Raw genomic sequence first — 115,343 nt, 5'->3', positions numbered from 1 at the left:
GCACGGACGGCGGCGCGCACGAATGCCCGCCCGTCGCGCACTGCCTCCCATCCGGACTTTAACCGTCGGTCCAGGAATTTCACCTGGTCAACCGATCGCTGGAAGCGACCGGGTCGCGGACTGTAACCGCCGGTTCGGACTTTCACCGACCCCGGAGTGCGCTGCTTCTGATACAAGGCAAGTGTGCCACGGCTGATCGACGTCCATACGGGCGAACGGTGTGGGGTGGCTCACACAACGTGTCGCTGGACTTCCTGAGCGTGGCACTGCCGCACCCGCATCGGCCTGAGGTGCCCCTGGTGCCCGATGCCGGGATGCTGGGCGATGTCACATCACGCGGGTCTGTTCGGTCATAGCTGACAAGGGGCGTTCCGTACGGGAGCGCCCGATGTTCGGAGGGACGGCGACCATGACCACCATCCTGGTGACCGGCGGCACCGGAACGCTCGGCCGGCTCGTCACCGAGCGGCTGCGCGCGGACGGGCGGGAGGTGCGGGTGCTCAGCCGGCACACCCAGCCCTACGCCGTGGACCTGCGCGAGGGCGGGAGCGGGCTGGACGCGGCCGCCGAGGGCGTGGACACGATCGTCCACTGCGCGAGCACGCCCCGCGGCGGTGACGAACGGGCGGCGACCAACCTCGTCGCGGCGGCGCGGCGGGCACAGGTGGGCCATCTCGTCTACATCTCGATCGTCGGCGTCGACCGGGTGCCGTTCGGCTACTACCGCACCAAGCACACCGTGGAGCGGCTGATCGAGGAGTCGGGGCTGGGCTGGACGGTCCTGCGGACGACCCAGTTCCACGATCTGCTCGTCCAGTTGTTCCAGGGGTTGGCCAAGTCACCGGTGATGCCCCTGCCGGCCGGCGTCCGGGACCAGCCGATCGAGGTGCGCGAGGTCGCTGCGCGGCTGGCGGAACTGGCCACGGGAGCGCCCGTGGGCCGCACCGACGACATGGGCGGACCCGAGGTGCGGACCTTCAAGTCCCTGGCCCAGGCGTACCTCGCGGCGACGGGCCGGCGCCGACTGCTCACGAACGTGCCGCTCTGGGGTGCGGCCTACCGGGGCTTCCGGGACGGGGGTCATCTGGCGCCGGACCAGGCGGTGGGGAAGGGCACGTTCGAGGAGTACTTGGAGCGGCGGTTCGGGCGGAGGTGAGGCCGGGTGGGGGCTCCGGGGGGCGGCTTGCGGGAGGGAAACGAGGGGGCGGGGCCGCGCAGCGTGGGCGCGGGGCCGGGCAGCACGAGAACCGGGCCAGGCCGCGCGAGCGCGAGACCGGACAACGTGAAAACGGGGCCAGGCCACGCGTGCGCGAGGACGGACAGCGCGAGCGCGAGGGGAGGCGCGCTGGTGCGAGGCGACGCCGGCGCGGGCGCGAGGCCTGGGTCGCTATCGCTCCGGCGGTGCGAACAGTTCCTCCTGGGCCGCCTCCCGCGCCGTCAGCAGCGCGCCTCGCAGCACGGCACCGCCGCCCAGGACGCTCGGCCGCACCTCCGTGGCCAGCGGCGACATCCGACGGACCCGTTCCTCGACCCGGGCGGCGAGCAGCGCTCCCCCGGCCTGCCCCGTCTCCCCGCCGATCACCACGCACCCCGGGTCCAGGACCGCGACGACGGAGGCGACGCCTATGGCGAGCCGGTCGGCAAGGGCGTCCAGGAAGCGATCGGCGGCGTCGAGGCCACGCACCGGGTCCGGGGCGGCGTCGAGACCGCCCACCGGGTCCGGGGCGGCGTCGAGACCGCCCACCGAATCCGAGGCGGCGTCGAGACCGCCCACCGGGCCCAAGGCGGCATCCGTGTCCGCAGGGACACCGGAGTCGCCCTGGGCACCGGTTCCCACATCGGCGGGTCGACCTGGCTCCGCCGTCACCTCGGACACCGGATCAGCCTCACGCCGGACGTCGGCCCCGGCCTCACCCCGCACGCCCGCCCCGGCCTCAGCCTCACCCCGCACACCCGCCCCGGCTCCAGCCGCGGTCCCGGCCCGCTCGCCCCCTACGACGTCCACGGCCCCCCGCACCACCCGCGCCCCCAGCGGTCCGCTGCCCGGCGTCGCGCCCGTCTCCTCCACCCGCACCCCGAAGCGTCCCGCCAGTTCCCCGACGGCTCCCGACCCGGCCAGCGAGTGGAAGCCCCCTTCGCAGTCCGTGGCCGAGGGGAGCCCCGCGGTCCCCGGTACCGGCAGGAAGCCGATCTCGCCGGTGCCGCCGGAGGCGCCCCGTCTCAGCCGGCCGTCGAGGACGACCGCCGCGCCCGTGCCGTGGCCCAGCCAGAGGAGGACGAAGGTGTCGCGGTCGCGGGCGGCGCCCTCGCGCTGCTCGGCCAGGGCCGCGAGGTTGGTCTCGTTCTCGACGATGACGCGGGCCTGCGGGAGCCGTTCCTGAAGGGCGGCGACCAGGCGGCGGTGCCAGGCGGGCAGCCCCGGGGAGTCGCGGAGTTCACCGCTCGCGGGGTCGATGAGGCCGGGTGCGCCGAGGCCTACGGTGTGCAGACGGTCGGCCCCGGCCTCCTTCACCACGCGCTCGACGAGCGCGACCGCCTGCTCCACGGCGGGCCCCGTCCCCGTGTCGTCGCCGATCGGTACGGACGCCTCTGCGAGCACCCGGCCGAGCAGGTCGGACACGACCACGGAGACGCCCTCGGTCCGCACGTCCAGGGCCGCCAGATGGGCCCGGTCGGCGACGATGCCGTACAGCTTGGCGTTCGGCCCCCGGCGCTGCTCCCCCGCCTCGCCGACGACCGCGATCAGACCGGCGGCGGTGAGGCGCTCGACGAGGTCGGCGACCGTCGGCCGGGACAGGCCGGTCAGCTGCTTCAACTGGCCTGCCGTCAGCGGGCCTTCCTGCTGCAACAGCCGCAGGGCGAGCCGGTCGTTGATGGCCCGGGCGGTGCTCGGGGATGCGGGCATGCCGGGAATCCTCCCACTTCGGCGGCGCGGCACGACTCCGCGCCCGATGTCCACCCGACGCCTATCTATCAGGCAGGGTTCCTGATAGTTTACGCGAGGCCGCCGTCCGAGAGCGGGTCGGGACACGTACCGGGGAGGGGCCGGAGAATGAGTGGAGTGGTCTACGAGCAACGTGAGGTGAGGCGCGCCCGGTACGCCGTGGCGGCCGTCTTCGCCGCGCACGGAGCCGTCACCGGGTCGTTCGCCACCCGCGTGCCGTGGATCCAGGACCACGCCTCGGTGAGCGCGGGCCAGCTGGGCATCGCCCTCGCCTTCCCCGCGTTCGGCGCGTCCGTGGCGATGCCGCTCGCGGGCAGCGTCAGCCACCGCTTCGGGGCCCGCAACGCCCTGCGCGGACTGATCGCCCTGTGGACCCTGGCGTTGGTGCTGCCGTCCCTCGCCCCGAACCTGCTCACGCTCTGCCTGGCCCTGTTCGTCTACGGGGCCACGGCCGGTATGGCGGACGTGGCGATGAACGCGCTCGGCGTCGAGGTCGAGTCCCGGCTGGGCCGGTCGATCATGTCCGGTCTGCACGGCATGTGGAGCGCGGGCGCCCTGATCGGCTCGGCGGCGGGCACCCTCGCCGCACACCTGGGCTCCGACGCCCGGCTGCACCACGCCCTGGCGGCCGCCGTGCTGACCGTCCTCGGTGTGGGCGCGTGCACGTGGGTGCTGGATCTGCAGCCCGCCGAGGACGAGGAACCGCCGCCACGGTTCGCCCTGCCGCCCAGGTCGGCGCTGCTCATCGGCGCGGTCGGCTTCTGCGCGGTGTTCGCGGAGGGCGCGAGCCTGGACTGGTCCGCGGTGTACCTGCGCGACCAGTTGGAGGCGTCCGCCGGTCTCGCGGCGGCCTGCACGACGGGCTTCACGCTCACCATGGCGATCGCCCGGATCGCGGGCGACAGGGTGGTGGACCGGTACGGCTCCGTGCGCACGGTCCGGGTGAGCGGTGTCCTCGCGGCCCTCGGCGGTGTGCTGATCGTCGTGGCGAACCATCCGGCCGTCGCCATGGGCGGCTTCGCGTTGATGGGCCTCGGCATCGCCGTGGTCGTCCCGCTCTGCTTCGCCGCGGCCGGTCGCAGCGGGCCCAACCCGAGCCTGGCCATCGCGGGCGTGGCGACCATCACGTACACCTCGGGTCTGATCGCGCCGAGCGCGATCGGCACGCTGGCCCAGGTGACCAGCCTGGTGGTGTCGTTCGGTCTGGTGACGGTGCTGGCCGGCGGGCTCGCGGTGTTCGCGGGCGTGCTGCGCAGCGGCGACCGGGACCGTCCGAAGATCAGTCGTCCGAGCGCCGAGGTGTCCGATCCGCGGCCCTGAACCCGTCGCTCGCGGCGCGGTCGGCTCGGCGCGGGGACCCCTGGGCGGAGGCTCACCTTCCCCTTCACCCGACAATGGTGACCCGTAAGGGGTCCTTGTACTGAGCCCGACCGCACGACGAAAGCGACACCCCACCATGGATCTTGGCGTCCGCTGGAAACTGCACGGCGACGGACGCACTCCGGCCCCCGGAGCCGTGGTCCGCCCCGACGAACGGCTCTCCTGGCCCCGCACGGTCGGGCTCGGCGCCCAGCATGTGGTGGCCATGTTCGGCGCGTCGTTCGTGGCCCCGGTCCTGATGGGCCTGGACCCGAACCTGGCGATCATGATGTCCGGCGTGGCGACCGTGATCTTCCTGCTCGCGACCCGCGGCCGGGTGCCCAGCTACCTGGGCTGTTCGCTCTCCTTCGTCGGCGTCGCGGCGGTCATCCGCGCCCAGGGCGGGACCAGCGCCACCGTGACCGGCGCGGTCCTCGTCGTCGGGGTGGCGCTGTTCCTGGTCGGTGTCGCCGTGCAGCGCTTCGGGGCGCGGATCATCCACGCCACGATGCCGCCGATCGTCACCGGCGCGGTCGTGATGCTGATCGGCTTCAACCTCGCCCCGGTGACGGCCACCACGTACTGGCCGCAGGACCAGTGGACCGCCCTGCTGGTCATGCTGTTCACCGGTCTGGCGGTGGTCTGCCTGCGCGGCTTCTGGTCCCGTATCGCGATCTTCCTGGGCCTGGTCTTCGGCTACGGCATCTCCTGGGCGTTCGACCGGATCTTCGGCCGCATCCACGCGGCGGACGGCAGCGGCAAGGTCACCGACCACTGGCGGCTGGACCTGTCCGGTGTGAGCCACGCCGACTGGATCGGCCTGCCGTCCTTCCACGCACCGTCCTTCGAGTGGTCCGCGATCCTGGTCGCCCTGCCCGTCGTCATCGCGCTGGTCGCGGAGAACGCCGGGCACGTCAAGGCGGTCGGCGAGATGACGGGCGACCCGCTCGACGACAAGCTCGGTACGGCGATCGCGGCCGACGGCGTCGGCTCCGTGCTGTCCACCGCGGTCGGCGGCCCGCCGAACACGACGTACTCCGAGAACATCGGCGTCATGGCCGCGACCCGCGTCTACTCGACGGCCGCGTACTGGGCCGCCGCGGGCTTCGCCCTGCTCTTCGGGCTCTGCCCCAAGTTCGGCGCGGTCGTGGCCGCCGTCCCGGGCGGTGTCCTCGGCGGCATCACGGTCATCCTCTACGGCATGATCGGCCTGCTCGGCGCCCAGATCTGGATCAACGCCGGGGTGGACCTGCGCAATCCGCTGAACCTGGTGCCGGCTGCTGCGGGCGTCATCATCGGCGTCGGCGACGTCACGATGAAGTTCTCCGACACCTTCTCCCTCAGCGGTATCGCCCTGGGCACCCTGGTCGTCATCACCGGCTACCACGCCCTGCGCGCCTTCGCCCCGGCCCACCTCAAGACGCAGCAGCCGCTCCTCGACGAGGGCACCAGCTCCTACGACGACGAGAGCCCGCGCGCCAATTCGTAGGCGTACGACGGGGAGAAGGCGCCCGGCGTGCCCTTGCAGCCGTCCGACTCCCCCGGCAGCTTCACCCACAGGTAGGCGTCGATGCGTGCCTGGCCGGTGTTCAGCGTGGGCACCTGGCCGATCCTCCGCCCGGCCGGGTCGCACCACTGGCCGTCGGCCGGGGCGCCGTTGCCGTTGCGGCTGGTGTCGATGACGGCGCCGAGGCTCGCCGGGCCGCCGAGGGCGTCGAGGACCTGTCGATCGTAGGCGATCTCGTCGGCCGTGGAGTGGAAGTTGGAGACGTTGCTGAAGACGCCGTCGGAGGAGGCGGGTGAGGCGGCGCCGGCCTGCTTCAGCCAGGCCGCCTGCTTCGCGGGCGCGTTCCAGCCGGAATGGCCTGCGTCGTAGTAGACCCGCGCCTTCGGGTCGGAGGCCTTCAGGACGCGGCCCGCGCGGGCCAGCGAGGCGAACCGGTCGGCGCGCGGGCCGGCCCCGAGGCACTCGGACTGGGCGACGGAGTCGGGCTCCAGGATGACCACGACCTCGCCCGAGCCCAGCCCGGCCGCGAAGGCGTCGATCCAACGGTCGTAGGCGTCCAGGTCCGGCGCCCCGCCCTGGGAGGCGCCGCCGCAGTCACGGCCCGGGATCGCGTACGCGACGACGACCGGCACCCGCCCCTGGACCGAGCCGGCCGCGGTGACCGCGCGGACCCGTGCGGTGATGGTCGCGGGCGAGAAGTCGGCGAACCACACCGCCGCCGGCCGGTCCGCGATGAGGGACCTGATGACCTCGCGGCGCGGGTCGTCGGGGTGGGCGCCCACCCAGTCGAGGACCTGGGAGGCGGGATGTCGGTACAGACCCGCGGAGACGGCGGCGGACCGTGCCTCCGTCCCGGTCGCGGTGGCCGACGGCGAGGCGCTCGCCCTCCTCTTCGGGTGCGCACGCGAAACGGAGGGCGACGGCGAGACGGTCGGCGAGGTCGAGGACGACGCCGACGGCAGGACGGGGAACGAGTCGAGGCGTGCCGAGCGACTCACGGTCACGTCCGGCGCCGCCTGGTCGGACCCGCGCCCCTCGTCGAGCGCGGACAGCGTCCCGGTAACGGTGGCGACCGCTACCACGACCGACGCCGCGGCGACCATCGCGCCTTGCCGGACGGCACGCCTGCGTTCGGCTCGGCGTGCGGCAAGTCGCTGGGCACGTAAGCCTGACACGGTGGTGTTCCCCTCCCCCACGGCGGTCGCGTTCCCCCGTTCTGGGGAAGCGTCGGGCCCGCCGGCACCCGGATCAGCGTAGGGCTGCGACCCTGCCGTCATGCCGCAATCGGAACAGTTCACGCGATCCGTGGACTCGGTGGACACCGTCGTGTCCCGCATGCGCGCCCTGGCCGCCGCCCTGCCCGAGCGGGACGGGATCGCGGTCTTCAACCGCGTCTACCTCACCGTCACGGAGGAGGTCGAACGGCACATCGACGCGGGCCGCTTCGACAGCGCCCGGGCCGCGATCACGCTGGACGTACGGTTCGCGGAGCGGTACCTCGCGGCCGTCGACGCGGCGGCGAACGGGCGTCGCCCACCGGCCTGTTGGCGGCCCCTGTTCCAGTTCAGACGCCACCCCGGCGTACGACCGCTGCAGTTCGCGCTGGCGGGCATCAACGCGCACATCGGGCACGACCTGGCGCTCGCCGTCGTGGACGCCTGTCGTACGTTGGGCTGCGAACCCGCCGATCTGGAGGACGAGTTCGACCGCGTGGGCGACCTCCTCGTCTCGCTGGAGGAGCGCGTCCGCGAAGATCTGATGCCGGGCCCCGACCTCCTCCAGATCGCCGACCCGCTCACCCATCTGCTCGGCTCGTGGAGCCTGGAGCGCGCCCGGGACGCCACCTGGGCTGCGGCGCGAGCACTGTGGGCGCTGCGCGGACTGCCCGGTCTCGCCGCGGACTTCACCGAACGCCTCGACGCGGCGGTCGGCTTCGCGGGGCGCATGCTGCTCACGCCGATGCCCGACTGATCCACCCGCCGGGTGGCCGATTCCGGCGCATGACCGCCCAACTACTCGATGAAAGTTGTACGTTCGACAGGAATCGACCATCTGTCGAAGGAGCGGTGGGCATGGCGACCAGGCTGGGACTCGGCCTCCCTCAGAACAAGCAGTACGACCTCGGACGCGACGTGCCCGACGTGGCGCGCGCCGCCGAGCGGATCGGCTACGAGAGCCTCTGGGTGTACGAGCGCGCCTTGTTCCCGGAGCCCGCCACCCAGGGCCTGTACGGCATCGAGGGCCTGCCCTGGCCGGACGCCTACCGCGGTGTGGCCGAGCCCCTGGTCACCCTCACGCTCGCCGCCGCGGCCACCGAGCGGGCCCGACTGGGCACGAGCGTGCTGGTCGCCCCACTGCATGTGCCGTTCCAGCTCGCCAAGGCCCTCGCGACCCTGGACGCGGCGAGCGGCGGCCGGGTGATCGCAGGCTTCGGCACCGGCTGGTCGCTCGACGAGTACGCGGCCGCCTCGGTACGGCCCTTCGAGGAGCGCGGCCAGGTGCTGGACGAGCTGATCGAGGTGTGCCGCGCCGTCTGGGGCCCGGACCCGGTGTCGTACGACGGGCACCTCACGAAGATCGCGTCGGCCGTCGTCGGACCGAAGCCCGCCCGGCCGATCCCGATCCTGCTGGCGGCGAGTTCGCCGAAGGCCCAGCGTCGGCTGGTCGACAGCGCCGACGGCTGGATGCCGGTGGGCATGGGCGCCGAAGCGCTCGCCAAGCAGTGGAAGCAGCTCCAGGAACTCGCCGCCGAGCGCGGACGCACGGAGCCGATCCAGACGGTCCTGCGCGCGAACCCGCACTATCTGGCCGGGGGTTACGACGGCTCCGACCGTCAGCCCTTCCAGGGCGGCGTCGACCAGATCGTCGAGGACCTGGCCGCACACGCCGAGGTCGGCCTCGAGGAGATCCTGATCGATCTCCAGGGCACCACCCGCGACGCCCAGGAGCTCAAGGACGTCGCCGCCGAGGTCTTCGAGAAGGCGCGCGCGGCCGGGATCTGATCCCCGGGTCAGTCCTCCGGCAGTTCGACCGGTGCGATCTCGTCGTACACGTCGCCCGGGCCCGGGTTGGTCGAGTCGGTCGTGCCGCCGAGGTGGTGCATGACGCCCCAGACCGCGTTCAGCGCGGTCTGGATCGCGCCCTCGGCCCAGCCCGCCGTCCAGGAGATGTCGTCGCCGGCGAGGAAGATGCCCCGCTTGTCCTCGGGCAGGCGGTCCTGCATGAAGTGGGTGAACAGGCGCCGCTGGTAGCGGTAGTGGCCGGGCAGGTTGGCCTTGAACGCGCCCATGAAGTAGGGCTCGTTCTCCCAGGAGACCGTCACCGGGTTGCCGATGATGTGCTTCCTGATGTCGACCTTCGGATAGATCTCCCCGAGTGACTTCAGCATGACCTCCATCCGCTCGTTCGCGGACAGCGGCAGCCACTTCAGGCTGTCGTCGCACCAGGTGTAGGAGAGGCAGATGACGGCGGGCTTGTCGGGGCCGTCGTCGAGGAGGTAGGTGCCGCGCGTCATCCGGTCGGTCAGCGTCATCGACATGACGTCCCGGCCCGTGTCCTCGTCCTTGTCCAGCCAGAAGGGGCGGTCGACCGGCACGAACAGCTTGGAGCTCTCCATGTAGTGGGTGCGCTCGATCGCCGTCCAGTGGTCGATCGGGAAGAGCGAGTCGTCACAGGCGATCTTCGACAGCAGCATCCAGGACTGGGCGGTGAAGATCGCCGCCTGGTAGGTGCGGATGTCGCCGTTCGCGTCCGTCACCGTGATCCGGTTGCCGGTGGTGCGGTGCAGCCGGGTCACCGCGGGGCGCGGCTCGCCGCCCTCGTGCAGACTCGCCAGCGAGGTGCCCTGGGCCCAGTGCACGATCTTCTCCGGCTCGCGCTCCCACAGGCGCAGCGGGAGCTGCTGGGAGCCGCCGACGATGCCGCGGTGGTGGTCGTCCGCCTCGGTGTAGACGACCCGGAGGATCTCCAGGATGGAGTTGGGGAAGTCGGTGTCCCAGCCGCCCGTGCCGAAGCCGACCTGGCCGAAGATCTCGCGGTGCCGGAAGGACTTGAAGGCCTCGGAGTCGCAGAGGAAGCCGTAGAAGGTCTGGTTGTCGAGCTTCTCGACGAGCCGGGACCAGATCTCGCGGATGCGCGGCACGTCCCGTTCGCGCAGGGCGCGGTTCATGTCGGAGAAGTCGGCGCCCTCTTCGAGGCACCGGTTCCAGGCCTCGGCGACGTCGCGGTAGACCTGCGGGAGGTCGTCGATCGTCTCGGCGTAGTGCGACTCGCCCTTGAGGTCGACGACCGTCGAAGGGGTCCCCTCCGCGAGGGGGTTGGGGAACGGGCGGGTCTCCAGACCCACCAGGTCGATGTAGTGCTGGAGCGCCGTGGAGGACGGCGGGAAGCGCATCGCGCCCATCTCGGCGGTCAGCGACGGGTCGCAGCCGTCGAAGCCGACGGTGCGCAGCCGGCCGCCGATCCGGTCGGCCTCGTAGACGACGGGCTTGAGGCCCATCTTCATCAGCTCGTAGGCGGCCACGATGCCGGACAGGCCGCCGCCGATGACCGCGACCTCGGTGCCGTGCTCGGTGGCCGGTATCTGGCCGAGGCCCGCCGGGTGGGCGAGGAAGTCGTCGTACGCGTAGGGGAAGTCCGGGCCGAACATGGTGATCGGCGGCTGCTGCTCGTCTGCGTGCTCGACGGCGTTGGGCACCGTGGACGTCATGGGGTACGGACTCCTTGCGCGAAGAGAACTCAGGGGGAGGTTCGGGGAGAGGCTCGGCGGGTCAGACCAGGGCCCCGTAGAGGCCGGGGCGGCGGTCCTTCAGATATGGGTTCGCCTCGCGCGAGGCCGCCAGGAAGGCGGGGTCGGCGTCGGCGAACACCAGTTCCTCGCCGCGACCGGCGCGGGCGCGGGCGACTCCGTCGGGGCCGGCCAGCGTGGAGAGCCCGACGAACTCGAACTCCCCTTCCGCGCCGACCCGGTTGACGTAGGCGACGTACATCTGGTTCTCGAAGGCGCGCACCGGGATCACCGACTCGGCGACGAACTGGAAGGGGTGCATCTGCGCCGTCGGCACCACCAGGAGGTCCGTGTCGGCGAGGGCGTGGGCGCGGACGTTCTCCGGGAACTCGACGTCGTAGCAGATCATCAGGCCGACGGTGAGGCCGCCCAGTTCGGCCTGGACGACCGGCTGGTCGCCCGGGACGAAGTGGTCCTGCTCGAAGCAGCCGAAGAGGTGGGTCTTGCGGTAGTTGGCGAGCCGGGTTCCGTCGGAGGACATGAGCTGGGCGGAGTTGTAGACCACGTCGGAGGAGCGCTCCGGGTACCCGTACGCGATCGCCAGCCCGTGCCGGGAGGCGATCTCGGCGATCGCGTCCGCGGAGTCGCCGTCGGCGGGCTCGGCGAGGCGGGCGATGTCGTCGCCGATCGCGTACCCGGTGAGGAACATCTCCGGCGCGACGACCAGCCCGGCTCCCGCGGCGGCGGCGCGGCCGGCGGCCTCGTCGAGGACCCTGAGGTTCCCGACGACCGAGCCGGGACGGCCGGAGCTCTGGAGCAGGGCGGTGCGCATGCGTGTCCTCACCGGGGCGGAAGGGTGGTTGTGGGGGCCATGTAGACGGTACGGGCGGCGGACTCGGGCGGACAAGAAGGAGCCGTTGCGCGCCGGTGAGCGGATCATTGCGTCGCGAGGCGCCTCAGCGGCGATTCGTTGCGTGCGGCTCCGTGGGCCGCGCACCACCCGTGGCCGGGCCGGAAAACCCCGTGCGGACCCCGTATTCGGTTGACAGGCTGGGATCATGAACGCTCAGGACTGGATCACCACCCCCCTCACCGCAGACCTGCTGCGCGGCGCCCTCGACCTGGAGCGCACCGAGCACGGCGTGCTGCCGCACCGGCTGCCCGCCTGGGCGCGCGCCCAGTACTTCGACGGGCAGTTGGCCGGGGCGGAGTCCCAGCCCTCGGGCGTACGGCTGGCGTTCCGCACCCGGGCGACCGCGGTCGAACTGGACACGCTCCGCACCAAACTGGCTTACGAGGGCGCCCCGCCCCGCCCGGACGGCGTGTACGACCTGCTCGTCGACGGCCGTCTCACCGCCCAGGCGAGCACGACCGGCGGCAACGTCCGCCTGGTGGACATGACGGACGGGTCCGCGGAAACCCGGCCCGGCCCGGTCGGCACCGTCCGTTTCACCGGTCTGCCGGACGGCGAGAAGGACGTCGAGATCTGGCTGCCGTACAACGAGGCGACCGAGCTCGTCGCCCTGCGCACCGACGCCCCCGTCGAGCCCGCCCCGGCGGACGGCCGCCGGGTGTGGCTGCACCACGGCAGTTCGATCAGTCACGGCTCGAACGCGGCGAGCCCCACCACGACCTGGCCGGCGCTGGCCGCCTCGCTCGGCGGGGTGGAGCTGACCAATCTCGGCTTCGGCGGCAGTGCCCTGCTCGACCCGTTCACCGCCCGCGCCATCCGGGACGCCCCCGCCGACCTGATCAGCGTCAAGATCGGCATCAACCTGGTCAACCTCGACGTGATGCGCCTGCGGGCCTTCACCCCGGCGGTGCACGGCTTCCTCGACACCATCCGCGAGGGGCATCCCACCACTCCGCTGCTGGTCGTCTCGCCGATCTACTGCGCCATCCACGAGGACACACCCGGCCCCGCGGCCCCGGACTTCAGCAACCTCGGCGAGGGTGCCTTCCGGTTCGTGGCCCTGGGGGATCCCGCGGAGCGGGCCGGCGGGAAGCTGACGCTCAACGTCATCCGGGACGAACTCGCCCGCGTCGTGAAGCAGCGCGCGGTGGACGACCCGAACCTCCATCACCTCGACGGCCGCGACCTCTACGGCGAGGCGGACTTCGCGGAGCTGCCGCTGCCCGACCAGCTCCACCCGGACGCGGCCACGCACCGCCGCATCGGCGAACGCTTCGCCGCGCTGGCCTTCGGCTCCGGCGGAGCGTTCAGCGCCTGAGACGCGTTCGGCCTCCGGCGACGACCGCCAGCGCCGTGACCCCGTACGGCACCGCGAACAGTGCGAACGCGGTGCCGTGCGGGGTGCCCGTCGAGACGAGTGCTCCGTAGCCGCCGTACACCGCGACCGTGGTCAGCTCGGTGCCCAGGCCCGCGACGGAGGTCAGCGTGGCCCGGCCGTCGCCCTCGATGCGCTGCTGGAGCCGGGCGTCGGCCAGTACGGTCGCCAGCTGGAAGCCGGCGAACGCGAGGGCCACGAGGCCGATGCCGGCCGGTGTCCGTATCGCCGCTCCGGCGGCGAGGGCGAGCGCGGAACCCGTGAGCACCAGGGCGAGACCGCCTCGGCCGAGGCGTTCGGCGGTGCCGGCGAGCAGGCTCCCGGTCGTCGCTCCCACCCAGATCAGCACGAGGAGGTACGGGACCGTCCCGTCCGGGACGCCGGTGTCCCGGACCAGCAACGGCGTGTACTCGTCGAGGGCTCCCCACACAGCGGTGACGGCGGGCACGAGCAGCAGGGCTCCCCGCACGGCCCGGTCGCGTCGGGCTTCGACGAGCCCGCCGCGCAGCGTCGCCGTCCAGGTGTCGCCGGCGTCCGCCTGGGCCGCCGGGGCGGAGCGGTGCTCGGGGAACCGGGTCGCGGTCAGCGCGGTGAGCAGGCAGGCCAGGACGCTCGCCGCTCCCACGGCCCGGTAGCCGCCCACCGCGAGGACCGGCCCGGCGAGTGCCGTCGCCGCCATCACGCCCAGCTGACCGGCCGCGGCGGCCCGGCCCATGGCGCGTGTGTAGCGGTCGGCCGCGCCGAGCCGCTCCAGTTCCTCGTAGATCAGCGCCTCCAGCGCGCCGGAGCCGAGCGCTCCCCGGGCGCCCCACAGGACGAAGCCGAGGGCGAAGGCGCCGTACGACGGGATGAGCACCCACAGCGCGAAGCCGACGGCGGTCAGGAGCGGCCCCAGCCACAGCAGCAGCCGACGCGAGACGGCGTCGGCCCAGGCACCCGAGGGGATCTCCAGCAGCATGCCCGTGACCGACCACAGGGCGAAGAGGGAGGAGATCTGCCAGACCGACAGGCCGGTGTCGCTGAAGAGCAGCGCGTACACCGGGTAGAGCAGGACGAAGTCGTCGAGGAAGGCGTACGTGTACAGCGTCCCGGTCAGCCGTGGGACGCCCGCGGAGCGGGTCGAGGATCAATGTCGCCAGGTCATGAGCCCGAGGGTAGACCCGCGCTCGGCGAGCGACCAGCGCTTTTACGGGGGACAGGCCTCTTACGTGGGCGAGCCCGAGGAGAACCTGCGCAGCAGGGGCGACAGCACCAGCACGGACCTGGTCCGCTCCACGAACGGCTCCCCCGCGATCCGCTCCAGGACCCGCTCGAAGTGCCGCATGTCCGAGGCGAAGACCTGGGCGACCGCGTCCGCGTCACCCGTGACGGTGGACGCGGCCACGACCTCCTGGTAGCGCTCCAGGCCCCGCTGGATGGTCTCCGGCGAGGTGTTGCGCCGGCAGTAGATCTCGACGAAGCCCTCCGTCTCCCAGCCGAGGGCCGCCGGATCGACCCGTACGGTGAATCCGGTGATGGCTCCGGTGGCGCGCAGCCTGTCCACGCGCCGCTTCACGGCGGGGGCGGACAGGCCGACGAGCTGCCCGATGTCCGCGTAGGAGCGGCGGGCGTCCTCGGCGAGGGCGTGCACGATGCGTTCGTCGAGATCGTTCAGCACTGCGGGTGGTTCACTTCGCTTCAGGTGTGGCAAGACGGGAACGGCGGTGGCCGTACAGGAAGTAGAACACGAGCCCGACGGCCATCCAGACTCCGAAGACGACCCAGGTGACGGCCGACAGGCTGCCCATCATCCAGACGCAGAACGCGAAGCCCAGCGCGGGCAGCACCGGCGACAGCGGGACCCGGAAGGTGCGGTCCATGTCCGGGCGGGTCCGGCGCAGCACCACGACGGCCACGTTGACCAGCGCGAAGGCGAACAGGGTGCCGATGCTGGTGGCGTCGGCGAGCTGGCCGAGCGGGATCGCCGCGGCCAGGACACCGCAGAACAGGGAGACGATCAGGGTGTTGGCGCGGGGCGCGCCCGACTTCGGGTGGACCTTGGCGAACACCTTGGGCACGAGCCCGTCCCGGGACATCGCGAACAGAACGCGGGTCTGGCCGTAGAGCACGGTCAGGACGACGCTCGCGATGGCGACGACGGCGCAGAACGCCAGCAGGGTGCCCCAGAAGGTCTGCCCGGTGACCTCGCGCATGATCTGGGCGAGCGCTGCCTCGGAGTCGGAGAACCCCTTCCAGGGCTTGGCGCCGACGGCGACGGCCGCGACGAGGACGTACAGCGCGGTCACGATGACCAGGGAGAGCATGATCGCGCGCGGCAGGTCGCGCTGTGCGTTCTTCGCCTCCTCACCGGCCGTCGAGGCGGCGTCGAAGCCGATGTAGGAGAAGAAGAGGGTGGCCGCCGCGGCGCTCACGCCGCCCATGCCGAGCGGCATGAAGTGGTCGTAGTTGCCGGAGCGGAAGCCCTGGACGCCGATGGCGCAGAACAGCACCAGCGCGGCGATCTTCACGACCACCATGATCGTGTTGGCGCGGGCGGACTCACGGGCGCCGCCCAGCAGGAACGCCATCGCGAGCAGGACGACGATCAGCGCGGGCAGGTTGAAGACGCCGCCGTCGCCGGGCGGGGCCGACAGGGCGGCGGGGAGGGTGACGCCGAAGGTCCCGTCGAGCAGTTCGTTGAGGTACTCGCCCCAGCCGACGGCGACGGCGGCCACCGACACGCCGTACTCCAGGACCAGACACCAGCCGCAGATCCAGGCGATCAGCTCGCCCATCGTTGCGTACGCATACGAGTAGGACGAACCGGCGACGGGGATGGTGCCGGCCAGTTCGGCGTAGGAGAGGGCGGAGAAGAGGGCGGTGAGGCCGGCGATCACGAAGGAGAGCGTGACGGCCGGACCGGCCTTCGGGACGGCCTCGCCGAGGACGACGAAGATGCCCGTGCCGAGGGTGGCACCGATGCTGATCATGGTGAGCTGCCACAGCCCCAGGGAGCGCCGCAGGGACCCTCCCTCACCCTGGCCACCCTCCGCGACCAGGTGTTCCACGGGCTTGCGACGCATCAGGCGCGCGCCCAGGCCCGGGGTCGGGGGCGCTGTCCGGTTGTGGTCCTTCGGGGGTGCGCCTTGGTCGAGCACGCGCTGACTCCTTCGTCGCTGCCTCTTGGGGCGACGGGGCCCGACGGCACCCCCGCCAGCAGGGACCCACCGAGCGGGGTCCCCGCCACGCCACGTACAGCGCATGACCCTATGGGCCGGGGCGTTGCCGTCGTAATGCAGCAAGCTTGCACGCCTCCGCAAGATCGTTGCGTTCATCGGAGGCGGGCGTTCATTCGTTGCGCAAGGGCTTTCGAACGTTACGTCGGCGCAGCGCGGCTCAGCTCTTTGACCAGGAAGGTGCAGGCGTCGGCGCACTCGTGCCGTACGCCGTCGGCGTCCCGGTACGCCCAGCGGTCCACGTACGTCACCGTGGGCCGATAGCCGAGCCGTGCGTACAGGGCGGCCGCCCGCCGGTTGTCGTCGCCCACACCGAGCCCCATGGCTGAGACACCGCGCTCCCGTGCCAGGCGCTCGGCGGCGCGCACCAGCGCGGTGCCGACACCCCGTGAGCGGAGCGACTCGGGCCACACGAGGAGACCGTTGATCTCCGGGCAGCCGGGCTGTGCCAGCCGCACCTCGGGCGCCTCGCAGCCGGTCCACCGGACCTCGGCGTGCCCGACGGGTCTTCCGTCGAGCCAGGGGATCAGGTAGGTGCTCTTCCCCGCCTGCTGGCGCGCGAGGCGGGCGGCGTGATGGCCGTCGACGCTGGACGACGGCATGAAGCGCTCCAGTACGGCGAGGTCCTCCGCACGGCAGACGGCGATGTCCATGCGCCGACCGTAGACGCCCGGCTCGCGAACGGCCCCCGGTTTTCGACGGGGGCCGCGGGCGACGGAGTCGGGCTCAGGTCCAGCTGGCGTGCAGCGGCTTGCCCTCCGCGTAGCCCGCCGCGCTCTGGATGCCGACGATGGCCTTCTCGGCGAACTCCTCCAGGGAGGCGGCGCCGGCGTAGGTGCAGGAGGAGCGGACGCCCGCGATGATCGAGTCGATCAGGTCCTCGACGCCGGGGCGGGCCGGGTCGAGGAACATGCGGGACGTGGAGATGCCCTCCTCGAACAGTGCCTTGCGGGCGCGATCGTACGCCGACTCCTCGGACGTGCGGTTGCGCACCGCGCGCGCGGACGCCATGCCGAAGGACTCCTTGTAGAGCCGCCCGTTCGCGTCCTGCTGGAGGTCGCCCGGAGACTCGTAGGTGCCCGCGAACCAGGACCCGATCATCACGTTGGACGCACCGGCGGCGAGCGCCATCGCCACGTCGCGGGGGTGGCGGACACCGCCGTCGGCCCACACGTGCTTGCCGTACTTCCGTGCCTCGGCCGCGCACTCCAGCACGGCGGAGAACTGTGGCCGGCCGACACCGGTCATCATGCGGGTCGTGCACATCGCACCCGGTCCGACGCCGACCTTGACGATGTCGGCACCGGCCTCGACCAGGTCCTTCACGCCCTCGGCGGAGACGATGTTGCCCGCGACGATCGGCACCCGGGGATCGAGGTCGCGCACCAGCTTGATGGCGCTGATCATCGACTCCTGGTGGCCGTGGGCGGTGTCGATGACGAGCGTGTCGACCCCCGCGGCGAGCAGTTCCTCGGCCTTGGCCGCGAAGTCGCCGTTGACGCCGACGGCGGCGGCGACCCGCAGCCTGCCGTCGGCGTCGGTGGCCGGCGTGTACAGCGTGGCGCGCAGGGCGCCCCTGCGGGTGAGGATGCCCGCGAGGCGGCCTTCCTTGTCCACGGCGGGGGCGTAGCGGCGGTTGGCGTGATCGAGCCGGTTGAACGCCTCACGCGGGTCGATGTCGGCGTCGAGGAGCAGCAGGTCCTTGGACATGACCACTTCGAGCTGGGTGAAGCGGTCGACGCCGCTGAGGTCCTGGTCGGTGACGACACCGACGGGCCGCTTGTTCTCGTCCACGACGACACCCGCGTTGTGCGCGCGCTTGGGCAGCAGGGCCAGCGCGTCGGCGACGGTCTGGTGCGGGGCCAGCACGATGGGGGTGTCGAGGACGAGGTGGCGGCTCTTCACCCAGGAGACCACGTCGGTGACGACGTCGTTCGGGATGTCCTGCGGGATGACGACGAGGCCGCCGCGCCGGGCCACCGTCTCGGCCATGCGGCGGCCGGCGATGGCGGTCATGTTGGCGACGACCAGCGGGATCGTGGTGCCCGTGCCGTCCGGGGAGGTGAGGTCCACACCCTGCCGCGAACCGACCGCGCTGCGGCTCGGCACCATGAAGACGTCGTCGTACGTCAGGTCGTACGCGGGCTGGATGTCGTTGAGGAAACGCACGTGCTGCACATCCCAGTCGATCAGAGGTGACCCCCGGACAGGTCAGCCAGGGGGAAGAGCACGTACTTCATTGTCCCATGTCGCCCGGTACGCGGTCCCCGGTCGCATCGTCCAAGCAGGTCAGAGGCCCTCTGGGAGGAACCTCCAAGAGGGCCTCGACGCGGAGGGGCGCCCTGGCACGGCCCGTACCGCGGACGGACGAGGGGGCGGCCGTGACCGCCCCCTCGTGACACTCCGTCAGGCTCCGTCCGGGTCCGACCGGTTGAGCGCGGACTTCGGCGCCGGCCGGCCCGCCGTCATCAGGTAGTCCGCGGCCGACGTGTCCGTCACGAGGCTGGTGACGAGCCCGGAGCGCAGTACCGCGTCGATCGCGGCCGCCTTGCGCTGCCCGCCCGCGATCGCGACGACCTCGGGGATACGGCGGAGCTGGTCGGCCTTGACCGTGATGCACCGCTCGCCCAGGTCCCGTCCCACCCGGCGGCCCTCGGCGTCGAAGAGGTGCGCGGACATCTCGGCGGCGACACCGAGCGAGGCGTAGTGCGCCCGCTCCTCGTCGCTGAGCATGTCGTGCACCGTCGAGATGCCGGGCTCCCAGGAGCCGATGGAGACGCAGGCGACCGTGACCTTGTCGAAGTACTCGAAGGCCCGGGCGATCCCGGTCTGGTGGCGCAGCGCGGCCGCGGTGGCCGCGTCCGGCAGCAGCATCGGCGCGTAGATGGGGTGGGCGTCGCCGCCCGACACCTGCGCGGCGCGGCGCACGGCCTCGACGGAGCCGCGCTCGGCGGTCCCGGCGTCGTACACCCCCGTCAACTGCACCACCGTGCACGGCGGCAGGCGGTCGAGGGCGGCGGCCATGTGGATCGTGGACCGGCCCCAGGCCAGCCCGAGCACATCGCCCTCGGTGACGAGTTCGCCGAGCAGGTCGGCGGCCACCTCACCCAGGTTCTCGGGGTCGGGAGACTCCTCGACATCGGCCGGGGACTCGACCACGACGGCGTGCCTGAGGCCGTAGCGGGCGCGCAGCGCGTCGGAGCGCTCCGCGTCCAGCTCGGCCGGGACGCGGATCTCGATACGCACGAGATCCCGTTCGAGGGCCGTCTCCAGAACCCGGGCCACCTTGAAGCGGCTGACGCCGAACTCCTCGGCGATCTGGATCTTGGACTTGCCCTCGAGGTAGAAGCGGCGGGCCATGGCCGCCGCCTGCACCAGCTCAGCGGGTCCCATCCGCATGGCTGACCGGCCCGCCGACATACCCGACACGGCGATCTCCTCACTGCTGTTCACACTCTGGATTCGCCGTTCATCCTCGCAGATCCGGCGTACTTGATCAGCCCGGATGGGCGCCGTTCACATTCCTTTGGCCTGGGGTCTGCCCAGTAACACCTAGTGTGCGCATGCCCATGACGCCTTGGACGTGGCCGTCTCGGCCTGGCTGCGTAGTGCACGTACCGCTTCGGCCGGGTCGGACGCCCCGTAGACCGCGGATCCGGCGACGAACACGTCCGCGCCCGCGTCGGCGCAGCGCTCGATGGTGGAGGCCGAGACGCCGCCGTCGACCTGGAGCCACAGTTCGAGCCCGTGCTTGCTGATCAACTCGCGGGTCCGGCGGATCTTCGGAAGCATGATGTCGAGAAAGGCCTGGCCGCCGAAGCCCGGCTCGACCGTCATGATCAGCAGCATGTCGAGTTCGGGCAGCAGGTCCTCGTACGGCTCGATGGGCGTCGCGGGCTTGAGCGCCATGGAGGCACGGGCGCCCTTCGCGCGGATCTCCCGGGCGAGTCGCACCGGCGCGGCAGCCGCCTCGACATGGAAGGTGACGGACGAGGCACCTGCCTCGACGTACTGCGGGGCCCAGCGATCGGGGGCCTCGATCATCAGATGGCAGTCCAGCGGAGTGTCCGTCGCACGGGCCAGTGACTCTACGACCGGCACACCGAGCGTGAGGTTCGGGACGAAATGGTTGTCCATGACGTCGACGTGGAGCCAGTCGGCTCCTTCGACCGCCTTGGCCTCGTCCGCGAGGCGGGCGAAGTCGGCGGACAGAATGCTGGGGTTGATCTGCGCGGCCATGCCCCAAGCGTATGCGCTGTGCTGTGCTTGGGCGGTGGGGCCCCCGAAGCCGACGGCTCACTTCGGCTGCGGGTCGCGCGGGGGTGCTCATGACCGGGAAGCCAGGAGTCGCGCATCTCGTCTGTGGGCGGCGGGCCAAGTGGCTGGTGCTGGGGTTGTGGGTGGTGGTGCTGTTCCTGACGGCGCCGTTCGCCACGAAGCTCACCGACGCGCAGGACAACGACGCGGCCTCGTGGCTGCCGGGGTCCGCCGAGTCCACCCAGGTCCTGGAGCTGTCGAAGGACTTCCGCCCGGAGCAGATCCCCGCGGTCGTGGTGTATGCCCGGGACAGTGGGCTCACCGCGCAGGACCGCGCGCAGATCGCCGCGGACGCGGCACAGCTGAGGCAGCTGCGCGACCACGGCATCCGGGGCGCGGAGACCCGTGGGCCCGTCTTCGACCGGCCGACCGATCCCCGGGCGGCGGAAATCCTCGTACCGATCACGATGGACGAGAAGGGCTGGGAGCGGATCCGGCCCGCGGTCGACTCGATCCGGGACGTCACGGGCGACAGCCATGGTGGTCTGGCCGTGCACATCGCGGGCCCCGGCGGCACGTCCGCGGACTTCGCCAAGGCGTTCGAGGGTATCGACTCGACGCTGCTGGTCTCGGCGATGACGGTCGTCATCGTCATGCTGCTGATCACCTACCGCAGTCCGACCCTGCTGCTGGTCCCGCTGCTCTCCGTGGTCGCCGCCCTGTTCACCGCGCAGGCACTGATCTACTTCCTGGCCCGGAACGCGGGCCTGACCGTCAACGGCCAGAGCGCCGGCATCCTCACGGTGCTCGTCTTCGGCGCGGGCACGGACTACGCGCTTTTGCTGGTGGCCCGTTACCGGGAGGAGCTGCGCCGTCACGAGGACCGGCACGAGGCGATGGCGCTGGCCCTGCACCGGGCGGGCCCGGCGGTCCTCGCCTCGGGTGCCACGGTCGTGCTGAGCATGCTGGTGCTGCTCGCCGCCGAGATGAACTCCACGCGGGGCCTCGGCCCGGTCGCGGCGATCGGCGTGGCCGTCGCCCTGCTGGCGATGATGACGCTGTTCCCGGCCCTGCTGGTCGTCTTCGGCCGCTGGATCTTCTGGCCGGTGATCCCGCACCTCGGCACATCCGATCCCACCGAGCGCGGCGTCTGGGCCCGCATGGGCCGCCGTATCGCGCGGCGCCCGCGCATGACGTGGGCCGTGACGGCACTGGTGCTGGCGGTCTGCTCACTCGGCCTGATCCAGCTGCGCGCCGAGGGCATCGGCAACGCGGACGCCTTCACCGGGAAACCGGACTCGATCACCGGTCAGGAGGTGTCCGCGCGGTACTTCCCGGCGGGCAGTGGTGATCCGCTGGTCATCGTCTCCAACCAGGCCCGGGCCCAACAGGTGGGCCGCGCGGTCGCCGGGACTCCCGGCGTCGTGCCGACCTCGCTCGGCCTGCCGCCGGGCACGAAACCGTTCAACGAGGGCAAGGTGCTGTTCGAGGCCACGATGACCGCCCCGTCGGACAGCGAGGCCGCGAAACAGACCGTCGAGCGGGTCCGCGACGCCGTGCACGCGGTGCCGGACGCCGACGCGCAGGTGGGTGGCGGCACGGCCGCCCTGCTGGACATGGACAAGGCGACCACGCACGACAACATCCTGATCATCCCGCTGGTCCTGGCGGTCGTCCTGCTGATCCTGGGCGCCCTCCTGCGCGCCGTGATCGCCCCGCTGCTGCTGGTCGGGACGGTGATCCTCTCCTTCGCGGCGGCCCTGGGGCTCAGCGCGCTGGCGTTCCGGTACGTGTTCGACTACGCGGGCGAGTCGACGGACTTCCCGCTGTTCGTCTTCGTCTTCCTCGTGGCCCTGGGCATCGACTACAACATCTTCCTCACCACCCGTATCCGCGAGGAAGCGGGCCGTCAGGGCACCCGCCCCGGCGTGGTGACGGGCCTGGCGGCCACCGGCGCGGTCATCACCTCCGCCGGCCTGGTCCTGGCGGGCACCTTCGCCGCCCTCGGCACGCTCCCCATGGTCGCCTTCGCGGAGATCGGATTCGCGGTCGCGCTGGGTGTCCTCCTGGACACCTTGGTCGTACGGTCGGTCCTGGTCACGTCGCTCTTCCTGGACGTCGGCCCGAAGGTGTGGTGGCCCCACAGGCTGGCCCGGGAGGACGGCGGCACGAGCACGGGTGCCCTGGCGGAGGAACGGGTGGGCCGGCACTCGTAGGCGCCCCCCACCCGTCAGACCAGGTCGGCGAACCGGGTCTCGACGGCTCGGTACCCCGTGCGCAGCGCCTCCTGGAGCACGGCGCCGTCCGTCTCCAGGCGGCTGACGAGGGGAGCCGCGGCGTCCGGGCGGACGGACAGCACGGCGGGGTCGGTGGGCACCGCGCCGGCGTCGGCGTCGTAGGCGGCCAGCGTCCGGTCGTCGTCGGCGAGTCGCGCGGCCCGGCTCAGGAACGCCGCACGCAGTTCATCGGTGTGCCGCCGGAAGGCGAGCGCGGCGACGAGCCGCGACCCCCGCGACGGCACGACCGGGGCGACCGTGTCCGGGCCGAGAGGCCTGCTGCGCAGGACGAGGACATGGGTCGCGCCGTCCCGGAGCGCCTGGCGGAAGGGGATCGACTCGGCCAGGCCGGCGTCGTAGAAGCGGCGCCCGCCGACCGTGACCGGCCTGCCCGCGAGCAGGGGCAGCGCGGCGCTCGCACGAAGCGCCATCCGCAGCGCCGCCTCGTCCGTCAACGCGTCGCGCAGATCGACCGGTTCGCCGGTCTGCAGATCCGTGGCCAGCGGATGCATCTCGATCGGGGAGGCCAGCACCGAGGCGTAGTCGAGGGGGAACTGGCGGATGTAGACGTCTTCGATCAGCGTCTCGATGTCCACCATGGGGCGCCCGCGCAGCAGGTTGCGTTTGCGGATCAGGACACTGGCGAAGCGTGGGTCGGCCCAGCCGCGCAGTCCCTGCGGCCGTGAACTGACCAGCCAGGCCGCCGAGATGGCCCCCGCCGAGGCTCCGTACACCGCGTCGAAGGCGTCCAGCAGCCCCTTCTCGTACAGGGCGAGCGCCATCCCGGCCGACACGGTGCCGCGCATCCCCCCGCCCTCGATGGCCAGCACGACGCGGTGTCCGTCCGCCCGTGCCCCGGGACGGCTGCCCGCCGCCACCCGGTCGGCGAGCACCCTGGTCAGCCGGTGCGGGGCCAGGACGTCCGGGGACTGCTCCGTCGTCACGTGTCGTCTCCTACGGTGAGCGTCGGCTTGCGCTCAGGGAAGGTTTCCAGACGAGCGCCGCCGGTCAAAGGTGCCGCAACGCCAAAGATTCACCGGATTCCGCCAGGCCGTCAGACTGCGGCTCGCTCGTCGACAGTCCCCGGATCCCCTTGCGGAAGTCGATCGGGGAACGACCCGTGCGTTGCATGAAGTACTTGCTGAACTGCGAGGCCGTGACGAAGCCGAGGTGGTCCGAGATCTGCGCCGCGGTCTCGTCGCCGTGCGCCAGCTGACGCTTCGCCTCCAGCACGACCCGGCGGTCGATGAAGGCCTTCGCGCTGAGCCCGGCGTTGGCCAGCGTCGCCCGGGCGAGGGTGCGCCCCGAATAGCCGAGCATGCGGGCGTAGTCCTCCACTCGCCGGGTGGCGGTGAAGTGCCGTTCGACCGCGTCACGGAACCGCAGGTAGATCTCGTCCGGCTCGGGCGCGGAGTTGCCGGCCGGGACGGTGAGATGGGCCAGTCGCAGCAGAAGGACGGCGAGGAGGTGGCGCAGGGCCGCGATGTGCACTTCGAGGGGCAGGTGACCGAGCGCCTGGAACTCACGGCTCAGGTGTTCCGCGGCCATGCTCACCGCCTCGGCGTCGGCGGCGACGGGGGTGGTGACGACCGGTGCGTGCGGGTCGTCGACATGGGCGGCCGTCGCCGTGGCCGAGTCCAGCACGTCCTGCTGGAAGAGGATCAGAGTCCCCTCGGCCTTGGTGAGGTCGCCCCACTGGTGCACCTGCCCCGGGCGCACCCACAGCCAGGAGCCCGGCCGAAGGGCGTAGCCGTCGAAGTCGACGACATGCCGGAGGTCGCCCGCGGTGAGCGTGAGCAGATGATGGAAGTCGGGGCGGTGGGGCCGGGCGAGGGCCTGCTCGGAGACGCGCCGCCGTAGCTCCGCCAGCGACATGACCTCGACACCGGCGGGAGTGCCCGCGGGCGCGGCGAACGGGATCGCCGGGATGTCACGCGGGGGATGGTGTCGATTTTTGGCCATCATCAGTCGGAAGTTTATCCGGCTTCCTCCCCGCGCTCCTCCTACGTTGGACGTGCCGCCGCGGAAACGGAACATCTCCCTGGCGGAAATCGGAAAGGACGGCACGCGGCGACGACACGTGCCGCGGCTGCCGCCCACGCCGCGTCCGTCACGCGCGAGTCGAGGAAGTGACCGCGGGCTTCGACGCGTACATGAAACAGGTGTCCGTGGCACCGGAAGGGACCCGTGCGTCATGAGCACCGTGAACAATGCTGCGGCCTGGACAGCGAACAACGCTCCCGCCCCTCCCGCACCGGCAGCCGAGACCGTCCGTGCCTGGGTGCAAGAGGCGGACCGGGTCCTGATCGCGGCCGGGGCGGGCCTGAGCGCGGCCGCCGGCTACGACTACGGCGACACCGAACGCTTCCGGGAACTGCTGCCGGCGCTGTACCGGCTCGGCCTGCGTTCGCGCTACCTGCTCGGCGTGCCCCTGCCGAAGGACATGATGTGGGGCTACTGGGCCGTCCACATCGACGACATCCGCTACGACCCCGAGCCCAATCCCCTCTACCGCAGGCTGAGGGAGCTGGTCGGCGACCGCGACCACTGGGTGATGACGTCCAACGTCGACGCCCTCTTCGCCCGCAACGGCTTCCAGGCGGACCGGGTCTTCACCCCGCAGGGAGACTACGGCCGCCTCCAGTGCACGGTCCCGTGCACGCGGGAGACCTGGTCCAGCAGACCGTTCCTCGACACCATCCTCGCCGCGTACGACCGCGACACGGGACGGGTGACCGATCCCCAGGCCCTGCCGCGCTGCCCCCGCTGCGGCGCCGACGTCTTCCCCAACGTCCGTGTCGGTCCGGAGTTCGTCGACGACTCCTATCGGCCCGCGGGGCGGCGGCTGGTGCAGTGGCTCGACGACGCGCCCACGGACAGCGCCTTGCTCGTGGTGGAAATCGGCGCCGGTTTCAACACCCCCGGCGTGATCCGCCGGCCCGTGGAGAACCTGGTGCGCCAGACCCCTCGGGCCCGCCTCGTCCGGATCAATCCCGGCCATCCCGACGTCCCCGCGGACCTCGGCGAACGAGCTCTGTCCCTTCCCCTCGGAGCGGACCGGCTCCTCGACGGGCTCGATCCCTGACATCCAGCGGCAGCACGCCTCCACCCCCACAGGAAGCCAAGTCACCACAGGAAGAGAGTCACGTCATGCCCGAGGTATCCGAGGCGTCCGTCCCCATGATCGCCGTCACCGGCTCCACCGGCCGGCTCGGCGGGCGCGTCGCCCGGCGGCTGGCCGAGCGGGGTGTCCCGCAGAAACTCCTGGCCCGCAGCCCGGAACGCACTCCACGGCTTACCGGCGCGGTGGCCGTACCAGCCGACTACGCGGACCAGCACTCCGTACGGGAGGCCCTGGCCGGCACCCACACCGTCCTCATGGTCTCCGCCTCCGAGAGCGCCGACCGGCTACCTCAGCACAAGACGTTCGTGGACGCCGTCGTGGAGGCGGGTGTCCGGCACCTGGTGTACGTCTCCTTCTACGGCGCCGCACCCGACGCCACCTTCACCCTGGCACGCGACCACTTCCACACCGAGCAGCACATCCGCGCGAGCGGCCTGGCGTACACCTTCCTCCGGGACAACATCTACGCGGAGCTCGTCCCCGACCTCGTCGGCGAGGACGGCGTCATCCGCGGCCCGGCCGGGCGGGGACGCGCCGCGTTCGTCGGCCAGGACGACATCGCCGACGCCGCCGCCGCGGTGCTGTCCCGGCCGGACGACCACGCGGGCGTGGCCTACGACCTGACCGGCCCCGAGTCCCTCACCCTGGACGAAGCGGCCGTCATCCTGTCCGAGCAGCTCGGACGCCCCGTCACCTACCAGCAGGAGACGGTCGAGGAGGCCTACGCCTCCCGCGCCTCCTACGGCGCCCCGCCGTGGCAGCTGGACGCCTGGGTGTCCACCTACACGGCCATCGCGTCCGGCGAACTCGACGGGGTCAGCGACGCCGTTCCCCGCCTCACCGGCCGCCCCGCAACGCCCCTCGCCGACGTCATCCGCGCACCGTAGGAACCACTCACGTCGTGGCGAGCAGCGGCGTACCCACCTTGCCGCGGCAGGCCTCCGACACATCCACACACAAGGAAGACGCATGAGCAACGCGAAGAACACCGTCCTTCAGGCCGCCGCCGAGCTGTTCGGCGACAAGGACCCCTCCGCGGTGGACCGCTGGGTGGCCGCGGAGTACAAGCAGCACAGCGCGCTCGCCGCCGACGGCCCCGAGGCCCTCCGCGGACTCGTCGCCGGCCTGGGTGAGGACTTCCGCTACGAAGGCGCCCGAGCGATCGCCGACGGCGACCTGGTCGCCCTGCACGGCACCTACTACGGCTTCGGCCCGGACCCCCTCGTCGGCTTCGACATCTTCCGAGTCGACGCCGACGGCAAGCTGGCCGAGCACTGGGACGCCCTCACCCCGCAGGTCGAGGACACCCTCTCCGGCCGCTCCCAGACCGACGGCCCCGCCGAGGTCACCGAGACCGACAAGACCGACGCCAACCGTGCCCTGGTCGCCGAGTTCGCCGAAAAGGTCCTCGTCGGCGCCGACTACTCGGTGCTCACCGACTACATCTCCACCGAGACCTACCACCAGCACAACACCGATGCCGCCGACGGCCTCGACGGCTTCGGGGCAGCCGCTGCCAAGTGGGCCGAGCAGGGCAGGAACCTCGCCTACAAGAAGGTCCACAAGGTCATCGCCGAGGGCGAGTTCGTCCTGACGCAGTCCGAGGGCGAGTTCGGCGTCCCCGTGGCCTACTACGACCTCTTCCGTGTCGCGGACGGCAAGATCGTCGAGCACTGGGACGTCGTGGCACCCGTCCCGGCCGAACTGCCGCACGGCAACGGCCTGTTCTGACCGCCCGTACGCCGCCGGAGCCGACCCCACCACGGGCACGAGCGAGGGCGTCACACTGCACCCGGCACCGATGGCCCGGCCCCGTACGCGCCGACGTGCGGATGCCGGGCCATCGGCACACCTCGTTCACCCGCCCCACCGGAGCCTTTGATGATCCCGATCCGCGCCGAGTCCGACGCCGTCGCCGTCGCCGGGACGGAGACACAGCTCTCCGCACTGCCCCTGACCGCTTACCGGTCGGCCGTCGCCCTCGACGAGCCCTTCCGCCCGACGGCGGCCCCAGCCACAGCCGCCCGGCTGGACGCCCACGTACGCTCGGCACTGCACCTGCTCAGCACCGACCCGGCCGTATCCCGGCTCGGTCTGCGCTCCGACTCACTGAGGAGCCTCGCCGATGCCGGTGCCGAAACCGGCGCGGCAACGGCCCGCAGGGCGCTGCGTGCTCTGCTGACCGTCCGTGATCCCGGTCCGCTGCCGGAAGGAGCGGACCGGGAGCTGGACGCGCTCCTCGGCGCGGAGCGGCATCTGCGGCCCGCCGTCTCGGTGCTTGAACTGCCCCCGATCGAAGAAAAGTTGCGCGGCACGACCTTCCCAGCGGCGGCCGAGGTCGTGCTGTGGCGGGGAGACATCACCACGCTGACCGCGGACGCCGTGGTCAACGCCGCCAACAGCCGACTGCTCGGCTGCTTCCAGCCTCTGCACCTCTGTATCGACAACGCCATCCACAACGCCGCCGGCCCCCACCTGCGCGACGACTGCCACACGATCACCACGGCGCAGGGAACCCCGGAACCCACCGGTACGGCCAAGATCACCCGGGGCTACCACCTGCCGGCCCGGTACGTCCTGCACACCGTCGGCCCTGTCGTCCAGGGCCGTCCGCACGCGCAGGACGCGCAGGCGCTCGCCTCCTCCTACCGGGCGTGCCTGGACCTCGCCGCGCAGGTGGAGACCATCCGCACCCTCGCCTTCTGCGCCGTCAGCACCGGCGTCTTCGGCTACCCCAAGGAGGAGGCCGCACCGGTCGCGCTGCGCACCGTCGCGGACTGGATCGCGGCACATCCCGGACGGTTCGACCGCGTGGTGTTCACCGTGTTCGAGGACGCCGACGAACGGGCCTACCGCCACGCCCTCAGCGCAGGCGCCCGCCGGGACTGGTCAGCCATGTAGAAGAACCTGCGAGGATGTGGGCCCGCAATCGGAATGTCCCTTTCCGATGCCACGACCTGGGCTTGTGCTGCAGTCTCATTCGAGGGACGCGCACATGCGGCGTTCACCGTCGCATCGAACTGCGCCGACCACACGCGACACACGCCGCCCCCATGCAGCGAAAGCGGTAGGCAGAAGCCGTTGGCTCAGCGCCGCTTCCCGGTCTCGGGGGAGGTGACGCCCTGACTCGCGCGGCGCATGGCCTCGTACAGCGCCGCGTCCTCCGGCGGGTCCGGCAGTGGGCCGCGGGCCGGGGCCCGGAAGGACTGGATCATCCATGCCACCAGGCGGCGCCAGGCGTCCGGGGCGGCGTCGCCGGTGGCGCTGAGGACTCCGGCGTTGGCCATCAGCAGCAGCACGAGATCCCGGCTGGTGAAGTCCTCGCGCAGCTGCCCGCTGTCCTTGGCGCGGCCGATGACTTCGAGGAACCCCTGGTACGCCTCGGCGCGCCGGGCCTCCAGGGCCTGGGCGCCGGGAAAGCTCATGGTCAGGATGTCGGCGAAGCCGCGGTCGGCGGCCTGCATCGCGCAGACGTCCTGGATGTAGCCGGTGAAGCCGTTCCACGGGTCCGGGTCGGCCAGGGCCTCGGCGGTGGCCTGCGCGTACGCCTCCATGCGGTCGGTGAAGACCGCGACGACCAGGTCCTCCTTGCCGGGGAAGTGCCGGAAGAGGGTGGCGATCCCCACCCCGGCCTCCCGTGCGACCGAGGCCATCGACGCGTTCAGTCCGTCGCGCCCGAAGACCGTGCGCGCGGCGGCGATGATCCGTCCCCGGTTGCGCTCCGCGTCGCTGCGCTTGGGCGGGACTGCGGAGTCGGTGGTGCCGCCGCCGTCGGCATGCTGATCTCGGGGGTTCATGCCGATCAGACTAACAAACCGGAGTACCCTATCCGATTCCCGTGTTACAGTCGACCACGAACCGGATAGGGCTTTCCGGAAAAGAAACGGATAGACCTTTCCACCTCTACGTCCACGAAAGGCTCCCCCATGCCCACCATCGCCATCGTCGGCGCCGGCCCCCAGCTCGGTCTCGCAATCGCACGCACGTACGGCACTCACGGTTACGACGTCGCGCTGATCGCCCGCAACCGGACCAAGCTCGAAGGTCTGGCCGGTGAGCTGGCCGCCGAGGGCATCACCGCCGCGGCGTTCCCCGCCGACGTCCTCGACCGCGCCGCGCTCACCCAGGCGCTCAAGGACGCGGCCGCGCGCTTCGGCGGCATCGACGTCCTGGAGTACTCCCCGGTCGCCGGCGCCCAGACCGTCATGACCACCCCGGCCGCGACCGAGCCGGCCGACGTGCAGCACGAGATGGAGTTCCAGCTCTACGGAGCGATCGCCGCCACCCGCGCGGTGCTGCCCGCCATGCGGGAGGCCGGCGCGGGCACCCTGCTGTTCACCACCGGTGCAGGCTCCGTCGACCCCGTGCCGCAGGTCGCCAACGTCAACGCCGCCGCCGCGGCCCTGCGCAACTGGGTGATCAATCTGCACAAGGAGCTTGACGGCACCGGCGTCCAGGCGGCGCATGTCGCCATCAACGTGTCCATCGGCACGCCGGCAGTCCCCGGATTCCCGACCGCCCAGCCCGAGGAGATATCCCCGGGCTACTGGGAGCTGCACACCACCCGCCGCGACCAGGCCGAGCTCGTGTTCAGCCTCTGACCTCCACCGGCGCTCGGCCGCTCGGGTCTCGGAGCACGAGCGTGCCGCGGCGTATCGCGCCGCGGCACGCTCATCCGGGCGCCGGTCCTCCGCGTCGTCGCCGCGCTCGCGGTGCGTGCCGCCATGACGCGCGCGGACATCGCCGTCTTCCCGCTGTCCGCGTGACAGCTCTCGCCGTCCGGCTTGTATCCCGCCCCGTTCGATTCGAAGGAACCACGATGCCGAGAAATGTCGTTCGTTGAGGCGTCCCGCATGTGTCTCACCACGCAGTACGCCACATTTTCCGGTCGCGCCCGGCGGTCGGAGTACTGGTGGTACTCAGTGCTGTACGTGATGGCCACTGCCATGATCGGGTGGATCAGCTGGGCAGCGGAGGTCCCTCTGCTGAGCGTCCTCCTGGTGCTGTTCATCGTGCCCATGCTGTCCGTCTCCGTCCGCCGGTTGCACGACACAGGCAGGACCGGCTGGAGGATGCTCATCGCCTTGATCCCGGTCGTAGGCCCCGTCCTCTACCTCGTGGGCATGGCCGTGGACAGCGTTCCAGGTGCCAATCGGTACGGCCCGTCCCCCAAGGCAGACCACTGAGCGGACCCCGCATGATGTCGGGAGGGGAATCGCGATGACCCCGTCGTGCAGGAGGACGGAATCAGCCGGTCCTGCGAATGAGCGCCAGGTACATCGCGTCCGTCCCGTGCAGATGCGGCCACAGCTGTACGTCGGGCCCCTCCCCGAGCGCCGGGACGTCCGGCAGCAGCGGGCGGGCGTCGACGAGTTCGGTGTGCGGGAACTGCTTGAGGACGTCGGTGACGACGGCGCGGGTCTCGGCCAGGTGGGGCGAGCAGGTGGCGTATCCGACGACGCCACCGACCCGCACGGACTCCAGCGCCGTCCGCAACAGACCGCGCTGCAGCGGCCCGAACCCCTCGAGGTCCTCCGGCCGGCGGCGCCACCGCGCCTCGGGGCGTCGCCGCAGGGCGCCGAGGCCGGTGCAGGGCACGTCCATCAGGACGCGGTCGAAGCTGCCGGGCCGCCACGGCGGACGGGTCCCGTCGGCGGCGATCACCTGGTACGGCCCGGGGTTGCCGTCGAGCGCCTTGGCGACGAGCCCGGCCCGGTGCGGCTGCTTCTCGGAGGCGAGCAGCACGGCCCCGCGCTCGGCGGCGAGCGCGGCGAGCAGCGCCGCCTTGCCGCCGGGTCCGGCGCACCCGTCGAGCCACTTCCGGTCCGGCCCCTCCAGGGGCGCGTCGGCCAGTGCCAGCGCGACGAGCTGACTGCCCTCGTCCTGCACGCCGGCCCGCCCGTCCCGCACGGCCTCGATCGCGCCGGGCTCACCGCCCTCGGTGAGCCGCACGGCGTACGGTGACCAGCGGCCCGGTACGGCGGCCTCCTCCCGGAGCAGTTCCTCGGTCGTGGCCCGCCCGGGCCGGGCGACGAGGGTCACCTCGGGCCGCTCGTTGTCGGCCTCCAGCAGATCCTCGATCCCGGCCCGCCCGCCGCCCAGCGAGTCCCAGAGAGCGGAGACGACCCAGCGCGGATGCGAGTGGACGACGGCGAGATGGTCCTCGGGATCGTCCTCGTAGGAGGGCGCGACGAGCTCCAGCCAGCCGTCGAGATCGTGCTGCGCGACCTTCCGCAGCACGGCGTTGACGAACTTGGCCCGCCCGTCGCCCAGTACGACCCGGGCCAGCTCGACGGACGCGGACACGGCGGCGTGCGTCGGGATCCGCGTTCCGAGCAGCTGGTGCACACCCAGGCTCAGCACGTCCAGCACCGGCGGATCGACGTCCTTCAGCGGCCGGTCGACACAGGCGGCGATGACGGCGTCGTACGTCCCCTGCCACCGCAGCGTCCCGTACACCAACTCGGTGGCGAGGGCCGCGTCCCGCCCGTCGAACTTCTCGGGGCCCTCCTTCTCCCGCGCCTTGCGCAGCAGCGGCGGCAGCACGAGATTGGCGTACGCGTCCCGCTCGTCCACGGCGCGCAGCGCCTCGAAGGCGAGCATGCGGACGGGGTCCTTCTGGGGCCGACGGTAGGGCTTACGGGGTCGACGGGAGGTGTCGCTCACGAAAAAGGTGCTCCGGATTGCTGGATGAGATGTGCACCCAGCGTACGTCGCACCGCGGGCCCCTGTGCGAGGTGGTGAGAGGTGCGAGGCGGTCAGACGTGCGAGGCGGTCAGACCCCGAGCCGCTCGCCGTCCGCGATCCTGACCCCGCGCGCCCAGTCCGCCGCCCGCATGGGCTTCTTGCCCTGCGCCTGCACCCACAGCAGCTCGACGGCGTACGAGCCGGTGCCGACGTGGACGCTGTTCTTGCCGACGGCGAGCGTGCCGGGTGCGAGGTCGTCGCGCTCCGGAACCGGCTTGACCTGGATGAGCTTGAGCCGCTCGCCCCGGAAGACGGTCCAGGCGCCCGGAGCGGGCGTGCACCCGCGCACCACCCGGTCGACGCGCAGGGCGGGGGCGGCCCAGTCGACGTGGGCGTCCTCGACGGTGATCTTCGGAGCGAGGGTGATGCCCTCGGCCGGCTGCGGTACGGCCTTCAGCGTGCCGTCCTCGATCCCGTCCATGGTTGCCGCGAGCAGCCCGGCACCGGCGAAGGCGAGCCGGGTCAGCAGGTCACCGCTGGTGTCGGTGGGCCGGACCGTCTCGGTCAGCGTGCCGTACACGGGCCCGGAGTCGAGGCCCTCCTCGATGAGGAAGGTGGAGGCTCCCGTGATCTCGTCCCCCGCCATCACGGCGTGCTGCACGGGCGCGGCACCGCGCCAGGCGGGCAGCAGCGAGAAGTGCAGGTTGACCCAGCCGTGGGCGGGCACGTCGAGGGCGACCCTCGGCAGCAGGGCGCCGTAGGCGACGACGGGACAGCAGTCGGGCGCGATCTCGCGCAGGCGCTCCAGGAACTCCGGATCCCGCGGCTTGGCCGGCTTCAACACCTCGATGCCCGCCTCCTCCGCCCGCTCGGCGACCGGCGAGGCCACGAGCCTCCGTCCCCGGCCGGCCGGCGCGTCGGGCCGCGTCACCACAGCGGCCACCTCATGCCGCCCCGACTCGATCAACGCGTCCAGAGCGGGAACGGCAACCTCAGGAGTACCGGCGAAGACAAGCTTCATGGGCGAGCGGAACCTCTCGGACGGGACGGGTGGGACGGGCGGGGTGGATCGACGTACAAGTCTATGGCGACGGGAAACGGGCGGTGCGCAGGCGGGAGACACCCCCAAGGGGGCGTACGCATATGCCCATACGCCCCCACAGCGTGACCAGCGGCGCACATCCGCGTTGTCAAAACAGAGTTGACCACCACGGGCCGCCTTCGCCGCCCGACCCTTTCTCTGCAACGCCGGTTCGAGAGGCTTGTTCATGGCCGACCACGCAACCCACGACGCCCAGGCCCGGGCCAGCCTGCACTTGCTGGTGCGGGACATCGAGCGGGTCCGCCGACAGGTGGACGCGCTGCGCACCCTCACCGCCCAACTGGGCAACGTCTACCGCCCGCGCCGCTCCGGCCCCTCCACGGGCTTCGTCGTCTACGGACGCGCTCCCGCCCCGACGGTCCGTCTCGCCCAGGAACTGCGGGACAGTGTCGAGACCCTGGTCACGGCCGCGGTCGACTTCGACCGCTCGCTCGGCTTCTCGTGGGACGCCGTGGGCTCCGCCCTCGGCGTCACCAAGCAGGCGGTCCACCGCCGCTACGGCGCCCGCCGCGCCGCGGCCCAGGCCGCCGCCGAGGCCGAGCGCGCGACGGAGCCGTCGGGCACCCGCACGGTCAGTGTGGGCACCGGCATCCCGGCGCCCACGGTTCCCGCGGCCCGCACCATGCCGACCCAGCCGACGGCGGGCAGCCCGTCCCTGCGCGAAGAGGCCAGGCCCACCGCCTTCCCCGGCCCCCGCAACGGCTGACCCACCCCACCCGCTCCGCCCTCCCGGCAGCCCCGGGAGGGCGGACGCGTTGGGGCCCCACCGCACCGAGGGCCCAACCGGCCGGCACCACCCGAGGCCCCCGCGCGCACGGCGAACCCCGCCCTCCCCCGGCGCCAACGGCACCACGGCCGGCACCGTCCGAGGAGCCCGCCCCGCTGCACACCGCCCTCCCCCACACCCCGACAACACGACCCCTCACCCGATATCAGCCGGATCCATCCGCACCCACACCCGCGCCCCGGCCTCTCCCCCACCGCCGCCTCCGCCCCGCGCCATGCGAGCCGCCTGCGCGGCCTTCAGCGCGGAGGCGAGGGCCGCACCCCTGCCGGGTGGTACGCGGACCAGTGCCCGCTCCCAGTGCTCGCCGGGAGGCGGCCCCCCCGGTCGCCTCGGCCGCCCCGCCATGGTGACGGGCAACGGCACCGGCCCCAGGACCTCGGCCTCCGACGGCAGTTCGACCGCGCCCAGGAACTCGGCCACGGCCTCCGCCGTCCCCGACACGGCCGCCATCCGCGAGACCGGCGGGAACCCCAGCTCGGCCCGCTCGGCGAGCTCCCGCACCGCATGACCGACGGGGTCCCACCGCACCAGCGCCTGCACGGGCCGCAACGTCGGCTCCGCGACGACGACCACCGTCCCGCCGTCCCCCTGCGGCCGTACGAGCGCGGCGGCGGCGATCCACCGGCGCAGCGCGTCCTCCCCGGCCCGCAGATCGGGCCGCCCGAGCATGGCCCACCCGTCCAGCAGCAGCGCCGCCGCGTACCCGCCCTCGGCAACGGGCTCGGCCCCCGGTGTGCTCACGACCAGCGAGGGCGCCCCCGGCACGGTGTCCAGCACATGCTCGCGCCCCGACGTCCGCACCGGAACGGCCGGAAACGCCCGCCCCAGTTCCTCGGCGGTGCGCCGCGCCCCCACGACCTGGGCCCGCAGCCGGAAGGACCCGCACTCGGGACAATGCCAGCCGCTCTCCTCACGCCCGCACCACCCACACCACAGACCACCAGCGCCCACGCCCCCCTCACGCGCCTCCAACGGCCCGGAGCAGTGCCGACACCGGGCCGGCGCCCGGCACTGCGCACAGGCCATCCGCGGCACATAGCCCCGCCGGGGCACCTGCACGAGCACCGGGCCGTTGCGCAACCCGTCCCTGACCGCCTGCCAGGCGAGGGTCGGCAACCGGGCGGCCCGGGCGGCTTCGTCCCGCGCGAGATCCTGGTCCCCCACGGTCCGTACGAGCGGTGCCACGCGCCGCACCTGCTCCCGCGCGGCGACCAACGGCCGGGCCCACCCGCTCTCCACGAGCTGGGCGGCCTCCACCGTGCAGCTCCAACTCCCCAACAGGAAGGCACACTTGTCCTGGGCGGCCCGAAGCAGCAGCACCTCTCGCGCATGCGGCTGCGGCGCGTGCTGCTCACTGTGGCTGTCGTCCCCGTCGTCCCAGAGCACGACGAGTCCGAGGTCCCGTACCGGGGCGAACATGGCCGCCCGCGTCCCCACGACGGCCCGAACGGACCCGCGCCGCACGGCGAGCCACTCCCGGTACCGCTTCTCCGGCCCGGCGTCGGCGGTCAGCAGCGCATGCCGCCCCTCACCCAGCAGGGACGACAACGCGGTGTCGACCCGTGCGGCGGCCCGCCCGTCCGGCACCACGACGAGCGCCCCTCGCCCGGAGGCCAGGGTGGCCACGACGGCCCGCGCGATCTCCTCGCTCCACTCGGGCCCGGGCAACGCGTTCCACACGGCCCGCGGGGCGCTCCCGCCGGCCAGCGCCTCGAGAAACGTGCCCCCACGCTCGTACCGCACCCAGGGCCCCGCCTCCGGCGCACCCGGCGGCGGCAACGGCGCGGGTGAGGGCCGCTGCTCGGCCCGCGCGCTGCGCGGCGGCACGGCGAGCTGCAACACGTCGGCCAGGCTCCCCGCGTACCGATCGGCGACGGCCCGGGCGAGCCCCAGCAGCTCCGGGCTCAGTACGGGCTCGGGCGAGACGACCTGGGCGAGCGCGGCCAGCGGCCCTGAGTAGTCCGACTCGGCGAGCCGCTCGACGAGGAACCCGTCGATGAGTCCCCCGCCCTCACGCCGCCCGTCCCTCACCCGGTGCCGCCCGGCTCCGAACCGCACCCGCACCCGCACCCCGGGCTGCGCCTCGGCGTCCAGCTCCTCCGGGACGGCGTAGTCGAAGTACCGGTCGAGATGCAGCACGCCCTTGTCGACCAGCACCCTTGCGACAGGCAACTCCTTCGCCAACGCGGCCCCCCGCCACGTCCGTGGCTTCGCCCGCGGCGCCTTCGCCTTCCGCACACTCTCCCGAATGAACGCGAGCTGCTCCGGCGGCGCGCCCTCCCCGGCCCCGCCGCCGCCCCCCTGCCCGTTCTCGCTGCTCACGCTTGCATTCTTACCAAACTCCACTGACAACGAAGGGCGCCCGAAGGCGCCCCTGGGTCGATCAGCACCGAGGCCCGGCCTCCAGAAGGAGAACCGGGCCCCGTGAGACATCGCGCCGGACTTACATCCCCGCGGCCTCACGCAGCGCGTCCACGCGGTCCGTGCGCTCCCAGGTGAACTCGGGGAGCTCACGGCCGAAGTGGCCGTACGCGGCGGTCTGGGCGTAGATCGGGCGGAGGAGGTCGAGGTCGCGGATGATGGCGGCCGGGCGGAGGTCGAAGACCTCGTCGATCGCCTTCTCGATCTTCTCGGTGTCGATCTTGGCGGTGCCGAAGGTCTCGACGAACAGACCGACCGGCTCGGCCTTGCCGATCGCGTAGGCGACCTGGACCTCGCAGCGGGAGGCAAGGCCCGCGGCGACGACGTTCTTCGCGACCCAGCGCATCGCGTAGGCGGCGCTGCGGTCCACCTTGGACGGGTCCTTGCCGGAGAAGGCGCCGCCACCGTGCCGGGCGAAGCCGCCGTAGGTGTCGATGATGATCTTGCGGCCGGTCAGGCCCGCGTCACCCATCGGGCCGCCGATCTCGAAGCGGCCGGTCGGGTTGACCAGGAGGCGGTAGTTCTCGGTGTCCAGCTTGATGCCCTCGTCCAGGAGCGCCTTCAGCTCCGGCTCCACGACGAACTCGCGGATGTCGGGCGCCAGGAGGGAGTCCAGGTCGATGTCGGAGGCGTGCTGGGAGGAGACGACGACCGTGTCCAGGCGGACCGCCTTGTCGCCGTCGTACTCGATGGTGACCTGCGTCTTGCCGTCGGGGCGCAGGTAGGGGATCGTGCCGTTCTTGCGGACGTCCGAGAGGCGCTTCGACAGGCGGTGCGCCAGGAAGATCGGCAGCGGCATCAGCGTGGGCGTCTCGTCCGACGCGTAGCCGAACATCAGGCCCTGGTCGCCGGCGCCCTGGCGGTCCAGCTCGTCCTCGTCGCCCTCGACGCGGGACTCGTACGCCGTGTCGACACCCTGCGCGATGTCCGGCGACTGCGCGCCGATGGACACCGACACGCCGCAGGAGGCGCCGTCGAAGCCCTTCTTGGAGGAGTCGTAGCCGATCTCGAGGATCTTGTCCCGCACGAGCTGGGGGATCGGGGCGTAGGCCTTGGTGGTGACCTCTCCGGCCACGTGCACCAGACCGGTCGTGATCAGGGTCTCGACCGCGACCCGGGAGGTCGGGTCCTCGCGCAGAAGCGCGTCGAGAATGGTGTCACTGATCTGGTCAGCGATCTTGTCGGGGTGACCCTCGGTCACGGACTCCGAAGTGAACAGGCGACGGGACACAATGCTCCCTGGGGTTGCAGCGGCTGCTGGCTGATCATGGGCGGACGGGACGGGAGCTGCGCCCGTCGTCGTCCGCGAACAGTTTATCGGTCGAGTTCGGCCAGAGGCCTCCCTGTCTCGTCTCTCGGAAGTGCTGTGACCTGCGGCACAGGCATTCTGCCCAATGGCAAGCGTCCTTGGCCAGGGGCGCCACGCCCGAATATAGGGGTTCGGGTGAGCCGCGAAACGGGTGAAACCGTCAGCTCAGGCGTCCCACCACAAGATCCCACACCGCGTCGGCCAGGTTCTCCTTGGGGCCGTACGGTACGGCGGTCTCGCTGCCGTCGGCGCCCAGGACGACCGCCTCGTTCTCCTCGGAGCCGAAGGTCTTGCGCTCGCCCACCTCGTTCACCACGAGCAGATCGCAGCCCTTGCGTGCCAGCTTCGCCCGGCCGTTGGACAGGACGTCGTCGGTCTCGGCGGCGAAGCCGACGACCACCTGTCCGAGGCGGGGGCGGTCGGCCGAGATCTCCGCGAGGATGTCCGGATTCCGTACGAGGACGACGGGATCCGGGTCCTTGCCGTCCTTCTTCTTGATCTTCCCGGCCGCATAGGTCTGCGGGCGGAAGTCGGCGACCGCCGCGGCCATGACGACGGCGTCGGCGTCCGCGGCCGCCTTGAGCACCGCCTCGCGCAGCTGTACGGCCGTGCCGACCGGCACGACGTCCACGCCCGCCGGGTCCGGCAGGTTCGCGTTGGCGGCGATCAGCGTGACGCGGGCGCCCCGCGCGGCGGCCGTACGGGCGAGGGCGTAGCCCTGCTTGCCGGAGGAGCGGTTGCCGAGGAAGCGGACGGGGTCGAGGGGTTCGCGGGTGCCACCGGCGCTGACGACGACGTGTCGCCCGGCGAGGTCCGGCTCGCCCGCGCCGCGGACGAGTACTCGGCGGCAGACCTCGAAGATCTCGGCGGGGTCGGGGAGCCGGCCCTTGCCGGTGTCGACGCCGGTGAGGCGGCCGACGGCCGGCTCGATGACGACGGCGCCCCGGCGGCGCAGCGTCGCCACGTTCTCCTGGGTGGCCGGGTGCTCCCACATCTCGGTGTGCATGGCGGGGGCGAAGACGACCGGGCAGCGGGCGGTGAGCAGGGTGTTGGTGAGGAGGTCGTCGGCGAGGCCGTGGGCCGCCTTGGCGAGCATGTCGGCGGTGGCGGGGGCGACGACGACGAGGTCGGCGTGCTGGCCGATGCGGACGTGCGGGACCTCGTGGACGTCGTCCCACACCTCGGTCGAGACCGGGTGCCCGGAGAGCGCGGACCAGGTGGCGGCGCCGACGAAGTGCAGGGCGGAGGCGGTGGGCACGACCCGTACGTCATGGCCGGACTCCGTGAGCCTTCTCAGCAGCTCACAGGCCTTGTAGGCGGCGATGCCGCCGCTGACCCCCAGAACGACCTTGGGCTTGTCCACCGTCTCTCCCCGGCTCGGCAACGTACGGGTCCATCTCACACCACAGGCCCGGCAGTGGCACTGCCGGGCCTGTGGATAAGTCACACGCGGTCTGAAAGTACTACTGCGCGGGGCCTTCGACGGCCTCGGACGTCAGCAGACCCGCGTTGATCTCGCGCAGGGCGATCGAGAGCGGCTTCTCGTGCACGTGCGTGTCGACGAGCGGACCGACGTACTCGAGGAGGCCCTCGCCGAGCTGCGAGTAGTACGCGTTGATCTGGCGGGCCCGCTTGGCCGCGTAGATCACGAGGCTGTACTTCGAGTCGGTGGCCTCGAGGAGCTCGTCGATCGGCGGGTTGATGATGCCCTCGGGCGCGGAGATGGAAGAGGACACGCTCTACCTTCCGATGGATGGGAAAGAACAGTGCAGTGTGACCTTCACGATCACACGACATCCATCAAGGCTAGCAGCTCGCGCGCCACATCCTCGACAGAGGTGTTGACCAGGGTCTCGTCGAACTCGGGCTCGGCCGCCAGCTCGACCTTGGCCGCCTCCAGACGACGCTCGATCACCTCGGGCGGCTCGGTGCCCCGTCCGGTGAGCCGGCGCACCAGCTCCTCCCAGGAGGGCGGGGCCAGGAACACCAGCTGGGCCTCGGGCATCGTCTCGCGAACCTGACGAGCACCCTGGAGGTCGATCTCCAGCAGGACGGGTTCCCCCGCCTCCAGCCGCTCCAGCACGGCCCCGCGCGGCGTGCCGTAGCGGTTGCCGGCGAACTCGGCCCACTCCAGCAGCTCACCGTTGGCGATCAGCTTGTCCATCTCGTCGTCGGTGACGAAGAAGTAGTGGACTCCGTGCTTCTCACCGGGGCGTGGCTTACGGGTCGTCGCCGACACCGAGAGCCAGACCTCGGGATGCTTCTTGCGCATATGAGCGACGACCGTGCTCTTGCCGACCCCCGAAGGGCCGGAGAGCACGGTCAGCCGCGGACGTACGCCCGGGGGCTCGGGGGTCGTCCCCCGGAATGTTGCAGCCATACAGCGATTATTCCAGCAATCCCGGAGTACCCGGGACTCCCTACCGGGTGGTCCCCGGGATCAGGAGCCGGTGCTGCCGAACTCACGCTCCAGGGAGGCGATCTGGTTGGAACCGAGGCCGCGCACACGGCGGCTCTCGGAGATACCGAGTCGCTCCATGATCTGCTTGGCGCGGACCTTGCCCACGCCCGGCAGGGACTCCAGGAGGGCGGAGACCTTCATCTTGCCGATGACGTCGTTCTCCTGGCCCTGCTTGATGACCTCGTGAAGAGAGGCGCCGGAGTGCTTCAGTCGATTCTTGACCTCGGCCCGCTCCCGGCGAGCCGCGGCGGCCTTTTCGAGCGCGGCTGCGCGCTGTTCGGGGGTAAGGGGCGGAAGAGCCACGCCTACGTCACCTCGGATGTCGAACTGTCGGATACGGACCGGTGAGGAACCTAGTCGCCCCTCACCTGGGGAGCTACGAGCAACACGCTCTGCCCGTTCTCCCCCACTACCTCATGGGTGCGGGTGGTGCCCCCACTCGTCGGAGACTAGCGGGCAAGTCCGCCGGAGTCAGCGAGAACAGCGGAAAAGTCCTGGTCAGCCTCTGGCAGGACAGGATATTTCAGACATACTGCCCCGGATTTGAGAATGTATCCAGCCTCAAGTCGGCCCCGAGGCCCCGCGACGACACCCGCCCGGGGCCTCGAACAAGCATCCAGGGACCCTCAGCCGGCCGCCACCGCGGCCCGGATCTCCTCCGCGAAACGTCCCGCGGCGTCACGCAGCGCGACCGCGTCGGGACCGTGGCGCAACACACCCCGGCTGACGTTCGGCACGACATTGCGCACGGCCGCGCCGAACACGCCGGGGAGATCCGCCGGCGTCGCCCCCTGTGCGCCGATGCCGGGGGCGAGGAGCGGGCCGTTGATGTCGAGGTCGTACGACGACAGGTCACCGAGCGTGGCACCGACGACCGCGCCGAAGGAGCCCAGGGGCTCCTCCCCCGCGTTCTCGGCAGCCAGGTGGGCCAGCATCGTCGCGCCGACGTCACGGCCGTCCGCCCGCACCGCGTGCTGGACCTCGCCACCCTCCGGGTTGGAGGTCAGCGCCAGCACGAACAGGCCGGCGCCGCTCTCGCGCGCCAGCGCGACGGCGGGGCCCAGCGAGCCGTAGCCGAGGTACGGCGAGACGGTGAGGGCGTCCGAGAACAGCGGAGCGTCCTTGTGCAGGAAGGACTCGGCGTACGCGGCCATGGTGGAGCCGATGTCGCCGCGCTTGGCGTCCATCACGACCAGGGCGCCGGCCGCTCGGGCCTCCTGGACCGACTTCTCCAGTACCGCGACGCCGCGCGAGCCGAAGCGCTCGAAGAACGCACTCTGCGGCTTCAGCACGGCCACGCGGTCGGCCATGGCCTCGACGACGGTGCGGCTGAACCGCTCCAGGCCCGTGACGTCGTCGTTCAGGCCCCACTCGGCGAGGAGGGAGGCGTGCGGGTCGATGCCGACACACAGCGGACCGCGCTCGTCCATCGCTCGGCGCAGCCGGGCACCGAAGGGTTCTCCAGAGAAATTCTGCGGCCCGAAGGGCCCCGTTGAGGGGCGGTGGTCGGGTGACGGGTGGGCGGTCATGCGGCCTTCCCCGCCTTCCGGACGTCCGCGCCGACCGCGTCGGCGAGGGTGGCGTACGGGCTCGTGCGCAGGCGTGCGGCGAGCCCCTTGTGGACGGAGCGGCCCCAGAAGGGCCCCTCGTAGATGAAGGCGCTGTATCCCTGTACCAGCGTGGCGCCCGCCAGGATGCGCTGCCAGGCGTCCTCGGCGTTCTCGATGCCGCCGACGCCGACGAGGGTGATCCGGTCGCCCACGCGCGCGTAGAGGCGGCGCAGCACCTCCAGGGAGCGCGCCTTGAGCGGAGCTCCCGAGAGCCCTCCGACCTCCTTCACCACCGAGGGTTCGGTTTTCAAACCGAGTCCCTCGCGCGCGATGGTGGTGTTCGTGGCGATGATCCCGTCCAGGCCCAGCTCCACCGCCAGGTCGGCGACGGCGTCCACGTCCTCGTCGGCGAGGTCCGGGGCGATCTTCACCAGCAGCGGCACCCGCCGGGACGCCACCGTACGGTCGGCGGCCTCCCGGACGGCGCTCAGCAGTGGCCGCAGCGCCTCCGTGGCCTGGAGGTTGCGCAGACCCGGCGTGTTCGGCGACGACACGTTCACGACCAGGTAGTCCGCGTACGGTGCGAGCCGCTCGGCCGACTTCACGTAGTCGCCGACGGCCTCCTCCTCGGGTACGACCTTGGTCTTGCCGATGTTGACGCCCACGACGGTCTTGAAGACGGGCGTACGGGAGGCCAGGCGGGCGGCGACGGCCAGCGAGCCCTCGTTGTTGAAGCCCATGCGGTTGATCAGGGCCCGGTCCTTCACGAGCCGGAACAGCCGCTTCTTGGGGTTGCCCGGCTGGGGCTCCCCGGTGACCGTGCCGATCTCGACGTGGTCGAAGCCCAGCATCGACATGCCGTCGACGGCGACCGCGTTCTTGTCGAAGCCGGCGGCGAGCCCGAAGGGGCCGTGCATGCGCAGACCGAAGGCCTCGGTGCGCAGCTCCTTGTAGCGGGGCGCCAACACGGCCGCCACGAAGGTGCGCAGCACGGGAACACGAGCGGCCAGGCGGATCCAGCGGAAGGCCAGGTGGTGGGCTTGCTCGGGATCCATGCGCTGGAAGATGAGACGGAAGAAGATCGTGTACATGGTGTCCTCGTGAAGAGGGGGACACCGTTTCCGGTGTCCCCCTCGTGGGCTGCTAGTCGCGGGCCGCGGTCAGGTGTTCCGCGTGTTCCTGGAGCGAACGGACGCCCACGTCCCCGTGGTTGAGGGCGTCGATGCCCTGGACGGCGGCGGCGAGCGCCTGGACCGTCGTCAGACACGGCACGGACCGCGCCACTGCCGCCGTACGGATCTCGTAGCCGTCGAGACGGCCGCCGGTGCCGTACGGGGTGTTGACGATGAGGTCGACCTCGCCGTCGTGAATGAGCTGGACGATGGTCTTCTCGCCGTTCGGTCCGGTGCCCTCGAACTGCTTGCGCACCACGGTGGCCTTGATGCCGTTGCGCTTGAGGACCTCGGCGGTGCCGGCGGTGGCGAGCAGCTCGAAGCCGTGGGCGACGAGCTCGCGCGCCGGGAAGATCATCGAGCGCTTGTCGCGGTTGGCGACCGAGATGAACGCGCGGCCCTTGGTGGGCAGCGGCCCGTAGGCGCCCGCCTGCGACTTGGCGTAGGCGGTGCCGAAGACGGAGTCGATGCCCATGACCTCGCCGGTGGAGCGCATCTCCGGGCCGAGGACGGTGTCGACGCCGCGGCCGGAGGTGTCCCGGAAGCGGGTCCACGGCATCACGGCCTCCTTGACGGAGATCGGCGCGTCCAGCGGCAGTTCACCGCCGTCGCCGGTCGCCGGGAGGAGCCCCTCGGCGCGCAGTTCGGCGACGGTCGCGCCCAGCGAGATCCGGGCGGCGGCCTTCGCCAGCGGCACCGCGGTCGCCTTCGAGGTGAAGGGAACGGTGCGCGACGCGCGCGGGTTGGCCTCCAGGACGTAGAGGATGTCGCCGGCCATCGCGAACTGGATGTTGATCAGGCCGCGGACGCCGACGCCCTTGGCGATGGCCTCGGTCGAGGCGCGCAGGCGCTTGATGTCGAAGCCGCCGAGGGTGATCGGGGGCAGGGCGCACGCCGAGTCGCCGGAGTGGATGCCGGCCTCCTCGATGTGCTCCATGACGCCGCCGAGGTAGAGCTCCTGGCCGTCGTACAGCGCGTCGACGTCGATCTCGATCGCGTCGTCGAGGAAGCGGTCGACGAGGACCGGCCGGGAGGGGCTGATCTCCGTCGACTCGGCGATGTACGACGACAGGCGGGTCTCGTCGTAGACGATCTCCATGCCGCGGCCGCCGAGGACGTAGGAGGGCCGTACGAGGACCGGGTAGCCGATCTCGTCGGCGATGGTCTTGGCCTCGGCGAAGGTGGTGGCGGTGCCGTGCTTGGGGGCCGGCAGGCCGGCCTCGGCGAGGACGCGGCCGAAGGCGCCCCGGTCCTCGGCCGCGTGGATGGCCTCGGGCGGGGTGCCGACGACGGGCACGCCGTTGTCCTTGAGGGCCTGTGCCAGGCCCAGCGGGGTCTGGCCGCCGAGCTGCACGACGACACCGGCGATGGGGCCGGCCTGCGCCTCCGCGTGGACGATCTCCAGCACGTCCTCGAGCGTCAGCGGCTCGAAGTACAGGCGGTCGGAGGTGTCGTAGTCGGTGGAGACGGTCTCCGGGTTGCAGTTGACCATCACGGTCTCGTAGCCCGCGTCGCTGAGCGCGAAGGAGGCGTGGACGCAGGAGTAGTCGAACTCGATGCCCTGGCCGATGCGGTTGGGGCCGGAGCCCAGGATGATGACCGCGGGCTTCTCGCGGGGCGCGACCTCGTTCTCCTCGTCGTAGGAGGAGTAGAAGTACGGCGTCTTCGCGGCGAACTCGGCGGCGCACGTGTCGACCGTCTTGTAGACCGGGCGGACGCCCAGCGCGTGCCGCACCTCGCGGACGACGTCCTCGCGCAGGTCGCGGATCTCGGCGATCTGCTGGTCGGAGAAGCCGTGCCGCTTGGCCTCGGCCAGCAGCTCGACGTCCAGGCGGTCGGCGGTGGCCAGTTCGTCGGCGATCTCCTTGATGAGGAAGAGCTGGTCGACGAACCAGGGGTCGATCTTCGTGAACTCGAAGACCTCCTCGGGCGTGGCGCCCGCGCGGATGGCCTGCATGACGGTGTTGATCCGGCCGTCCGTGGGCCGGACGGCCTCGCGCAGCAGGGCGTCCTTGTCGCCGGGCTCGCCGACGAACGTGAACTGGCTGCCCTTCTTCTCCAGCGAGCGCAGCGCCTTCTGGAAGGCCTCGGTGAAGTTCCGGCCGATCGCCATGGCCTCGCCGACCGACTTCATGGTGGTGGTGAGGGTGGAGTCCGCCGAGGGGAACTTCTCGAAGGCGAACCGCGGGGCCTTGACCACGACGTAGTCGAGGGTCGGTTCGAAGGAGGCCGGGGTCTCCTGCGTGATGTCGTTGGGGATCTCGTCGAGGGTGTAGCCGACGGCGAGCTTGGCCGCGATCTTGGCGATCGGGAAGCCGGTCGCCTTGGAGGCCAGCGCCGACGACCGCGACACGCGCGGGTTCATCTCGATGACGATCACTCGACCGTCCTCGGGGTTCACCGCGAACTGGATGTTGCAGCCGCCGGTGTCGACGCCGACCTCGCGGATCACGGCGATGCCGATGTCACGCAGGATCTGGTACTCGCGATCGGTCAGCGTCATCGCCGGGGCGACGGTGATCGAGTCGCCGGTGTGCACGCCCATGGGGTCGAAGTTCTCGATGGAGCAGACGACCACGACGTTGTCGTGCTTGTCGCGCATCAGCTCCAGCTCGTACTCCTTCCAGCCGAGGATGGACTCCTCCAGGAGCACCTCGGTGGTCGGGGAGAGCGTGAGGCCCTGGCCGGCGATGCGGCGCAGTTCCTCCTCGTCGTGGGCGAAGCCGGAGCCGGCGCCGCCCATGGTGAAGGACGGGCGGACGACGACGGGGTAGCCGCCGAGTTCCTCGACGCCCCGGAGGACGTCGTCCATGGAGTGGCAGATGACCGAGCGGGCGGACTCGCCGTGCCCGATCTTCGCCTTGACCGCCTCGACCACCAGCTTGAACTGGTCGCGGTCCTCGCCCTTGTGGATGGCCTCCACGTTGGCACCGATCAGCTCGACGCCGTACTTCGCCAGGACACCGTTCTCGTCCAGCGAGATCGCGGTGTTGAGGGCCGTCTGACCGCCCAGGGTGGGCAGCAGGGCGTCGGGGCGCTCCTTGGCGATGATCTTCTCGACGAACTCCGGGGTGATCGGCTCGACGTAGGTGGCGTCGGCGATCTCCGGGTCGGTCATGATCGTCGCCGGGTTGGAGTTCACGAGGATGACCCGGAGGCCCTCGGACTTCAGCACACGGCACGCCTGGGTGCCGGAGTAGTCGAACTCGGCGGCCTGGCCGATGACGATCGGGCCGGAGCCGATGACCAGGACGGACTGGATATCGGTGCGCTTAGGCACGCTGGCCCTCCATCAGAACTGTGTTCATCAAAGACGTGAAGCGGTCGAACAGGTAGGCGGCATCGTGCGGACCGGCGGCCGCTTCGGGGTGGTACTGGACGGAGAAGGCCGGCTGGTCCAGCATCTGGAGCCCCTCCACGACGTTGTCGTTCAGGCAGACGTGCGACACCTCGACGCGCCCGAACCTGGTCTCGCTGACCTTGTCGAGCGGTGCGTCCACGGCGAAGCCGTGGTTGTGGGCGGTGACCTCCACCTTGCCGGTCGTACGGTCCTGGACCGGCTGGTTGATGCCGCGGTGGCCGTACTTCAGCTTGTAGGTGCCGAAGCCGAGGGCGCGGCCCAGGATCTGGTTGCCGAAGCAGATGCCGAACAGGGGCGTCCTGCGCTCCAGCACCTCGGTCATCAGCGCGACCGGGCCCTCGGCGGTGGCCGGGTCGCCGGGGCCGTTGGAGAAGAACACGCCGTCGGGGTTCACGGCGTACACCTCCTCCGCCGTGGCCGTCGCGGGCAGGACGTGCACCTCGATGCCGCGCTCGGCCATGCGGTGCGGGGTCATGCCCTTGATGCCGAGGTCGATGGCGGCGACGGTGAACCGCTTCTCGCCGACCGCGGGGACGACGTACGCCTCCTGGGTGGCGACCTCCTCGTAGAGGCTCGCGCCCTTCATGTGCGGCTGGGCCTGCACGCGCGCGAGGAGCTCGGTTTCCGGGGCGATGGCCTCGCCCGAGAAGATGCCGGCCCGCATGGAGCCGCGCTCGCGCAGGTGGCGGGTGAGCGCGCGGGTGTCGATGCCGGAGATGCCGACGATGTTCTGCGCGACCAGTTCGTCGTCGAGGGAGCGCTTGGCGCGCCAGTTGGAGGGCACGCGCGCGGGGTCGCGGACGACGTAGCCGGAGACCCAGATGCGGCGGGACTCGTCGTCCTCGTCGTTCCAGCCGGTGTTGCCGATCTGCGGGGCGGTGGCGACGACGATCTGGCGGTCGTACGACGGGTCGGTCAGGGTCTCCTGGTAGCCGGTCATTCCGGTGGAGAACACCGCTTCGCCGAAGGTCTCCCCCACGGCCCCGTAGGCGCGGCCGCGGAAGGTCCGGCCGTCCTCCAGGACGAGTACAGCGGGGACCTTCTCGGTTCCCCTGGTGGAGGTCGTCATCGTGCGCCTTCCGTTTCCGTCTGAGTTTCCGTCTTTTTGATCATGGAGTTGATGGCCTCGACCCACTCGGTGTGCTCGGCCGCGTGGTCCGAGCGGAAGCCCGAGTCGATCAGCCGGTCGCCGTGCGCCCAGGTCACCAGGAGCAGACCGCCCTCGGTGAGGACCTTGCCGGCGATGCCCTTGCCGAGCACGGCCTCACGCAGCGCGTCGGCCGGGATGAAGAAGTCGGTCGCCCCGGGGCGTACGACGTCCAGGCCGGCGTCCGTCAGGGTGAGCTCGGCGCGGCTGCGGGTGCCGAGGCCGTGGGCGACGATGCGGTCCAGCCACTGACCGGCGGTGGTGGAGCCGTGATAGCGGCCGCTCATCGTGAGCTTCGCCTCACCCGGCTCGTCCGGCGCGGTCGGCAGTTCGGGAAGGTCGCCCTGGAGCGTGCCGCGCCACTTCCAGCCCTCGCGCATCAGCCAGTAGACCAGCGCGACGAAGAGGCCGAGACCGACCACCCAGCCGATCCGCGCGGCCCAGTCGGTCACTTCGGCCGATTTCTGATCGGCCGCGAGCAGTAGTGCAGCAGATGTCACGTCAGCTTCCCGTCGACGAGCGTGGCCTTGCCCCGCAGCCAGGTGTGCGTGACACGGCCCGGCAGCTCGCGCCCCTCGTACGGGGTGTTGCGGCTGCGCGAGGCGAAGCCCGCGGGGTCCACCTGCCCACGGTATGCCGTGTCGACGAGCGTGAGGTTGGCGGGCTCACCTGCCGAGACGGGACGCCCATGACCCTTGGCCTGCCCGATCCGGGCGGGCGTGAAGGACATGCGGTCGGCGACCCCGGCCCAGTCGAGGAGGCCGGTACTGACCATCGTCTCCTGGACCACCGACAGCGCGGTCTCCAGGCCGACCATGCCCATGGCGGCGGCGGCCCACTCGCAGTCCTTGTCCTCGTGCGGGTGCGGGGCGTGGTCGGTGGCGACGATGTCGATCGTGCCGTCGGCGAGCGCCTCGCGCAGGGCGTGCACATCACGCTCGGTGCGAAGCGGCGGGTTGACCTTGTAGACCGGGTTGTACGAGCGGACCAGCTCGTCGGTGAGGAGGAGGTGGTGCGGGGTGACCTCGGCGGTGACGTCGATGCCGCGGGACTTGGCCCAGCGGACGATCTCTACGGAGCCGGCGGTCGACAGGTGGCAGATGTGGACGCGCGAGCCGACGTGCTCGGCGAGCAGGACGTCCCGGGCGATGATCGATTCCTCGGCCACCGCCGGCCAGCCCCCTAGCCCCAGCTCCGCGGAGACGATGCCCTCGTTCATCTGGGCGCCCTCGGTCAGCCGCGGCTCCTGCGCGTGCTGGGCGACGACCCCGCCGAACGCCTTCACGTACTCCAGGGCCCGCCGCATCATCACGGCGTCGTCGACACACTTGCCGTCGTCGGAGAAGACGGTGACGCCGGCCGCCGATTCGTGCATGGCGCCCAGCTCGGCGAGCTTCTTGCCCTCCAGGCCCACGGTGACGGCGCCGATGGGCTGCACATCGCAGTAGCCGTGCTCCTGGCCGAGCCGGTAGACCTGCTCGACGACGCCGGCCGTGTCGGCGACCGGGAAGGTGTTGGCCATGGCGAACACGGCGGTGTAGCCACCGGAGGCGGCCGCGCGCGTGCCGGTCAGGACCGTCTCGGAGTCCTCGCGGCCGGGCTCACGCAGGTGGGTGTGCAGGTCCACCAGGCCCGGCAGGAGCACCTTGCCGTCGGCCTCGACGACCTGGACGCCCTCGGCGACCTTGTCGGAGAGTCCCGTGCCGACCGCCTCGATGACCTCGCCGTCGATCAGCACGTCCTGCGGCTCGCCGCCGAGCACCTTCGCACCACGGATCAGGATCTTGCTCATGGTCGCTTACTTCTCCTCGGTGGAAGCGGTGGTACGGGCGTTGCTGAGGGCGGGTTCGTTGCCGCCCAGGAGCAGGTACAGGACGGCCATGCGGATGGAGACCCCGTTGGCGACCTGCTCGACGACGGTGCAGCGCTCGGAGTCGGCGACCTCCGCGGTGATCTCCATGCCGCGGACCATCGGGCCGGGGTGCATCACGATGGCGTGCTCGGGCATCCGCGCCATGCGGTCGCCGTCGAGGCCGTAGCGGCGGGAGTACTCGCGCTCGGTCGGGAAGAAGGCGGCGTTCATGCGCTCGCGCTGCACGCGCAGCATCATCACCGCGTCCGACTTGGGCAGGGTGATGTCGAGGTCGTAGGAGACCTCGCAGGGCCAGGTCTCGACACCGACCGGCACCAGGGTCGGCGGGGCGACCAGGGTGACCTCGGCGCCGAGGGTGTGCAGCAGGTCGACGTTGGAGCGGGCGACCCGGCTGTGCAGGACGTCTCCTACGACGGTGATGCGCTTGCCGGACAGGTCCTGGCCGATCCCGGCGTCCCGGCCGACGAGGCGGCGGCGCATCGTGAAGGCGTCCAGCAGGGCCTGGGTGGGGTGCTGGTGGGTGCCGTCGCCGGCGTTGACGACGGCCGCGTCGATCCAGCCCGAGTTGGCGAGGCGGTACGGGGCCCCGGAGGCGCCGTGCCGGATGACGACGGCGTCGACGCCCATGGCCTCCAGGGTCTGCGCGGTGTCCTTCAGGGACTCGCCCTTGGAGACGCTGGAGCCCTTGGCGGAGAAGTTGATGACGTCCGCGGAGAGGCGCTTCTCCGCGGCCTCGAAGGAGATCCGGGTGCGGGTGGAGTCCTCGAAGAAGAGGTTGACGATCGTGCGGCCGCGCAGGGTCGGCAGCTTCTTGATCGGCCGGTCGGCGACCCGTGCCATCTCCTCGGCGGTGTCAAGGATCAGGACGGCGTCGTCGCGGGTGAGGTCGGCGGCCGAGATGAGATGACGCTGCATCTGTCAGGCTCCGTAAGGCAGTTCACGTATACAGGGAGGTTCCGGACAGGCTGGGGCGCGCCGGGACCGGCGTACCCGATCGGCCTGCTACGGGGTCTGCTTGGCGCCGAGCAGCACGGTGTCGCGACCGTCCTCCTCGGCGAGCTGGACCTTGACCGTCTCCCGCAGCGACGTGGGGAGGTTCTTGCCGACGTAGTCGGCGCGGATGGGCAGTTCGCGGTGGCCGCGGTCGACGAGGACCGCGAGCTGCACCGCGCGCGGGCGCCCGATGTCGTTCAGGGCGTCGAGGGCGGCGCGGATGGTGCGGCCGGAGAAGAGCACGTCGTCGACGAGGACGACCAGCTTGCCGTCGATGCCGTCACCGGGGATCTCGGTGCGGGCCAGCGCACGCGGCGGGTGCATGCGCAGGTCGTCGCGGTACATGGTGATGTCGAGCGAGCCGACCGGGATCTTGCGGTCGGTGATCTGCTCCAGCTTGGCGGCGAGCCGCTGGGCGAGGAAGACGCCCCGGGTCGGAATGCCGAGGAGTACCACGTCGTCGGCGCCCTTGGCACGTTCGACGATCTCGTGGGCGATGCGGGTGAGCACCCGCGCGATGTCAGGGCCTTCGAGGACGGGCCTCGCGTCTGACGCTTGTGTGTCCTGCTGCTTGTCCATACGAAACGGACCTCCTTCTCCGCCTCACGGGACGGACCTTAAAGGACGTCGGAATTGCGCCATCCACGGTAGCAGGCCGGTGCGACACGCCTGATCACCCCCCTGCCCCACCACCGTCACCCCCTTGGCCCAACCGGTCATCGATACCACGGAAGAGTCGGTGTGGACCATTCGGCTTGACGCAGAAGAATCACGCTGCGTAACCTCACAGTGAGTTACCAGCCGCGCGGCCCAGCCGCGTCGACACAGTGCCGGGGAGCTATATGTCCAGCGAATACGCCAAACAGCTCGGGGCCAAGCTCCGGGCGATCCGCACCCAGCAGGGCCTTTCCCTCCACGGTGTCGAGGAGAAGTCCCAGGGACGCTGGAAGGCGGTCGTGGTTGGTTCGTACGAGCGCGGTGACCGTGCCGTGACCGTACAGCGCCTCGCCGAGTTGGCGGATTTCTACGGGGTCCCGGTACAGGAGCTGCTGCCGGGCACCACGCCGGGCGGCGCCGCCGAGCCCCCGCCGAAGCTGGTCCTGGACCTGGAGCGCCTTGCCCACGTCCCGGTCGAGAAGGCGGGCCCGCTGCAGCGCTACGCGGCCACGATCCAGTCCCAGCGCGGTGACTACAACGGCAAGGTCCTCTCCATCCGCCAGGACGACCTGCGCACACTCGCCGTCATCTACGACCAGTCGCCCTCGGTCCTGACCGAGCAGCTGATCAGCTGGGGCGTGCTGGACGCGGACGCGCGTCGCGCGGTCTCCCACGAGGAGAGCTGACCCCTCCGCGGGTTGAGCAGAAACGTGCCGCCGGGGTGGCCGGAACATGATGGTTCCGGCCACCTCGGCGGCGTTCTGCGGGCCTGCGGGACGCCCGGGACCCGGGAGGCGGGCCACAACGCCGGAGGGCCCGCAGACGTGATACTGCGGGCCCTCCGGCGTTTGTCGTACCGCTGACTGCTGGTATCGCCGACTGCCTCCGACCGCTGTCTATGCCTCTTCGCGGCGCAGCGACGGCTTGAGCTCCTTGAGGCGGCCGAGCAGGCCGTTGACGAACGAGGGGGACTCGTCCGTCGAGAACTCCTTCGCCAGCTGCACCATCTCGTCGAGGACGACGGCGTCGGGCGTCTCGTCGGCCCAGATCAGCTCGTAGGCGCCCAGGCGCAGGATGTTGCGGTCGACGACCGGCATCCGGTCGAGCGTCCAGCCGACCGAGTACTGCGCGATCAGCTCGTCGATGCGCTTCGCGTGCGACGCGTAGCCCTCGACCAGCTGCATCGTGTACTCGCTCACCGGGGGCTGCCGGGTGTCGGCCCGGGAGAGCCGGATCCAGTCCGCGAGGACCGTCAGGACGTCGGCGCCGCGCTGGTCGCCCTCGAAGAGGATCTGGAACGCGCGCTTGCGGGCCGTGTTGCGGGCAGCCACGGTTAGCTGTTCACCCGGCCGAGGTAGTCGCTCGTGCGGGTGTCGACCTTGATCTTCTCACCGGTCGTGATGAAGAGCGGGACCTGGATCTGGTGGCCCGTCTCCAGGGTGGCGGGCTTGGTGCCGCCGGTGGAGCGGTCGCCCTGGACGCCCGGCTCGGTCTCCTGGATGGTCAGCTCGACGGCGGCCGGCAGCTCGACGAAGAGCACCTCGCCCTCGTGCTGGGCGACGGTGGCCATGAAGCCCTCGATGAGGAAGTTGGCGGCGTCGCCGACGGCCTTGCGGTCGACCATCAGCTGGTCGTAGGTCTCCATGTCCATGAAGACGAAGTACTCGCCGTCCATGTACGAGAACTGCATGTCGCGCTTGTCGACAGTGGCCGTCTCGACCTTGACGCCGGCGTTGAAGGTCTTGTCGACGACCTTGCCGGAGAGCACGTTCTTGAGCTTGGTGCGCACGAAGGCGGGGCCCTTGCCGGGCTTGACGTGCTGGAACTCGACGACGGACCAGAGCTGGCCGCCTTCGAGCTTGAGCACCATGCCGTTCTTGAGGTCGTTCGTGGAAGCCACGGTTGCGGAATCTCCTGGACTGACGTACGACCCCGGGGCACGCCACTGCCTAGAGGGCGAGCAGCTCCTTGGTCGTGATGGTGAGTAGCTCGGGTCCGCCGTCCGCCTCGGGGCGTACGACGAGCGTGTCATCGATCCGGACACCGCCCCGGCCCGGGAGGTGGACCCCCGGTTCGACGGTGACCGGCACGCAAGCGTCCAGTTTACCCATGGCTGCGGGACCCAACTGCGGGTCCTCGTCGAATTCGAGCCCGACGCCGTGACCAGTCAGTTCGGGAAGGCCCTCCGCGTACCCCGCCGAGTCCAGCACCTGACGTGCCGCACGATCCACGTCACGGTAGGCGGCGCCGGGCGCGAGGGACTCCCGCCCGGCGCGCTGAGCGGCGAAGACCCGGTCGTACAGCTCGATCTGCCAGTCCGCGGGCGACGTACCGATGACGAAGGTACGGCCGATCTCGCAGCGGTAGCCGCGATAGGTCGCGCCCAGGCAGACGGAGAGGAAGTCGCCCTCCTCGACCCTGCGGTCGGTGGGGCGGTGGCCTCGGCGGCCCGAGTTCGGGCCCGTCGCGACGGAGGTGGGGAAGGCGGGCCCGTCGGCGCCGTGGTCGACGAGCCGGCGCTCCAGCTCCAACGCCAGGTGCCGTTCGGTACGCCCGACCAGGATGGACTCCAGCAGCTCCCCGAGGGCCTGGTCGGCGATCTCGGCGCCGATGCGCAGGCAGGAGATCTCCTCCTCGTCCTTCACCACCCTCAGCTGCTCGACCGCGCCGCCCAGGTCACCGAGGCGCAGGCCGGGCACGACGGAGCGGATGGCGCGGTGCCGGGCCACCGTGAGGTGGTGCTCCTCCAGGGCCAGGGAGTCGGCGCCCTGGGCCATCAGGAGGCCGGCCGCCGCGACGGCCGGGTCGCCTCCGGCTCGGGGCAGGCTGTGCACTCGTAGCGCCTCGTCGAGGCGCCCTTCGGCGGGCCACTCGTTCGGCGGGCCCGCGCTCACCAGCAGATCCTCGCGCTTTCCCAGCAGCAGGACGGCACCGGGCGGGGCGATGCCCGCCAGGTACCGCACGTTGGCGGGACGGGAGACGAGCGCTGCCGCGCTGCCGCCCGCGTTGCAGCGCTCCCGTAGCCGCGTGCGGCGGGCCGCGTACACCTCTGACATGAGCCGAGCGTATGAGCTCCGCGGGGTTGGCGCCGGTTGGGGAGGCCGAGTGGGGCAACGGTTGAGTGCCGGGTGCGGGCCGGTGGGGGCTTTCGCGCAGTTCCCCGCGCCCCTGAGGCATGGACACTCCTCGGTGCTTACCAGTTCGGGGGGCTTGCGATGGACCTCGTCAGGACCTCGTTCAGGAGGTGGGCCGTCTGTGGGACGTCGAGCTGGGAGTTGTCGATGATGGGGAGGCCGGAGCCGTACCAGCCGGCCATGCGGCCGTGGATGCGGGCGACCTCCTCGTCGGTGAGGCGGCGGTTGCCGGAGCGTTCGGCGTTGCGCTCCAGGACTATTTCGAGGCCGGGGAGGAGCACGACGGGGAGGAGGCCGGGGCCGACGTGGCGCTTCCAGCCGCCGAGGCCGACCACGGGGCGGTCGGGGAAGACGGCGTCGTCGAGGATGCAGGAGATGCCGTTGGCGAGGAAGTTGCGGGCGGCGAAACCACAGGTGCGGCGGGCGAGGCGGTACTGCGCCTCGGAGTGGTCGTTCCAGCCGGACTGGGGGTCGGCGAAGCCGGAGCGGACCCATTCGCGGACGTCGTCGAGGCTGATGTGCGCGGTGGGGACGCGTCGATGCTCGGCCCAGTACTTGGCGACGCTCGTCTTGCCGGCGCCCGCGGGGCCGATCAACAGGACGGCCAGGGTGGTGGTCGTCGGGTCGGGCGCGGCCGGGGTGGGGGGTGCGCTGGGCGCTGTCACCGGGCCGCCCGGCGGGAGCGGGAGGTGGCCGGTGGTGTCGGGGGCCGGGGTGTGCGGTGCCGGCGGCACCGGTGGGACCGGCGGGGTGCGGTGCGCTCCGGTGAAGCCCGGGGGCGGCGGGGGCACGGGGGCGGACCCCTGGTGTGGGCCCGGGTGGTGCGGACCCGGGTGGTGTGCGGCCGGTGACCAACCGGCGGCCGGACCGTGCCCCGGCTGAGGGGGCTGCGGCAGCGGAGACCCCACTGCGTGCTGCATCCGGTGCCACTCCGTCTCGTACAGGCAATTGGCGCTGGCAGCGGGGGTGTACCCGCTTTCCCCCACAGCCTAAAGGGCGTGGTGGGAGCCTCGTCCGAACGGTACCGCCCCCGGCTGCCGTTTTGGGAACGACCGGGGGCGGCACCAAGTGCCCGGGGCGGAAACCGAATTCGGGCGGAAGCTCGCGCGGGGGGACTTACTGACCGACTTCGCCGTAGGCGGCGAGCAGGATCGCCGGGTCGGGGCCCTCCAGGACGGTCGGCTTGGCGAGGCCGTCGAGGACGATGAAGCGGAGCAGGTCACCGCGGGACTTCTTGTCGACCTTCATGGTCTCCAGGAGCTTGGGCCACTGGTCGTAGCGGTAGTGCAGGGGCAGGCCCACCGACTCCAGGACCGTGCGGTGACGGTCGGCCGTGGCGTCGTCCAACCGGCCCGCCAGGCGGCCGAGTTCGGCGGCGAAGTGCATGCCGACCGAGACCGCCGCGCCGTGCCGCCACTTGTAGCGCTCGTTCTTCTCGATGGCGTGCGCGAGGGTGTGGCCGTAGTTGAGGATCTCCCGCAGGCCCGACTCCTTCAGGTCGGAGGAGACGACGTCCGCCTTGACCTTGATGGAGCGTTCGATGAGTTCGGCGGTGTGCGGGCCGGCGGGGGTACGGGCGGCCTCGGGGTCGGACTCGATGAGGTCGAGGATCACCGGGTCGGCGATGAAGCCGGCCTTGATGATCTCCGCCAGTCCGGACACGTAGTCGTTGACCGGCAACGAGTCCAGCGCGGCCAGGTCGCACAGCACGCCGGCGGGCGGGTGGAAGGCGCCCACCAGGTTCTTGCCCTCGGCGGTGTTGATGCCGGTCTTGCCGCCGACGGCCGCGTCGACCATGGCCAGCACGGTGGTGGGGACGGCGATCCAGCGCACACCGCGCAGCCAGGTCGCGGCGACGAAGCCGGCGAGGTCGGTGGTCGCGCCGCCGCCGACGCCCACGACGACGTCGGTGCGCGTGAAGCCGGACTGGCCGAGTGCCTTCCAGCAGTAGGCGGCGACCTCGGCGGTCTTGGCCTCCTCCGCGTTCGGCACCTGGATGGCGACGGCCTCGTAACCCTGCTCGACCAGGTCGGCGCGGAGCGCGTCACCGGTCTCGGCGAGCGCCTCGGGGTGGATGACGGCGACCCGCTTGACCCTGTCGCCGATCAATGCGCCGAGTTCACCGAGCAGTTGACGGCCGATCAGGACCTCGTAGGGCTCGGAGCCCGCGCTTCCGCCGACCCTGATCCTCGTCACCTGCTGAGCCATAACGTCCTCCGGCCGGGGGTCCGGGGGTTGACCCCCGGGCGATACGGTCTTCAACTCCAGTGCGTCCAGGGCGGCTTGGGTGACCTCTTCGGGCGTACGGCCGTCCGTCGGTACGACGGCCGTGGCGACCTCCTCGTAGAGGTGGCGCCGTGCCTCCATCAGCTCGCGCCACTGCTTGCGCGGGTTGACGGCGAGCAGCGGCCGGGCCGCGTTGAGGCCGGTGCGCTTGACCGCCTCCTCGACGTCCATCGAGAGGTAGACGACGCGTCGGCCGGAGAGCAGCTCCCGGGTGTCGGCGTCCAGGATGGCGCCGCCGCCGAGGGCGAGGACGCCGTCGTGCCCGGCGAGGGCCTGCCGTACGGCCTCCTTCTCCAGCGCGCGGAAGGCGGGCTCGCCCTCCTCGACGAAGATGTCGGCGATGGGCCGGCCCTGCGCCGCGACGATGTCGGCGTCGGTGTCCCGGTAGCCGACACCGAGCCGCGCCGCCAGCAGCTCGCCCACGGTGGACTTGCCGACCCCCATGGGGCCGACCAGCACGACCAGCGGAGCGCTCATCGGACGGTGAGGTTGTCGAGGTAGGACCGCACGTTGCGGCGGGTCTCGGTGACGCTGTCACCGCCGAACTTCTCCGCGACCGCGTCGGCGAGGACGAGGGCGACCATGGCCTCGGCTACGATCCCGGCCGCGGGCACGGCACAGACGTCGGAGCGCTGGTGGTGGGCCTGCGCGGGCTCGCCGGTGGCCACGTCCACCGTCTGCAGGGCGCGGGGCACGGTGGCGATCGGCTTCATCGCGGCCCGTACGCGCAGCAGCTCACCGGTGGTGAGTCCGCCCTCGGTGCCGCCGGAGCGGCCGGTCGCCCGCTTGATGCCCTCGGGCGTGCTGAGGATCTCGTCGTGGGCCTTCGAGCCGGGCACCCGCGCCAGGTCGAAGCCGTCGCCGAGCTCGACACCCTTGATCGCCTGGATGCCCATGAGGGCTGCGGCCAGCCGGGCGTCCAGCTTCCGGTCCCAGTGCACGTGCGAGCCGAGACCCACCGGCACGCCGTAGGCCAGCACCTCGACCACACCGCCGAGGGTGTCGCCGTCCTTGTGGGCCTGGTCGATCTCCGCGACCATCGCCTTCGACGCGTCGGCGTCCAGGCAGCGCACCGGGTCGGCGTCGAGCTTCTCGACGTCGGCGGGGGTCGGGTAGACGCCGTACGGGGCCTTCGCGGCGGCCAGTTCGACGACGTGCGAGACGATCTCGATGCCGGCCGTCTCCTTGAGGTACGAGCGGGCCACCGCGCCGAGCGCCACGCGGGCCGCGGTCTCCCGGGCCGAGGCGCGCTCGAGGATCGGCCTGGCCTCGTCGAAGCCGTACTTCTGCATGCCGGCGAGGTCGGCGTGGCCGGGCCGGGGCCGGGTCAGCGGCGCGTTGCGGGCGAGGCCCGCGAGCACGTCGGGGTCGATGGGGTCGGCCGCCATGACCTGCTCCCACTTGGGCCACTCGGTGTTGCCGACCATGACCGCGACCGGCGAGCCCAGGGTGAGGCCGTGCCGCACCCCGCCGAGGAAGGTGACCTCGTCCTGTTCGAACTTCATCCGGGCACCGCGACCGTAGCCGAGCCGCCGCCGTGCCAGATGGTCGGCGACCATCTCCGTGGTGATCGGCACGCCGGCGGGAAGCCCCTCCAACGTCGCCACGAGTGCGGGACCGTGGGACTCCCCCGCGGTCAGCCAGCGCAACCTGCTCAACGGTGCTCCTCAGTATTCGCGCCCTGCTGCTGCCCTGCGTACGCGTGTCCTCGCGTACGGCGACGGCGCGACCGGGTGCGCGACCCTGGCCCGCCACCTCCGATCCTCCCACGTCCGCCCCGCGGACCCGGCCGCCGGTCCACACAGCGGACGCGACGGGCCGGCTACGGGACGGTCGGGGAGATCAGGCCGAACCGTCCCGCTGCGGCTGCTGCTGCGGCGCGTACGCGCCGAGGAAGTCGGCACCGCTCGGCTGCCGCGGCTGCTGTGCCTGCTGGGGCGCGTACGCGCCCAGGTAGTCCGCGCCCCGCCCCTGTCCGTGCTGGGCCGCCATCTGGACCGGCGCACCGGCGCTCGCCCCGCGCCGACCTGCGATCCAGCGCTTCAGCTTGAGGCCCCACGAGAACAGAACAGCCGCGACGATCAGGCAGAGCACAGGTACCTGCACCCAGTCCGGCATGAATTTCAGGACGATCTCGAAGATCTCGCTCTTTCCGGACGCGAGTGGCACGTCTGCGGACATGAGTGGATACCCCCCTGGTACTGATCCTGGTCTTGCTCCGCCCCCCGGCGGATCCCAGCGGATCCTATCGGGCGTCGAGCGCGTGTTCGCCCGCTTTTCGCATGGCGTCCACGGGAGCCGGGCTGCGGCCGGTCATCTGCTCGACCTGGAGCACCGCCTGGTGCACCAGCAGGTCGAGTCCGCTCACGACGGCCCCGCCGTACATGGACCAGCGGGCCGCGAGGGCGGTCGGCCAGGGGTCGTAGAGCACGTCGAAGAGGGTGGCGGGCCGCTCGGGTACGGCGGAGGCCAGGGCGTCCGTCGTACCGGCCGGGGTGGTCGCGACGACCAGCGGGGCACGCAGCGCCTGGTCGGCGTCCGACCAGTCCGCCGTACGGACCTCCACGTCGAGCCGCTCGCCCCACTGCCGCATCTCGGCGGCGCGGGCCTCGCTGCGGACGTAGGCGACGACCTCGCCGGTGCAGACCCGGGACAGCGCGGCCAGCGCGGAGGACGCGGTGGCGCCGGCGCCGAGGATGGCCGCCGAGTCGACCTGTTCGATGCCACGCTCGCGCAGCGCGGCCACCATACCGGGGATGTCGGTGTTGTCCCCGACGCGGCGGCCGTCCTCGGTGAAGACGACCGTATTGACCGCCTCGACAGAGGCCGCCGTCTCACTGATCTCGTCCAGCAGCGGGATTACGGCCCGCTTCAGCGGCATGGTCAGTGACAGCCCCGCCCACTCCTCGTCCAGCCCTCCAAAGAACCCAGGCAGGGCCGCCTCGTCGACCTCGAACCGGTCGTACGACCAGTCCGCCAGCCCAAGTTCCCGGTACGCGGCGCGATGCAGCACCGGCGAGAGGGAGTGGGCGATGGGGCTGCCGAGCACGGCGGCCCGGCGCCGCCGCGCGTGGTCCGTGTGCACTGTGTCGCTCATCGGTTCTCACTCAGTTCGCGGACGCTTCGTTGAACTTGTCCCTGAGGCGCTTGAATTCCGCGTACGTCTTGGCGAACTCGGTCTTGTTCACGCCGTCGGTCGCCACGAAGTAGATCCAGCCGTCGTTCGTCGGATTCAAGGTCGCCTTCAGCGCTTCGTCGCCAGGATTGCCGATGGGACCGGGCGGAAGGCCCTTCTGGGTATAGGTGTTGTACGGGTCCTGATTGCTGTTGATCTCGGACTCGCCGATATTAATCTTGCTCTCGTTCTTCAGGTAATTGAAGGTCGAGTCGAACTGAAGCTTCTGGTTGGTCTCGGTGTTCGTGGGTTTGAGGCGGTTGTAGACCACCTCCGCCATCTTGCGGAAGTCCTCGTGCGTCTTGCCCTCGGCCTGGACGAGGCTGGCGACCGTGATGACCTGCAGCGGGCTCTCCAGCTTGAACTTCTGGGCCTCCGCCTTCAGGTCGTACTTGCCGTACGCCTCGTTGGCCCGGCTCACCATCTCCTTCAGGACCGTCTCGGGCTTCATGCCCTTGGCGGCGCCGTAGGTGCCCGGATAGAGGAAGCCCTCCAGCGGATCCTTTATGTCCTTGTTGTCGTTCGCCCAACTGGGCAGCCCGAGGCTCTTGTACTCCTTCTCGGCTGCCTTCCTGGTGGTGCCGGAGGCGAGATCGAGCTTCTCGTCGATCCTCTTGTACACCTGCACGTTGCGCTGCCCCGGAGTGACCATCACATTGGCCTGGCTCTTCGGGTCGAGCATCATTTCCAGGGCGCTGGCGGCCGACATCTCCTTTTTCAGTATGTAGGCGCCGGCCTGGATCGAATTGCCCTTGGGGTTGTTCGCCTGCGCCGAGACAAAGGCGTCCACGCTCTTGACGACGCCGGCGGCCTTCAGCTTCTGGCCGATGGTGTATCCGCCCGCGCCCTTCGGGATCTCGACGCTCACCGTCTGGCCGGTGCCGCTGCCCGCGTAGTCGGGTGCCGGGGCGAAACGATTTTTGTAGAACTGGTAACCGAAGTATCCGGCACCGGCGACACCGCCGCCGAGGACGAGCACGACCACCAGGCAGGCGACCCCGTTGCGGCCCTTCTTGCCCTTGCCCTTGCCACCCTTGGCGCCTTTGTCGCCGCGGCCGCGCCGGTCGCCGCGTCCTCGGCGGTCCCCCGGCTCCTCGTCCTCGTCGTCCTCGCCGCCGCCCGCGAAGAAGGCGTGCTCGCCCTGGTCGGGTCCCGGGTCCCAGTCGGTCTCGGGCTCCGGTTCGGCTCCGCGGCGGCCGGGCGGCTCCGGTGGCGGATACGCGTCCTGCGTGCCGTAGAAGTCGGGCTGCTCGGCGCCGTGGCCGACCGGCTGCTGCCCGTAGGGGTCCGCCGGGTCGGCGGGGTACGGGACGTGCGGCTGCCCGCCGGTGTCGTTGTTCCAGCCGCCCTGGTCGTACGGCTGCTGCCCCTGCGCCTGCGCCGCGTACTGCTGCGGGTCGTAGTGCTGCTGGTCGTAGTGCTGCTGGTGCTGCTGCGGGTCGTACTGGTGCTGCTGCGCCTGGCCGTAGGCGGCCTGCTGGCCGTCGCCCCAGTCGCCGTATCCCGGCTGCTGCGGCTGCTGCGGATAGTGGTGCTGCTGCTGGCCGCCGTAGGCAGACTGCTGACCCACGTGGGCCTGCTGCCCTTCCCATCCGCCGTCCCCGTACAACGGGTCCTCCGGATGCCACGGTTCGGAGCCTGGGCCCCGGCCATACTCAGTCATCGATCCCCTAGAGCCGCGAGGCGGCGGTCGCTCGGTATACACGCCCCGGCTCCCGTCCCGCCTCTCTCTGTGCGGTGGCTGTTCGAACACCACCGCATCGCGCGGAACGTTACCGTATCGCGATCAGATGACCACTTCGACGCCCTCGCCGGGTGCTTTACCTGACACCCGTTCGGATTCGAGCGCCTGCTGAAGGATGATCACAGCGGCTGCCTGGTCGATGACCGAGCGGCCCTTCTTCGTCTTCACCCCTGAGGCGCGCAGTCCCTGACTGGCCGTCACGGTCGTCATCCGCTCGTCGACGAGGCGGACCGCGACCGGCGCGATGCCCTTCGCCAGCTCCTGCGCGAAGCCGCGAACCTTTACCGCGGCCGGGCCCTCGCCCCCCTTGAGGGAGCGAGGGAGACCGACGACGACCTCGATCGGCTCGTACTCCTCGACCAGCTGCTTCAGCCTTCGGTGAGCTGCCGGGAGGTCCCTGCCGGGGACCGTCTCGACCGGGGTCGCGAGGATCCCGTCGGGGTCGCAGGAAGCGACCCCGATGCGGGCGTCCCCGACGTCGATCGCGAGGCGACGGCCCCTCCTCATCGACTGGCTCACTTGGCCGTTTCCGCCACGAGCCGCTCGACGGCGTCGACGGCCTCGCCGACGGCGGCCGGGTTCTGGCCACCGCCCTGGGCGACGTCCGGCTTGCCGCCACCGCCGCCGCCAAGGGTCTTGGCGGCCGTGCGCACCAGGTCACCGGCCTTCAGACCGCGCTCACGGGCGGCCTCGTTGGTGGCGATGACCGTCAGCGGCTTGCCGTTGTTGACCGTGAACAGGGCCACCACGGCGGCCCGTCCGCCCTGGATACGGCCGCGCACGTCGAGGACCAGCTTGCGCAGGTCGTCCGGCGTGGTGCCGTCCGGGACCTGCCCGGTGACGAGGGCGACCCCGCGGACGTCCTTGGCGGACTCCACCAGACCGGCGGCGGCCTGGAGCACCTTCTCGGCGCGGAACTTCTCGATCTCCTTCTCGGCGTCCTTCAGCTTGCCGAGCATGGCGGAGACCTTCTCCGGGAGCTCCTCCGGGCGGCCCTTGATCAGCTCCTGGAGCTGGGCGACGACCGTGTGCTCACGGGCGAGGAAGTTGTAGGCGTCGACACCGACCAGGGCCTCGATACGGCGGACACCGGAGCCGATGGAGGACTCGCCGAGCAGCTTCACCAGGCCCAGCTGGGCGGTGTTGTGCACGTGCGTGCCGCCGCACAGCTCCTTGGAGAAGTCGCCGATGGTGACCACGCGGACGCGCTCGCCGTACTTCTCGCCGAACTCGGCGATGGCGCCCTGCTTCTTGGCCTCGTCGATGCCCATGACGTCGGCGCGGACGTCGAGGTCACGGGCGAGCACCTCGTTGATCTTCTGCTCGACGTCGGTCATCACGGCCGTCGGAACGGCGGAAGGGGAGCCGAAGTCGAAGCGGAAACGGCCGGGCTGGTTCTCGGAACCGGCCTGGGCGGCCGTCGGGCCGAGGGCGTCACGCAGGGCCTGGTGGGTGAGGTGGGTGGCCGAGTGGGCGCGGGCGATGGCCGTGCGGCGACGGGAGTCGATCGAGGCGTGGGCCGTGGCGCCGACCGTCACCTCTCCCACCTGGACGACGCCCTTGTGGACGTACACCCCCGGGACCGGCTTCTGGCAGTCGCGGATCTCGATGACGGCACCGGTGTCGACCTTGATGCGTCCGGTGTCGCCGATCTGGCCGCCGCCCTCGGCGTAGAACGGGGTGCGGTCCAGGACGATCTCGACCTCGTCGCCCTCGGTGGCGGCCGGGGAGGAGACGCCGTCGACGAGGATGCCGACGATCGTGGACTCGCCCTCGGTGTCCGAGTAGCCGATGAACTCGGTCTCGCCGGCCTTGTCGGCGATCTCGCGGTAGGCGCCGGCGCCGGCGTGGCCGGTCTTCTTGGACTGGGCGTCGGCCTTGGCGCGTTCCCGCTGCTCCTTCATCAGGCGGCGGAAGCCGTCCTCGTCCACGGAGAGGCCCTGTTCGGCGGCCATCTCGAGGGTGAGGTCGATCGGGAAGCCCCAGGTGTCGTGGAGCAGGAACGCCTTGTCGCCGGCCAGGACCGTGCCACCGGCCTGCTTGGTGTCGGTGACGGCGATGTCGAGGATGTTGGTGCCGGCCTTCAGCGTCTTGAGGAAGGCGTTCTCCTCGGCGACGGCGACCTTCTCGATGCGCTCGCGGTCGGTGATGAGCTCGGGGTACTGCTGGCCCATCATCGCGATGACGGTGTCGATGAGGTCCTTGACGACCGGGCCGGTGGCGCCGAGCAGACGCATGTTGCGGATGGCGCGGCGCATGATGCGGCGCAGGACGTAGCCGCGGCCCTCGTTGCCGGGGGTGACGCCGTCGCCGATGAGCATGACGGACGTACGCATGTGGTCGGTGACCACGCGCAGGGAGACGTCCGATTCGTGGGCGTCGCCGTAGGCCACGCCGGTCAGTTCGGTGGCCTTCTTGATGACGGCCATGGAGGTGTCGATCTCGTACATGTTCTGCACGCCCTGCAGAATCATGGCGAGTCGCTCGAAGCCGAGGCCCGTGTCGATGTTCTTGCTCGGCAGCTCGCCGAGGATCTCGAAGTCGTCCTTGCCGATGCCCTCGCCGCGCTCGTACTGCATGAAGACGAGGTTCCAGATCTCCACGTACCGCTCGTCGTTGACGGCGGGGCCGCCCTCGACACCGAACTCGGGGCCTCGGTCGTAGTTGATCTCGGAGCAGGGGCCGCAGGGGCCGGGGACGCCCATGGACCAGTAGTTGTCCTTCATGCCGAGGCGCTGGATACGCTCCTTCGGCACCCCGACGACCTCGTGCCAGATGCGCTCGGCCTCGTCGTCGTCCTTGTAGACGGTGATCCAGAGCTTCTCCGGCTCCAGGCCGTAACCACCCTTGTCCTGGGGGCTGGTGAGCAGCTCCCAGGCGTACTTGATGGCGCCTTCCTTGAAGTAGTCGCCGAAGGAGAAGTTGCCGCACATCTGGAAGAACGTGCCGTGGCGGGTGGTCTTGCCGACCTCTTCGATGTCGGGCGTGCGCACGCACTTCTGCACGCTGGTGGCGCGCTGGAAGGGCGGCTTGACCTCACCCAGGAAGTAGGGCTTGAAGGGCACCATGCCGGCCGGGACGAGGAGCAGAGTCGGGTCGTCCGCGATGAGCGACGCCGAAGGGACGACGGTGTGCCCGCGCTCCTCGAAGAAGCTCAGCCAGCGGCGGCGGATCTCAGCCGACTCCATCAGTGGTCCTCATTCCGGTTGTACGAGTACGTCGAGTTGCCGAGGTACGTCGTGTTGTCGGTGTGTTTCCCGTCGGTGTACTTCGGGGTGTACTTCGGGTCGTTGCGGTTCTCGATGGCGGCGAACCGCCGGGGCGCGGGGAGTTCGGGATCGGAGTTGATCCCGAGGGCGTCGCCCAGCTCGGCCTCCCGCTGGGCCATGTTGTCGCGGACGTCGAGTGCGAAGCCCACCGCACGGTCCTTGAGCCGGTGACCCGTCTCGAGCGCCTTGTTCGCCGCGCTCGCGGCAAGACTCTCGGGGGTCAGCTGCCTCAGCTTGCGGTTGACCTTGGTGGTGGCCCACACACCGGCGGCGACGCCCGTGGTGAACCAGAACGTACGGCGGAACATCGGTTCGCTCAGTCCTTCTTCCGCTTGCCCCACCGCGAGGCCGGGACCGTGCGTCCCACGATCACGGTGCTGCGGGGCGCCTTGGCGGGCACGTCGTCCTTGCGGCCGCCGAGGGCCCGGCGCACGCCGTAGCCGAAGGCCGCGACCTTGACCAGGGGGCCGCCGAAGGTGGAGGCGACGGTCGTCGACAGCGCGGACGCGTTCGACGTGACCTCCTGGACGTCCGACGCGATCGCGTCGACCCGGTCGATCTGGGTCTGTGCGGAGCGCACCGCCGCGGAGGCGTCGGCCAGCAGCGGGACGGCCTGGTCGGTCACGTCCGCCACGAGCTTGGTGGTCGCCTTGAGCGTCTGGGCCAGCCTCGCGAGGGCCACCGCGAGGAAGGAGACCAGGATCGCCCAGAAGACGGCCACCAGGATCCCGGCCACCTCTCCACCGGACACTGCGCACCCGCTCCCTGAAACGTGCCTCTACATCGGTCTACATCGAGAAAGTCGTGCACCGAGCCTATCGCGCCGGGGGTGGCGCTCCGTACCGGATTAGCGCCTGCCCGGCGGATCGTGCCGTCGTCACGGGGCCTGGCGTGCGGTGGGGGTACGCACGAGCCCGCCGCCTCGCCCACCCGGAGGGGTGGGGAGACGGCGGGCCGAGGTGGTGCTTACGCCTGCCGGGTGATCAGCGGGCGTAGTACTCGACGACGAGCTGCTCGTCGCAGATCACCGGGATCTCCTTGCGGTTCGGCTCGCGGTCCAGGCGGAAGGCCAGGGCGCGGAGGTTCACCTGGAGGTAGCGCGGGGTCTCGCCGTCGGGGGCGAAGCCACCCTCACGGGCGATGGAGAAGAGGGTCTTCTCACGGCTGCGCTCACGCACCATCACGACGTCGTCGGGCTTGACGCGGAAGGACGGCTTGTCGACCTTCTGGCCGTTGACCTCGATGTGGCCGTGGACGACCATCTGACGGGCCTGGTAGATGGTGCGGGCGATGCCCGAACGCAGGACCAGGGCGTCGAGACGGCGCTCGAGCTCGATGATCAGGGCCTCACCGGTCTTGCCCTGGACCTTGGAGGCACGCTCGTAGGCGCGGACGAGCTGGCGCTCGGACACGTCGTACTGCGCGCGCAGACGCTGCTTCTCGAGCAGACGGACCTTGTAGTCCGAGTTCTGCTTGCGGCCACGGCCGTGCTCGCCCGGCGGGTAGGGGCGGGCCTCGAAGTACTTGACGGCCTTCGGGGTCAGCGCAATGCCGAGGGCACGCGACTTCTTGACCTTGGGGCGGGACTGGTTCGCCACTGTCTTTGTCTCTTTTCTCAGGCTTTCCGGCTTGTCAGGGTTAAGGGAGGTCGCATCCGCAGCCGGGGAAACCCGCCGGACCCCGCTTCGGGCCTGGTGGGCAGCCGCTCCCTGGTCTGGGCACATACGTGCAGCACGCGAGTGGCCCACCGACCGTCCCGGAAGTGCGGGTGGTGGTGGGCTGCCCGCGACACCGTTCGACGGTGCGCGACGCTCCTGGAGCCGGTCCCGGAGGACCGGTGCTCCGGCTGACTGTCCTGTTCTGACTGCACAGGACGCAGCACTCCGGCCGAGTTTACAGGGTGCTCAGGACCGCTTTCGACCGAGGTGCTTCCTGGTCCACTCCACGGCGTCCGCGTACCGCGCCTCGGCACCGTGCCGGGTCGGCGCGTAGTACTCGCGCTCCTTGATGGCGTCCGGTGCGTACTGCTGGGGGGCGATCCCCTCGGGCAGGTCGTGCGGATACACGTACCCCTGCGCGTGCCCCAGCTTGGCCGCGCCCTTGTAGTGCCCGTCGCGCAGATGCGGCGGGACGGGCCCGGCGAGTCCCTTGCGTACGTCCTCCAGGGCGGCGCCGATCGCCGTGGTCGCGGAGTTGGACTTGGGGGCCAGGGCCAGGGCGATGGTGGCGTGGCTGAGGGTGAGGGCGGCCTCGGGGAAGCCGATCATGGCGACGGCCTGGGCCGCGGCGACCGCGATGGGCAGCGCGTTCGGGTCGGCCAGGCCGATGTCCTCGCTGGCGGAGATCATCAGGCGGCGGGCGATGAAGCGGGGGTCCTCGCCGGCCTCGATCATCCGGGCCAGGTAGTGCAGGGCCGCGTCGACGTCCGAGCCGCGGATGGACTTGATCAGGGCGCTGGCCACGTCGTAGTGCTGGTCGCCGTCGCGGTCGTACTTCACGGCGGCCCGGTCGACGGTCTCCTCCAGCGTCGTCAGACCGATCTCGGCCTCGTCCTTGTCGAGCGCGGCCCCGGCGGCCGCCTCCAGGGCGGTCAGGGCGCGGCGGGCGTCACCGCCGGCGATGCGCAGCAGGTGGTGCTCGGTGTCCTCGGGGAGGGTGACGGCCCCGGCGAGCCCGCGTTCGTCGGCCAGGGCGCGGTGCAGCAGGCCGCGCAGGTCGTCGTCGGTGAGGGGTTCGAGGGTGAGCAGGAGGGAGCGGGAGAGCAGGGGCGAGATGACGGAGAAGTACGGGTTCTCCGTGGTCGCCGCGATCAGGGTCACCCAGCGGTTCTCGACGGCCGGGAGGAGGGAGTCCTGCTGGGCCTTGCTGAAGCGGTGGATCTCATCGAGGAAGAGGACGGTCTCCTTGCCGTATCCCCCGGTGGCGCGGCGGGCGCCGTCGATGACCGCCCGGACCTCCTTGACGCCGGCGGTGATCGCGGAGAGCTCGACGAAGCGCTTGTTGGTGGCCTTGGACACGACGTACGCCAGGGTCGTCTTGCCGGTGCCGGGCGGGCCCCACAGGATCACCGAGGAGGGGCCGGCCGGGCCCTTCGCGCCCTCGCCGACCAGGCGGCGCAGGGGGGAGCCCGGCTTCAGCAGGTGCTGTTGGCCCACCACCTCGTCGAGGGTGCGCGGGCGCATCCGGACCGCCAGGGGGCTGCCGGTCGGGTCCTTCTCCTGGCGTTCTTCTGCTGCGGCGGTGAACAGGTCGGGCTCCACGCTGAAACCCTAAAACACCGCACTGACAATCCCTTCGGGACGGTCAGCTGGTCCAGAAGTCCCACCAGCGGGTGAGGATCAGCATGCCGATGATGCCGATGTGCAGGACCGGCATGACCCAGGTGAACTCGCCGAAGAAGCTTTTCAGCCAGCGCGGGGCGGGGAGGAAGTCGTTGCGGACGTTGAACGAGGTCACGTACCAGAACATGATGATCGTCGCGACCCAGGCCAGGGAGCACCACAGGCACAGCGCGTTGATCCGGTACAGCGACTGGAACATCAGCCAGGCACAGAAGCTCACGCCGAAGAGCGTGCCGAAGTTGAAGGTGAGCCAGTACCAGCGCGGGAAGCGGGCGCGGGCGAGGAGGCTCATGCCGACGCAGATGACGATGCCGTAGCAGACCAGGCCCAGCACCGGGTTGGGGAAGCCGAAAGCGGCGGCCTGCTTGCTCTCCATCACGCTGCCGCAGGAGACCACCGGGTTCAGGCTGCAGCCGGGCGTGTAGGTCTTGCCGGCGGCCTTGGCCTCGAGCAGCTTGAACTTGTCGATCGTGATGACCCACGCGGCGAGCAGGCCGGCCGCGCCGGTGATCACCAGCAGCAGGGCGAAGGCACGGCTCCCGCCGACCGAGCGCGGCTGTGCGGGCGCGCGCTCCGGCTCCGGCTCGGTGGAGACGTCTTTGACTGTCGTCTTGCTCATCACGCCGATTCCGTCACTTGAGAGTGGGTCCTTCTCCGGTAGGGGCCATTCTGCCGCACACACGCGGCGACTCACCGTTCACTCGACATAAATGCCGGGCCGGGAACGACGAAGGCGCCGGTTGCCAGGAAGGCATCCGGCGCCCGTCACCCGCAGGTGTGACTAACCCAGACGGGATTCCAGCTCCGCGACGATCTCGTTGACGCCGACCGCTGTCTGTTCGCCGGATTCCATGTCCTTGAGCTGGACGACGCCCTCGGCGAGGTCGCGCTCGCCGGCGACGATCGTGTAGCGGGCCCCGCTGCGGTTGGCGTTCTTCATGGCGCCCTTGAGGCCCTTGCCGCCGTAGGAGAAGTCCGCCGCGATGCCGAGTTTGCGCAGTTCGGTGACCTTGGCGAACAGGATGCGGCGGGCCTCCTCGCCGAGCGGGACGGCGAAGACCGAGGTGGACGCGGGGAGTTCGAGCTCGACCCCCTCCGCCTCCAGGGCGAGGACCGTGCGGTCGACGCCCAGGGCCCAGCCCACCGAGGGCAGCGCGGGGCCGCCGATCATCTCGGACAGGCCGTCGTAACGGCCGCCGCCGCCCACCGCGGACTGGGAACCCAGGCCGTCGTGGACGAACTCGAACGTGGTGCGGGTGTAGTAGTCCAGGCCGCGGACCAGCTTCGGGTCGTCCTCGAAGGCGACGCCCGCCGCGGTGATCAGCTCGCGGACCTCCTCGTGGTACGCCTTGCAGGCGTCGCAGAGGTAGTCACGCAGCAGTGGGGCGTCCCCGAGCTGCTTCTGGACCGACTCGCGCTTGTCGTCCAGGACCCGCAGCGGGTTGATCTCCGCGCGCCGCAGCGTGTCCTCGTCCAGGTCCAGGCCGCGCAGGAAGTCCTGCAGCGCGGCCCGGTAGACCGGGCGGCACTCCTTGTCGCCCAGGCTGTTGAGCAGGATGCGGAAGTCACGCAGGCCCAGCGAGCGGTACGCCTGGTCGGCCAGGATGATCAACTCGGCGTCCAGGGCGGGGTCCTCGGCACCGATGGCTTCGGCGCCGACCTGGGAGAAGTGCCTGTAACGGCCGGCCTGCGGCTGCTCGTAGCGGTAGTAGGAGCCCGAGTACCAAAGCTTGACGGGGAGGTTGCCCTGCCGGTGCAGGTTCGCCTCCAGCGCGGCGCGCAGGACGGAAGCGGTGCCCTCGGGGCGCAGGGCGAGCCTGTCGCCGCCCTTGGTCTCGAAGGCGTACATCTCCTTGGTCACGATGTCGGTCGACTCGCCGACACCGCGCGCGAAAAGTTCGACGTTCTCGAAACCGGGCGTCTCGACATAGCCGTAGCCGGAGTTCCTGAGCGGCGCGGCGATGGCCTCGCGTACCGCGAGGAACTTCGCGGACCGCGGCGGGATCAGGTCGTACGTGCCCTTGGGGGCCTGAAAGGTGCTCACGGGAAGTCTCTCGTCACATTCCTCGTCGGGGAGCCTGGGATGCTCCCTGGCCGCCGGCGGCCACCTGCCGCAGATACGGGTTGGTGGCGCGCTCCTGGCCGATGGTCGTCTGGGGGCCGTGGCCGGACAGGACCACGGTCGAGTCGTCGAGCGGCAGGCACACGCGGGCCAGCGAGTCGAGCATCTCGGCCATGTCACCGCCGGGCAGGTCGGTGCGTCCGATGGAGCCGGCGAAGAGCAGGTCGCCCGAGAAGAGGACCGACGGGATCTCCGTGGTCTCGGGCATCCGGAACGTCACCGACCCCTTGGTATGGCCGGGCGCGTGCGCGACGGACAGTTCCAGACCGGCGAGTTCCAGCTTCGCGCCGTCGGTCAGCTCCTTGACGTCGTCCGGCTCCCCCACGGTGAGTTCACCCATGAGCGGCATCCCGATGGACCGGCCGAGCGCCTTCTCGGGGTCGCTCATCATGTAGCGGTCCTCGGGGTGGATCCAGGCCGGTACGTCGTGCGCGCCGCACACCGGGACGACCGAGGCCACGTGGTCGATGTGGCCGTGGCTGAGGACGACGGCGACGGGCTTGAGCCGATGCTTCCTGATCGCTTCCTCGACTCCGGGGGCCGCCTGGTGGCCCGGGTCGATGATCACGCACTCCTCACCGGCGGCGGGGGCGACGAGATAACAGTTCGTCCCCCATGCTCCGGCGGGGAACCCGGCAATGAGCACGATCGTCCTTCGTTGTGTCGATACGGGAGGGCTTGTCGACGCCCTTTCAGGGGCCCCGACGGGCTTCGCCTGTGGTCAGAGACTACCGGCGCTGCCGATTCCTCAGCGAACCCATATACGGTACGGGGCACACGCAGGCGGTCGGCTCACAAGACGCACGCGTCCCAGTCGACGTACGAGACGCACGAGGAGAGAACCCGGTGGTCACCCAGGAACAGCGGAAGCGTCAGCTCGCCCGGGAGAAGTTCTTGCGGCAGCAGCAGCGGCGCACTGCCGCGCGGCGCAAGGCGCGCGTACGCAACTCGGTGATCGCGTCGGTGCTCGGCGTGATCCTGATCGGCAGCCTGGCCCTGTACACGACGGGCGTCCTCAAGGACGACGACAAGGCGAACGCGAGCTCGGAGGCAAGTCCGTCCCCCTCCCCCAGCGCCGTGAAGGACCCGTGCGAGAAGCCGGCCGCCGGCAAGGTCAAGACGCAGAGCTGGAAGAAGGAACCGGCGCTGACCATCGACAAGTCGGCGAAGTACACGATGCAGCTGGCCACGACGTGCGGTGACATAGACATCGCGCTGAAGACGTCGGCGGCCCCGCACACCGTGAACTCGTTCGACTTCCTTGCGAACAAGGGCTACTTCGACCACACGAAGTGCCACCGCCTCACCGCGAACACCATCTACGTGCTGCAGTGCGGTGACCCCACGGGCAGCGGCAGCGGCGGTCCCGGCTACACGCTTCCGGACGAGAACCTGAAGGACAAGAGCCTCAAGGGCAACGTCTACCCGGCCGGCACGGTGGCGATGGCGAACACCGGGCAGGCGCACACCGGCGGCAGCCAGTTCTTCCTCGTGTACCAGGACAGTCAGCTTCCGCCCAGCTACACACCGTTCGGTACCGTTTCCGAATCGGGTATGGCCGTTCTGAAGAAGATCGCCGCCGCCGGCGAGAGCACCGGCCAGGGCGACGGGGCCCCGAACGCGACGGTCGTGATCAACAAGGCGACGGTCAAGAAGTCCTGACGACCAGGACGGTCAACTGCGCAATTTCGGTCGCGCTGGATGCGGACAGGCAACCCGCTGGTCGCCTATGTTGGCCGTGACGAAACTGTGGACGATGCCCGGGGGAGCTGAGGCCCCCCGCAGGCATCATGTGGAGGAGGCGCTGTGAGCAGCGACCCGTGGGGCCGCGTCGACGAGACGGGGACCGTGTACGTGCGTACGGCCGACGGCGAGCAGGTCGTCGGTTCCTGGCAGGCCGGCTCCCCCGAGGAGGCGCTGGCCTACTTCGAGCGCAAGTACGAGGGCCTGGTTGTCGAGATCGGCCTCCTCGAGAAGCGAGTGCAGACCACTGATCTGTCGGCCAAGGACGCCCAGGTAGCCATCGACCACATCCGCCAGCAGGTCGACGCACATCACGTGGTGGGCGATCTGGACGCCCTGCGGGCCCGGCTCGACAAGCTCGTGCAGACCGTCGAGGCGCGCCGTGAGGAGCGCAAGGCGCAGCGGGCGAAGCAGTCCGACGAGGCCCGGCAGGCCAAGGAGGACCTGGTCGCCGAGGCGGAGCAGCTGGCCCAGTCCGACCAGTGGCGGGCGGCCGGTGAGCGGTTGCGGTCGCTGGTGGACACGTGGAAGGGGCTGCCGCGGCTCGACCGCAAGTCGGACGACGACCTGTGGCACCGCTTCTCACACGCGCGGTCGGCGTTCTCCAAGCGTCGCAAGGCGCACTTCGCGCAGCTGGACGCGCAGCGCGAGGAGGCCCGCAAGACCAAGGAGCGGCTGGTCGGCGAGGCCGAGTCGCTGTCGAACTCGACGGACTGGGGTCCCACGGCCGCCCGGTACCGCGAGCTGATGGCGGAGTGGAAGGCGGCGGGCCGCGCCCAGCGCGAGCACGAGGACGACCTGTGGAACCGCTTCCGCGGCGCCCAGGACGTCTTCTTCGCGGCCCGCAGCTCGGTCTTCGCCGAGCGGGACGCCGAGCAGTCCGAGAACCTGAAGCTGAAGGAGGAGCTGGCCGAGGAGGCCGAGAAGATCCTCCCGGTGACGGACCTGAAGGCCGCCCGTGCCGCCTTCCGCTCGATCAACGAGCGCTGGGAGGCCATCGGCCATGTCCCGCGGGACGCCCGCCCGAAGGTCGAGGGCCGGATGCACTCCGTGGAGCGGGCCATCCAGGAGGCCGAGGAGACCGAGTGGCGCCGGACGAACCCGGAGGCACGCGCGCGTGCCGAGGGTCTGACCGGTCAGCTCCAGGCGGCCGTGGACAAGCTGAAGGGCCAGATCGAGACCGCGCGGGCGCAGGGCAACACCGCGCGCGCCGACAAGCTGGAGCGCGAGCTCGAGGGCCGTCAGGCGCTGCTCGACCAGGCGCTCAAGGGCCTGCAGGAGTTCGGCGGCTGAAATCCCGCCGTAGCCGGCGAAGAGGCCCCCGTACGTCGTGTACGGGGGCCTCTTCGTGTACGGGGGCCTCTTCGTCGTGTCCGGGACGCGTTACGACGGCCTGCGTGCCGATGTCACGCGGTACACGTCGTAGACGCCCTCCACGCCCCGTACGGCCTTCAGGACGTGGCCGAGGTGCTTGGGATCGCCCATCTCGAAGGTGAAGCGGGAGGTGGCGACGCGGTCGCGGGAGGTCTGGACGGCCGCGGAGAGGATGTTGACGTGCTGGTCGGACAGGACCCGGGTGACGTCCGAGAGGAGCCGGGAGCGGTCCAGGGCCTCGACCTGGATGGCGACCAGGAAGACCGAGGACTGGGTGGGCGCCCACTCGACGTCGAGGATGCGCTCGGGTTCGCGCGACAGTGACTCCACGTTGACGCAGTCACTGCGGTGAACCGATACTCCGCTACCCCGCGTGACGAATCCGATGATCGGGTCGCCGGGGACGGGTGTACAGCAGCGGGCCAGTTTGACCCACACGTCGTCGACGCCCTTGACCACCACACCGGGGTCGTTGCTGCTGCGCCGCTTGCGGCCGCGGCTGCGGGACGGCGGGACCGCCTCGTCGATCTCCTCGGTGGCCGCCTCCTCGCCGCCGAGGGCCTGCACCAGCTTCTGCACGACGTTCTGCGCGGCCACATGGCCCTCGCCGATCGCCGCGTACAGGGAGGAGATGTCCGGGTAGCGCATCTCGTGCGCGAGCGTGACCAGGGAGTCGCCCGTGAGGATGCGCTGGATCGGCAGGTTCTGCTTGCGCATCGCCCGCGCGATGGCGTCCTTGCCCTGCTCGATCGCCTCGTCGCGGCGCTCCTTGGAGAACCACGCGCGGATCTTGTTGCGGGCGCGCGGCGACTTGACGAAGCTCAGCCAGTCGCGGGACGGGCCGGCCCCGGCCGCCTTGGAGGTGAAGACCTCCACCAGGTCGCCGTTGTCGAGGGTGGACTCGAGCGGGACGAGCCGGCCGTTGACCCGTGCCCCTATGGTCCGGTGGCCGACCTCCGTGTGCACCGCGTACGCGAAGTCCACCGGCGTGGCCCCGGCCGGGAGCGCTATGACGTCGCCCTTCGGCGTGAAGACGAAGACCTCGTTGCGGGACAGGTCGAAGCGCAGGGACTCCAGGAACTCGCCCGGGTCCTCGGTCTCCTTCTGCCAGTCGAGCAGCTGGCGCAGCCACGCCATGTCGTTGAGGTGGTCGTCCTTGCCCTTGCCGGACGTCTTCGGAGCATCGGTACGGATCTTGGAGGCGCCGGCGACGGCCTCCTGCTTGTACTTCCAGTGCGCGGCGATGCCGTACTCGGCTCGGCGGTGCATGTCGAACGTCCGGATCTGGAGTTCGACCGGCTTGCCGTTGGGGCCTATGACCGTGGTGTGCAACGACTGGTACATGTTGAACTTGGGCATCGCGATGTAGTCCTTGAACCGGCCGGGGACCGGGTTCCATCGCGCGTGCACCGTGCCGAGGGCCGCGTAGCAGTCGCGGACGGTGTCCACGAGGACGCGGATGCCCACCAGGTCGTAGATCTCCGCGAAGTCGCGGCCGCGGACGATCATCTTCTGGTAGACGCTGTAGTAGTGCTTGGGGCGGCCGGTGACGGTCGCCTTGATGCGGGCGGCCCGCAGGTCGGCCTGGACCTCGTCGGTCACTATGGCCAGGTACTCGTCACGCTTGGGCGCCCTCTCGGCCACCAGCCGGACGATCTCGTCGTACATCTTGGGGTAGAGGATCGCGAAGGCGAGGTCCTCCAGTTCCCACTTGATGGTGTTCATGCCCAGGCGGTGGGCGAGCGGCGCGTAGATCTCGAGGGTCTCGCGCGCCTTCTTCTCCTGCTTCTCGCGCTTGAGGTAGCGCATGGTGCGCATGTTGTGCAGGCGGTCGGCGAGCTTGATGACCAGCACGCGCGGGTCCTTGGCCATCGCCACGACCATCTTGCGGACGGTCTCCGCCTGCGCGGCCTCGCCGAACTTGACCTTGTCCAGCTTGGTGACGCCGTCGACGAGCAGGGCGACCTGGTCACCGAAGTCGCGCCGCAGGTCCTCCAGGCCGTACTCGGTGTCCTCGACGGTGTCGTGGAGCAGGCCCGCCATGAGGGTGGCCGGGTCCATGCCGAGCTCGGCGAGGATCGTGGTCACCGCGAGGGGGTGGGTGATGTACGGGTCGCCGCTCTTGCGCTTCTGGCCGCGGTGCCAGCGCTCGGCGACCTGGTAGGCGCGCTCGATCTGACGCAGTGTCGCCGTCTCGATCTTGGGGTCGTTGCTGCGCACTATCCGCAGCAGCGGTTCCAGGACCGGGTTGTAGGGGTTCGCGCGCTGGACGCCGAGCCGGGCCAGACGGGCACGGACGCGGTTGGAGGAGGCGGAGCGGGCAGGCTGGCCGGCGGCCGGGCGGGCTGCGGACGCGCCGCGCTCGGGCGACGGGGGTCCCCCCGCTCGAGCGGAGTCGGGAGTGGGGGACGGCTTGGGGCGCGTCTGATCGGCCGGCTTGTCGACAGGCACGGACTGGGCATGCTCGACCGGCCCGCGGGGGTCGTTCTTCGCGTGCGGCGCGTTCGGCGCGGGCTTGGCCGCGGGTCCCGGGGCGGGCTCGGGCTTGGCGGCGGTCAGGTGCTGGGCCTCGTCTGGCAAGAGGGCTCCTCGTGCGCGATCCGGGTCCCCCAATCAGGCTCCGGAGACCCCATCGTAGCGATCCTGGGCTCCAGGATCGCCTTCAGGCCGATGTGAGGGCCGTCTACCGGAGAAACACAAGAGGCGGACGCCGGATTCCTCCGGGTCCGCCTTCGCGGTGTACCGCGCCTTGCGCTGGGCTTTCGTGCCGGTGATCGGACCGTTGCGTGCCGGTGGTCGGATCGTTCTGCCGGTGGTCAGATCGTGAGCAGCGACTCCAGCGGCGCTCCGTCGAGGGCCGCCTCCAGCCGGGCGCGGCCGTCGAGGAAGCTGAGCTCCATCAGGACGGCGACACCCGCGACCTGGGCGCCCGCGCGGTGGATGAGCTGGATCGAGGCCTCGGCGGTGCCGCCGGTGGCCAGCACGTCATCCACCACCAGCACGCGATCGTCCGCCGCGAGGTCCTCCGCGTGGACCTCGATCTCGGCGGAGCCGTACTCCAGGTCGTACGCCTGGCCGAGGGTGGCACCGGGGAGCTTGCCCGCCTTGCGTACGGGGATGAAGCCGAGGCCCGCGCGGACGGCGACCGGGGCGCCCAGGATGAAGCCCCGGGCCTCCAGGCCGACGACCTTGGTGGCGCCGGTACGCTCGGCGATCTCCGCGAACGCGTCGGTGAGGGCGGTGAACGCCCCCGGGTCCGCCAGGAGCGGGGTGATGTCCTTGAACATCACGCCCGGCTCCGGGTAGTCCGCGACGTCACGGATGCGGCTGAGCAGCAGTTCCTTGATGTCGGTCATCGGCGCTTCCCGGAGGGTCGGCCGCGGCCGCGGTTGCGGGCGGCGGGCTGGTTACGGGGCCCGACGACCGCGGGAGTGGCGTCGTCGGCGTCGTCGGCGTACGAGCGGGACTCCGCGATCTCCTCGTCGGCGGTGGCCTGGGCACGCTTGGCCAGGACGCGCTTCTTGAGGGCCTTCATCTGCGGCTCGCGCTCCTTGAGGTCGGCGACGAGCGGGGTGGCGATGAAGATCGAGGAGTAGGCACCGGCCGCGAGGCCGACGAACAGCGACAGGGAGATGTCGTTGAGCGTGCCCGCGCCGAGCACACCGCCACCGATGAACAGCAGGCCCGCCACCGGCAGCAGCGCGACCACCGTGGTGTTGATGGAGCGGACCAGGGTGCCGTTGATGGAGCGGTTGGCGACGTCGCTGTAGGTGAAGCGGGTCTGCTTGGTGAGGTCCTTCGTCTGCTCCTTGAGGCTGTCGAAGACGACGACCGTGTCGTAGAGCGAGTAACCGAGGATCGTCAGCAGACCGATGACCGTGCCCGGCGTGACCTCGAAGCCGACGAGGGCGTAGATGCCGACGGTGATGGTGATGTCGTGGATCAGGGCGACGAGCGCCGCGATGGCCATGCGCCACTCGAACGCGATCGCCAGGTAGATCACGACCAGGACCATGAAGATCGCCAGGCCCTGCCAGGCCTTGTTGGCGATCTGGTCGCCCCAGCTGGGACCGACGAGGTCGGCGGCGATCTTCTCGGAGTCGACCTTGAAGTCGGCGGCGAGCTTGTCCTTGATCTCGTCGGACTGCTGGGTGTCCATGCCGGCGATCTGGATGCGCAGTGTGTCGTTGCCGAGCTTCTGCACGACGGCGTCATGGCCGGACGCGTCCCGCGCGTAGTCCTCCGCCTGGGAGACGGAGACGCTGGTCTTCGGGGTGGTGAAGACGGCGCCGCCCTGGAAGTCGATGCCCATGTTCAGGCCGCGCACCGTCAGGCCGAGGATGGCCGTGATGGTGATCAGGATCGAGATGCCGTACCAGAGCTTGCGGTGGCCGATGAAGTCGTAGCTGATCTCACCACGGTGCAGACGGGCGCCGAGGCTGCCGAGTTTCGACACGCTCACGCCTCCTTCGTCTCGACGGGGCCGGCGGCGGGACCGGCGGGACGGCGGGTACGGCGCAGCGGCGGCTTGGCACCCAGGCTCTTCGGGTCGAGGCCGGACCACTTGTGGCCGTCCGCGAAGAACTTGCGGCGGGCCAGCAGCGTCATCAGCGGCTTGGTGAAGAAGAAGACCACGACGACGTCGAGGACGGTGGTCAGACCCAGCGTGAACGCGAAGCCCTGGACCTTGCCGACGGTGACGATGAACAGCACCGCGGCGGCGAGGAACGACACGAAGTCGGAGACCAGGATGGTGCGCCGGGCGCGCGGCCAGGCCCGCTCGACAGCGGGGCGCAGGGTGCGGCCCTCGCGGATCTCGTCCCGGATGCGTTCGAAGTACACGATGAACGAGTCGGCGGTGATACCGATGGCGACGATCGCACCGCAGACGGCCGGCAGGTTCAGCGCGAAGTTGATGGCCGGGCCGAGCAGCGACATGATCACGTAGGTGAGGGCCGCGGAGACGAGCAGCGAGGCGATCGCGATCATCGACAGGCCGCGGTAGTAGGCCACCAGGTAGATCACGACCAGGGCCAGGCCGATCGCGCCGGCGAGGAGGCCGGCGTGCAGCTGCTCACCGCCGAGGGCCGCGGTCACCGTGGTCACACTCTGCTCCTTGAAGGAGAGCGGGAGCGCGCCGTACGACAGCATGTTGGCGAGGTTCTGGGCCTCTTCCTGCGTGAAGCTGCCGGAGATCTGGGCCTGGCCGCCGGTGATGGCCGTCCTGACGGTCGGGCTGGAGACGACCTCGCCGTCGAGGACGATGCCGAACTCGTTCTGCGGCGGGGACGGGTTCTTCGCGAGCTCGCCGGTGACGTCGCCGAACTTCTTCGCGCCCTTGCCGGTGAAGGTCATGTTGACCTGCCAGCCGGCGGCCGTCTGGGTGTCGAAGACCGCCGAGGCCTTCTTCACCTCGGTGCCGTCGACGGCGGCCGGGCCGAGCACGTACTTGTACCAGACCTTGTCGACCTGACCGCAGGCCACGGTCGGGTCGCCCGGCTTGGCGTTCTTGCCGGCGGTGGCGCGGGCCGACTCCTTGGAGCAGTCCAGCGCGGCGTACTCGGCCTGGAGCTTGGCGGTGGCGTCGTTGCCGGCGCCGCCGCTCGCCGAGGCGGAGGGGCTGGGAGAGGACTTGCCACTGGCCGACGCGGACGCCGACGGGGTGGAGTCGGCCTTCAGGGCGTCGGTGACGGAGCGGCCCTGCGAGGTGGCGGAGGCCGACGGGGAGGGCGATGCGGAGGAGGACGCCTTCTCCTTCGGAGAGGCGCTGGTGGAGGGGCTCGGGGACGCGCTGGACGAGCCGCTCGCGGAGGGGCTCGGCGAGGGGTTCGCCGCCGAACCGGTCGCGTCCTGGGCGAGGACCGGACGGAAGTACAGCTTCGCGGTGGTGCCGACCTGGTCCCGGGCTTCCTTGGAGTTGGTGCCCTTGGGGATGTTCACGATGATGTTGCGGTCGCCCTGGGTCTGCACCTCCGCCTCGGAGACGCCCAGGCCGTTGACACGGCGGTTCATGATCTCGACCGCGGTGTCCATGTTGGCCTTGTTGATCGCGGACCCCTGGTCGGCCTTCGCCTCCAGCGTGATGCTGGTACCACCGGCGAGGTCGATGCCGAGACGCGGAGTCGTGTGCCCGGCGGCGAACATGCCGCCGGTGAGCGCCGCGATGGCGATCAGGATCAGGGCCAGTGAGCGCCCTGGTTTGCTCTGGGCGCTCGCGCTCCGGCCCTTCTTGGGTGCTGCCACCTTCTCGTACTCCCTCTCGGGCCGCCCGGCGCCGGGTCAGCGCGGTGGCGGCCATGACATGGTGTCGGGATCCCCTGCGGGAGGCACGTCATGGGGCGCGCGAAACCGGCCCGCGCGCCCCGGGACATGACTACTTCGCTTCGGAGTCGCCGTCGGTCTTCTTCGGCTCTTCGTCGGCCTTGGCCTCGGCGGGCGTCTCCTCGGCCTTGTCCTTCTTGCCGAGGTCGACGGACTTGTCGTCGGAGGCGGCGGCAGCTTCGTCGGCGGAGCCGTCGGTCTCGGTGAGGGAGGAGGCGTCGTCCGGGACGAGGTCGGTGTCGGACTTCAGGTCGTGCTCGACGCCGTGGACGATGCGGTTGTACTCGTCGTCGGTCAGCACGGCGCCGATGGCGTTCTTCGCGAACAGCAGTTCCACACCCGGGCCGGCGTCGACGAGGACCGTGTCCTCGTTGACTTCCTTCACCGTCGCGTACATGCCCCCGATGGTGCGGATTCCGCTGCCGGGCTGCATCTGGTTGCGCATGTCGGCGGCCTGCTGCTGCTTCTTCTTCGCCGACCGGGTCATCAGGAACATGGCCCCGATGAGCACGATGAACGGGAGGAGGGTCACGAGACTCACGGGTCGGTACTTCCTTCACGTGACCGCGATGATGAGCGGCCTGATGGTTGGGGGTGTGGGTGCCGCCGACAAAGGCGGCATCGGCGGAGTCTAAGCGAGTCCGCGTGCAAGGAACAACGCTCAGCACGGCACCCGGGTTCCTGACCCGGCCAATGTCCCGACGATGTCCTGACCACTGTACGGCCAGGTGCTTTGCCGGCGGCGGAAGCCGTCACGTCCCGAACAGGTCCTGTTGTCCGTTTCCGGCGGCGGCGGAGCGGGGCGGGGTGAGGCCGAGATGCGCCCATGCGGCCGGGGTCGCCACCCGTCCGCGCGGCGTACGGGCCAGTAGGCCCTCCCGGACCAGGAAGGGCTCGGCGACCTCCTCGACGGTCTCGCGCTCCTCCCCCACCGCGACGGCCAGCGTCGACAGGCCGACCGGGCCGCCGCCGAACAGTTTCAGCAGGGCCTCCAGCACGGCGCGGTCCAGACGGTCGAGCCCTCGGGCGTCGACCTCGTAGACGGCGAGGGCGGCTCCCGCGATCTCAGGCGTGATGACGCCGTCGGCCTTGACCTGGGCGTAGTCGCGCACCCGGCGCAGCAGGCGGTTGGCGATGCGGGGCGTGCCGCGCGAGCGGCCGGCGATCTCGGCGGCGCCGTCGGTGTCGATCTCGACGTCGAGGAGGTTGGCCGAGCGGTGGATGACGCGCTGGAGTTCGGCGGGTTCGTAGAACTCCATGTGGGCGGTGAAGCCGAAGCGGTCGCGCAGCGGGGGCGGCAGCAGGCCCGCGCGGGTGGTGGCGCCGACCAGGGTGAAGGGGGGCAGTTCGAGGGGGATGGCCGTGGCGCCGGGGCCCTTGCCGACGATGACGTCGACGCGGAAGTCCTCCATCGCCATGTAGAGCATCTCCTCGGCGGGCCGCGACATGCGGTGGATCTCGTCGAGGAAGAGGACCTCGCCCTCCTGGAGGGAGGACAGGATCGCCGCGAGGTCGCCGGCGTGCTGGATGGCGGGGCCGGAGGTGATGCGGATCGGGGCGCCCATCTCCGCCGCGATGATCATCGACAGGGTGGTCTTGCCGAGGCCCGGGGCGCCGGAGAGCAGCACGTGGTCGGCGGTGGCGCCGCGCGCGCGTGCGGCGCGCAGGACGAGGTCGAGCTGTTCGCGGACCTTCTCCTGGCCGATGAACTCGTCCAGGTCCTTGGGGCGCAGGGCGGCCTCCACGGCCTGGTCCTCGCCGTCGGCGGACGCGCCGACCAGCCGCTCGGGGGCGGAGGTGTCGGTCGTGTCGTCCCAGTTCATTGCGTATGCCTCGGGGGTCGGGGGGTCAGCGGGCGCGGTTCAGGGTCTGCAGGGCCGCCTTCAGGAGCTGCCCGACCTGGGGCGTTCCCTCTGCGGCCTCGGCCTGCGGGGCCACGGCGGTCACGGCCTCGTCGGCCTCGCGGGTCGCGTACCCCAGCCCGATCAGTGCCGCGTGCAGCTGGTCGCGCCAGCCCTGTGTGACCGGGGCGCCGATCGCGGGCGCGCCGAGGGGCTCGCCCAGGCGGTCCTTCAGTTCCAGGAGCAGCTTCTGGGCGCCCTTCTTGCCGATGCCGGGGACGGCGGTCAGCGCCTTTTCGTCACCGGTGGCCACGGCCCGGCGCAACGCGTCCGGCGAGTGCACCGCCAGCATCGCCTGGGCCAGGCGGGGGCCGACGCCGCTCGCGGTCTGGAGCAGTTCGAAGGTCTGCCGCTCGTCGTCGTCGGCGAAGCCGTACAGGGTCAGCGAGTCCTCGCGGACGACCAGGGAGGTGGCGAGCTTGGTCTGCTGTCCCTTGCGCAGCCCGGAGAGGGTGTTGGGCGTGCACTGGACGGCGATGCCGATCCCGCCCACCTCGACCACCGCGGAGTCGGGGGCGAGGGCGGCGACCGGGCCGCTGACGAAGGCGATCATGCCGTACGGCCTTTCGATGGGAGCGTTGCTTTGCCGGCGTGCAGGGCGACGGCCTGCTGGAGTCGGTTCTGGGCGGGTGCGCGCCAGATGTGGCAGATGGCGAGCGCGAGGGCGTCGGCGGCGTCGGCGGGCTTCGGGGGCGCGTCGAGCCTCAGCAGGCGGGTGACCATGGCACCGACCTGGGCCTTGTCGGCGCGGCCGCTGCCGGTGACGGCGGCCTTGACCTCGCTGGGTGTGTGCAGGGCGACGGGGATGCCGCGGCGGGCGGCACAGAGCATGGCGACGGCGCTGGCCTGGGCGGTGCCCATGACCGTACGCACGTTGTGCTGGCTGAACACCCGCTCCACGGCGACGAATTCGGGCCGGTGCTCGTCCAGCCACTGTTCTATGCCCTGCTCCACGGCGACGAGACGCTGCCCCAGCTCGGCGTCCGCCGGCGTGCGGACGACACCGACGCCGAGCATGCTGAGCGGCCGCCCGGCGACCCCCTCGACGACGCCGACACCGCACCGCGTCAGACCGGGGTCCACCCCGAGTACGCGCACCGCGCCCCCTCCCGCTCGATCACCTGTTTGTGCAGGCTATCGGGTCCCACTGACAACGCCTGACATGGCGACGGGCCGACGGGTGTGTCCCGTCGGCCCGTTCGCGGTGCGAGCGTGGGCTCAGGCGTCCACCTTCGCCATGACCTCGTCGCTGACGTCGAAGTTGGCGAAGACGTTCTGGACGTCGTCGCTGTCCTCGAGCGCGTCGATCAGCTTGAAGATCTTCTTGGCGCCCTCCTCGTCCAGCTCGACCTGCATGGTCGGGACGAAGTTGGCCTCGGCGGAGTCGTAGTCGATCCCGGCGTCCTGCAGCGCGGTGCGGACCGCGACGAGGTCGGTGGCCTCGCTGAGCACCTCGAAGGACTCGCCGAGGTCGTTGACTTCCTCGGCACCCGCGTCCAGGACGGCGCCGAGGACGTCGTCCTCGGTCAGCTCGCCCTTGGGGACGATGACGACGCCCTTGCGGTTGAAGAGGTACGACACGGAGCCCGGGTCGGCCATGGAGCCGCCGTTGCGGGTCATCGCGACGCGGACCTCGGAGGCGGCGCGGTTGCGGTTGTCGGTGAGGCACTCGATGAGCACCGCGACACCGTTCGGCCCGTAACCCTCGTACATGATCGTCTCGTAGTCGGCACCGCCGGCCTCGAGTCCGCCTCCGCGCTTGACCGCGGAGTCGATGTTCTTGTTCGGGACCGACTGCTTCTTCGCCTTCTGGATGGCGTCGTAGAGAGTCGGGTTGCCCTCGATGTCGACACCGCCCATGCGGGCCGCGACCTCGATGTTCTTGATCAGCTTCGCGAAGAGCTTGCCGCGCTTGGCATCGATGACGGCCTTCTTGTGCTTCGTCGTGGCCCATTTAGAGTGGCCGGACATCTGCCTGTCTCCTTCGCGTAACCCATCTCAGTACCGAACCCCAGAGATCCTACAAGGACTCCGGCCCACGGTTGGCGCGCACCATGTCGACGAACAGGGAGTGCACGCGGTGGTCGCCGGTCAGCTCCGGGTGGAACGACGTGGCCAGCGCGTTGCCCTGACGGACCGCGACGATGTGGCCCTCGTGCTCGGCGAGCACCTCGGCCCCGGCACCGACGGACTCGACCCAGGGGGCGCGGATGAAGACGCCCTCCACGGGGGCGCCCTCGACTCCCCTGACCTCGACCGCCGCCTCGAAGGACTCGTTCTGCCGTCCGAAGGCGTTGCGGCGCACGATCATGTCGATGCCGCCGACGGTCTCCTGGCCCGAGCGCGGGTCGAGGATCTTGTCGGCCAGCATGATCATGCCCGCGCAGGTGCCGTAGACCGGCATGCCGGCCCGCACGCGCGCGCGGAGGGGTTCCATCACTCCGAAGAGGATGGCCAGCTTGGAGATCGTGGTGGACTCACCGCCGGGCAGGACGAGTCCGTCGACCTCGGCGAGCTCTTCGGGGCGCCGCACCGGCCTGGCCACGGCGTCGGCCGCGGCCAGGGCGACGAGGTGCTCCCGTACGTCGCCCTGGAGGGCCAGGACGCCGATGACGGGGGTGTCGCTCATGGGTGCTTACCAGCCCCGGTTCGCGTAGCGCTCGGTCTCGGGCAGGGTGTCGCAGTTGATGCCGACCATGGCCTCGCCCAGGTTGCGGGAGGCGTCCGCGATGATCTTCGGGTCGTCGTAGAAGGTGGTCGCCTTGACGATGGCGGCGGCGCGCTTGGCCGGGTCGCCGGACTTGAAGATGCCGGAGCCGACGAAGACGCCCTCGGCGCCGAGCTGCCGCATCAGGGCGGCGTCGGCCGGGGTGGCGACACCACCGGCGGAGAACAGCACCACCGGGAGCTTGCCCAGCTCGGCGACCTCCCTGACCAGCTCGTACGGGGCGCGCAGCTCCTTGGCGGCGGCGTACAGCTCGTTGTTGTCGAAGCCGCGCAGCTTGGCGATCTCGTTCTTGATCTGGCGCAGGTGACGGACGGCCTCGACGACGTTGCCGGTGCCGGCCTCGCCCTTGGAGCGGATCATCGCGGCGCCCTCGGCGATACGGCGCAGGGCCTCGCCCAGGTTGGTGGCGCCGCAGACGAAGGGGGTCGTGAAGGCCCACTTGTCGGAGTGGTTGACCTCGTCGGCCGGGGTGAGGACCTCGGACTCGTCGATGTAGTCGACGCCGAGGGACTGCAGGACCTGGGCCTCGACGAAGTGGCCGATGCGGGACTTGGCCATGACCGGGATCGAGACGGCCTCGATGATGCCCTCGATCATGTCCGGGTCGGACATACGGGCCACGCCGCCGTCCTTGCGGATGTCGGCCGGGACCCGCTCCAGGGCCATGACGGCGACGGCGCCCGCGTCCTCGGCGATCTTCGCCTGCTCCGGCGTGACGACGTCCATGATGACGCCGCCCTTGAGCTGCTCGGCCATGCCGCGCTTCACGCGCGCGGTGCCGGTCTCGGGAGTCTGGTTGTCGGAGAGCGTGCTGGACACGGGTTGACCTCGCTCGGTGGAAGAGGGCTTGTGCAAACACCGAGGAAACGTGAGGGGAGCAGGCCACAGCAAGGGCCAATGGTGACCCGGTGGATCGTTTTTCGGCCGTGGGCGCCTGGCGCGGCTGCGGCCCCGGGCTAGGCGGCCCGTTCCGCCAGCGCCGTCGGGGGCTCGTCGTCCATCTCGAAGGCCAGCGGGAACGGGGCGTGACCGGCCAGCCGGAACCAGCGCACCTTGCGGTGCTCCCGCAGCCTGCGGGCCGCCCCCACCGCGTCGTTGTGGAAGCGCCGGGCCATCGGGACGCGCCTCACGGCCTCCGTGAGCTCGCGGGCCGCCGCCTCTCCGCCCGGGGCCTCGCGGACCACCTCCACCTGCTGCCGATCGGCGAACACCGCGCGCAGTGCCTGGCTCAGCTCGCTCTCGGCGACCTCCCGCTGCTCCTCCTCGGCCTGCCGGGCGGCGTGCGCCGCCTCGTACAGCACGATCGAGGCGGCCGGGTCGAGCACCCCCGAGGTGGCCAATTCCTGCGCCACGGAGGCCCGGCGCAGCAGTTGCGCGTCCAGGGATGCACGGGCGGCGTCGATCCGGGCGTGCAGCCGGTCCAGTCGCCCCGCCGTCCAGCTGAGGTACAGGCCGATCGCGGCGAGGACGACGAGGATCCAGATGAGGGTTGCGGTCACGGGCCGCAAGGCTACCGGGGCGCTCCGCCGGGGTGGCCGTGGGTTGTGCGGGGCGTTGGTGCCGGGCCTGCTGGGGGCTGCCGCCCCCAGGCCCCCGCTTCGGCCTGGACGGCCTCGTCCTCAAGCGCCGGACGGGCTGGATGTGCCTGACGTCGGCTGAAAAAGCACCGTCAGCCCTTGATCCTCGGTCCCGTCAGCCCTGGATCCTCAGTCCCTCGCCAGCCGAACCGGCCCCGCAGGCCCGGTGTGCGGTCGTCGTCCGCCGCTGCCACCGCTGCCGCTCCGGCCGTCACTGTCTCGTACACCGAGAGGATGTCCGCTCCGACCGTCGACCAGTCGAAGCGTCGTACGTGGGCGCTCCCCCGTTCGCGCAGTTCGGCACGCCTCTCCGGGTCCCCGAGCAGCCTTACCGCCGCCGCGGCCAGGGCGTTCGCGTCCTCGTTGGTGAAGAGTTCACCGGCGGCGCCCTGATCGAGGACCTGGGCGAAGGCGTCGAGGTCGGAGGCGAGGACGGGGGCGCCGGCTGACATGGCCTCGACGAGGATGATGCCGAAGCTCTCGCCGCCGGTGTTGGGCGCCACGTAGAGGTCGACGCTGCGCAGGAAGCGGGCCTTGTCCTCGTCGCTGATCATGCCGAGGAACTCCACGCGGGGGCGGAGTTCGGCGGGGAGGGACTCGACGGCCTCCTCCTCGTCTCCGCGTCCGGCGACCAGGAGGCGGGTCTGCGGGCGCTCGGCGAGGATGCGGGGCAGGGCCCGCATCAGCACGGGCAGGCCCTTGCGGGGCTCGTCGATGCGGCCGATGAAGCCGATGGTGTCGCCCTGCCACTCGGGCTTGGGCTCGGCCCGGGCGAAGAAGTCGACGTCCACGCCGTTCGGGATGACGACCGCGTCGCCGCCGAGGTGCTCGACCAGGGTGCGGCGCGCGTACTCGCTCACCGCGATCCGGGCGTTGATCTTCTCCAGGGCCGCCTGGAGGATGGCGTACGCGGCGATCATGGCGCGCGAGCGCGGGTTGGACGTGTGGAAGGTGGCCACGATCGGCCCCTGGGCCGCCCAGCAGGTCAGCAGGCCGAGGGACGGCGACGTCGGCTCGTGGATGTGGATCACGTCGAACTTGCCGTCGTGCAGCCAGCGCCGCACCCGCGCGGCGCTCAGGAAACCGAAGTTCAGGCGGGCCACCGAGCCGTTGTAGGGCACCGGCACGGCCCGGCCGGCGGAGACGACGTAGGGCGGGAGGGGGGTGTCGTCGTCGGCGGGGGCGAGGACGGACACCTCGTGGCCGAGGCGGATGAAGTACTCGGCGAGGTCGCGGATGTGGAACTGGACGCCGCCCGGCACGTCCCAGGAGTACGGGCAGACGATGCCGATTCTCACGCGGCCCCTCCGGGAGAAGCGGCTCCGCCGGGAGAAGACGCGGGGTCGAGATCAGCGAGCCACAAGCGCTGCAGCATGTGCCAGTCCTCCGGATGGTCGGCGATCCCCGTGGCGAAGGCGTCTGCCAGCGCCTGTGTCATGACAGACGTCTTCTCGGCCCGGTTACCTGCCTCGGGTACCTCGATCGGGGGGTGCACACGACCCTGCATGACGGGCGAGTCGTCGTACCAGAGCGTGACGGGGAGCAGGAGCGCCCCCGTCTGCTGGGCGAGGAGGGCGGGGCCCGCGGGCATCCGGGCCGTCTCGCCGAAGAACTTCACCTCTACGCCCGAGGCGGACAGGTCACGGTCGGCGACCAGGCAGACCAGGCCGCCGGCCCGCAGCCGCTGGGCCAGCGTGCCGAAGGCGGTGCCGCCGCTGTGCGGGAGGACCTCCATGCCCAGGCCCTCGCGGTAGGCGACGAAACGGTCGTACAGGGTCTCCGGCTTCAGGCGTTCGGCGACCGTCGTGAAGGGGGTCTCCAGCTTGGTGGTGACCCAGGCGCCGGCGAGATCCCAGTTGGCCAGGTGCGGCAGCGCGAGGATCACTCCCCGGCCGGAGGCGAGGCCATCCGTCAGGTGGTGCAGGTCCTTCGGCTCGAAGCCACCCTTGACGCGCTCGGCGCTCCAGGCCGGGAGCCGGAAGGACTCCATCCAGTAGCGCAGATAGGAGCGCATGCCCGCGCGGGAGAGTTCGGCGAGACGCTCGGGGCCCGCGTCGGGCACCACGCGCGCGTAGTTGCTCTCCAGCCGTCGTACGCCCTTGCCGCGCCGTTTCCAGGCGAGGTCGGCGATGGACTGGCCGAGCCGTACGGCGACCGGCTCGGGGAGCTTCTTGACCATGCCCCAGCCGGCGCCGTACAGGGCGTCGGTGAGCCGATCCTTCGCGCTCACTTCGCTGCCTCGCTCCCCCGGGACGCGTTCCCCCGGGACGCGTTCCCCTGGGACGAGTTCTCCTCGGCGGCCGCCGCGGCCTCCGCCTCGGCCGACTCGCGACGGACCGTGACGACCCGCTGGATCAGCGTGACCAGGCTGCCGACGGCGACGATCCACAGGGCGATCGGCAGCAGGTACTGGATGCCGGGTACCCCGAACTTGTGCAGACCCGCGAAGCCGGCCGCGACCAGCGAGATCACCAGGCGCTCGGCGCGCTCGACGAGGCCGTTGACGGCGACCGGCAGGCCGATCGACTCGCCCCGGGCCTTGGTGTACGACACCACCTGGCCGCTGGCCAGGCAGAAGATCGAGACGGCGCACAGGACGAGGTCGTCGCCCCCACCGGCGTACCAGAGGATGAAGCCGCCGAAGATGGCGCCGTCGGCGACCCGGTCCAGGGTGGAGTCGAGGAAGGCGCCCCAGCGGCTGGAGCGGCCGAGCTGACGGGCCATGTTGCCGTCGACCAGGTCGGAGAAGACGAAGAGCGTGATCACGACCGTGCCCCAGAAGAACTCGCCCTGGGGGTAGAAGACCAGCGCCCCCGCCATCACGCCTGCGGTACCGATGAGCGTGACGGCGTCGGGGCTGACGCCCCGCCGGATGAGAAACGCGGCGAACGGTGTGAGGACACGCGTGAAGAATGCACGCGCGTACTTGTTCAGCATGGCCTTCCCGACGGTCGGTGTCGCCGGTCGGCCCCTGCTGGCCCCCGGCTGGCCCATCGTAGCCACGAGCCCGCGCCTGCGGCCGTCGGGCACCCGGAGCCCCGGGTCACGGCCTGACGGCATCCGGGTCACGGCGCGATCGCGTCCTTCGTATGGACGCACCGTGACGACAGTGGAAAGCTCGAAGGACCGCGGGCGTCACCGGAGCCGCCAATCGCACGCGGGTCCGCATGTCCGCGCCCACAGTGACCTCACCGTGCACGGGAGGCAGGATCATGGGCGACAAGGCGAACGCACACCCCGGAGCCGCCGGCAGGGCTACGGCGGCCGACCACCCCGCGTCCGTACGGAATGTGGTGCTGGTCGGCCACAGCGGATCGGGCAAGACGACTCTGGTGGAGGCTCTCGCGCTCACGGCGGGAGCGGTGAACCGGGCGGGCCGCGTGGAGGACGGCGGCACCGTCTCCGACTACGACGACATCGAGCACCGCCAGCAGCGGTCGGTGCAGCTGTCCCTGGTGCCCGTCGAATGGGACGGCATCAAGATCAACCTTCTGGACACCCCCGGATACGCCGACTTCGTCGGCGAGCTCAGGGCAGGTCTGCGCGCCGCGGACGCCGCCCTCTTCGTCGTCTCGGCGTCGGACGGCGTGGACGGCTCGACCCGCATGGTGTGGGAGGAGTGCGCGGCCGTCGGCATGCCCCGCGCGATCGTCGTCACGCACCTGGAGTCCGCCCGCGCGGACTTCGAGGACATGACACGGCACTGCGCCGAGGCCTTCGGCGGCGACGACCCCGACGCCGTGCTGCCCCTGTACCTGCCGCTGCGCGGCCCCCAGGGACCCGACGGGCACGCGCCCGTGACCGGCCTGACCGGGCTGCTGTCGCAGAAGCTGTTCGACTACTCCTCCGGTGAGCGCAAGGAGTCCGAACCCGGCGAGGACCAGCTGCCCGGCATCGAGGAGGCCCGCAACCGGCTCATCGAGGGGATCATCGCCGAGAGCGAGGACGAGACCCTCATGGACCGCTACCTCGGCGGCGAGCAGATCGACTTCAGGACGCTCGTGGAGGACCTGGAGCGGGCCGTCGCGCGCGGCACGTTCTTCCCGGTCCTGGCCGCCGCCCCCGCGGCCGACGGCGCCCGCCAGGGCCTCGGCACGGTCGAGGTGCTCGAACTGGTCACCAGGGGCTTCCCGACCCCCCTGGAACGCGAGGCTCCCCAGGTCACCACCGTCGACGGCAAGCCGCGCGAGCTGAAGCTCTGCGACCCCGAGGGACCGCTCGTCGCGGAGGTCGTGAAGACCTCCTCCGACCCGTACGTCGGCCGTGTCTCGCTCGTCCGCGTCTTCTCCGGCACCCTGCACTCCGACGAGACGGTCCACGTCTCCGGGCACGGTCTGGCCGACCGCGGCCACGAGGACCACGACGTCGACGAACGCATCGGCGCCCTGTCCGCGCCCTTCGGCAAACAGCAGCGACCGCTGACCCACTGCATCGCGGGCGACCTGGCGTGCGTGGCGAAGCTGGGCCGCGCGGAGACCGGCGACACCCTCTCCGGCAAGGACGACCCGCTCCTGATGGAGCCCTGGCAGATGCCCGACCCGCTGCTCCCGCTCGCCATCCAGGCGCACAGCAAACCGGACGAGGACAAACTCTCCCAGGGCCTGAGCCGGCTGGTCGCCGAGGACCCGACGATGCGGCTCGAACAGAACCAGCACACCCACCAGGTGGTCCTGTGGTGCCTCGGCGAGGCGCACGCGGACGTCGCCCTGGAACGGCTGCGCAGCCGCTACGGCGTCCAGGTCGACGTCGTCCCGCACAAGGTCTCCCTCCGGGAGACGTTCGCGGGCCCGTCCGCCGGACGCGGCCGGCACGTCAAACAGTCCGGCGGGCACGGCCAGTACGCCATCTGCGAGATCGAGGTGGAGCCGCTGCCGGGCGGCTCGGGCATCGAGTTCGTGGACAAGGTCGTCGGCGGCGCGGTGCCGCGGCAGTTCATCCCGTCGGTCGAGAAGGGCGTAAGGGCCCAGGCGGCCAGGGGAGTTGCCGCGGGCTACCCGCTGGTCGACGTGCGGATCACGCTCCTTGACGGCAAGGCGCACTCCGTGGACTCCTCCGACGCCGCGTTCCAGACGGCCGGCGCGCTCGCGCTGCGGGAGGCGGCGGCCGACGCGAGGATCCATCTGCTGGAGCCGGTCGCCGAGGTGAGCGTCCTCGTCGGGGACGACTACGTGGGCGCCGTGATGAGCGACCTGTCCGGGCGGCGCGGCCGGGTGCTCGGCACCGAGCAGACCAGCGGCGCACGCACCCTGATCCGCGCCGAGGTGCCGGAGATCGAGATCGGCCGGTACGCCGTCGACCTGCGCTCCCTCTCGCACGGCACCGCCCGCTTCAACCGCGCGTACGCACGGCACGAGCCGATGCCGCCGCAGGTCGCGGAACGACTCCGGGGCGAGGAACGCGCCGCCTCGTAGGGAGTTCGGAGGGGGCAGTACGGTGGCGCGCGCCGCTTCGTCAAGAAGGGGCGCGCGCCGTCTCGTGGTTGGCGCCCGGCGCGCGCAAGTCGCCCGCGGGGAACGCTTCCTTCCGTCTCTGCCAACGGCTTGGACCGCCCGCAGACGGATGTCGGTGCCTGCGGATACGCTGATGACCTGATCAACAGGTGTGCGGAGCACGGAAGTCGGGAAGGCCGCAGGAGCGAGCATGGCGGCGATCGGGGGCGGTAATGACCGTTGACGGCGGTTACGCGGACATCTTCGGACCTCAGGTGCCGCGTACGGGCGACGAGGGGCAGACGGCGACCTTCGCGCTGGCCTCGGCGGCCTACCGGGACAGCCCCGTCGAGGAGATCAAGAAGGCCGACAACGAGTGGCACCAGTCGGCCGTGAGCCCCGGCCGCAAATGGGGCTCGATCTTCCGGCCCAACCTCGGCGAGGCCTTCTCGGGCGCGGTGGTGGGCCGGATGCTGGGCAGCGGCCGCAAACCGCTCATCCAGTCCTTCGGCACCGAGCCCCAGGTGGTGGTCGAGCACTGCCTAGCGGCCAACAACATCCGCCGCGACCGCGACAACAGGCTCATCGTCGTCATCGTGCTGTGCGGACTGCTGTTCCTGCCCGGATTCCTGGTCTGGCTGCTCGTGTTCACCGCGCGCACCCAGATCGACCGGCGCGACGACAAGCGGGCCTCCGCGCTCGGCACCACCCTCCTCGTCGCCATGGGCGCGCTCGCCGTGGTCGCCCTGCTCAAGATGCCGTTCACCGGCTTCTGGGCCTGGTACGCGCGCGCGACGGTCGTCATGCCGGTGCTCGGCTGGTTCTGGGCCCGCCAGATCTGCGAGCGCACCGCCAGGGACCTGCGCGAACGCTGGGACAGCCTCCTGTCGGGCAGCAGTGTCGGCGCCAAGGTCCCCGAGGCCGTGCCCACCGGCCCGCGCGAGACCGCCGCCGAGCAACTGCGCCAGTCCCTGGCCAAGCTCAGCGCCGAGCAGCAGTCCAACTCCGTCTTCTACGCCGGTCCCAAGGGCATCCTCGGCATGGGCACCCGCTGGGGCGCCTGGCAGCTCGCCGAGGACCTGGTGCCGGCCGATCCCACGCGGGAGATCCACCCCTTCCGCAGCTGGGACGTCGTGCGCTCCATCCACGACCAGCTGCGCATGCTGGAACGCGGCCCGCTCAACACCGGCGGTTTCCCCAAGCCCTCGATACGGCACTGGATCGTCACGCCGATCGGCGAGGGCGCGAAGGCGGTCTCCCGCCCGGAGGGCACCGACGTCGAGGCCTACCAGGTCAAGTCGCACGCCATACAGGACATCTGCAACAAGCAGCAGTTCGGCGCCGGTGACCGCCACTACCTGGGCGTGCAGTGGACGCTGTGGGACGGCCAGCTCGTCATCACCATGATGATCACCGTGACCGTGCTGCACGCGACCCTGCGCATCGAGGTCACGGGCCACGCGCTCGGCCCGGTGAACTCCCTGTTCACCACCAAGCCGGAGGCGCCGGTAAAGGAGGTCGCCAAGCAGTTCAAGCCGTGGGAGAACCGCACGATCAAGCTCCCGCTGGTCAGCACCAACGAGGTGGTGCGCCTGGCCGTCCGGGCGCCGCTCACCTGGTACCCACCGCTGCTGAACTGGCTCGGCGGCTCCATAGGCCTGCCCGAGCCGTTCGGCCTGCGGCACGCCTGGGCCGACCAGCCCTGGCGGCACCGCTTCATGGCCGACGACGCCCTGCGCGCCGCGACGCCCGTGCTGCGGGTCGTGCACGCGGCGGCGATCAAGGTGCTGGAGGAGAACGGCGTGAACACCGAGAAGTTCGGCACGCGCTCGGCCTTCCTCAGCACGGCGGTGCAGGACGTCTCGCCCAGGAAGGCCGACCTGTACGACGCGTGACGCCCCCTCCCGGACGCGTTACGCGGGCCAGGCCTCCGCCAGCATCTTCCGGGTGTCCGCCAGCAACTGCGGCAGCACCCGGGTGTGGCCGACGACCGGCATGAAGTTCGTGTCGCCGCCCCACCGCGGGACGATGTGCTGGTGGAGGTGGGCGGCGATGCCCGCACCGGCGACCGAGCCCTGGTTCATGCCGATGTTGAACCCGTGCGCGCCGGAGGCCGTGCGCAGCGCCGTCATCGCCTGCTTGGTCAGCTCCGCGAGCTCCGCGGTCTCCGCCTGCGTCAGGTCGGTGTAGTCGGCGACGTGGCGGTACGGCACGGTCATCAGATGACCACCGTTGTACGGGTACAGGTTCAGGACCGCGTACACCTGCTCACCGCGCCTGACGACCAGCCCGTCCTCGTCGGACTTGGCCGGGATGGAGCAGAAGGGGCAGCCGTCGTCGGCACCCGGGCCGGTCGGCTTGTTCTCACCCTGGATGTAGGCCATCCGATGGGGCGTCCACAGACGCTGGAACGCGTCCTGGGTCCCCACTCCCCACTGCTGCTCCGGCTCACTCGTCATGCGTGCAGCATATGGCTTCGCCCGTGCGCGACGTGTCGCCGGGGCGCCCGCGGAACCGCCCCGGGCCGAGCCGGGCCGAGGGCGGCGACAGCCGACGGCTGCGCTGGGAGCGCCGGGTCGGGATCCCGCTCGGGGCGGGCTCGGCCCTCGGGGAGCTGAACTCCCCGAGGGCCCCAAAAACGCTGCTGGTCAGACCTGCGTCCGCTCCTCGACGACGTTCGCGATCTTCTCGATGGCCTCGTCGAAGGGGATGCCGTTCTCCTGCGAGCCGTCGCGGTAACGGAAGGACACCGAACCGTTCGACATGTCCTCGTCGCCCGCGATGACCATGAAGGGCACCTTCTGCTTCTGGGCGTTGCGGATCTTCTTCTGCATGCGGTCGGAGGAGGAGTCCACCTCGACGCGCAGACCCTTCCTCTTCGCCGCGGCGGCGAACTTCTCCAGGTACTCGACGTGCCCGTCGCCGATCGGGATGCCGATCGCCTGCACCGGCGCCAGCCACGCCGGGAACGCGCCGGCGTAGTGCTCCAGGAGCACCGCGAAGAACCGCTCGATCGAGCCGAACAGGGCGCGGTGGATCATGACCGGGCGCTGCTTGGCGCCGTCCGGACCCGTGTACTCCAGGTCGAAGCGCTCCGGCAGGTTGAAGTCGAGCTGGATCGTCGACATCTGCCAGGTCCGGCCGATGGCGTCCTTGGTCTGGACGGAGATCTTCGGCCCGTAGAAGGCGGCGCCACCCGGGTCGGGGACCAGGGGCAGACCCTGCTTCTCGGCCACCTGGCGCAGGGTCTCCGTGGCCTCCTCCCAGACCTCGTCGGAGCCGACGAACTTCTCCGGGTCCTTGGTGGAGAGCTCCAGGTAGAAGTCGGTCAGGCCGTAGTCGCGCAGCAGGCCGAGGACGAAGGTGAGCGTCTTGTCGAGCTCCTCCGACATCTGCTCGCGGGTGCAGTAGATGTGCGCGTCGTCCTGCGTGAACCCGCGGGCCCGGGTCAGGCCGTGCACGACGCCCGACTTCTCGTACCGGTACACCGTCCCGAACTCGAAGAGCCGCAGCGGCAGTTCACGGTACGAACGGCCGCGCGCGTCGAAGATCAGGTTGTGCATCGGGCAGTTCATGGGCTTGAGGTAGTAGTCCACGCCCTCGTCGAGCTGCATGGGCGGGTACATGCCGTCGGCGTACCAGTCCAGGTGGCCCGAGGTCTCGAAGAGCTTCCCCTTCGTCGCGTGCGGGGTGTAGACGAACTCGTAGCCCTCCTCCTCGTGGCGGCGCCGCGAGTAGTCCTCCATGACCCGGCGGACGATGCCGCCCTTGGGGTGGAAGACGGCGAGGCCGGAGCCGATCTGCTCCGGGATGGAGAACAGGTCGAGCTCGCTGCCGAGCTTGCGGTGGTCGCGCTTCTCGGCCTCGGCGAGGAAGTCGAGGTACGCCTTCAGCTCGTCCTTGGTCGGCCAGGCGGTGCCGTAGATGCGCTGGAGCATCGGGTTCTTCTCGCTGCCGCGCCAGTAGGCGGCCGCGTTGCGCATCAGCTTGAACGCCGGGATGTTCCGGGTGGAGGGCAGGTGCGGACCGCGGCAGAGGTCCTTCCAGCACAGGTCGCCGGTCTTGGCGTCCAGGTTGTCGTAGATCGTCAGCTCGCCGGCGCCGACCTCGACGTCCGCGCCGTCGTCGGAGGAGGCCGAGCCCTTGAGGCCGATCAGCTCCAGCTTGTACGGCTCGTCGGCGAGCTCCTCGCGGGCGGCGTCGTCGGTGACGACCCGGCGGGCGAACTTCTGGCCCCGCTTCTGGATCTCCTGCATCTTCTTCTCGATGGCCTTGAGATCCTCGGGCGTGAACGGCTTCGCCACGTCGAAGTCGTAGTAGAAGCCGTCCTTGACGGGAGGGCCGATGCCCAGCTTCGCCTCGGGGAAGAGCTCCTGCACGGCCTGCGCCATGACGTGCGCGGTGGAGTGGCGCAGGATGTTCAGGCCGTCCTCGGAGGAGATCTCGACGCCCTCGACCTCGTCGCCTTCCAGGACCGCGTACGACAGGTCCTTCAGCTCACCGGCCACCCGCGCGGCGATGATCGAGCGCTCGCCGGCGAAGAGGTCCGCGGCCGTAGTGCCCGTCGTCACCGTGCGCTCTTCCCGCTCGGAATCGCGTTGGATGATCACACGGACGTCTGACACCGGTCTCTCCTGACTGAAGGTGGAAGCGCACCCTGAACGTATTGCGTACGCAATAGGGGATCGTACCGACCCCGCACCACCCGAGGCGAAATCACTCCCCTCCGCAGGCCTCCTCGAAGAAGGCCGCGATCTCGGAGTTCTCCTGGACCGACTTCATGAGCCGGTCCCGCTCCGCCTCGTCCACCTGCACCGGTACGACCCCGGTGGCGCCGGTGAGCCTGCGGAAGCCGCCCCTGCGCTCCAGGCGCCCCTGCACCTTCACCGGCAGCCCGACGAGGTGCGCGTGCCCGGCGATCCGGTACGCCTCCTCGTCGAGGGTCAGGCGTATGTACGGCACCTCGGCCCCGGCGAGCACCCGCAGCCTGACGGAGCCCTCGCCGCGCGGCCCCGACCTGCGCATCCGTACCACCGCGCCGGTGATCCGCACCGGTACGGAGGGTTCCTCGCGCAGATAGCGGGCCCCGGCCTCGCGCAGCACGGGGAGGTCGCCGGGTGAGAACTCGACGGGGTCGGCGGTGGCCGCGCAGTCCTCGGGGACCCCGGCGGCGGGCGCCCACTCGACGGCGATCCGGGCGCCCTCGGTGCCGCGCACGAGGGCGATGAGCGCGTCGGTGAGCTCGCGGCTGACGCCGGCCTCGACGGCGCCGTCGAAGGCGTCCATGCCGCCGGTGGCCCGCTGGTAGTCGACGGCCTCGCGGGCGGCGTAGAGGGCCTGGTGGAGACGGACGGCGAGCGGGCGGCCGGTGTCGACGGGCATCAGGGCCGTGAGGCGGCGGCCGCCGGCCGCGGAACCGACGAGGACATCGTCCAGCATCTCGGCGGCGGTGCGCCGGTGGCGCGCGCCGTGGTAGCCCGCACGCGCGCGGGTGGCGAGTGCCCCGGCGAGCAGCATCTGGCGGGCGGCGGCGCGCAGTTGTTCCTCGACGGACCAGGGCGCGGCGCCGGCGGGCCCGTCCGGGGCGTCCCGCCACCAGTGGATCTCGTCGCTCGGCACGGCCAGCGCGACGAGCACCGCGCGCGCGGAGGGCGTGCCGCTGCGGGACAGGGCGAGGAGTGCCTCGCCGAGCAGGTCGTCGCTGTCGGGGAAGGCGCGGCTCTCGGGCACCAGGAGGCTGGTGGCGCTGCCGCCCGGCCCCGGCGGGGTCCAGCGGCCGTAGCGTCCGGCGGCGCCGCCGCGGCGCTGCCAGCCGTGGCGGCGGAGCAGGGTGCTCAGGACGGCGGGGTCGACCTCGCCGGGCTCGGGGGGCCGGTGCCACTGGTCCTCTTCGGGGTGCCCGCTGACCGGCCGGAGTGGTTCGTCGAGGGGGCGGTGGGTCATGGTCTGCCTCCCGTCCCGACCCGCGTCATGATCTCGCACAGGGCCCGGTCGTCGAAGATGCGTGAGGTCGGTATCCGCACGGTGGTCCGGTTCCGGCCGGTGATCGGGTGTCCGGCGAGGTTGACCCAGTAGCAGCAGTGGCGCAGGTCGAGCCGGTCGTGGCCGGCGCGCAGCCACTGGTCCTGGGAGCGGGGGACGATCATCACGACGAGGATCTTGTGCACCGAGACCGGGGTGCGGGCGAGCTTCCTCAGGTGGTCGTTGTCGAGCGTGAAGGAGAAGGTGCGGCCCGCGGGGTTGGGCGGGAGCTGGTACGTGGCCTTCAGCTGCACCTTGATGGTCACCTCGTCGTCGACGGTGTGCCCGGGGGCGCTGTGGCTGACGTGCCAGTCGATGCCGTTGTCCGGGAACGGCTGGGACAGCGAGCAGCCGGCGGCCGCCGCGACGGCGTGCAGGTAGCCCACCTGAAGTGTCTCCATGCAGGCGGTGGTGGCGAGTGTGCCGCGATGAGGGCCCATGCTCTCGGGCAGCAGCCCGCCCCGCTCGGGCTGCGCTATCGCCATGACGGAACAGCCTTTCCAGCCAGGTGAATCCCCGTGTCGGGCCGCTGAACTGCAAAGACCCGTACTCCTGTTGTGTCCTTCCGGCGTACGGCGCAAACAGCCCGGGTATCACCAAACGGGCAGAAGACGGTGCGTCAGCTGCCGTGGGTGAACGAGGGGTTGTGTTGTTATGACGTGCTGGTACGAGGGCCCTTTGGCCGCGTTCGACACGGAGACGACCGGCGTGGACGTCGAGACCGACCGCATCGTGTCGGCCGCGCTGGTCGTCCAGGACGCAGCGGGCACCCGGCCTCGGGTGAGCCGCTGGCTGGTGAATCCGGGTGTCCCGGTGCCCGCCGAGGCGACGGCGGTGCACGGGCTGACGGAGGAACATCTGCACCGCAACGGCCGTTGGCCCGCGCCGGTGATGTACGAGATAGCCGAGCTGCTGGCCGAACAGGCCGCCGCGGGCCGCCCGTTGGTGGTGATGAACGCGCCGTTCGACCTGACGCTCCTGGACCGTGAGCTGCGGCGGCACCGCGCCTCGTCGCTGAACCGCTGGTTCGAGGCGTCGCCGCTGCTGGTGCTGGACCCGCGGGTGCTGGACAAACACCTGGACCGGTACCGCAAGGGCCGCCGCACGCTCACCGACCTGTGCGCGCACTACGGCGTCGCGCTCGACGAGGCGCACGACGCGGCCGCGGACGCGAAGGCCTCGATGGACGTCGTCCGAGCGGTGGGCCGGCGTTTCGCGGCCCGCCTGGAACGCCTCTCCCCCGCCGAACTGCACACCCTGCAGGCGGTGTGGCACGCGGCCCAGGCCCGAGGCCTTCAGGCGTGGTTCGCCCGCAGCGGCTCGGAGGAGACGGTGGACACGGCGTGGCCGTTGCGCGGGGAGCTGCCGGCGGCGGCGTAGCACCGGGGCACGGCACGACAGCCGCGCCCCGGGTGCCGGTCACCAGGAGCCGCCGCCACCGCCACCGGAGCCGCCGCCGACATCGCCGCCACCGCCGCCACCGCCGCCACCGCCGCCACCGCCTCCGCCGCCTCCGCTGGAGGAGGGGGCGGCGCTGGTGGTCAGGGTGGAGGCGACCAGGCCCACGGCGAGGGCGGGCCCGATCCGGGAGGCGAGGGTGGCGCGTTGGCGGGGGACGGTCGTGGCGTCGGTGAGCGCCCGTTCCCAGGAGCGGGTCACGTCGAGGGCCACGGCCCAGGCCGTGTACAGCTCGACGCGTTCCTCGTCGAGGGGTTCGCCGGCCGGGTGCGCGGACGGGTCGAGGAGGTAGCGGCGGAAGGCCTCGACCTGGAGCCACCGGGCCGCGCCGCGTGGGGTGCGGGTCTGCAGTTCCCCGCCGCGCAGCCGCAGCACCAGGCCCGCGCCGACCGCGATCACGCCCGCGGCGAGGATCGGCCATCCGGCAGTGGACCGGCCTCCGCCGAGCCATGCGCCGACGATCGCCGCGGCGAATCCGAGCAGGACGGCGAAGGTGCCCTGGATCCGGGCGAGTTCGGCACGGCGCACCGAGGCCGCGTCCCACAGGTCGCTGTCCTTCTGCCACTGCGTCAGCCTTCGGGTGAGGCTCTCCCAGGCCGACGCGAACTGCCGGTCGTACGCGCCCAGGACGAACGTGTCGCGTCCGGCGAAGATGCTGCCGAAGACGACGCGGGCGTCCGGGTCCACCGGTGCGTCGGCGGCGTCAAGGCGCCGCAGCGTGGGACGCCGGTCGTCTCCCTCGATCGCGATGTGGCCGTCGATGGCCGCACTGAGCAGCCAGGCCGCCCGGTGACGGTTCTCGACGCTCTCGTCGAGCAGGATGCCGCCCTGGGCCGGGGTCAGGCCCTCCGGGGGAAGCGGGGACGGGGTGAGCGAGGCGGCGAGCCGGTCGACGTTCACGCGCCGAGTGCGGCCGGGCGTTCCGTCCGGCCCTTCCTCCACGAGCCGGTCGCGCCCCGCGAGACGCAGCACCCGGACCATGGCGACGGCGCAGGCCAGCGCGAGGACGATCGCGGCCAGGGCCACCCACACGGGGTGTGTCACGGTCGTGCCGACGGCCTTCCCCGAGGGCGGTGCGGGCAGTTCGGGCCCGGCGCCGGCCAGCGCCTGCCCGCGGGACGCATAGAGGGTGACGCCCTCCTTCCCCTTCAGCTTGTCGAGCGTGAGAGCGAGGTGGCCGGGTGCCTTCCGCTCGGCCGTGCAGCGGTCCTCGGAGCCGTCCGTGCCCCGTACGCAGCGGGTGCCGGTGAGGTCGTAGGGGGCCACCACGTGGATCGCCACGTCGGAGCGGTCGATCCGCCAGCCGGTGCCGACGGCGTCCCAGGCGAGTTTGCCGTCCTGGACGGCGTTGGTGAGCGTGTACTGAATGCGGTAGCGGTGCACCCCGGTGACGGCGCGGTCCGGATCACCCACCTGGATGCGGGTGGCGACCTTCCGCTGGCCGTCCGGTTCCTCGTAACGGTCGCCGGCCGTGAGTTCCCAGGGGACCCGGCCGCCGTCCATGGTGGCGACGACCTCGGCGGCGTCCTCGTCGTAGGGCAGGTCCGGCAGGTCGCGGTAGATGCCGTGCCGGGTGTCCTCGGGGTGTCCGAAGTCGTAGTCGATGACCTCGGTGACGCGGACGCTGCCGTCCTCGGCGACCTCGGCGCCGACCCACATGGAGTTGACCCGCTCCTTGTTCCCGGTGGTCCAGAAAAGGGCGACGACGATGCCGAGCAACAGGGTGGTCAAGACAATTCTGAACGGTCCGCGGATCCTGCGCCGCCGGGCCTGTGACCCGAAAAGCCTGCCGTTGCCGCTCTTTGCCGCGCTCACTGAAGCGTTCCCTCCCGCCTCGGGCACTCCCCCGTACCCGAAAGGACCGGAAGAGTATCCCGGCCGCGGGTGAACGCAAAGAGCCGGTCCGCGTGATGCGGACCGGCTCTTTCCCGGTGGGCGATACTGGGTTCGAACCAGTGACCTCTTCGGTGTGAACGAAGCGCTCTCCCACTGAGCTAATCGCCCGGGAACGGACTGAACAATACAGGTCCCCGCGCGTTTCCTTCAAACCGCTTGCAGGTACCCGGCCAGGCCTCGCCGCCCGGCGCGCATCATCAGCCGGTGGTTGGCGCGGAAGACGGGCCGCCCGGGGACGGCGAACCTCCTGAGCAGCGGCTTGTTGACGTCGACGACCTGCTCGTAGCGGGCGAGGGTGCCGGTGCCGGCCGGGGTGACCGTCCAGCGTGCCCAGCCGTCGATGTCGCCGGACATGGCGATCTCCAGGACGCCGGCTGCGGGCTCGCGGCGCACCTCGCGCGCGGTGAAGGTCATGTCGTACGGCAGGAGCGAGCGGATGCGGAGGACGCCGGTGGTGTCGTCGAGCCGGGTCACCTCGCGGACCTGGCGCCACCAGCGGGGGTAGTCCTCGGCGTGCTCCAGCGCGTCGTACACGGCGGCGGGGGGTGCGGGCAGGGTCCACAGGCTGCGGAAGCGGTAGTGCGTCCAGTCCATGGGCAGAGTCTGCCCCGTACCCGGGCGGGTATCTGAGTACGTTCTGAGTACCCGCACTCATGCCGGGTGACGTGACCGAGGACACACTCCGAGGCATGACGCACATTCCGCCTCCGGCCGAGGAGCTGCGGCTTCTCGACGCCGAGCTGTGGCGACTGGAAGCCCGCCGGGCCCAGTTGCTGGCTCGCCGTGCCTGGCTGGTCGCCCATCTCCAGCCGTCGCGGCCGGCCCCTGTGTCCCAGCCGGCTGCCACCGGGCCCGGCCCCGAGACCTCCGCCCCGCGCGTGCAGAACGTGCTGCTCCTGCTCGGCGGCGTGCTCCTCACCATTGCCGCCGTGGCCTTCACACTGGTCAGCTGGGGCCACATGGGTATCGCCGGGCGCGCCCTGGTGCTCGGCACGGTCACGGCGATCGCGCTCGCCGCGCCGGTGCCGCTGCTGCGGCGCGGACTGCGGTCGACCGCCGAGTCGGTGGCGGGCCTCGGGCTCGCGCTGACGGTGCTCGACGCCTACGCCCTGCACGAGGTCGCGCTCACGGACGCCGACGGCATGGCGTACACGGCGTACGCGTCGGCGGTGCTGGCGCTGCTGTGGACCGGGTACGGGCTCGGGCTCGGCGCGGTGACGGTCCGTCGGCCCGTGGCGGAACCCGCCGCGCCTCCCCGTCCGGCGGGGCTCCGGCTCCCCCTGCCCTTCGCGCTGGTGGCGGCCCAACTGCCGCTCCCGCTCTGGGCGATCGCGGCCTCCTGGGGGACGTACGGCGTGGCGGCCGCCCTTGTGGTGACGGCGGGGTTCGACGCCGCTGTGGCGCTTCCGCGTACGACGACCGCCACGTCCGTGCGCGTCACCGCCGCCGTCGGGGCGTACGGCCTGGGCGGTGGAGGCGTGTTGGTGGCCGGCTGGCTGTCCTGGACAGCGGCCGGTCCGAGCGGGGCCGCCCGCGCGGCGGCGCTCCTGGTCCTCGCGGCGGCGACCGCCCTGGTCGCCGCGTGGCGGCCGACCAAGCCGGTCATGGCGACGGGACACGCGCTCGCGGGCGGTGTGCTGCTGGTCGCGGCGTTCGGCGCCGTCCTGAGCGTGGTCCTGCCCGACGGCTGGACGGTGCCCGCCCATCTGGCGTGCGGTGTCGCGCTGTTGGCGGCGCTACGGGATCCACTGCCCGAACCGGTGCGGCGCGGCCTTGCCTGGGCCTCCGGCTCGGTGCAGGCGTTGGCGCTGCTCTGGACGGTGCCGCTGGTCCTCGTCACGCTGTTGGGTCCGGTCGGCTGGGTCGAGCGGCCCTGGTCGGGTGCGCCGTCCGACGCCCGCGACGCGGTGACCGTGCACACGCCGTGGCCGCCTCACCCGGCCCAGGCGGTGCTCGTCCTGGTGGCCGTCGCCGGTGTGCTCGCCCTGGTGGTCCGGAACGCGACCTGGCGTCCAAGGGCGCTGACCGGCGCGCTGGTCCTGGTTTGGGCCGCGTGCATGGCCCTCCCGGCCGCTTTCGAACTCCCCTACGTGGCAACGCTCCTGGCGCTGGGAGGCGTGACCGTCGCAGCGGCCTTCCTGCCCAACCCGTGGACCACCACCACCCTCACCCTGGCCACCTCGCTGAACCTCGTCTTCCTTTCGTTGGCGACGCAGCCCGCGACCCTGACCGTGTTGTCGGCCCTGACCGCCCTGTTCGTGACCGTGTCCGGGCGGCCGCGCCTCACGCCGGTCATGGCCCCGGCCGCGCTGGCCCACGCCGCCGCCCTGGCCTGCGCGACGGGCGCGGCGGCGGACTGGCAGCCGCAGTCCACCGCCCTGCTGGTCCTCGTGGTCCCCGGTGCCGCGGCCCTGCTCGCCGCGCGCCTCGACGGCTCCGCCGCGACCGTGCCGGTGGAGGCGACGGGCGCCGCCGCCGGACTGCTCGCCGTGGCGCTCGCGGTCACCGACCCGCCGATGCTGGCGCTGGTGCTGGCCCTGTGCGCAGTGATCACGGCAGGCACGGCGGTCCGTGCCGAGCGCCGGCCGGTCGGCTACGCGGCCGCCGCCCTGTTCCTGCTGGCCACCTGGGTCAGGCTCGCCGCCTGGGACGTCACCGCTCCGGAGGCGTACACGCTGCCGGTGACCGTCCCGGCGCTGCTCGTCGGCGCGCTGCGGCGCCACCGCGACCCGCTCGCCTCGTCCTGGACGGCGTACGCCCCGGGGCTCGCCGCCACGCTCGCGCCGAGCCTCGTAGCGGCCTGGGGCGACCAGCACGGGACGCGTCCGCTGCTGCTGGGCGCGGCCGCCCTGCTGGTCACCCTGGTGGGCGCCCGGCACCGGCTGCGGGCGCCCCTGGTGCTGGGCGGTTCGGCGCTGGTCCTCGACGCGGTGCACGAACTGGCCCCCTACCTGGTCCAGGTCGCCGACGCCCTCCCCCGCTGGGTGCCGCCGGCGCTCGCCGGGCTCCTGCTGCTCGCGCTCGGCGCGACGTACGAGCAGCGCCTGCGGGACGTCCGGCGGGTGCGCGACGTGCTGGGAAGGATGAGCTAGGGCCGCCGGTTTTGGCCCGCATCGGCTGCGGGCCACGACCGTGATGTCGTACGTTTTCCGGATCGGCCACCGAGCGTGGTGGCGTGTGTACGCTCCTGGCTCCGGTGGCGGGCCGGAGCGGGGCGCGAGACGGGGGGCGACGTGTGACGGACCTGGGGGTTCCGGCCGATCGGGACATGGCCGGAGAGACACGGGTGACGTTGGAGCGGCTGCTCTCCGTCGTGGGGGTGGGCGCCGTGGAGTTGCACTCGGCGCCCGAGGGGCTGGGCACCACGGTGACCGGCGTGAACGTGCTGGACCTCCTGGAGCCGGTGGTCAGACCGCGGGAGCTGCTGCTCGCCGTGGGCGTCGATCCGCGTTCGGCCCAGGCGGTCGACGTCGTGCGCCGGGCGGGCGAGTCGGGTGCGGCGGGCGTGGTGTTCGGACCGGGCCGGCCCGAGCCCGCCGCCGGAGCCCTTCAGGCGGCCGCCGAGGAGGGCGGTACGGCGTTGCTGTTCCGTACCGCCTGGTGCACCTGGGCCCATCTGGTGGGCGTGCTGCGGGCGGGGCTGGCCTCGGCGGGTGTGCCGCCGATGGCCGGGCTCGGCGGGCCGCGCCTGGGGGATCTCAACTCGCTGGCCGACGCGGTGGCGGTGCTGGTGGGCGGCGCGGTGACCATCGAGGACACCGAGTCCCGGGTGCTGGCCTACTCCTCCACCGAGGAGAACGTCGACGAGCAGCGCCGGCTGACCATCCTCGGTCGCCGTGTCCCGCCGTGGCGGGTGGCCGCGATGCGTGAGGCCGGGTTCTTCCAGGCGCTGTGGGCCGGGGACGACGTACTGCACCGGCCGGCGCACGGGCAGAACCCCGAGCGTCTGGTGGGCGCCGTGCGGGCGGGCGGGGAGGCGCTCGGGTCGATCTGGGTGGCCGCGGTGGCCGGTCGGCCGCTGGCGCCGAACGCCTCCGAGGCCCTGCGGGCGGCGGCCCGGACCGCCGCCGCCCACCTGCTGCACCACCGCACCCACAGTTCGGACGACCGTCTCGTCGAGGACGCGGCCCGCGCGCTGCTGGAGGACCGCGGATCCGTCGAGCTGCTCGCGGAGCGGGCCTCGCTGCCGCCGCGGGAGCCGTGTGCCGTCCTGGCCGTGGGCACCGGCACCGCCGACCACGGGGACGACGATCCGTCGGGACTGCACGGGCTGCTGACCCTGCACTGCGCCGCGTACGGGCACCGCGCGGTGGTCGTCCCGGCGGGCGGCAGGATCCTGGTGCTGCTGAGTGCCCTGGACCGCGATGGCGGCCGGGCCGAGAGCCAGGTGACCCGGCTGGGGGAATCGCTGGCGCACCAGCTGTCGGCCACCCTCGGCAGGCCGCTGAAGGTCGGGCTCGGCGATGTGGTCCCCGTGCTGGCGCGGGCGCCCGAGTCGCGCCGGTCGGCCGAGCTGGCGCTCAGGGCGCTCACCGAGGCCGCGGGGTCGCGGACGGTCGCCCGCACCGGGGACGTCGCCGACACCGTCGGCATCCTGCACGTCGTCGGCGCCCTGCGCGGGGTGGCCCTGCCGCCGCAGACCTCGGTCGCCCGGCTGCGGGCGTTCGACGCGGAGCACAGCGGCAGTTGCCTGGTGGCGACCCTGCGCGCCTATCTCGACCACTTCGGCGACGTGTCCGCCGCCTCCCGCGCGCTGAACGTGCACTCCAACAGCCTGCGCTACCGGTTGCGGCGCATCACGCAGGTGTCGGGGCTGGACCTGGAGGACCCCGACGCCCGGCTGCTGGCCCAGTTGCAGTTACGTCTGAGCGACGAGGGCGACGACGGGCGCGCCTGAGCATTCTTGTGCGCCGCCCCCATCACCGAGCCGTTTCTTCGTCGGAGCGCACAACGGCCGGGCCCGGCGGGGCAGTTGTTTGACCCTGACCGCCGTGGGGCGGGCCCGCGGCTCTGCCGAATCGACGAAGACGCCCTCCCGGTGCGGACAGCAGCCTGGTACTGCGCCCCGGGAAGGCCCCGGGCACTGCGCAGACCACCCGGGAAGGCTCACGATGACCGGACTGACCCCCGCCGCCGAGCGGCGCGAGCGGATCCTGCAGGAAGCGGTACGGCAGGGACTGCTGGACCCCGAACGGGCCCTGCTGGCCGCCTTCGTCGACCTGGACGGCGTCGCCGCGACGGTCGAGTCCCTGCACCGCGCTTTTCCCCCCTCACGGCCCGTACTGCACGCCTTCGCCGCCAAGGCCAACAGCCTGGTGCCGGTGCTGGCGGAGCTGCGACGGCTCGGCATGGGCTGCGAGGTCGCCACCGCGGGTGAGCTGGCCCGCGCCCTGGCCGCCGGCTTCGCGCCGGAGCGGATCGTCTTCGACTCGCCGGCCAAGACGGAGGCCGAACTCCGGCGCGCCCTGGACCTGGGGGTGACGGTCAACGCGGACAACTACCAGGAACTCGCCAGGATCGACCGGGCACTCGGCGGCAGCGTCCCGATGTCCAGGATCGGCGTGCGGGTCAACTCCCAGCTCGGCGGCGGCAGCATCGCCGCGATGAGCACGGCGACCAGCACCTCCAAGTTCGGCGTCCCGCTGGCGGACCCGGGCAGCCGACGCCAGTTGCTGCGCGCCTACCAGGACCGCCCGTGGCTGACCTGGGTGCACACGCACGCCGGTTCGCAGGGCTGTCCGCTCGACCTCATGGCGCGCGGGGTCGCGCAGGCCGTGGAGTTCGCCGAGGAGGTCAACGCCTCCCTGGGGCGGCGCCAGGTCGTCGGCATCGACATCGGCGGCGGGCTGCCCGTCAACTTCGCCGACGACGAGACGACTCCGACGTTCGACGCGTACGTCGGGCAGTTGCGCACCCACGCGCCCGCGTTGTTCTCCGGCGGGTACGAGATCGTCACCGAGTTCGGGCGCAGTGTCCTCGCCAAGAACGGTTTTGTCGCCGCGTACGTCGAGTACACCAAGCACGCGGGCGGCCGGCCGATCGCGGTCACCCACGCCGGAGTGCAGGTGGCCACCCGCACCGTGTTCAATCCCGACGCCTGGCCCCTGCGGATCGAGGCGCACGACGGGAGCGGCCGGGCCAAGGGGGGCCGATCGGTCCGTCAGGACATCGCGGGGCCCGCCTGCTTCGCCGGCGACCTGCTGGCACGTGACCGCGCGCTGCCGCCGCTGGAGCCGGGCGACATCGTCGCCGTCCCGGACACCGGCGCCTACTACTTCTCGACGCCGTTCCACTACAACAGCCTGCCCGAACCGGCTGTGCACGGGGTTCGCACGAGCGGTGACGGCGGTGTCGCCTTCGAGCTCCTGCGTCCCGCGCAGGACCCGTGGGACGTACCCGTGCACGAGCCCGCTCTCGGAGTCAGGTAAGGAGCGTCGAGGTGGCACAGGCCAACCGCCGGCGGACCGGCCGGGACGGGTCGCTCCTCACTCAGCGCGCCGCCGTCGTCTTCCTGCTGGCAGCCCTGGTCGGCATCGGTGCCACTGTCCTGTCGGCGCTGGCCGGCAACGCGTGGCCCGTCGCGGTGAGCGTCGGAGGAGGGGTCGTTGCCCCGGCCGTGCTGTTCTTCAACCAGATCATCGACTAGACGAGTGGATTCCGAGGCGACGCCCCGGAATCCACTCGTGCCGTCCCCGCTACGGCATCCTGTCCCCGAGCAGCGCCAGGTTCTCGATGGCGGCGAGCCCGTAGAGCGCGGTGTCGTTGGTGGACACCCAGGTGGCCTCGCTGCCCGCGACCAGGGTGGCGGGGCCGCTCAGCTTCTCCGTCCTCCAGGGAGCGGACTCCTTGTACCCGTCGGAGTTGTAGAACTTGTCCCACGCGCGCGTGGCGAGCTTCGCGTCACCGGTCTGTACGGCCGCGTACGCGTCGAGGCGTGAGTGGCCCTGGAAGAGCAGCAGGCTGCCGAAGTCGGAGCCGTAGCGGGCCTTCTGCTCCGCCTTGGTGGCGTTGAAGTAGCGGCAGTAGTCGAAGTAGGCCTGGTTGAACTTCGGCATGTCGACGAGGTGGATGAGTTCGGCGCACAGTTCGTTGAGGCCGAAGACCGCGGAGAGGTGCGAGACGCCGACGACCGGCTTGTCGGCGACGGCGAACCGGCCCGTGTCGAGGTCGTAGAGGCCGCTGCCCTGGACGAACCCGTTGGGCTGGGCGGCGATGCCCTCCATCGTCGACAGCACGCGTGCCTTGGCCTTCTCCCACTTGGGGCCCTTGCGTTCCCACTCCGTCAGCCAGGCCGACACCAGGCCGCTCCAGTCCGTGCCGAAGCCGACGGACAGGGCGTGCCGGTCGGGAGTGTAGGGATCGGTGCGCACCTTGCGCAGCGGGTCGAGGACGAGGAAGGTCTCGTCGGAGTCGACGTTGGCGTGCATGAGGTCGCCGACCCGCTCGTCGGCCGTGAGGAAGTAGTAGAAGCGGCGGTACGTGGTGTTGGCGATGCGCTGTTGTTTGGCGCTGTCGGCGAAGTGCTGCACGCCGTGCCGTGTGCCGAGTCCGGCCCACTTTCCGATGTGGTAGACGTCGACCTCGCCGGTGTGCCGGGTCATCGACTCGGCGAAGCGGAAGATGTCCGCGCGGCCGCTGCGGAGGTAGGCGTACCAGAGCCAGAGGTCCGGCGACAGCTCGGAGTTGTCCCAGGCGTAGCCGCCGATGTCGTACCGCCACTGGTGCCTGACGGTGTCATAAGTGTGCATGATGTCGCCGTAGTCCCAGAAGCCGTACCAACGGCGCTGCTCCACCTGGTCCTTGTAGTAGGTGAAGAGGAAGTCGAGGTGGTCCTCGATCTTCGCCTTGGCCGGGGTGGAGCGGTCCGGCTCGGAGTACAGCCCCGGGCCGAAGACCTTGGCCTTGATGAGCTGCTTGGGCGGGGCGGCGAGCTGGGGCAGCACCCGGACGGCCTCGACCTGTTCGGCGAGCCGGTCCGGGCTCGGGGTGGACTCGTTGGCCCAGAAGAGGAGTTCGGAGGTGCGGGCGATGCCGTACGGGGTGCCGAAACCGGGCTCGTAGTCCTCGTAGGTGATGTTGAGGCCCTCGAGCTGCTCGGGGAAGGTGTCCTGGCCCATGCCGTCGTGGTAGAAGCGCAGGTCCATGGGCTGCGCCTCGGGCGACCAGAGCCAGAGGGTGACCTCGGCCTCGTCGGTGTGGGCGTCGCGGATGTCGAGCTGGGCGGGGTGCTTCTCCCAGAAGTCCCGCAGACCGAAGGAGAATCCGCCGCTGACGCCACCGACGTAACCGAATCCCGACGCCCGCTTGCCGCCGCCGGCACCGATCCAGCCGTAGCCCTTCTTGGTGCGCTTGCGCAGGGTGAAGCCGTCGGTGGAGAGCTGGGAGAGGGTGTAGTCGCCCCACTCGGGGATGTACTGGAGCCGGGTGGTGACCCGCTGGTCCCAGGTGGACGGGTCGGGCAGCTTCTCGCCCGCGTACTGGGCGGCCTGGACGGCCGCGCCCGGGTCGCGGCGCAGTCCGGTGATGCCCTTGACGGCCTCGCGCAGCAGGCCGGTGCCCTCGCCGCCGAGGCGGATGTGGCGGTCGTAGGACTCGTCGCGCATCGGCACGCTGAAGCGGACGCCGAGGCCGCGGATGAAGTCGCCGCTCGCCTTGCCGGGCTCCTGCTTCCCGTCGTAGGTGATGGTGTGCACCATGCGGAAGGAGTCGGCGCCCGCGTAGAAGTAGAGGCGGAGGGAGAACGGGAGCCAGCTGCGGCTGCCCTTGCGGTGCTTTCCGTCGATCCGTACGACCGCGCGGACGGGCCCCTCCTGCTCGACGGTGACGTCGCCGATGGCGCCCTCGAAGCGTTCGGTCCTGACCGTGCCCTGGTCCTCGTCCTCGATCTCGGGCTGGCGGATCAGGACCAGTCGGCCGTTCTTCGCGATCTCGGTGGAGCCGCGCTTGACGGACTTGATCAGGGTGGTGCCGTCCTTGCCGATCCTGACCGTGATCACGCCGGTGGAGACGTCGATCGTGCCGCCGCTCTTGGCGACGGTGACCTTCTTGGCGGGGGCGGCGGGGGTGCCGGCGGTGAGGGTCAGCTGCCCGTTGCCGGAACTCACCGCGTGCGCGGTCCACTTGAGGGAGCCGTCCGGCCAGTACGCGATCGGCCAGGACTGTACGGGGACGTCCTTGCCGTCGGCGTCCGTGACCGCGAACTTCTGGTCCTCCTGGTGGGCGCCCATCGGCCAGGGCACACCGAGGGTGGCGCCGGGTGCGGCGCCGAGGCCGCCGTCCTCCAGCCAGTCCAGGGTCACCGGGTCCGCGTCGGCGGCCTCGGCTCTCGGCGCGGCCTGGGCCTCATTGGTCCCCAGCGCCCAGCTGAACTGGGCGGCGGCTCCGGCGACGGCGGCCGCCTTGAGGAGGGACCTGCGGGGGATGGGGGACATGGCCTTTTCCTTTCCGTGCAGGGTGCATCGGTGATGGTCAGGGGCATGACAGAGAGAGGTGCGGCGCCGAGGGCACCGACCTTGAGTGCGGGGCACCGCCCGTCAGCGGTGCCGGTACCGCTCCTCCACGGCGACGGCCGACGCCGCGACGGCCCCCAGGACGGGGACCGCCAGCGGCGCGACGAACCAGGCGGACAGCGCCACGACGGCCAGCCCGGTGATGATCAGGAAGGATCCGGCGGGGTCCAGGACGGTACGACGCCCTGCCTGGGCGAGCAGCGCCCGCCACCTCACGCCCGGTGTCCACGCCGCCGACGCGCGCAGCCCGGCGACGGTGAGCCCGATGAGGGCGAACAGTCCGACGGCCCCGACGAGCGGCCCACCGGGCAAACCGGAGCGGGAGGCCTGGACGTCCACCCAGACCGCGACCGCCGCCGCCCATCCCGCGAGCCCGACGAGCCATCCGCCGCGCAGGGCGGCCCGGACGTCGGCGACGAACTCCCGCCAGCCGCCGCCCTCATGAGCCGTACGACGGCGCAGGTGCCGCGCGCCGGCGGCGAAGGCGGCCGGGTAGGTGACCACGCCCAGCGAGGCGACCGCGATCCACACCCCGGTGAGCAGACACTCGGCGAACACGGCGAACCGCTCGGCGAGGACCGACTCCTTGCGCGCCTTCACGCGTGCCTGGGCCATCGTGACCGCCTCAGCCCTTCAGTCCGGACGTCGCCATGCCGTCGATGAGATAGCGCTGGAAGGCGAGGAAGAAGGCCAGCACCGGCAGCAGCGCGACCAGCGACATGGCGATCATGCCGCCGTAGTCGGCCACGCCCTCCTGGTCCACGAACATCTTCAGGCCGAGGGAGACCGTGTACTTGTCGGGCTCGTTGAGGTAGATCAGCGGGCCCATGAAGTCGTTCCAGGAGTTGATGAAGGTGAAGATCGCGCTGGTGATCAGGGCCGGGCGGCACAGCGGGAGCACGATCGACCAGTAGATGCGCAGGTGCCCGCAGCCGTCGAGGCGGGCCGCCTCGTCGAGCTCCTTGGGCAGGTTGCGCATGAACTGCATCATCAGGAAGACGAAGAACGCCTCCGTGGCCAGGTACTTCCCCAGCAGCAGCGGGGTGTACGTGTTGATCATCTCCATGTTGCGGAACAGCACGTACTGCGGGATCAGCAGCACGTGGTAGGGCAACAGGAGCGTGCCGATCATCAGCGTGAACAGCAGATTGCGACCCGTGAACTTGATCTTCGCGAAGGCGTACGCCGTCAGCGAGCAGGACAGCAGGATCCCGATCACGGAACCGATCGCGAGGGTGAGCGAGTTGACGAAGAAGGTGGAGATGGAGATGTCCGCGATGCCCTCGGTGAGCCGCGTGTAGTTCGAGGTGACCGGGGAGCCCGGGAAGAGGTCCAGGCTGCCGATGATGTCCTCGCTCTTCTTGAACGAGCCGCCGACGACCCAGAGCACCGGATAGAGGATCACGGCGAGGATCGCGAGGGCCCCGAGGTGCCAGGCGAGCGAGCCGGGCAGCCTGCGGCGGAAGTTGCCCGCCTTCGTGGACGGGGCCGGGGTGATGTCGGTGGCCGATGGGGGTACCCCCGGGTCGAGCGAAGTCGAGAGATTGGGGGAGCTCATCAGGCACCCTCCTCGTAGTGCACCCAGCGCTTCTGGGACCAGAACAGCACCGCCGTCACCAGGGCGACCGCGACGAGCAGCATCCAGGCCATGGCGGAGGCCAGGCCCATCCGGCTGTTCTCGAAGCCCTGGACGTACAGGTAGCAGGTGTAGACCATCGATCCGTCGGCGGGACCGCAGGCGTTGCTTCCGGCGCCGCCGCCGACGATGTACGCCGAACTGAAGATCTGGAAGGAGTGGATCGTCTCCAGCAGGACGTTGAAGAAGAGGACCGGGGAAATCATCGGCAGGGTGATGTTCCAGAACCGGCGCCACTTGCCGGCCCCGTCGACTTCGGCCGCCTCGTACAGCTCACGCGGGACCTGCTTCAGACCCGCGAGGAAGATGACCATGGGGGCGCCGAACTGCCAGACAGTGAGCGCCACCAGGCTGTAGATGATCATGTCCGGGTCGCCGGTCCAGCCGCCGACGTTCACCCCGAAGAGCTTCTGTGTACGGTCGACGATCGCGTCGTCCGAGAAGATCGCCTTCCAGACGATCGCGACGGAGACGCTCGCGCCGATCAGCGACGGCGCGTAGAAGGCGGCCCGGTAGAAGGCCTGCCCGCGCCGCTTCTGGGCCAGGAGCAGCGCCACGCCGAGGGCCGCGAGCAGCTTGAGCGGCGTACCGACGACGACGTACCAGAGGGTCACCTGCACCGAGTGGCGCCAGCGCGGATCCTCGAACATCGTCGTGAAGTTGTCGAAGCCGATCCACTTGGGCGCGTCGAACAGGTTGTAGTCGGTGAAGGCGAAGTACAGCGAGGCGACCATCGGGCCTGCCGTCAGCAGCAGGAAACCGGCGATCCAAGGGGACATGAAGAGATAGCCGGCCAGCGTCTCCCGGCGCCGCCGCCGCTTGAGGGCGGCGGGGCGCACGGGCTTCACCGGACCGTGCCGCGGCTCGGAGTCCTTGGACAGGCCCTCCATCGCAGGGGCGTGTGTCACGGCGGTTCCCATCAGCCGGCGAGAGCCGTCTTCGACTCGGTGAAGAACTGCTTGACGGCGTCGTCCACCGACCGCTTGCCCAGGGCGAGCTCCTCGGCGATGCGCAGGAACGCGGACTCGCAGATGTCCGCGCCGTTCGGGTGCGGGGTGATGGGTTCCAGGACGCCCGCCTTGACGAGGGACTCCTCGTAGGCGGCGATCGCCTTGTTGACCTCGTCGGTGGGCTTGTACGCGTCGTACTGGGCCTGCGTCGCGGGCACCCCGCGGTCGTAGCCCATGATCTTGGCGACCTCGGGGTCGTGCACCATGAAGCTGATGAACTGGGCGACTTCCTTGGGGTGCTTGGTGCGCTTGGACGCGCTGAGCATGAGGGAGCCGAGGTACTGGCCGGTCTTCTTGCCGTCCGTGGTGGGGATGGGCGCCAGGCCGTACTCGCTCTTGCCCTCGGAGGTGTAGCGGACGGTGAAGTTGTCCCAGGTGAACTCGCTGGCCGCGAGCTCCGCCGAGACCGCCGACTTGGGCTTGATCTGGGCGACCTTCTTGGGGTCGGCGTAGATGCCCTCCTCGACGCCCTTCTTGGCCTTGGTCCACCAGTCCTTCAGGTCCGCCTCGGTGAAGCCGAGCGCGTCCTCGGTGAAGAACGCCTTGCCGTTCTGGCGCAGGTACAGGTCGTAGAGGTACATGACGCCGTACATGCCGCTGTCGCCGGCGCGGCCCGTCTTGTCGCGGATCTTCTTCATCGCCGCGTCGAAGTCGTCCCAGGTCCAGCCCTGCTCCGGCTTGACGCCCGCCTTGGTGTAGACGGGCTTGTCGATCACCAGGGACATCGAGTTGGAGCCGACGGGAACGCCGAGGAGCTTGCCGTCGATCTCGCCGAACTTGTCCAGGCCGGCCCGGAAGCCGCTCATGTCGAGGTTGCCCGCCTTGGCCTGCTCACTCAGATCGAGCAGGACGTTCTTCGCGTCGTATTTCCGCAGGAATCCAATCGCATTCTGGAAGACGTCCGGCGGATTGCCGCCGGAGGCCTGCGTGTTGAACTTCTTCCAGAAGTCGAGATAGGGCTGAAAGTCCGTCTTGACCTTGATCTTCGGATACTTCTTCTCGAAGAGCGCGATGGTCTTGTTGATGCGCTCCGCGCGGTCCTCGGCACCCCACCACGCGTAACGGATCGTCACCGTCCCGTCCGCCGAGGTGCCGCTGTCACCACCGCACCCCGTCGTCGCGGCCAGCCCGAGCGTGGCCGCCGTGGCACCGGCCGCCTTCAGGATCGTACGCCTCTCAACATTCCTGCTGGTTCCCACAGTCGGGCCCTCCCCGCAGCGTTGCCGCTTGCATGAATCGTTTCAAGTAAGCGCTTGCTGGCACAAGTTACGGAGGGCTTGAGGGTGCGTCAATGATTCGGACAGGAATTTCTTGGGGGGCGCGTGGGCGGCCGGACGGGGCAGCGGGGAGGTATCCCTCGGCGGATGCGGCAATGGCGCAGGTGAGGGGGGTGTGGCCGGTGGGCCGAACGAGCAGGCGGCCGATGAAGAAGCTTGCCTTCCGGCCGAAAGTCGCCTGCCTGATGGGGACTTGGGGACAGGAGGGGGCGGTGGGGCTGGAGGGGGTGGAGCGCGTTCGGGGTGTCGGGGTGGGGTGCGTTTGGGGTGTCGGGGCGGCTGTCGCGTCGGCGCGCCCGCCGCCGAAGGGGGCATGAGCGCACCGGCGGGCTGTCGCGACGAGACCGACAGGCGCTTTCCCGGGCCCGCGAGCACGACAGCGGCCCACCTGCTGTCTCGCAGGTGGGCCGCTGTTTCCGGGTGGGCGATACTGGGTTCGAACCAGTGACCTCTTCGGTGTGAACGAAGCGCTCTCCCACTGAGCTAATCGCCCGGGCGCAGGAAGAACATTACCCCATGTCACGAGGTGGCCGTGACCACGGCCGACCGCCGACGACCGGCCCCCGCGCCCGCGTTGCGGATCACTGGTCCTTGATCTTCCAGGGCATCACGAGGCCGAACTTCCACAGGTAGAACCCTGCGACGGCGGCGATGATCACCAGGCCGATCACGGTCAGCGTGATGTTGCGGCGCCGCACCTTCGGGTCGAGGGCCCGCTGTGCCGCCTCGGTGACCTTGCGCTTGGTCCAGCGCAGCACCAGCTGGGCCCAGACGAACTCGGTCGCCCAGATCGCCATGCCGCCGAAGATCACCACCCAGCCCGGCCCGGGCAGGGGCAGCATGATGATGCCGGCCACCACGACCGCGAGGCCGATGACGAAGACGCCCACCTGCCAGCTGAGGTGCAGCATGCGGCGCGCCTTGATGAATTCCGGCGCCCTGGAGCCGAGCCCCTGCTCGCGCTCCCCCGCCGCCCCGTCGGTCTCGGTCTCGTCCGCCGCCACGGCCACCTCACCCGGCCCGTCACTCCCCGTGTTCATGCACCCGAACCCTACCGGAGAGAAACCGGTCACCGAAATGGCGGTACCGTGCCAAGGCACTCTCGGCCGGAAGAGTTACGTAAACACACGCAAAACACTCAGAGGGGTTTACAACGGCACCGTAGGTGGCATGTCG

The 115,343-nt window shown here is 71.0% G+C and carries 99 protein-coding genes, 2 tRNA genes and 1 riboswitch; of the genes, 24 read left to right on the top strand and 77 right to left on the bottom strand.

Annotation, left to right across the window (positions count from 1 at the left end; all coding sequences use genetic code 11):
- Positions 1–33: 33 nt before the first annotated feature.
- Positions 34–164: riboswitch (FMN riboswitch) on the bottom strand.
- A 245-nt stretch (positions 165–409) separates the two neighbouring features.
- Positions 410–1,156 (top strand): SDR family oxidoreductase, encoded by a 747-nt coding sequence (locus ACGFNV_RS26925; protein ID WP_393625550.1) that lies wholly within the window; start codon positions 410–412, stop codon positions 1,154–1,156.
- Positions 1,157–1,387: 231 nt separating this feature from the next.
- On the opposite strand, the gene ACGFNV_RS26920 is transcribed toward ACGFNV_RS26925, so the two are convergent.
- Positions 1,388–2,905: an ROK family transcriptional regulator gene (locus ACGFNV_RS26920; protein WP_393625548.1), complete on the bottom strand. Its 1,518-nt coding sequence runs from the start codon at positions 2,903–2,905 to the stop codon at positions 1,388–1,390.
- A 147-nt stretch (positions 2,906–3,052) separates the two neighbouring features.
- Here ACGFNV_RS26920 and ACGFNV_RS26915 point away from each other — a divergent pair, with 147 nt between their 5' ends.
- Both ACGFNV_RS26915 and ACGFNV_RS26910 read left to right on the top strand, forming a co-directional pair.
- Positions 3,053–4,264, top strand: a complete 1,212-nt coding sequence (locus tag ACGFNV_RS26915) for an MFS transporter (protein ID WP_393625546.1) — start codon at positions 3,053–3,055, stop codon at positions 4,262–4,264.
- A 136-nt stretch (positions 4,265–4,400) separates the two neighbouring features.
- Positions 4,401–5,792: a uracil-xanthine permease family protein gene (locus tag ACGFNV_RS26910; RefSeq protein ID WP_393625544.1), complete on the top strand. Its 1,392-nt coding sequence runs from the start codon at positions 4,401–4,403 to the stop codon at positions 5,790–5,792.
- Here the strand turns inward: ACGFNV_RS26910 and ACGFNV_RS26905 are convergent.
- On the bottom strand, positions 5,759–6,913 hold the full coding sequence (locus ACGFNV_RS26905; protein ID WP_393625682.1) for a glycoside hydrolase family 6 protein: 1,155 nt from the start codon (positions 6,911–6,913) through the stop codon (positions 5,759–5,761). The two genes, ACGFNV_RS26910 and ACGFNV_RS26905, sit on opposite strands and share 34 nt — an antisense overlap.
- A 172-nt stretch (positions 6,914–7,085) precedes the next feature.
- Here ACGFNV_RS26905 and ACGFNV_RS26900 point away from each other — a divergent pair, with 172 nt between their 5' ends.
- Positions 7,086–7,781, top strand: a complete 696-nt coding sequence (locus tag ACGFNV_RS26900; protein WP_393625543.1) for a DUF5995 family protein — start codon at positions 7,086–7,088, stop codon at positions 7,779–7,781.
- A 101-nt stretch (positions 7,782–7,882) separates the two neighbouring features.
- Positions 7,883–8,812: an LLM class F420-dependent oxidoreductase gene (locus ACGFNV_RS26895; protein ID WP_393625541.1), complete on the top strand. Its 930-nt coding sequence runs from the start codon at positions 7,883–7,885 to the stop codon at positions 8,810–8,812.
- An 8-nt stretch (positions 8,813–8,820) separates the two neighbouring features.
- On the opposite strand, the gene ACGFNV_RS26890 is transcribed toward ACGFNV_RS26895, so the two are convergent.
- Positions 8,821–10,518, bottom strand: a complete 1,698-nt coding sequence (locus ACGFNV_RS26890; protein WP_393625539.1) for a flavin monoamine oxidase family protein — start codon at positions 10,516–10,518, stop codon at positions 8,821–8,823.
- Positions 10,519–10,579: 61 nt separating this feature from the next.
- A complete protein-coding gene (locus ACGFNV_RS26885; protein WP_393625538.1) occupies positions 10,580–11,368 on the bottom strand; it encodes a carbon-nitrogen hydrolase family protein in 789 nt (262 codons plus the stop codon).
- Between the two features lie 226 nt (positions 11,369–11,594).
- Between ACGFNV_RS26885 and ACGFNV_RS26880 the strand changes: the two genes are divergently transcribed.
- A complete protein-coding gene (locus ACGFNV_RS26880) occupies positions 11,595–12,767 on the top strand; it encodes a GDSL-type esterase/lipase family protein (protein ID WP_393625536.1) in 1,173 nt (390 codons plus the stop codon).
- Here ACGFNV_RS26880 and ACGFNV_RS26875 read toward each other — a convergent pair.
- The 7 genes from ACGFNV_RS26875 to rpe all read right to left on the bottom strand — a co-directional run bounded on the left by ACGFNV_RS26875 (position 12,757) and on the right by rpe (position 20,278).
- Complete coding sequence (locus ACGFNV_RS26875; protein WP_393625680.1) at positions 12,757–13,920, bottom strand: MFS transporter; 1,164 nt, start codon at positions 13,918–13,920, stop codon at positions 12,757–12,759. The two genes, ACGFNV_RS26880 and ACGFNV_RS26875, sit on opposite strands and share 11 nt — an antisense overlap.
- Before the next feature lie 108 nt (positions 13,921–14,028).
- On the bottom strand, positions 14,029–14,481 hold the full coding sequence (locus tag ACGFNV_RS26870; RefSeq protein ID WP_133929537.1) for an Lrp/AsnC family transcriptional regulator: 453 nt from the start codon (positions 14,479–14,481) through the stop codon (positions 14,029–14,031).
- 10 nt (positions 14,482–14,491) lie between these two features.
- On the bottom strand, positions 14,492–15,961 hold the full coding sequence (locus ACGFNV_RS26865) for an amino acid permease (RefSeq protein ID WP_393625535.1): 1,470 nt from the start codon (positions 15,959–15,961) through the stop codon (positions 14,492–14,494).
- 218 nt (positions 15,962–16,179) lie between these two features.
- On the bottom strand, positions 16,180–16,692 hold the full coding sequence (locus ACGFNV_RS26860; RefSeq protein ID WP_393625534.1) for a GNAT family N-acetyltransferase: 513 nt from the start codon (positions 16,690–16,692) through the stop codon (positions 16,180–16,182).
- A 73-nt stretch (positions 16,693–16,765) separates the two neighbouring features.
- Positions 16,766–18,208, bottom strand: a complete 1,443-nt coding sequence (locus ACGFNV_RS26855) for a GuaB1 family IMP dehydrogenase-related protein (protein WP_393625677.1) — start codon at positions 18,206–18,208, stop codon at positions 16,766–16,768.
- 237 nt (positions 18,209–18,445) lie between these two features.
- Positions 18,446–19,492 (bottom strand): sugar-binding domain-containing protein, encoded by a 1,047-nt coding sequence (locus ACGFNV_RS26850; protein ID WP_133929533.1) that lies wholly within the window; start codon positions 19,490–19,492, stop codon positions 18,446–18,448.
- A gap of 99 nt (positions 19,493–19,591) precedes the next feature.
- Positions 19,592–20,278: a ribulose-phosphate 3-epimerase gene (rpe, locus tag ACGFNV_RS26845; RefSeq protein ID WP_393625533.1), complete on the bottom strand. Its 687-nt coding sequence runs from the start codon at positions 20,276–20,278 to the stop codon at positions 19,592–19,594.
- Positions 20,279–20,367: 89 nt separating this feature from the next.
- On the opposite strand from rpe, the gene ACGFNV_RS26840 reads away from it, so the two are divergent.
- Positions 20,368–22,512 carry an MMPL family transporter gene (locus ACGFNV_RS26840; protein WP_393625532.1) on the top strand — a complete coding sequence of 715 codons (2,145 nt, stop codon included), beginning with the start codon at positions 20,368–20,370 and terminating at the stop codon, positions 22,510–22,512.
- Positions 22,513–22,526: 14 nt separating this feature from the next.
- Here ACGFNV_RS26840 and ACGFNV_RS26835 read toward each other — a convergent pair whose 3' ends face one another.
- Both ACGFNV_RS26835 and ACGFNV_RS26830 read right to left on the bottom strand, forming a co-directional pair.
- On the bottom strand, positions 22,527–23,516 hold the full coding sequence (locus tag ACGFNV_RS26835) for a patatin family protein (RefSeq protein WP_393625531.1): 990 nt from the start codon (positions 23,514–23,516) through the stop codon (positions 22,527–22,529).
- Between the two features lie 64 nt (positions 23,517–23,580).
- Positions 23,581–24,537, bottom strand: a complete 957-nt coding sequence (locus ACGFNV_RS26830) for a helix-turn-helix domain-containing protein (protein WP_393625530.1) — start codon at positions 24,535–24,537, stop codon at positions 23,581–23,583.
- 229 nt (positions 24,538–24,766) lie between these two features.
- On the opposite strand from ACGFNV_RS26830, the gene ACGFNV_RS26825 reads away from it, so the two are divergent.
- The 4 genes from ACGFNV_RS26825 (at position 24,767) to ACGFNV_RS26810 (ending at position 28,597) form a co-directional block, all read left to right on the top strand.
- The gene (locus tag ACGFNV_RS26825) at positions 24,767–25,657 is read left to right on the top strand and encodes an NAD-dependent protein deacetylase of SIR2 family (RefSeq protein ID WP_393625529.1); all 891 of its coding nucleotides are present in this window, start codon (positions 24,767–24,769) and stop codon (positions 25,655–25,657) included.
- A 65-nt stretch (positions 25,658–25,722) separates the two neighbouring features.
- Positions 25,723–26,583 (top strand): SDR family oxidoreductase, encoded by an 861-nt coding sequence (locus ACGFNV_RS26820; RefSeq protein ID WP_393625528.1) that lies wholly within the window; start codon positions 25,723–25,725, stop codon positions 26,581–26,583.
- An 82-nt stretch (positions 26,584–26,665) separates the two neighbouring features.
- Positions 26,666–27,427 carry a nuclear transport factor 2 family protein gene (locus ACGFNV_RS26815; protein ID WP_393625527.1) on the top strand — a complete coding sequence of 254 codons (762 nt, stop codon included), beginning with the start codon at positions 26,666–26,668 and terminating at the stop codon, positions 27,425–27,427.
- Positions 27,428–27,577: 150 nt separating this feature from the next.
- Entirely contained in the window at positions 27,578–28,597 is a 1,020-nt protein-coding gene (locus tag ACGFNV_RS26810; RefSeq protein WP_393625526.1) for a protein-ADP-ribose hydrolase, read from the top strand.
- 185 nt (positions 28,598–28,782) lie between these two features.
- On the opposite strand, the gene ACGFNV_RS26805 is transcribed toward ACGFNV_RS26810, so the two are convergent.
- The gene (locus ACGFNV_RS26805) at positions 28,783–29,493 is read right to left on the bottom strand and encodes a TetR/AcrR family transcriptional regulator (RefSeq protein ID WP_393625525.1); all 711 of its coding nucleotides are present in this window, start codon (positions 29,491–29,493) and stop codon (positions 28,783–28,785) included.
- 129 nt (positions 29,494–29,622) lie between these two features.
- Here ACGFNV_RS26805 and ACGFNV_RS26800 point away from each other — a divergent pair, with 129 nt between their 5' ends.
- On the top strand, positions 29,623–30,297 hold the full coding sequence (locus ACGFNV_RS26800; RefSeq protein ID WP_393625524.1) for an SDR family NAD(P)-dependent oxidoreductase: 675 nt from the start codon (positions 29,623–29,625) through the stop codon (positions 30,295–30,297).
- Between the two features lie 228 nt (positions 30,298–30,525).
- On the top strand, positions 30,526–30,882 hold the full coding sequence (locus tag ACGFNV_RS26795) for a DUF805 domain-containing protein (RefSeq protein ID WP_393625523.1): 357 nt from the start codon (positions 30,526–30,528) through the stop codon (positions 30,880–30,882).
- A 61-nt stretch (positions 30,883–30,943) separates the two neighbouring features.
- On the opposite strand, the gene ACGFNV_RS26790 is transcribed toward ACGFNV_RS26795, so the two are convergent.
- Positions 30,944–32,362 (bottom strand): RsmB/NOP family class I SAM-dependent RNA methyltransferase, encoded by a 1,419-nt coding sequence (locus ACGFNV_RS26790; RefSeq protein WP_393625522.1) that lies wholly within the window; start codon positions 32,360–32,362, stop codon positions 30,944–30,946.
- Positions 32,363–32,471: 109 nt separating this feature from the next.
- Positions 32,472–33,404 carry a methionyl-tRNA formyltransferase gene (gene fmt, locus ACGFNV_RS26785; protein WP_393625521.1) on the bottom strand — a complete coding sequence of 311 codons (933 nt, stop codon included), beginning with the start codon at positions 33,402–33,404 and terminating at the stop codon, positions 32,472–32,474.
- 247 nt (positions 33,405–33,651) lie between these two features.
- Here fmt and ACGFNV_RS26780 point away from each other — a divergent pair, with 247 nt between their 5' ends.
- Positions 33,652–34,191, top strand: coding sequence for a hypothetical protein (locus ACGFNV_RS26780; RefSeq protein ID WP_133929524.1), 540 nt, complete (start codon positions 33,652–33,654; stop codon positions 34,189–34,191).
- Between the two features lie 216 nt (positions 34,192–34,407).
- Here ACGFNV_RS26780 and ACGFNV_RS26775 read toward each other — a convergent pair whose 3' ends face one another.
- From ACGFNV_RS26775 to pyrR, 14 genes are all read right to left on the bottom strand, one after another.
- Complete coding sequence (locus ACGFNV_RS26775) at positions 34,408–36,594, bottom strand: primosomal protein N' (protein WP_393625520.1); 2,187 nt, start codon at positions 36,592–36,594, stop codon at positions 34,408–34,410.
- 121 nt (positions 36,595–36,715) lie between these two features.
- Positions 36,716–37,924 (bottom strand): methionine adenosyltransferase, encoded by a 1,209-nt coding sequence (metK, locus tag ACGFNV_RS26770; RefSeq protein ID WP_133929522.1) that lies wholly within the window; start codon positions 37,922–37,924, stop codon positions 36,716–36,718.
- Between the two features lie 238 nt (positions 37,925–38,162).
- Positions 38,163–39,365 carry a bifunctional phosphopantothenoylcysteine decarboxylase/phosphopantothenate--cysteine ligase CoaBC gene (gene coaBC, locus ACGFNV_RS26765; protein ID WP_393625519.1) on the bottom strand — a complete coding sequence of 401 codons (1,203 nt, stop codon included), beginning with the start codon at positions 39,363–39,365 and terminating at the stop codon, positions 38,163–38,165.
- 100 nt (positions 39,366–39,465) lie between these two features.
- Positions 39,466–39,738 (bottom strand): DNA-directed RNA polymerase subunit omega, encoded by a 273-nt coding sequence (gene rpoZ / locus ACGFNV_RS26760; protein WP_003988945.1) that lies wholly within the window; start codon positions 39,736–39,738, stop codon positions 39,466–39,468.
- Between the two features lie 50 nt (positions 39,739–39,788).
- Positions 39,789–40,382: a guanylate kinase gene (gmk, locus tag ACGFNV_RS26755; protein ID WP_133929520.1), complete on the bottom strand. Its 594-nt coding sequence runs from the start codon at positions 40,380–40,382 to the stop codon at positions 39,789–39,791.
- Positions 40,383–40,442: 60 nt separating this feature from the next.
- On the bottom strand, positions 40,443–40,766 hold the full coding sequence (locus ACGFNV_RS26750) for an integration host factor (protein WP_003977346.1): 324 nt from the start codon (positions 40,764–40,766) through the stop codon (positions 40,443–40,445).
- Between the two features lie 323 nt (positions 40,767–41,089).
- Positions 41,090–41,992: an orotidine-5'-phosphate decarboxylase gene (gene pyrF / locus ACGFNV_RS26745; RefSeq protein WP_393625518.1), complete on the bottom strand. Its 903-nt coding sequence runs from the start codon at positions 41,990–41,992 to the stop codon at positions 41,090–41,092.
- Positions 41,989–43,104 (bottom strand): quinone-dependent dihydroorotate dehydrogenase, encoded by a 1,116-nt coding sequence (locus tag ACGFNV_RS26740; RefSeq protein WP_393625517.1) that lies wholly within the window; start codon positions 43,102–43,104, stop codon positions 41,989–41,991. The genes pyrF and ACGFNV_RS26740 overlap by 4 nt, the downstream gene beginning before the upstream one ends.
- A gap of 52 nt (positions 43,105–43,156) precedes the next feature.
- A complete protein-coding gene (gene carB, locus ACGFNV_RS26735) occupies positions 43,157–46,465 on the bottom strand; it encodes a carbamoyl-phosphate synthase large subunit (protein WP_393625516.1) in 3,309 nt (1,102 codons plus the stop codon).
- Positions 46,458–47,615 carry a glutamine-hydrolyzing carbamoyl-phosphate synthase small subunit gene (carA, locus tag ACGFNV_RS26730; RefSeq protein ID WP_393625515.1) on the bottom strand — a complete coding sequence of 386 codons (1,158 nt, stop codon included), beginning with the start codon at positions 47,613–47,615 and terminating at the stop codon, positions 46,458–46,460. Before carA ends, carB begins: the two co-directional genes overlap by 8 nt.
- Positions 47,612–48,193: a hypothetical protein gene (locus ACGFNV_RS26725; RefSeq protein WP_393625514.1), complete on the bottom strand. Its 582-nt coding sequence runs from the start codon at positions 48,191–48,193 to the stop codon at positions 47,612–47,614. Before ACGFNV_RS26725 ends, carA begins: the two co-directional genes overlap by 4 nt.
- Positions 48,190–49,485, bottom strand: a complete 1,296-nt coding sequence (locus ACGFNV_RS26720; protein ID WP_393625513.1) for a dihydroorotase — start codon at positions 49,483–49,485, stop codon at positions 48,190–48,192. Before ACGFNV_RS26720 ends, ACGFNV_RS26725 begins: the two co-directional genes overlap by 4 nt.
- Positions 49,486–49,491: 6 nt before the next feature.
- Positions 49,492–50,481 (bottom strand): aspartate carbamoyltransferase catalytic subunit, encoded by a 990-nt coding sequence (locus tag ACGFNV_RS26715; RefSeq protein ID WP_393625512.1) that lies wholly within the window; start codon positions 50,479–50,481, stop codon positions 49,492–49,494.
- Between the two features lie 87 nt (positions 50,482–50,568).
- Positions 50,569–51,138 (bottom strand): bifunctional pyr operon transcriptional regulator/uracil phosphoribosyltransferase PyrR, encoded by a 570-nt coding sequence (gene pyrR, locus ACGFNV_RS26710; RefSeq protein ID WP_393625511.1) that lies wholly within the window; start codon positions 51,136–51,138, stop codon positions 50,569–50,571.
- Positions 51,139–51,401: 263 nt separating this feature from the next.
- Between pyrR and bldD the strand changes: the two genes are divergently transcribed.
- Positions 51,402–51,902, top strand: coding sequence for a transcriptional regulator BldD (bldD, locus tag ACGFNV_RS26705; RefSeq protein ID WP_009313753.1), 501 nt, complete (start codon positions 51,402–51,404; stop codon positions 51,900–51,902).
- Between the two features lie 210 nt (positions 51,903–52,112).
- Here the strand turns inward: bldD and nusB are convergent, their stop codons facing one another.
- The 18 genes from nusB to ACGFNV_RS26615 all read right to left on the bottom strand — a co-directional run bounded on the left by nusB (position 52,113) and on the right by ACGFNV_RS26615 (position 70,933).
- The gene (gene nusB / locus ACGFNV_RS26700; protein ID WP_393625510.1) at positions 52,113–52,547 is read right to left on the bottom strand and encodes a transcription antitermination factor NusB; all 435 of its coding nucleotides are present in this window, start codon (positions 52,545–52,547) and stop codon (positions 52,113–52,115) included.
- A gap of 2 nt (positions 52,548–52,549) precedes the next feature.
- On the bottom strand, positions 52,550–53,116 hold the full coding sequence (gene efp, locus ACGFNV_RS26695; protein ID WP_133929511.1) for an elongation factor P: 567 nt from the start codon (positions 53,114–53,116) through the stop codon (positions 52,550–52,552).
- Positions 53,117–53,165: 49 nt separating this feature from the next.
- Positions 53,166–54,272: an aminopeptidase P family protein gene (locus ACGFNV_RS26690; RefSeq protein WP_393625509.1), complete on the bottom strand. Its 1,107-nt coding sequence runs from the start codon at positions 54,270–54,272 to the stop codon at positions 53,166–53,168.
- A gap of 137 nt (positions 54,273–54,409) precedes the next feature.
- A complete protein-coding gene (locus ACGFNV_RS26685) occupies positions 54,410–55,270 on the bottom strand; it encodes a Pro-rich N-terminal domain-containing protein (RefSeq protein ID WP_393625508.1) in 861 nt (286 codons plus the stop codon).
- 196 nt (positions 55,271–55,466) lie between these two features.
- Positions 55,467–57,113 carry a 3-dehydroquinate synthase gene (gene aroB / locus ACGFNV_RS26680; RefSeq protein ID WP_393625507.1) on the bottom strand — a complete coding sequence of 549 codons (1,647 nt, stop codon included), beginning with the start codon at positions 57,111–57,113 and terminating at the stop codon, positions 55,467–55,469.
- Positions 57,110–58,294: a chorismate synthase gene (gene aroC, locus ACGFNV_RS26675; protein ID WP_393625506.1), complete on the bottom strand. Its 1,185-nt coding sequence runs from the start codon at positions 58,292–58,294 to the stop codon at positions 57,110–57,112. The genes aroB and aroC overlap by 4 nt, the downstream gene beginning before the upstream one ends.
- A 184-nt stretch (positions 58,295–58,478) precedes the next feature.
- Positions 58,479–58,817 carry a hypothetical protein gene (locus tag ACGFNV_RS26670; protein WP_393625505.1) on the bottom strand — a complete coding sequence of 113 codons (339 nt, stop codon included), beginning with the start codon at positions 58,815–58,817 and terminating at the stop codon, positions 58,479–58,481.
- 64 nt (positions 58,818–58,881) lie between these two features.
- Positions 58,882–59,733, bottom strand: a complete 852-nt coding sequence (locus tag ACGFNV_RS26665) for a shikimate dehydrogenase (protein ID WP_393625504.1) — start codon at positions 59,731–59,733, stop codon at positions 58,882–58,884.
- Positions 59,734–59,743: 10 nt separating this feature from the next.
- Positions 59,744–61,474, bottom strand: coding sequence for an endolytic transglycosylase MltG (gene mltG, locus ACGFNV_RS26660; protein ID WP_393625503.1), 1,731 nt, complete (start codon positions 61,472–61,474; stop codon positions 59,744–59,746).
- Between the two features lie 123 nt (positions 61,475–61,597).
- The gene (gene ruvX, locus ACGFNV_RS26655; RefSeq protein WP_393625502.1) at positions 61,598–62,062 is read right to left on the bottom strand and encodes a Holliday junction resolvase RuvX; all 465 of its coding nucleotides are present in this window, start codon (positions 62,060–62,062) and stop codon (positions 61,598–61,600) included.
- An 8-nt stretch (positions 62,063–62,070) separates the two neighbouring features.
- Positions 62,071–64,743, bottom strand: coding sequence for an alanine--tRNA ligase (alaS, locus tag ACGFNV_RS26650; RefSeq protein WP_393625501.1), 2,673 nt, complete (start codon positions 64,741–64,743; stop codon positions 62,071–62,073).
- A complete protein-coding gene (locus ACGFNV_RS26645; protein WP_393625500.1) occupies positions 64,743–65,132 on the bottom strand; it encodes a hypothetical protein in 390 nt (129 codons plus the stop codon). The genes alaS and ACGFNV_RS26645 overlap by 1 nt, the downstream gene beginning before the upstream one ends.
- An 8-nt stretch (positions 65,133–65,140) precedes the next feature.
- Positions 65,141–65,575: a DUF948 domain-containing protein gene (locus ACGFNV_RS26640; RefSeq protein WP_133929498.1), complete on the bottom strand. Its 435-nt coding sequence runs from the start codon at positions 65,573–65,575 to the stop codon at positions 65,141–65,143.
- Between the two features lie 232 nt (positions 65,576–65,807).
- Entirely contained in the window at positions 65,808–66,422 is a 615-nt protein-coding gene (gene rpsD, locus ACGFNV_RS26635; protein ID WP_095754424.1) for a 30S ribosomal protein S4, read from the bottom strand.
- 306 nt (positions 66,423–66,728) lie between these two features.
- Positions 66,729–68,084 carry a replication-associated recombination protein A gene (locus tag ACGFNV_RS26630; protein WP_393625499.1) on the bottom strand — a complete coding sequence of 452 codons (1,356 nt, stop codon included), beginning with the start codon at positions 68,082–68,084 and terminating at the stop codon, positions 66,729–66,731.
- Positions 68,085–68,127: 43 nt separating this feature from the next.
- A complete protein-coding gene (locus ACGFNV_RS26625; protein ID WP_393625498.1) occupies positions 68,128–68,784 on the bottom strand; it encodes a vitamin K epoxide reductase family protein in 657 nt (218 codons plus the stop codon).
- Between the two features lie 162 nt (positions 68,785–68,946).
- Positions 68,947–70,209 (bottom strand): histidine--tRNA ligase, encoded by a 1,263-nt coding sequence (gene hisS, locus ACGFNV_RS26620; RefSeq protein ID WP_393625497.1) that lies wholly within the window; start codon positions 70,207–70,209, stop codon positions 68,947–68,949.
- Between the two features lie 13 nt (positions 70,210–70,222).
- Positions 70,223–70,933, bottom strand: a complete 711-nt coding sequence (locus ACGFNV_RS26615) for an MBL fold metallo-hydrolase (RefSeq protein WP_393625496.1) — start codon at positions 70,931–70,933, stop codon at positions 70,223–70,225.
- Positions 70,934–71,133: 200 nt separating this feature from the next.
- On the opposite strand from ACGFNV_RS26615, the gene ACGFNV_RS26610 reads away from it, so the two are divergent.
- The gene (locus ACGFNV_RS26610; RefSeq protein WP_393625495.1) at positions 71,134–71,949 is read left to right on the top strand and encodes a peptidylprolyl isomerase; all 816 of its coding nucleotides are present in this window, start codon (positions 71,134–71,136) and stop codon (positions 71,947–71,949) included.
- A 144-nt stretch (positions 71,950–72,093) separates the two neighbouring features.
- On the top strand, positions 72,094–73,323 hold the full coding sequence (locus tag ACGFNV_RS26605; protein ID WP_393625494.1) for a DUF349 domain-containing protein: 1,230 nt from the start codon (positions 72,094–72,096) through the stop codon (positions 73,321–73,323).
- Between the two features lie 90 nt (positions 73,324–73,413).
- Here the strand turns inward: ACGFNV_RS26605 and ACGFNV_RS26600 are convergent, their stop codons facing one another.
- From ACGFNV_RS26600 to pgsA, 15 genes are all read right to left on the bottom strand, one after another.
- Positions 73,414–75,984, bottom strand: coding sequence for a RelA/SpoT family protein (locus ACGFNV_RS26600; protein WP_393625493.1), 2,571 nt, complete (start codon positions 75,982–75,984; stop codon positions 73,414–73,416).
- A gap of 236 nt (positions 75,985–76,220) precedes the next feature.
- Positions 76,221–76,760, bottom strand: a complete 540-nt coding sequence (locus ACGFNV_RS26595; RefSeq protein WP_133929489.1) for an adenine phosphoribosyltransferase — start codon at positions 76,758–76,760, stop codon at positions 76,221–76,223.
- Positions 76,757–77,860, bottom strand: coding sequence for a protein translocase subunit SecF (secF, locus tag ACGFNV_RS26590; RefSeq protein WP_393625675.1), 1,104 nt, complete (start codon positions 77,858–77,860; stop codon positions 76,757–76,759). The genes ACGFNV_RS26595 and secF overlap by 4 nt, the downstream gene beginning before the upstream one ends.
- 2 nt (positions 77,861–77,862) lie before the next feature.
- On the bottom strand, positions 77,863–79,647 hold the full coding sequence (gene secD / locus ACGFNV_RS26585) for a protein translocase subunit SecD (RefSeq protein WP_393625492.1): 1,785 nt from the start codon (positions 79,645–79,647) through the stop codon (positions 77,863–77,865).
- A gap of 130 nt (positions 79,648–79,777) precedes the next feature.
- Positions 79,778–80,266 carry a preprotein translocase subunit YajC gene (yajC, locus tag ACGFNV_RS26580; RefSeq protein WP_393625491.1) on the bottom strand — a complete coding sequence of 163 codons (489 nt, stop codon included), beginning with the start codon at positions 80,264–80,266 and terminating at the stop codon, positions 79,778–79,780.
- A gap of 211 nt (positions 80,267–80,477) precedes the next feature.
- Complete coding sequence (gene ruvB / locus ACGFNV_RS26575; RefSeq protein WP_393625490.1) at positions 80,478–81,548, bottom strand: Holliday junction branch migration DNA helicase RuvB; 1,071 nt, start codon at positions 81,546–81,548, stop codon at positions 80,478–80,480.
- Between the two features lie 25 nt (positions 81,549–81,573).
- Positions 81,574–82,179, bottom strand: a complete 606-nt coding sequence (ruvA, locus tag ACGFNV_RS26570; protein WP_393625489.1) for a Holliday junction branch migration protein RuvA — start codon at positions 82,177–82,179, stop codon at positions 81,574–81,576.
- On the bottom strand, positions 82,176–82,724 hold the full coding sequence (gene ruvC / locus ACGFNV_RS26565; protein WP_393625488.1) for a crossover junction endodeoxyribonuclease RuvC: 549 nt from the start codon (positions 82,722–82,724) through the stop codon (positions 82,176–82,178). The genes ruvA and ruvC overlap by 4 nt, the downstream gene beginning before the upstream one ends.
- Before the next feature lie 120 nt (positions 82,725–82,844).
- Positions 82,845–83,597 (bottom strand): YebC/PmpR family DNA-binding transcriptional regulator, encoded by a 753-nt coding sequence (locus ACGFNV_RS26560; RefSeq protein WP_133929482.1) that lies wholly within the window; start codon positions 83,595–83,597, stop codon positions 82,845–82,847.
- A gap of 49 nt (positions 83,598–83,646) precedes the next feature.
- Positions 83,647–84,255, bottom strand: a complete 609-nt coding sequence (gene pdxT, locus ACGFNV_RS26555) for a pyridoxal 5'-phosphate synthase glutaminase subunit PdxT (RefSeq protein WP_393625487.1) — start codon at positions 84,253–84,255, stop codon at positions 83,647–83,649.
- 6 nt (positions 84,256–84,261) lie between these two features.
- On the bottom strand, positions 84,262–85,110 hold the full coding sequence (gene pdxS / locus ACGFNV_RS26550; protein WP_234311763.1) for a pyridoxal 5'-phosphate synthase lyase subunit PdxS: 849 nt from the start codon (positions 85,108–85,110) through the stop codon (positions 84,262–84,264).
- Positions 85,111–85,310: 200 nt separating this feature from the next.
- A complete protein-coding gene (locus ACGFNV_RS26545; protein ID WP_393625486.1) occupies positions 85,311–85,853 on the bottom strand; it encodes a hypothetical protein in 543 nt (180 codons plus the stop codon).
- A gap of 170 nt (positions 85,854–86,023) precedes the next feature.
- The gene (locus ACGFNV_RS26540; RefSeq protein WP_393625485.1) at positions 86,024–87,229 is read right to left on the bottom strand and encodes a glycosyltransferase family 4 protein; all 1,206 of its coding nucleotides are present in this window, start codon (positions 87,227–87,229) and stop codon (positions 86,024–86,026) included.
- Positions 87,226–88,161 (bottom strand): phosphatidylinositol mannoside acyltransferase, encoded by a 936-nt coding sequence (locus ACGFNV_RS26535; protein WP_393625484.1) that lies wholly within the window; start codon positions 88,159–88,161, stop codon positions 87,226–87,228. The genes ACGFNV_RS26540 and ACGFNV_RS26535 overlap by 4 nt, the downstream gene beginning before the upstream one ends.
- Positions 88,158–88,925, bottom strand: a complete 768-nt coding sequence (gene pgsA, locus ACGFNV_RS26530) for a phosphatidylinositol phosphate synthase (protein WP_393625673.1) — start codon at positions 88,923–88,925, stop codon at positions 88,158–88,160. Before pgsA ends, ACGFNV_RS26535 begins: the two co-directional genes overlap by 4 nt.
- Positions 88,926–89,143: 218 nt before the next feature.
- Between pgsA and ACGFNV_RS26525 the strand changes: the two genes are divergently transcribed.
- Together ACGFNV_RS26525 and ACGFNV_RS26520 are read left to right on the top strand one after the other, a co-directional pair.
- Positions 89,144–91,342, top strand: a complete 2,199-nt coding sequence (locus ACGFNV_RS26525) for an elongation factor G-like protein EF-G2 (RefSeq protein ID WP_393625483.1) — start codon at positions 89,144–89,146, stop codon at positions 91,340–91,342.
- Positions 91,343–91,593: 251 nt separating this feature from the next.
- Positions 91,594–93,255 (top strand): hypothetical protein, encoded by a 1,662-nt coding sequence (locus tag ACGFNV_RS26520; RefSeq protein ID WP_393625482.1) that lies wholly within the window; start codon positions 91,594–91,596, stop codon positions 93,253–93,255.
- A gap of 18 nt (positions 93,256–93,273) precedes the next feature.
- Here the strand turns inward: ACGFNV_RS26520 and ACGFNV_RS26515 are convergent, their stop codons facing one another.
- The 4 genes from ACGFNV_RS26515 to ACGFNV_RS26500 form a co-directional block, all read right to left on the bottom strand.
- Complete coding sequence (locus ACGFNV_RS26515; protein WP_393625481.1) at positions 93,274–93,819, bottom strand: HIT family protein; 546 nt, start codon at positions 93,817–93,819, stop codon at positions 93,274–93,276.
- 189 nt (positions 93,820–94,008) lie between these two features.
- Complete coding sequence (thrS, locus tag ACGFNV_RS26510) at positions 94,009–95,985, bottom strand: threonine--tRNA ligase (protein WP_393625480.1); 1,977 nt, start codon at positions 95,983–95,985, stop codon at positions 94,009–94,011.
- Between the two features lie 91 nt (positions 95,986–96,076).
- Positions 96,077–97,303, bottom strand: a complete 1,227-nt coding sequence (locus ACGFNV_RS26505) for a hypothetical protein (RefSeq protein ID WP_393625479.1) — start codon at positions 97,301–97,303, stop codon at positions 96,077–96,079.
- On the bottom strand, positions 97,300–97,866 hold the full coding sequence (locus ACGFNV_RS26500; RefSeq protein WP_393625478.1) for a DUF4365 domain-containing protein: 567 nt from the start codon (positions 97,864–97,866) through the stop codon (positions 97,300–97,302). Before ACGFNV_RS26500 ends, ACGFNV_RS26505 begins: the two co-directional genes overlap by 4 nt.
- A 169-nt stretch (positions 97,867–98,035) precedes the next feature.
- Here ACGFNV_RS26500 and ACGFNV_RS26495 point away from each other — a divergent pair, with 169 nt between their 5' ends.
- Positions 98,036–98,761: a 3'-5' exonuclease gene (locus tag ACGFNV_RS26495; RefSeq protein WP_133929471.1), complete on the top strand. Its 726-nt coding sequence runs from the start codon at positions 98,036–98,038 to the stop codon at positions 98,759–98,761.
- Positions 98,762–98,800: 39 nt separating this feature from the next.
- Here ACGFNV_RS26495 and ACGFNV_RS26490 read toward each other — a convergent pair whose 3' ends face one another.
- The 3 genes from ACGFNV_RS26490 to ACGFNV_RS26480 form a co-directional block, all read right to left on the bottom strand.
- Positions 98,801–100,570: a DUF2207 domain-containing protein gene (locus ACGFNV_RS26490; RefSeq protein WP_393625477.1), complete on the bottom strand. Its 1,770-nt coding sequence runs from the start codon at positions 100,568–100,570 to the stop codon at positions 98,801–98,803.
- A 201-nt stretch (positions 100,571–100,771) separates the two neighbouring features.
- Positions 100,772–100,843, bottom strand: a tRNA-Val gene (locus ACGFNV_RS26485).
- A gap of 39 nt (positions 100,844–100,882) precedes the next feature.
- On the bottom strand, positions 100,883–101,329 hold the full coding sequence (locus ACGFNV_RS26480; protein ID WP_393625476.1) for an SRPBCC family protein: 447 nt from the start codon (positions 101,327–101,329) through the stop codon (positions 100,883–100,885).
- Positions 101,330–101,424: 95 nt separating this feature from the next.
- Between ACGFNV_RS26480 and ACGFNV_RS26475 the strand changes: the two genes are divergently transcribed.
- From ACGFNV_RS26475 to ACGFNV_RS26460, 4 genes are all read left to right on the top strand, one after another.
- On the top strand, positions 101,425–103,827 hold the full coding sequence (locus ACGFNV_RS26475; protein WP_393625475.1) for an SCO7613 C-terminal domain-containing membrane protein: 2,403 nt from the start codon (positions 101,425–101,427) through the stop codon (positions 103,825–103,827).
- Between the two features lie 176 nt (positions 103,828–104,003).
- A complete protein-coding gene (locus ACGFNV_RS26470) occupies positions 104,004–105,632 on the top strand; it encodes a helix-turn-helix domain-containing protein (protein WP_393625474.1) in 1,629 nt (542 codons plus the stop codon).
- A gap of 214 nt (positions 105,633–105,846) precedes the next feature.
- Positions 105,847–107,163, top strand: a complete 1,317-nt coding sequence (locus ACGFNV_RS26465; RefSeq protein WP_393625473.1) for a diaminopimelate decarboxylase — start codon at positions 105,847–105,849, stop codon at positions 107,161–107,163.
- A gap of 11 nt (positions 107,164–107,174) precedes the next feature.
- Positions 107,175–107,381 carry a hypothetical protein gene (locus ACGFNV_RS26460; RefSeq protein ID WP_393625472.1) on the top strand — a complete coding sequence of 69 codons (207 nt, stop codon included), beginning with the start codon at positions 107,175–107,177 and terminating at the stop codon, positions 107,379–107,381.
- A gap of 49 nt (positions 107,382–107,430) precedes the next feature.
- On the opposite strand, the gene ACGFNV_RS26455 is transcribed toward ACGFNV_RS26460, so the two are convergent.
- The 7 genes from ACGFNV_RS26455 to ACGFNV_RS26425 all read right to left on the bottom strand — a co-directional run bounded on the left by ACGFNV_RS26455 (position 107,431) and on the right by ACGFNV_RS26425 (position 115,207).
- A complete protein-coding gene (locus tag ACGFNV_RS26455; RefSeq protein WP_393625471.1) occupies positions 107,431–110,166 on the bottom strand; it encodes a Tat pathway signal sequence domain protein in 2,736 nt (911 codons plus the stop codon).
- A gap of 102 nt (positions 110,167–110,268) precedes the next feature.
- Positions 110,269–110,859, bottom strand: a complete 591-nt coding sequence (locus tag ACGFNV_RS26450) for a hypothetical protein (RefSeq protein ID WP_393625470.1) — start codon at positions 110,857–110,859, stop codon at positions 110,269–110,271.
- Between the two features lie 10 nt (positions 110,860–110,869).
- Complete coding sequence (locus ACGFNV_RS26445; protein ID WP_393625469.1) at positions 110,870–111,802, bottom strand: carbohydrate ABC transporter permease; 933 nt, start codon at positions 111,800–111,802, stop codon at positions 110,870–110,872.
- Entirely contained in the window at positions 111,802–112,800 is a 999-nt protein-coding gene (locus ACGFNV_RS26440; RefSeq protein ID WP_393625468.1) for a carbohydrate ABC transporter permease, read from the bottom strand. Before ACGFNV_RS26440 ends, ACGFNV_RS26445 begins: the two co-directional genes overlap by 1 nt.
- A complete protein-coding gene (locus ACGFNV_RS26435; RefSeq protein WP_393625467.1) occupies positions 112,800–114,089 on the bottom strand; it encodes an ABC transporter substrate-binding protein in 1,290 nt (429 codons plus the stop codon). The genes ACGFNV_RS26440 and ACGFNV_RS26435 overlap by 1 nt, the downstream gene beginning before the upstream one ends.
- Positions 114,090–114,588: 499 nt before the next feature.
- Positions 114,589–114,660 (bottom strand) — tRNA-Val (locus ACGFNV_RS26430).
- Between the two features lie 88 nt (positions 114,661–114,748).
- Complete coding sequence (locus ACGFNV_RS26425; RefSeq protein ID WP_393625466.1) at positions 114,749–115,207, bottom strand: TIGR02611 family protein; 459 nt, start codon at positions 115,205–115,207, stop codon at positions 114,749–114,751.
- Positions 115,208–115,343 lie beyond the last annotated feature (136 nt).

Source organism: Streptomyces sp. NPDC048751 (assembly GCF_043198595.1).
Lineage (GTDB): Bacteria > Actinomycetota > Actinomycetes > Streptomycetales > Streptomycetaceae > Streptomyces.
Note: the sequence above shows the minus strand (reverse complement) of the source record. Positions and strands in the feature narration are given on the sequence as shown.

Bases quoted from the DNA above. Each gene is read 5' to 3' on its own strand.
- ACGFNV_RS26445 (WP_393625469.1), bottom strand. From the start codon at position 111,802: ATGAGCTCCCCCAATCTCTCGACTTCGCTCGACCCGGGGGTACCCCCA.
- ACGFNV_RS26925 (WP_393625550.1), top strand. From the start codon at position 410: ATGACCACCATCCTGGTGACCGGCGGCACCGGAACGCTCGGCCGGCTC.
- ACGFNV_RS26495 (WP_133929471.1), top strand. From the start codon at position 98,036: ATGACGTGCTGGTACGAGGGCCCTTTGGCCGCGTTCGACACGGAGACG.
- alaS (WP_393625501.1), bottom strand. From the start codon at position 64,743: ATGGAGTCGGCTGAGATCCGCCGCCGCTGGCTGAGCTTCTTCGAGGAG.
- ACGFNV_RS26470 (WP_393625474.1), top strand. From the start codon at position 104,004: ATGGCCGGAGAGACACGGGTGACGTTGGAGCGGCTGCTCTCCGTCGTG.
- carA (WP_393625515.1), bottom strand. From the start codon at position 47,615: ATGACGACCTCCACCAGGGGAACCGAGAAGGTCCCCGCTGTACTCGTC.
- ACGFNV_RS26810 (WP_393625526.1), top strand. From the start codon at position 27,578: ATGATCCCGATCCGCGCCGAGTCCGACGCCGTCGCCGTCGCCGGGACG.
- pyrR (WP_393625511.1), bottom strand. From the start codon at position 51,138: ATGGACAAGCAGCAGGACACACAAGCGTCAGACGCGAGGCCCGTCCTC.
- ACGFNV_RS26780 (WP_133929524.1), top strand. From the start codon at position 33,652: ATGGCCGACCACGCAACCCACGACGCCCAGGCCCGGGCCAGCCTGCAC.
- pgsA (WP_393625673.1), bottom strand. From the start codon at position 88,925: ATGGGCCAGCCGGGGGCCAGCAGGGGCCGACCGGCGACACCGACCGTC.
- ACGFNV_RS26440 (WP_393625468.1), bottom strand. From the start codon at position 112,800: ATGGGAACCGCCGTGACACACGCCCCTGCGATGGAGGGCCTGTCCAAG.
- ACGFNV_RS26825 (WP_393625529.1), top strand. From the start codon at position 24,767: ATGAGCACCGTGAACAATGCTGCGGCCTGGACAGCGAACAACGCTCCC.
- ACGFNV_RS26900 (WP_393625543.1), top strand. From the start codon at position 7,086: ATGCCGCAATCGGAACAGTTCACGCGATCCGTGGACTCGGTGGACACC.
- ACGFNV_RS26915 (WP_393625546.1), top strand. From the start codon at position 3,053: ATGAGTGGAGTGGTCTACGAGCAACGTGAGGTGAGGCGCGCCCGGTAC.
- gmk (WP_133929520.1), bottom strand. From the start codon at position 40,382: ATGGCTGCAACATTCCGGGGGACGACCCCCGAGCCCCCGGGCGTACGT.
- ACGFNV_RS26890 (WP_393625539.1), bottom strand. From the start codon at position 10,518: ATGACGTCCACGGTGCCCAACGCCGTCGAGCACGCAGACGAGCAGCAG.
- ACGFNV_RS26920 (WP_393625548.1), bottom strand. From the start codon at position 2,905: ATGCCCGCATCCCCGAGCACCGCCCGGGCCATCAACGACCGGCTCGCC.
- rpe (WP_393625533.1), bottom strand. From the start codon at position 20,278: ATGGCCGCGCAGATCAACCCCAGCATTCTGTCCGCCGACTTCGCCCGC.
- aroB (WP_393625507.1), bottom strand. From the start codon at position 57,113: ATGAGCGCTCCGCTGGTCGTGCTGGTCGGCCCCATGGGGGTCGGCAAG.
- ACGFNV_RS26525 (WP_393625483.1), top strand. From the start codon at position 89,144: ATGGGCGACAAGGCGAACGCACACCCCGGAGCCGCCGGCAGGGCTACG.
- ACGFNV_RS26505 (WP_393625479.1), bottom strand. From the start codon at position 97,303: ATGACCCACCGCCCCCTCGACGAACCACTCCGGCCGGTCAGCGGGCAC.
- ruvX (WP_393625502.1), bottom strand. From the start codon at position 62,062: ATGAGGAGGGGCCGTCGCCTCGCGATCGACGTCGGGGACGCCCGCATC.
- ACGFNV_RS26880 (WP_393625536.1), top strand. From the start codon at position 11,595: ATGAACGCTCAGGACTGGATCACCACCCCCCTCACCGCAGACCTGCTG.
- bldD (WP_009313753.1), top strand. From the start codon at position 51,402: ATGTCCAGCGAATACGCCAAACAGCTCGGGGCCAAGCTCCGGGCGATC.
- ACGFNV_RS26475 (WP_393625475.1), top strand. From the start codon at position 101,425: ATGACGCACATTCCGCCTCCGGCCGAGGAGCTGCGGCTTCTCGACGCC.
- ACGFNV_RS26665 (WP_393625504.1), bottom strand. From the start codon at position 59,733: ATGAGCGACACAGTGCACACGGACCACGCGCGGCGGCGCCGGGCCGCC.
- ACGFNV_RS26905 (WP_393625682.1), bottom strand. From the start codon at position 6,913: ATGGTCGCCGCGGCGTCGGTCGTGGTAGCGGTCGCCACCGTTACCGGG.
- ACGFNV_RS26805 (WP_393625525.1), bottom strand. From the start codon at position 29,493: ATGAACCCCCGAGATCAGCATGCCGACGGCGGCGGCACCACCGACTCC.
- ACGFNV_RS26840 (WP_393625532.1), top strand. From the start codon at position 20,368: ATGACCGGGAAGCCAGGAGTCGCGCATCTCGTCTGTGGGCGGCGGGCC.
- ACGFNV_RS26720 (WP_393625513.1), bottom strand. From the start codon at position 49,485: ATGAGCAAGATCCTGATCCGTGGTGCGAAGGTGCTCGGCGGCGAGCCG.
- ACGFNV_RS26715 (WP_393625512.1), bottom strand. From the start codon at position 50,481: ATGCAGCGTCATCTCATCTCGGCCGCCGACCTCACCCGCGACGACGCC.
- ACGFNV_RS26595 (WP_133929489.1), bottom strand. From the start codon at position 76,760: ATGACCGACATCAAGGAACTGCTGCTCAGCCGCATCCGTGACGTCGCG.
- ACGFNV_RS26670 (WP_393625505.1), bottom strand. From the start codon at position 58,817: ATGTCCGCAGACGTGCCACTCGCGTCCGGAAAGAGCGAGATCTTCGAG.
- ACGFNV_RS26895 (WP_393625541.1), top strand. From the start codon at position 7,883: ATGGCGACCAGGCTGGGACTCGGCCTCCCTCAGAACAAGCAGTACGAC.
- ACGFNV_RS26425 (WP_393625466.1), bottom strand. From the start codon at position 115,207: ATGAACACGGGGAGTGACGGGCCGGGTGAGGTGGCCGTGGCGGCGGAC.
- ACGFNV_RS26910 (WP_393625544.1), top strand. From the start codon at position 4,401: ATGGATCTTGGCGTCCGCTGGAAACTGCACGGCGACGGACGCACTCCG.
- pdxT (WP_393625487.1), bottom strand. From the start codon at position 84,255: ATGAGCGACACCCCCGTCATCGGCGTCCTGGCCCTCCAGGGCGACGTA.
- ACGFNV_RS26800 (WP_393625524.1), top strand. From the start codon at position 29,623: ATGCCCACCATCGCCATCGTCGGCGCCGGCCCCCAGCTCGGTCTCGCA.
- pdxS (WP_234311763.1), bottom strand. From the start codon at position 85,110: ATGGCCGAGCAGCTCAAGGGCGGCGTCATCATGGACGTCGTCACGCCG.
- ACGFNV_RS26830 (WP_393625530.1), bottom strand. From the start codon at position 24,537: ATGATGGCCAAAAATCGACACCATCCCCCGCGTGACATCCCGGCGATC.
- mltG (WP_393625503.1), bottom strand. From the start codon at position 61,474: ATGACTGAGTATGGCCGGGGCCCAGGCTCCGAACCGTGGCATCCGGAG.
- pyrF (WP_393625518.1), bottom strand. From the start codon at position 41,992: ATGACCGCCCACCCGTCACCCGACCACCGCCCCTCAACGGGGCCCTTC.
- ACGFNV_RS26450 (WP_393625470.1), bottom strand. From the start codon at position 110,859: ATGGCCCAGGCACGCGTGAAGGCGCGCAAGGAGTCGGTCCTCGCCGAG.
- ACGFNV_RS26860 (WP_393625534.1), bottom strand. From the start codon at position 16,692: ATGGACATCGCCGTCTGCCGTGCGGAGGACCTCGCCGTACTGGAGCGC.
- ACGFNV_RS26685 (WP_393625508.1), bottom strand. From the start codon at position 55,270: ATGCAGCACGCAGTGGGGTCTCCGCTGCCGCAGCCCCCTCAGCCGGGG.
- ACGFNV_RS26625 (WP_393625498.1), bottom strand. From the start codon at position 68,784: ATGAGCAAGACGACAGTCAAAGACGTCTCCACCGAGCCGGAGCCGGAG.
- ruvA (WP_393625489.1), bottom strand. From the start codon at position 82,179: ATGATCGCCTTCGTCAGCGGCCCGGTCGCCGCCCTCGCCCCCGACTCC.
- ACGFNV_RS26480 (WP_393625476.1), bottom strand. From the start codon at position 101,329: ATGGACTGGACGCACTACCGCTTCCGCAGCCTGTGGACCCTGCCCGCA.
- ACGFNV_RS26500 (WP_393625478.1), bottom strand. From the start codon at position 97,866: ATGGCGATAGCGCAGCCCGAGCGGGGCGGGCTGCTGCCCGAGAGCATG.
- ACGFNV_RS26520 (WP_393625482.1), top strand. From the start codon at position 91,594: ATGACCGTTGACGGCGGTTACGCGGACATCTTCGGACCTCAGGTGCCG.
- ACGFNV_RS26455 (WP_393625471.1), bottom strand. From the start codon at position 110,166: ATGTCCCCCATCCCCCGCAGGTCCCTCCTCAAGGCGGCCGCCGTCGCC.
- ACGFNV_RS26885 (WP_393625538.1), bottom strand. From the start codon at position 11,368: ATGCGCACCGCCCTGCTCCAGAGCTCCGGCCGTCCCGGCTCGGTCGTC.
- fmt (WP_393625521.1), bottom strand. From the start codon at position 33,404: ATGAAGCTTGTCTTCGCCGGTACTCCTGAGGTTGCCGTTCCCGCTCTG.
- ACGFNV_RS26645 (WP_393625500.1), bottom strand. From the start codon at position 65,132: ATGTTCCGCCGTACGTTCTGGTTCACCACGGGCGTCGCCGCCGGTGTG.
- ruvB (WP_393625490.1), bottom strand. From the start codon at position 81,548: ATGAACTGGGACGACACGACCGACACCTCCGCCCCCGAGCGGCTGGTC.
- ACGFNV_RS26560 (WP_133929482.1), bottom strand. From the start codon at position 83,597: ATGTCCGGCCACTCTAAATGGGCCACGACGAAGCACAAGAAGGCCGTC.
- ACGFNV_RS26795 (WP_393625523.1), top strand. From the start codon at position 30,526: ATGTCGTTCGTTGAGGCGTCCCGCATGTGTCTCACCACGCAGTACGCC.
- ACGFNV_RS26815 (WP_393625527.1), top strand. From the start codon at position 26,666: ATGAGCAACGCGAAGAACACCGTCCTTCAGGCCGCCGCCGAGCTGTTC.
- ACGFNV_RS26690 (WP_393625509.1), bottom strand. From the start codon at position 54,272: ATGTCAGAGGTGTACGCGGCCCGCCGCACGCGGCTACGGGAGCGCTGC.
- ACGFNV_RS26465 (WP_393625473.1), top strand. From the start codon at position 105,847: ATGACCGGACTGACCCCCGCCGCCGAGCGGCGCGAGCGGATCCTGCAG.
- ACGFNV_RS26740 (WP_393625517.1), bottom strand. From the start codon at position 43,104: ATGTACACGATCTTCTTCCGTCTCATCTTCCAGCGCATGGATCCCGAG.
- ACGFNV_RS26515 (WP_393625481.1), bottom strand. From the start codon at position 93,819: ATGACGAGTGAGCCGGAGCAGCAGTGGGGAGTGGGGACCCAGGACGCG.
- ACGFNV_RS26820 (WP_393625528.1), top strand. From the start codon at position 25,723: ATGCCCGAGGTATCCGAGGCGTCCGTCCCCATGATCGCCGTCACCGGC.